Annotated in this window: 110 protein-coding genes, 1 other RNA gene and 1 pseudogene (1 of these 112 running past the window's edge); 65 read left to right on the top strand and 47 right to left on the bottom strand. The window is 38.3% G+C overall.

From position 1 onward, the window contains the following. Together corA and AC07YT_RS00555 are read right to left on the bottom strand one after the other, a co-directional pair. A protein-coding gene (gene corA / locus AC07YT_RS00560; protein WP_478356633.1) for a magnesium/cobalt transporter CorA crosses the window boundary here: on the bottom strand, window positions 1-807 show its 5' portion. 315 nt of this gene lie to the left of the window's left edge; 807 of the gene's 1,122 nt are visible here — the first part of the coding sequence; its start codon is at window positions 805-807; its stop codon lies off the left edge, out of view. Window positions 808-810: 3 nt separating this feature from the next. After that, entirely contained in the window at window positions 811-1,422 is a 612-nt protein-coding gene (locus AC07YT_RS00555) for a WbqC family protein (protein ID WP_086546450.1), read from the bottom strand. Window positions 1,423-1,461: 39 nt separating this feature from the next. Here AC07YT_RS00555 and AC07YT_RS00550 point away from each other — a divergent pair, with 39 nt between their 5' ends. Continuing rightward, window positions 1,462-2,334 carry a lysophospholipid acyltransferase family protein gene (locus tag AC07YT_RS00550; RefSeq protein WP_086546451.1) on the top strand — a complete coding sequence of 291 codons (873 nt, stop codon included), beginning with the start codon at window positions 1,462-1,464 and terminating at the stop codon, window positions 2,332-2,334. Between the two features lie 6 nt (window positions 2,335-2,340). Next, window positions 2,341-3,354, top strand: a complete 1,014-nt coding sequence (locus AC07YT_RS00545; protein WP_086546452.1) for a glycosyltransferase family 2 protein — start codon at window positions 2,341-2,343, stop codon at window positions 3,352-3,354. A gap of 110 nt (window positions 3,355-3,464) precedes the next feature. Here the strand turns inward: AC07YT_RS00545 and aroQ are convergent, their stop codons facing one another. Next, window positions 3,465-3,881, bottom strand: coding sequence for a type II 3-dehydroquinate dehydratase (gene aroQ / locus AC07YT_RS00540; protein WP_478356636.1), 417 nt, complete (start codon window positions 3,879-3,881; stop codon window positions 3,465-3,467). A gap of 49 nt (window positions 3,882-3,930) precedes the next feature. Between aroQ and xerD the strand changes: the two genes are divergently transcribed. Beyond that, complete coding sequence (xerD, locus tag AC07YT_RS00535; protein WP_086546453.1) at window positions 3,931-4,830, top strand: site-specific tyrosine recombinase XerD; 900 nt, start codon at window positions 3,931-3,933, stop codon at window positions 4,828-4,830. Between the two features lie 159 nt (window positions 4,831-4,989). Here xerD and prmC read toward each other — a convergent pair whose 3' ends face one another. Then, a complete protein-coding gene (gene prmC / locus AC07YT_RS00530; protein WP_086546454.1) occupies window positions 4,990-5,877 on the bottom strand; it encodes a peptide chain release factor N(5)-glutamine methyltransferase in 888 nt (295 codons plus the stop codon). A gap of 80 nt (window positions 5,878-5,957) precedes the next feature. Between prmC and ribD the strand changes: the two genes are divergently transcribed. From ribD to AC07YT_RS00505, 5 genes are all read left to right on the top strand, one after another. Next, window positions 5,958-7,010, top strand: a complete 1,053-nt coding sequence (ribD, locus tag AC07YT_RS00525) for a bifunctional diaminohydroxyphosphoribosylaminopyrimidine deaminase/5-amino-6-(5-phosphoribosylamino)uracil reductase RibD (RefSeq protein ID WP_086546455.1) — start codon at window positions 5,958-5,960, stop codon at window positions 7,008-7,010. Further along, complete coding sequence (locus AC07YT_RS00520; RefSeq protein WP_086546456.1) at window positions 7,011-7,880, top strand: EamA family transporter; 870 nt, start codon at window positions 7,011-7,013, stop codon at window positions 7,878-7,880. Beyond that, a complete protein-coding gene (locus AC07YT_RS00515; RefSeq protein WP_086546457.1) occupies window positions 7,867-8,481 on the top strand; it encodes an IMPACT family protein in 615 nt (204 codons plus the stop codon). The genes AC07YT_RS00520 and AC07YT_RS00515 overlap by 14 nt, the downstream gene beginning before the upstream one ends. 76 nt (window positions 8,482-8,557) lie before the next feature. After that, window positions 8,558-9,418, top strand: coding sequence for a nucleoside phosphorylase (locus tag AC07YT_RS00510; protein ID WP_086549327.1), 861 nt, complete (start codon window positions 8,558-8,560; stop codon window positions 9,416-9,418). Between the two features lie 67 nt (window positions 9,419-9,485). Then, window positions 9,486-11,444: a tetratricopeptide repeat-containing sensor histidine kinase gene (locus AC07YT_RS00505; protein WP_086546458.1), complete on the top strand. Its 1,959-nt coding sequence runs from the start codon at window positions 9,486-9,488 to the stop codon at window positions 11,442-11,444. 58 nt (window positions 11,445-11,502) lie between these two features. Here AC07YT_RS00505 and AC07YT_RS00500 read toward each other — a convergent pair whose 3' ends face one another. Then, on the bottom strand, window positions 11,503-11,898 hold the full coding sequence (locus tag AC07YT_RS00500) for a DUF1398 domain-containing protein (protein WP_086546459.1): 396 nt from the start codon (window positions 11,896-11,898) through the stop codon (window positions 11,503-11,505). A 3-nt stretch (window positions 11,899-11,901) separates the two neighbouring features. Further along, on the bottom strand, window positions 11,902-12,951 hold the full coding sequence (locus AC07YT_RS00495) for an aldose epimerase family protein (protein WP_086546460.1): 1,050 nt from the start codon (window positions 12,949-12,951) through the stop codon (window positions 11,902-11,904). 76 nt (window positions 12,952-13,027) lie between these two features. Between AC07YT_RS00495 and AC07YT_RS00490 the strand changes: the two genes are divergently transcribed. The 4 genes from AC07YT_RS00490 to AC07YT_RS00475 all read left to right on the top strand — a co-directional run bounded on the left by AC07YT_RS00490 (window position 13,028) and on the right by AC07YT_RS00475 (window position 17,031). Beyond that, complete coding sequence (locus tag AC07YT_RS00490) at window positions 13,028-14,194, top strand: galactokinase (protein WP_086546461.1); 1,167 nt, start codon at window positions 13,028-13,030, stop codon at window positions 14,192-14,194. A gap of 62 nt (window positions 14,195-14,256) precedes the next feature. Then, a complete protein-coding gene (locus AC07YT_RS00485; RefSeq protein WP_086546462.1) occupies window positions 14,257-14,787 on the top strand; it encodes an RNA methyltransferase in 531 nt (176 codons plus the stop codon). Window positions 14,788-14,802: 15 nt separating this feature from the next. Then, window positions 14,803-15,468 carry a YdeI/OmpD-associated family protein gene (locus tag AC07YT_RS00480; protein ID WP_086546463.1) on the top strand — a complete coding sequence of 222 codons (666 nt, stop codon included), beginning with the start codon at window positions 14,803-14,805 and terminating at the stop codon, window positions 15,466-15,468. Window positions 15,469-15,705: 237 nt separating this feature from the next. After that, window positions 15,706-17,031, top strand: coding sequence for an OmpA family protein (locus AC07YT_RS00475; RefSeq protein WP_086546464.1), 1,326 nt, complete (start codon window positions 15,706-15,708; stop codon window positions 17,029-17,031). A 146-nt stretch (window positions 17,032-17,177) separates the two neighbouring features. On the opposite strand, the gene AC07YT_RS00470 is transcribed toward AC07YT_RS00475, so the two are convergent. Then, window positions 17,178-18,476, bottom strand: a complete 1,299-nt coding sequence (locus tag AC07YT_RS00470; RefSeq protein ID WP_086546465.1) for a DEAD/DEAH box helicase — start codon at window positions 18,474-18,476, stop codon at window positions 17,178-17,180. A gap of 345 nt (window positions 18,477-18,821) precedes the next feature. Between AC07YT_RS00470 and AC07YT_RS00465 the strand changes: the two genes are divergently transcribed. The 4 genes from AC07YT_RS00465 to AC07YT_RS00450 all read left to right on the top strand — a co-directional run bounded on the left by AC07YT_RS00465 (window position 18,822) and on the right by AC07YT_RS00450 (window position 21,356). Beyond that, window positions 18,822-18,986 (top strand): hypothetical protein, encoded by a 165-nt coding sequence (locus AC07YT_RS00465; RefSeq protein ID WP_494945118.1) that lies wholly within the window; start codon window positions 18,822-18,824, stop codon window positions 18,984-18,986. Window positions 18,987-19,762: 776 nt separating this feature from the next. Then, window positions 19,763-20,785 carry a S66 peptidase family protein gene (locus tag AC07YT_RS00460; protein ID WP_086546466.1) on the top strand — a complete coding sequence of 341 codons (1,023 nt, stop codon included), beginning with the start codon at window positions 19,763-19,765 and terminating at the stop codon, window positions 20,783-20,785. 98 nt (window positions 20,786-20,883) lie between these two features. Beyond that, window positions 20,884-21,093: a DUF2683 family protein gene (locus AC07YT_RS00455; protein WP_086546467.1), complete on the top strand. Its 210-nt coding sequence runs from the start codon at window positions 20,884-20,886 to the stop codon at window positions 21,091-21,093. Continuing rightward, window positions 21,075-21,356, top strand: a complete 282-nt coding sequence (locus tag AC07YT_RS00450) for a Txe/YoeB family addiction module toxin (RefSeq protein WP_086546468.1) — start codon at window positions 21,075-21,077, stop codon at window positions 21,354-21,356. The genes AC07YT_RS00455 and AC07YT_RS00450 overlap by 19 nt, the downstream gene beginning before the upstream one ends. A gap of 107 nt (window positions 21,357-21,463) precedes the next feature. Here AC07YT_RS00450 and AC07YT_RS00445 read toward each other — a convergent pair whose 3' ends face one another. Both AC07YT_RS00445 and AC07YT_RS00440 read right to left on the bottom strand, forming a co-directional pair. Then, a complete protein-coding gene (locus AC07YT_RS00445; protein WP_086546469.1) occupies window positions 21,464-22,780 on the bottom strand; it encodes a nicotinamide mononucleotide adenylyltransferase in 1,317 nt (438 codons plus the stop codon). 366 nt (window positions 22,781-23,146) lie between these two features. Then, entirely contained in the window at window positions 23,147-23,581 is a 435-nt protein-coding gene (locus AC07YT_RS00440; RefSeq protein WP_086546470.1) for an Hsp20/alpha crystallin family protein, read from the bottom strand. Window positions 23,582-23,706: 125 nt separating this feature from the next. On the opposite strand from AC07YT_RS00440, the gene AC07YT_RS00435 reads away from it, so the two are divergent. Beyond that, window positions 23,707-24,144, top strand: a complete 438-nt coding sequence (locus AC07YT_RS00435; protein WP_494945117.1) for an acyl-CoA thioesterase — start codon at window positions 23,707-23,709, stop codon at window positions 24,142-24,144. Window positions 24,145-24,189: 45 nt separating this feature from the next. Here AC07YT_RS00435 and AC07YT_RS00430 read toward each other — a convergent pair whose 3' ends face one another. Beyond that, window positions 24,190-25,593, bottom strand: a complete 1,404-nt coding sequence (locus tag AC07YT_RS00430; RefSeq protein ID WP_086546472.1) for an FAD-binding oxidoreductase — start codon at window positions 25,591-25,593, stop codon at window positions 24,190-24,192. A 1-nt stretch (window position 25,594) separates the two neighbouring features. Then, window positions 25,595-25,963 (bottom strand): dihydroneopterin aldolase, encoded by a 369-nt coding sequence (locus AC07YT_RS00425; protein ID WP_086546473.1) that lies wholly within the window; start codon window positions 25,961-25,963, stop codon window positions 25,595-25,597. A 113-nt stretch (window positions 25,964-26,076) separates the two neighbouring features. On the opposite strand from AC07YT_RS00425, the gene AC07YT_RS00420 reads away from it, so the two are divergent. The 4 genes and pseudogenes from AC07YT_RS00420 to AC07YT_RS00405 all read left to right on the top strand — a co-directional run bounded on the left by AC07YT_RS00420 (window position 26,077) and on the right by AC07YT_RS00405 (window position 28,609). Beyond that, window positions 26,077-27,267 (top strand): acyl-CoA dehydrogenase family protein, encoded by a 1,191-nt coding sequence (locus AC07YT_RS00420; protein ID WP_086546474.1) that lies wholly within the window; start codon window positions 26,077-26,079, stop codon window positions 27,265-27,267. Between the two features lie 136 nt (window positions 27,268-27,403). Next, window positions 27,404-27,804: pseudogene (locus AC07YT_RS00415) on the top strand (GxxExxY protein). A 109-nt stretch (window positions 27,805-27,913) separates the two neighbouring features. Beyond that, window positions 27,914-28,291: an SRPBCC domain-containing protein gene (locus AC07YT_RS00410; protein ID WP_086546475.1), complete on the top strand. Its 378-nt coding sequence runs from the start codon at window positions 27,914-27,916 to the stop codon at window positions 28,289-28,291. A 105-nt stretch (window positions 28,292-28,396) separates the two neighbouring features. Beyond that, a complete protein-coding gene (locus AC07YT_RS00405; RefSeq protein ID WP_086546476.1) occupies window positions 28,397-28,609 on the top strand; it encodes a hypothetical protein in 213 nt (70 codons plus the stop codon). Between the two features lie 71 nt (window positions 28,610-28,680). On the opposite strand, the gene lysA is transcribed toward AC07YT_RS00405, so the two are convergent. After that, window positions 28,681-29,853 carry a diaminopimelate decarboxylase gene (lysA, locus tag AC07YT_RS00400; protein ID WP_086546477.1) on the bottom strand — a complete coding sequence of 391 codons (1,173 nt, stop codon included), beginning with the start codon at window positions 29,851-29,853 and terminating at the stop codon, window positions 28,681-28,683. A gap of 165 nt (window positions 29,854-30,018) precedes the next feature. Between lysA and AC07YT_RS00395 the strand changes: the two genes are divergently transcribed. Beyond that, window positions 30,019-30,183, top strand: a complete 165-nt coding sequence (locus AC07YT_RS00395) for a hypothetical protein (protein ID WP_158273013.1) — start codon at window positions 30,019-30,021, stop codon at window positions 30,181-30,183. Here the strand turns inward: AC07YT_RS00395 and AC07YT_RS00390 are convergent. Next, window positions 30,172-31,485, bottom strand: a complete 1,314-nt coding sequence (locus AC07YT_RS00390; protein WP_086546478.1) for an aspartate kinase — start codon at window positions 31,483-31,485, stop codon at window positions 30,172-30,174. The two genes, AC07YT_RS00395 and AC07YT_RS00390, sit on opposite strands and share 12 nt — an antisense overlap. 183 nt (window positions 31,486-31,668) lie before the next feature. Here AC07YT_RS00390 and AC07YT_RS00385 point away from each other — a divergent pair, with 183 nt between their 5' ends. Further along, the gene (locus tag AC07YT_RS00385) at window positions 31,669-33,405 is read left to right on the top strand and encodes a phospho-sugar mutase (protein WP_086546479.1); all 1,737 of its coding nucleotides are present in this window, start codon (window positions 31,669-31,671) and stop codon (window positions 33,403-33,405) included. A gap of 157 nt (window positions 33,406-33,562) precedes the next feature. Here AC07YT_RS00385 and AC07YT_RS00380 read toward each other — a convergent pair whose 3' ends face one another. Further along, on the bottom strand, window positions 33,563-34,294 hold the full coding sequence (locus AC07YT_RS00380; RefSeq protein WP_145954243.1) for a hypothetical protein: 732 nt from the start codon (window positions 34,292-34,294) through the stop codon (window positions 33,563-33,565). A gap of 327 nt (window positions 34,295-34,621) precedes the next feature. Here AC07YT_RS00380 and AC07YT_RS00375 point away from each other — a divergent pair, with 327 nt between their 5' ends. From AC07YT_RS00375 to rnpB, 9 genes are all read left to right on the top strand, one after another. Next, entirely contained in the window at window positions 34,622-34,906 is a 285-nt protein-coding gene (locus AC07YT_RS00375) for a hypothetical protein (RefSeq protein WP_145954244.1), read from the top strand. Between the two features lie 154 nt (window positions 34,907-35,060). After that, on the top strand, window positions 35,061-35,831 hold the full coding sequence (locus AC07YT_RS00370) for an MbnP family protein (protein ID WP_086546482.1): 771 nt from the start codon (window positions 35,061-35,063) through the stop codon (window positions 35,829-35,831). A gap of 27 nt (window positions 35,832-35,858) precedes the next feature. Continuing rightward, window positions 35,859-36,869, top strand: coding sequence for a cytochrome-c peroxidase (locus AC07YT_RS00365; protein ID WP_494945116.1), 1,011 nt, complete (start codon window positions 35,859-35,861; stop codon window positions 36,867-36,869). After that, window positions 36,832-37,809 carry a transporter gene (locus AC07YT_RS00360; RefSeq protein ID WP_086546484.1) on the top strand — a complete coding sequence of 326 codons (978 nt, stop codon included), beginning with the start codon at window positions 36,832-36,834 and terminating at the stop codon, window positions 37,807-37,809. The genes AC07YT_RS00365 and AC07YT_RS00360 overlap by 38 nt, the downstream gene beginning before the upstream one ends. 10 nt (window positions 37,810-37,819) lie before the next feature. After that, the gene (locus AC07YT_RS00355; RefSeq protein ID WP_086546485.1) at window positions 37,820-38,257 is read left to right on the top strand and encodes a hypothetical protein; all 438 of its coding nucleotides are present in this window, start codon (window positions 37,820-37,822) and stop codon (window positions 38,255-38,257) included. A 111-nt stretch (window positions 38,258-38,368) separates the two neighbouring features. Further along, window positions 38,369-38,629 (top strand): YHS domain-containing protein, encoded by a 261-nt coding sequence (locus AC07YT_RS00350; RefSeq protein WP_494945115.1) that lies wholly within the window; start codon window positions 38,369-38,371, stop codon window positions 38,627-38,629. A 150-nt stretch (window positions 38,630-38,779) separates the two neighbouring features. Beyond that, window positions 38,780-39,430, top strand: a complete 651-nt coding sequence (locus AC07YT_RS00345; RefSeq protein ID WP_086546487.1) for an SCO family protein — start codon at window positions 38,780-38,782, stop codon at window positions 39,428-39,430. Window positions 39,431-39,521: 91 nt separating this feature from the next. Next, the gene (locus tag AC07YT_RS00340; RefSeq protein ID WP_086546488.1) at window positions 39,522-39,944 is read left to right on the top strand and encodes a c-type cytochrome; all 423 of its coding nucleotides are present in this window, start codon (window positions 39,522-39,524) and stop codon (window positions 39,942-39,944) included. A gap of 181 nt (window positions 39,945-40,125) precedes the next feature. Then, an RNA gene (gene rnpB, locus AC07YT_RS00335) (RNase P RNA component class A) lies at window positions 40,126-40,508 on the top strand. On the opposite strand, the gene AC07YT_RS00330 is transcribed toward rnpB, so the two are convergent. Next, entirely contained in the window at window positions 40,508-41,386 is an 879-nt protein-coding gene (locus AC07YT_RS00330) for a polyphosphate kinase 2 family protein (protein WP_086549328.1), read from the bottom strand. The two genes, rnpB and AC07YT_RS00330, sit on opposite strands and share 1 nt — an antisense overlap. 143 nt (window positions 41,387-41,529) lie before the next feature. On the opposite strand from AC07YT_RS00330, the gene AC07YT_RS00325 reads away from it, so the two are divergent. The 3 genes from AC07YT_RS00325 (at window position 41,530) to blaB3PEDO (ending at window position 48,232) form a co-directional block, all read left to right on the top strand. Next, entirely contained in the window at window positions 41,530-43,980 is a 2,451-nt protein-coding gene (locus AC07YT_RS00325; protein WP_086546489.1) for a transglycosylase domain-containing protein, read from the top strand. A 174-nt stretch (window positions 43,981-44,154) separates the two neighbouring features. Beyond that, entirely contained in the window at window positions 44,155-47,343 is a 3,189-nt protein-coding gene (locus tag AC07YT_RS00320) for a peptidase MA family metallohydrolase (RefSeq protein ID WP_086546490.1), read from the top strand. 7 nt (window positions 47,344-47,350) lie between these two features. Next, entirely contained in the window at window positions 47,351-48,232 is an 882-nt protein-coding gene (gene blaB3PEDO / locus AC07YT_RS00315; protein WP_494945156.1) for a PEDO-2 family subclass B3 metallo-beta-lactamase, read from the top strand. A 91-nt stretch (window positions 48,233-48,323) separates the two neighbouring features. On the opposite strand, the gene AC07YT_RS00310 is transcribed toward blaB3PEDO, so the two are convergent. Beyond that, window positions 48,324-48,674, bottom strand: a complete 351-nt coding sequence (locus AC07YT_RS00310; protein ID WP_086546491.1) for a GIY-YIG nuclease family protein — start codon at window positions 48,672-48,674, stop codon at window positions 48,324-48,326. A 133-nt stretch (window positions 48,675-48,807) separates the two neighbouring features. On the opposite strand from AC07YT_RS00310, the gene AC07YT_RS00305 reads away from it, so the two are divergent. Both AC07YT_RS00305 and AC07YT_RS00300 read left to right on the top strand, forming a co-directional pair. After that, entirely contained in the window at window positions 48,808-49,584 is a 777-nt protein-coding gene (locus AC07YT_RS00305) for an XRE family transcriptional regulator (protein WP_086546492.1), read from the top strand. Window positions 49,585-49,663: 79 nt separating this feature from the next. Next, entirely contained in the window at window positions 49,664-50,116 is a 453-nt protein-coding gene (locus AC07YT_RS00300; RefSeq protein ID WP_086546493.1) for a DUF4890 domain-containing protein, read from the top strand. A gap of 67 nt (window positions 50,117-50,183) precedes the next feature. On the opposite strand, the gene AC07YT_RS00295 is transcribed toward AC07YT_RS00300, so the two are convergent. Continuing rightward, entirely contained in the window at window positions 50,184-50,918 is a 735-nt protein-coding gene (locus AC07YT_RS00295) for a class I SAM-dependent methyltransferase (protein WP_086546494.1), read from the bottom strand. Between the two features lie 125 nt (window positions 50,919-51,043). Between AC07YT_RS00295 and AC07YT_RS00290 the strand changes: the two genes are divergently transcribed. Further along, complete coding sequence (locus tag AC07YT_RS00290; protein ID WP_086546495.1) at window positions 51,044-52,165, top strand: aminotransferase class I/II-fold pyridoxal phosphate-dependent enzyme; 1,122 nt, start codon at window positions 51,044-51,046, stop codon at window positions 52,163-52,165. Next, on the top strand, window positions 52,166-52,774 hold the full coding sequence (bioD, locus tag AC07YT_RS00285) for a dethiobiotin synthase (protein ID WP_086546496.1): 609 nt from the start codon (window positions 52,166-52,168) through the stop codon (window positions 52,772-52,774). Between the two features lie 90 nt (window positions 52,775-52,864). On the opposite strand, the gene AC07YT_RS00280 is transcribed toward bioD, so the two are convergent. From AC07YT_RS00280 to AC07YT_RS00250, 7 genes are all read right to left on the bottom strand, one after another. After that, window positions 52,865-53,560, bottom strand: coding sequence for a GDSL-type esterase/lipase family protein (locus tag AC07YT_RS00280; RefSeq protein WP_086546497.1), 696 nt, complete (start codon window positions 53,558-53,560; stop codon window positions 52,865-52,867). Between the two features lie 26 nt (window positions 53,561-53,586). Then, window positions 53,587-54,489 (bottom strand): glycerophosphodiester phosphodiesterase family protein, encoded by a 903-nt coding sequence (locus AC07YT_RS00275; RefSeq protein ID WP_086549330.1) that lies wholly within the window; start codon window positions 54,487-54,489, stop codon window positions 53,587-53,589. 13 nt (window positions 54,490-54,502) lie between these two features. Continuing rightward, window positions 54,503-55,912 (bottom strand): calcineurin-like phosphoesterase C-terminal domain-containing protein, encoded by a 1,410-nt coding sequence (locus AC07YT_RS00270; protein WP_086546498.1) that lies wholly within the window; start codon window positions 55,910-55,912, stop codon window positions 54,503-54,505. Window positions 55,913-55,978: 66 nt separating this feature from the next. After that, window positions 55,979-57,535 carry a DUF5689 domain-containing protein gene (locus tag AC07YT_RS00265; protein WP_086546499.1) on the bottom strand — a complete coding sequence of 519 codons (1,557 nt, stop codon included), beginning with the start codon at window positions 57,533-57,535 and terminating at the stop codon, window positions 55,979-55,981. A 28-nt stretch (window positions 57,536-57,563) separates the two neighbouring features. Continuing rightward, entirely contained in the window at window positions 57,564-59,027 is a 1,464-nt protein-coding gene (locus AC07YT_RS00260; protein ID WP_086549331.1) for a SusD/RagB family nutrient-binding outer membrane lipoprotein, read from the bottom strand. Window positions 59,028-59,037: 10 nt separating this feature from the next. Next, a complete protein-coding gene (locus tag AC07YT_RS00255) occupies window positions 59,038-62,193 on the bottom strand; it encodes a SusC/RagA family TonB-linked outer membrane protein (RefSeq protein ID WP_086546500.1) in 3,156 nt (1,051 codons plus the stop codon). Between the two features lie 650 nt (window positions 62,194-62,843). After that, window positions 62,844-64,064, bottom strand: a complete 1,221-nt coding sequence (locus tag AC07YT_RS00250; protein ID WP_086546501.1) for a sterol desaturase family protein — start codon at window positions 64,062-64,064, stop codon at window positions 62,844-62,846. 164 nt (window positions 64,065-64,228) lie between these two features. Here AC07YT_RS00250 and AC07YT_RS00245 point away from each other — a divergent pair, with 164 nt between their 5' ends. The 5 genes from AC07YT_RS00245 to AC07YT_RS00225 all read left to right on the top strand — a co-directional run bounded on the left by AC07YT_RS00245 (window position 64,229) and on the right by AC07YT_RS00225 (window position 69,219). Continuing rightward, window positions 64,229-64,987, top strand: coding sequence for an ROK family protein (locus tag AC07YT_RS00245; protein ID WP_086546502.1), 759 nt, complete (start codon window positions 64,229-64,231; stop codon window positions 64,985-64,987). An 86-nt stretch (window positions 64,988-65,073) separates the two neighbouring features. After that, window positions 65,074-66,489 (top strand): NADP-dependent phosphogluconate dehydrogenase, encoded by a 1,416-nt coding sequence (gene gnd / locus AC07YT_RS00240; protein WP_086546503.1) that lies wholly within the window; start codon window positions 65,074-65,076, stop codon window positions 66,487-66,489. Window positions 66,490-66,519: 30 nt separating this feature from the next. Next, window positions 66,520-68,034: a glucose-6-phosphate dehydrogenase gene (gene zwf, locus AC07YT_RS00235; protein ID WP_086546504.1), complete on the top strand. Its 1,515-nt coding sequence runs from the start codon at window positions 66,520-66,522 to the stop codon at window positions 68,032-68,034. Window positions 68,035-68,135: 101 nt separating this feature from the next. Continuing rightward, entirely contained in the window at window positions 68,136-68,861 is a 726-nt protein-coding gene (gene pgl / locus AC07YT_RS00230) for a 6-phosphogluconolactonase (protein ID WP_086546505.1), read from the top strand. A gap of 4 nt (window positions 68,862-68,865) precedes the next feature. After that, window positions 68,866-69,219: a DUF5655 domain-containing protein gene (locus tag AC07YT_RS00225; RefSeq protein ID WP_494945114.1), complete on the top strand. Its 354-nt coding sequence runs from the start codon at window positions 68,866-68,868 to the stop codon at window positions 69,217-69,219. A gap of 653 nt (window positions 69,220-69,872) precedes the next feature. On the opposite strand, the gene AC07YT_RS00220 is transcribed toward AC07YT_RS00225, so the two are convergent. From AC07YT_RS00220 to AC07YT_RS00210, 3 genes are all read right to left on the bottom strand, one after another. Beyond that, on the bottom strand, window positions 69,873-70,754 hold the full coding sequence (locus tag AC07YT_RS00220; protein ID WP_086546507.1) for a Ppx/GppA phosphatase family protein: 882 nt from the start codon (window positions 70,752-70,754) through the stop codon (window positions 69,873-69,875). Then, window positions 70,754-72,814, bottom strand: coding sequence for a polyphosphate kinase 1 (ppk1, locus tag AC07YT_RS00215; RefSeq protein WP_086546508.1), 2,061 nt, complete (start codon window positions 72,812-72,814; stop codon window positions 70,754-70,756). Before ppk1 ends, AC07YT_RS00220 begins: the two co-directional genes overlap by 1 nt. A 100-nt stretch (window positions 72,815-72,914) precedes the next feature. Beyond that, a complete protein-coding gene (locus AC07YT_RS00210) occupies window positions 72,915-73,544 on the bottom strand; it encodes a hypothetical protein (RefSeq protein ID WP_086546509.1) in 630 nt (209 codons plus the stop codon). A 76-nt stretch (window positions 73,545-73,620) separates the two neighbouring features. Here AC07YT_RS00210 and AC07YT_RS00205 point away from each other — a divergent pair, with 76 nt between their 5' ends. From AC07YT_RS00205 to AC07YT_RS00190, 4 genes are all read left to right on the top strand, one after another. After that, on the top strand, window positions 73,621-74,112 hold the full coding sequence (locus AC07YT_RS00205; RefSeq protein ID WP_086546510.1) for a YajQ family cyclic di-GMP-binding protein: 492 nt from the start codon (window positions 73,621-73,623) through the stop codon (window positions 74,110-74,112). Window positions 74,113-74,291: 179 nt separating this feature from the next. Then, entirely contained in the window at window positions 74,292-74,738 is a 447-nt protein-coding gene (locus AC07YT_RS00200; protein ID WP_086546511.1) for a GNAT family N-acetyltransferase, read from the top strand. A 58-nt stretch (window positions 74,739-74,796) separates the two neighbouring features. Next, a complete protein-coding gene (locus tag AC07YT_RS00195; RefSeq protein ID WP_086546512.1) occupies window positions 74,797-75,393 on the top strand; it encodes a DUF4142 domain-containing protein in 597 nt (198 codons plus the stop codon). A 223-nt stretch (window positions 75,394-75,616) separates the two neighbouring features. Next, on the top strand, window positions 75,617-77,230 hold the full coding sequence (locus AC07YT_RS00190; protein ID WP_086546513.1) for a S8 family serine peptidase: 1,614 nt from the start codon (window positions 75,617-75,619) through the stop codon (window positions 77,228-77,230). A gap of 82 nt (window positions 77,231-77,312) precedes the next feature. On the opposite strand, the gene AC07YT_RS00185 is transcribed toward AC07YT_RS00190, so the two are convergent. Genes AC07YT_RS00185 through AC07YT_RS00175 form a run of 3 tightly spaced genes read right to left on the bottom strand, consistent with a single transcriptional unit; the run spans window position 77,313 to window position 81,042 of the window. Further along, window positions 77,313-79,436 carry a xanthine dehydrogenase family protein molybdopterin-binding subunit gene (locus AC07YT_RS00185; protein ID WP_086546514.1) on the bottom strand — a complete coding sequence of 708 codons (2,124 nt, stop codon included), beginning with the start codon at window positions 79,434-79,436 and terminating at the stop codon, window positions 77,313-77,315. 2 nt (window positions 79,437-79,438) lie between these two features. Next, window positions 79,439-80,422: an FAD binding domain-containing protein gene (locus AC07YT_RS00180; protein WP_086546515.1), complete on the bottom strand. Its 984-nt coding sequence runs from the start codon at window positions 80,420-80,422 to the stop codon at window positions 79,439-79,441. Beyond that, complete coding sequence (locus tag AC07YT_RS00175) at window positions 80,419-81,042, bottom strand: (2Fe-2S)-binding protein (protein WP_086546516.1); 624 nt, start codon at window positions 81,040-81,042, stop codon at window positions 80,419-80,421. The genes AC07YT_RS00180 and AC07YT_RS00175 overlap by 4 nt, the downstream gene beginning before the upstream one ends. A gap of 175 nt (window positions 81,043-81,217) precedes the next feature. Here AC07YT_RS00175 and AC07YT_RS00170 point away from each other — a divergent pair, with 175 nt between their 5' ends. Continuing rightward, the gene (locus AC07YT_RS00170; RefSeq protein WP_086546517.1) at window positions 81,218-81,868 is read left to right on the top strand and encodes a YceH family protein; all 651 of its coding nucleotides are present in this window, start codon (window positions 81,218-81,220) and stop codon (window positions 81,866-81,868) included. A 435-nt stretch (window positions 81,869-82,303) separates the two neighbouring features. Here the strand turns inward: AC07YT_RS00170 and fabF are convergent, their stop codons facing one another. The 5 genes from fabF to AC07YT_RS00145 are packed head-to-tail and all read right to left on the bottom strand — an operon-like array spanning window position 82,304 to window position 85,692. Next, window positions 82,304-83,554 (bottom strand): beta-ketoacyl-ACP synthase II, encoded by a 1,251-nt coding sequence (gene fabF / locus AC07YT_RS00165; RefSeq protein ID WP_086546518.1) that lies wholly within the window; start codon window positions 83,552-83,554, stop codon window positions 82,304-82,306. 11 nt (window positions 83,555-83,565) lie between these two features. Continuing rightward, entirely contained in the window at window positions 83,566-83,784 is a 219-nt protein-coding gene (locus AC07YT_RS00160; protein WP_086546519.1) for a DUF2798 domain-containing protein, read from the bottom strand. 14 nt (window positions 83,785-83,798) lie between these two features. After that, window positions 83,799-84,569, bottom strand: coding sequence for an SDR family oxidoreductase (locus AC07YT_RS00155; RefSeq protein WP_086549332.1), 771 nt, complete (start codon window positions 84,567-84,569; stop codon window positions 83,799-83,801). An 11-nt stretch (window positions 84,570-84,580) separates the two neighbouring features. Continuing rightward, entirely contained in the window at window positions 84,581-85,066 is a 486-nt protein-coding gene (locus tag AC07YT_RS00150) for a PaaI family thioesterase (RefSeq protein WP_086546520.1), read from the bottom strand. 38 nt (window positions 85,067-85,104) lie between these two features. Next, window positions 85,105-85,692 carry a TetR/AcrR family transcriptional regulator gene (locus AC07YT_RS00145; RefSeq protein WP_086546521.1) on the bottom strand — a complete coding sequence of 196 codons (588 nt, stop codon included), beginning with the start codon at window positions 85,690-85,692 and terminating at the stop codon, window positions 85,105-85,107. Window positions 85,693-85,839: 147 nt separating this feature from the next. Here AC07YT_RS00145 and AC07YT_RS00140 point away from each other — a divergent pair, with 147 nt between their 5' ends. The 3 genes from AC07YT_RS00140 to AC07YT_RS00130 all read left to right on the top strand — a co-directional run bounded on the left by AC07YT_RS00140 (window position 85,840) and on the right by AC07YT_RS00130 (window position 88,548). Next, on the top strand, window positions 85,840-86,751 hold the full coding sequence (locus AC07YT_RS00140) for a helix-turn-helix domain-containing protein (protein ID WP_086546522.1): 912 nt from the start codon (window positions 85,840-85,842) through the stop codon (window positions 86,749-86,751). A gap of 82 nt (window positions 86,752-86,833) precedes the next feature. Beyond that, entirely contained in the window at window positions 86,834-87,676 is an 843-nt protein-coding gene (locus AC07YT_RS00135; protein WP_086546523.1) for an SDR family NAD(P)-dependent oxidoreductase, read from the top strand. A gap of 20 nt (window positions 87,677-87,696) precedes the next feature. Further along, on the top strand, window positions 87,697-88,548 hold the full coding sequence (locus AC07YT_RS00130; RefSeq protein ID WP_086546524.1) for an SDR family oxidoreductase: 852 nt from the start codon (window positions 87,697-87,699) through the stop codon (window positions 88,546-88,548). Window positions 88,549-88,766: 218 nt separating this feature from the next. On the opposite strand, the gene AC07YT_RS00125 is transcribed toward AC07YT_RS00130, so the two are convergent. From AC07YT_RS00125 to AC07YT_RS00115, 3 genes are read right to left on the bottom strand one after another with little or no spacing between them, the layout of a single operon-like run. After that, window positions 88,767-89,186, bottom strand: coding sequence for an arsenate reductase ArsC (locus AC07YT_RS00125; protein WP_086546525.1), 420 nt, complete (start codon window positions 89,184-89,186; stop codon window positions 88,767-88,769). Window positions 89,187-89,205: 19 nt separating this feature from the next. Then, entirely contained in the window at window positions 89,206-89,772 is a 567-nt protein-coding gene (locus AC07YT_RS00120; RefSeq protein WP_086546526.1) for a DUF6428 family protein, read from the bottom strand. A 38-nt stretch (window positions 89,773-89,810) separates the two neighbouring features. After that, window positions 89,811-90,140, bottom strand: a complete 330-nt coding sequence (locus tag AC07YT_RS00115) for an ArsR/SmtB family transcription factor (protein WP_086546527.1) — start codon at window positions 90,138-90,140, stop codon at window positions 89,811-89,813. 142 nt (window positions 90,141-90,282) lie between these two features. Between AC07YT_RS00115 and AC07YT_RS00110 the strand changes: the two genes are divergently transcribed. Beyond that, window positions 90,283-90,696, top strand: coding sequence for an EamA family transporter (locus tag AC07YT_RS00110; RefSeq protein WP_086546528.1), 414 nt, complete (start codon window positions 90,283-90,285; stop codon window positions 90,694-90,696). A 256-nt stretch (window positions 90,697-90,952) separates the two neighbouring features. Here AC07YT_RS00110 and AC07YT_RS00105 read toward each other — a convergent pair whose 3' ends face one another. Next, window positions 90,953-93,238 carry a GH92 family glycosyl hydrolase gene (locus tag AC07YT_RS00105; protein ID WP_494945113.1) on the bottom strand — a complete coding sequence of 762 codons (2,286 nt, stop codon included), beginning with the start codon at window positions 93,236-93,238 and terminating at the stop codon, window positions 90,953-90,955. Window positions 93,239-93,940: 702 nt separating this feature from the next. On the opposite strand from AC07YT_RS00105, the gene mnmA reads away from it, so the two are divergent. Next, window positions 93,941-95,032, top strand: coding sequence for a tRNA 2-thiouridine(34) synthase MnmA (gene mnmA, locus AC07YT_RS00100; protein ID WP_086546529.1), 1,092 nt, complete (start codon window positions 93,941-93,943; stop codon window positions 95,030-95,032). A 353-nt stretch (window positions 95,033-95,385) separates the two neighbouring features. On the opposite strand, the gene AC07YT_RS00095 is transcribed toward mnmA, so the two are convergent. Then, window positions 95,386-95,700: a hypothetical protein gene (locus AC07YT_RS00095; protein ID WP_057934638.1), complete on the bottom strand. Its 315-nt coding sequence runs from the start codon at window positions 95,698-95,700 to the stop codon at window positions 95,386-95,388. Window positions 95,701-95,993: 293 nt separating this feature from the next. On the opposite strand from AC07YT_RS00095, the gene AC07YT_RS00090 reads away from it, so the two are divergent. Next, window positions 95,994-96,356 carry a response regulator transcription factor gene (locus tag AC07YT_RS00090; protein WP_086546530.1) on the top strand — a complete coding sequence of 121 codons (363 nt, stop codon included), beginning with the start codon at window positions 95,994-95,996 and terminating at the stop codon, window positions 96,354-96,356. Window positions 96,357-96,447: 91 nt separating this feature from the next. Here the strand turns inward: AC07YT_RS00090 and AC07YT_RS00085 are convergent, their stop codons facing one another. Beyond that, window positions 96,448-97,044, bottom strand: a complete 597-nt coding sequence (locus tag AC07YT_RS00085; protein WP_086546531.1) for an FMN-dependent NADH-azoreductase — start codon at window positions 97,042-97,044, stop codon at window positions 96,448-96,450. A gap of 119 nt (window positions 97,045-97,163) precedes the next feature. Beyond that, a complete protein-coding gene (locus AC07YT_RS00080) occupies window positions 97,164-97,859 on the bottom strand; it encodes a DUF4142 domain-containing protein (protein WP_494945112.1) in 696 nt (231 codons plus the stop codon). A gap of 168 nt (window positions 97,860-98,027) precedes the next feature. Here AC07YT_RS00080 and AC07YT_RS00075 point away from each other — a divergent pair, with 168 nt between their 5' ends. Further along, window positions 98,028-98,342, top strand: a complete 315-nt coding sequence (locus tag AC07YT_RS00075) for a hypothetical protein (protein WP_086546533.1) — start codon at window positions 98,028-98,030, stop codon at window positions 98,340-98,342. A 51-nt stretch (window positions 98,343-98,393) separates the two neighbouring features. On the opposite strand, the gene AC07YT_RS00070 is transcribed toward AC07YT_RS00075, so the two are convergent. Together AC07YT_RS00070 and AC07YT_RS00065 are read right to left on the bottom strand one after the other, a co-directional pair. Next, window positions 98,394-99,218 carry an ion transporter gene (locus tag AC07YT_RS00070; RefSeq protein ID WP_086546534.1) on the bottom strand — a complete coding sequence of 275 codons (825 nt, stop codon included), beginning with the start codon at window positions 99,216-99,218 and terminating at the stop codon, window positions 98,394-98,396. A gap of 31 nt (window positions 99,219-99,249) precedes the next feature. Beyond that, on the bottom strand, window positions 99,250-100,101 hold the full coding sequence (locus AC07YT_RS00065) for an SDR family oxidoreductase (protein ID WP_494945111.1): 852 nt from the start codon (window positions 100,099-100,101) through the stop codon (window positions 99,250-99,252). A gap of 191 nt (window positions 100,102-100,292) precedes the next feature. Here AC07YT_RS00065 and AC07YT_RS00060 point away from each other — a divergent pair, with 191 nt between their 5' ends. Next, window positions 100,293-101,642, top strand: coding sequence for an alpha-L-fucosidase (locus AC07YT_RS00060; protein ID WP_086546536.1), 1,350 nt, complete (start codon window positions 100,293-100,295; stop codon window positions 101,640-101,642). A 225-nt stretch (window positions 101,643-101,867) separates the two neighbouring features. On the opposite strand, the gene cobA is transcribed toward AC07YT_RS00060, so the two are convergent. After that, window positions 101,868-102,632: a uroporphyrinogen-III C-methyltransferase gene (gene cobA / locus AC07YT_RS00055; RefSeq protein WP_086546537.1), complete on the bottom strand. Its 765-nt coding sequence runs from the start codon at window positions 102,630-102,632 to the stop codon at window positions 101,868-101,870. Window positions 102,633-102,885: 253 nt separating this feature from the next. Between cobA and nirB the strand changes: the two genes are divergently transcribed. The 7 genes from nirB (at window position 102,886) to AC07YT_RS00020 (ending at window position 113,638) form a co-directional block, all read left to right on the top strand. Beyond that, window positions 102,886-105,399 carry a nitrite reductase large subunit NirB gene (nirB, locus tag AC07YT_RS00050; protein WP_086546538.1) on the top strand — a complete coding sequence of 838 codons (2,514 nt, stop codon included), beginning with the start codon at window positions 102,886-102,888 and terminating at the stop codon, window positions 105,397-105,399. Between the two features lie 37 nt (window positions 105,400-105,436). Beyond that, complete coding sequence (gene nirD / locus AC07YT_RS00045) at window positions 105,437-105,784, top strand: nitrite reductase small subunit NirD (RefSeq protein ID WP_029276048.1); 348 nt, start codon at window positions 105,437-105,439, stop codon at window positions 105,782-105,784. Window positions 105,785-105,842: 58 nt separating this feature from the next. After that, window positions 105,843-106,238 (top strand): hypothetical protein, encoded by a 396-nt coding sequence (locus AC07YT_RS00040; protein WP_494945110.1) that lies wholly within the window; start codon window positions 105,843-105,845, stop codon window positions 106,236-106,238. Between the two features lie 32 nt (window positions 106,239-106,270). After that, window positions 106,271-107,635, top strand: coding sequence for an MFS transporter (locus tag AC07YT_RS00035; RefSeq protein WP_086546539.1), 1,365 nt, complete (start codon window positions 106,271-106,273; stop codon window positions 107,633-107,635). 35 nt (window positions 107,636-107,670) lie between these two features. Then, on the top strand, window positions 107,671-111,222 hold the full coding sequence (locus tag AC07YT_RS00030; RefSeq protein WP_494945109.1) for a molybdopterin-dependent oxidoreductase: 3,552 nt from the start codon (window positions 107,671-107,673) through the stop codon (window positions 111,220-111,222). Window positions 111,223-111,646: 424 nt separating this feature from the next. After that, on the top strand, window positions 111,647-112,153 hold the full coding sequence (locus tag AC07YT_RS00025; RefSeq protein WP_086546540.1) for a nitrate reductase associated protein: 507 nt from the start codon (window positions 111,647-111,649) through the stop codon (window positions 112,151-112,153). Between the two features lie 3 nt (window positions 112,154-112,156). Continuing rightward, window positions 112,157-113,638 (top strand): rubredoxin, encoded by a 1,482-nt coding sequence (locus AC07YT_RS00020; RefSeq protein ID WP_086546541.1) that lies wholly within the window; start codon window positions 112,157-112,159, stop codon window positions 113,636-113,638. Here AC07YT_RS00020 and mobA read toward each other — a convergent pair. Both mobA and AC07YT_RS00010 read right to left on the bottom strand, forming a co-directional pair. After that, window positions 113,633-114,217 (bottom strand): molybdenum cofactor guanylyltransferase, encoded by a 585-nt coding sequence (mobA, locus tag AC07YT_RS00015; RefSeq protein WP_086546542.1) that lies wholly within the window; start codon window positions 114,215-114,217, stop codon window positions 113,633-113,635. The genes AC07YT_RS00020 and mobA overlap by 6 nt on opposite strands. A gap of 11 nt (window positions 114,218-114,228) precedes the next feature. Further along, window positions 114,229-114,912 (bottom strand): Crp/Fnr family transcriptional regulator, encoded by a 684-nt coding sequence (locus AC07YT_RS00010; protein WP_086546543.1) that lies wholly within the window; start codon window positions 114,910-114,912, stop codon window positions 114,229-114,231. A gap of 198 nt (window positions 114,913-115,110) precedes the next feature. Between AC07YT_RS00010 and AC07YT_RS00005 the strand changes: the two genes are divergently transcribed. Further along, window positions 115,111-115,311 (top strand): hypothetical protein, encoded by a 201-nt coding sequence (locus AC07YT_RS00005; RefSeq protein ID WP_086546544.1) that lies wholly within the window; start codon window positions 115,111-115,113, stop codon window positions 115,309-115,311. Window positions 115,312-115,343 lie beyond the last annotated feature (32 nt).

Here is a 115,343-nt window from a genome sequence, read left to right as displayed (position 1 = left end):
CTGGATACAGTGATCATAAGCATCCTTCATGTAAGTTTTGGTCAGATCGGATATTAAGGGACTATCGGTACGGATAATATCATTCAGTTTATCCCGCTCCGGCCAGGCTACTTTCCTAATCGTGATTAAAGACCTTTTAATAGCTTGTGTATCGTACATGATTCTCCGGTCAGGATGATCGTATAAACGGTCTTCAATTGTATCCAGCTCTTCACCCCAGAAATTTAATAAGGCAAAATAATTATCTACGATAACATCCATAATGGCATACATCAGGTAACTAATGCCGCCAATACGAATGTTGCCCTTCCCTATTTCCAAACGTTTCCTTACAGGTTCAAAACAATCAGCATAAGTTTCCTGAAAGGTGATCATTGTACGTTCTGATAAGATAAAAGAGATCTGATCATTATTTAAAGTATTCTCCTCGTTTAAAAACAGATGCCTGCTTACCGCAAAAATGTACTTATCGTTATCATATTCATCCAGCTTCGGGCGCTGGTAAGAACTGGTAATATCTTCCAGTACCAGCCTGCTGATATCTAACTTTGAATAGAGCGTTTCAAATATATTCGGATCACCCAATCCTTTTATATCAAACCAATAACAAAAATCTTTATTTTCAATCAGTTTATCAATATTATTGATGTTCTCCAGTTCCACTTTTTTATAACTCTTTTCGTTATAAGTATGAAGTACAATAATTGGTTTTAATGCATCTTCGTCAATAGTATATAAACCCGGACTGGTACCTGGTGCTGGAACTTTATAGTGCTTATGGCGGTTACGCGGCTTGTTTTTTCCCATACATTATAAATATAGCCGGGCTTGCGGGCCCTGGTTAAACAACAAATCAACAATACTTAAGTTGGGCAAAAATTGATGTCTATCTTCAAAAACCTGATAATATGGCTTATTGTTTACAATATCTTCCTCTTTTTTAGGATTCATGATGGTACGATAATCCAGCTCCGGCGCTATATCATCAAAATACTCGGTGGTCACCTCGAAGGTTTTATTTAGTTTTAGCTTTTTGCTCAGCCACTCTACCAGTTCGAGGTTATAATCGAACAAAAATTCGAATTTATTGGTATAAAAACGTGAAAGTTCGTCTTCATAAAACTCGAAATAGGCCGAACTTCTGTAACAGCTTTCCAGGCTTAACCAATGTAAACGTTGCCATTTAAAATCATAACTAATCCGCACATCTTTCATTTGCGTGTGTGTTTTTGAGCCTTTAACCACAGGAACGGTAATATCCAGTTTTCCATTGGGCGAATAGATACTGGCCCTGTTGCGGTAAGTCTGCTTAGCTAAATGTTCATGTTTTTCGATTAAAAAATCTGTCCCAAGCTTTTGTAATAAAGTAAAATAGCCCACTGGTGGAAGATAAAATAATGGAAGTATAGCTGTATTCTGCATTTGAAAATTTATGTTTGTAGTTGAAACGTTTTAAAAATAATGATTAAAAGAGGGATTGCGCACGTTGGCGTATTTTTTTTATACCTGTTATCGCTGCTGCCTTTACCTTTGCTCTTTTTTTTTGCAAGATTACTATATTATCTGCTTTATTACGTAATAGGCTATAGAAAAAAAGTTGTCAGACAGAATTTAACCCACTCTTTTCCTGAAAAAGCTCCTCTCGAAATTAAGGCTATTGAGAAAAAATTCTTCCTGTATCTGGCCGAGCTTATTTTCGAAATCATTAAAATGACCAGCATTTCGAAAGCCGAAACGTTAAAACGCGTAAAATTTACGGGTTTGGAGCAACTAGAAGCTCATTTTAAGGCTGGAGAAAGTGTACTTGCCTGCACAGGCCATTATGGAAACTGGGAATTGGGTACTTTAGCTTTGGGCTTAAATATCTCTGCCAAAACCATGGTGATTTATAAACCCATTAGCAATAAAGTTTTCGGAAAGTGGTTTGATTATGCACGAACAAAATATGGGAATGTTTTTATCGCCATGCGACAAACTTTGCGGGGAATAGCCGCTTATAAAAACGAACCCACGCTTTTATGTTTTGCAAGCGATCAATCGCCTACCAGAGAAGAAACGAAATATTACGTAAATTTTCTGCATCAGCCCACTGCGGCACTTTTAGGTGTAGAAAAAATTGCGAAGTCTACTAAAAGACCGATATACTATTTTAAAGTTAACGTAGTAAAAAAAGGCTATTACCACATAGAAGTTTTGCCCATGTGCCTGGATCCGGAACGAATGCATGAATTCGAGATTACCGATCTACACTTTAAGTTTTTAGAAAATATTATTAAAGAACAGCCGCAATACTGGCTTTGGAGCCATAAACGCTGGAAATTTAAACCCGAATAAAAAAGAATGAACCCATCTGTAGCCGTTGTAATTTTAAACTGGAATGGAAAAGCATATTTAAAGCAATTTTTACCAGGAGTTTTGCTTTCTGAATATGATAATCTGCAAATTGTGGTGGGCGATAATGCCTCCACCGATGATTCTGTTTCATTTTTACAAGAAAACTTCCCTACCGTTAAAATTATCCAGAACGATCAGAATTATGGTTTTGCAGGCGGCTACAATAAGGTTTTAGAACGTGTTGAGGCTGATTACTTTATCTTACTCAATTCGGATGTGGAGGTAACTCCCAACTGGATACAGCCAGTGATTGACCTGATGGAAAGTGATGCACAGATTGCCGCAGCGCAACCTAAGATTAAATGGCAGTTAAACAAAAAACAATTCGAATATGCAGGCGCTGCAGGAGGTTATCTGGATATCTACTCTTTCCCGTTCTGCAGAGGCAGATTGTTTAATGTATATGAGTTTGATCACGACCAATACAATGATCAAACGGAAGTTTTTTGGGCAAGTGGGGCTGCATTTTTCATTAAAAGCAAATGTTGGGAAGAAGCGGGAGGTTTAGATGCAGATCTGTTTGCACATATGGAGGAAATTGATCTTTGCTGGCGTTTAAAGAACCTCAATTATAAGATTATGTATTGTCCGGATGCCGAAGTTTACCATGTAGGTGGCGGAACATTACAAACGGAGAATCCCTTTAAAACCTATCTCAATTTCAGGAACAACCTCATCATCATGCAGAAAAACCTACCTGCTGGCGATGCCATTTTCCGAATTACGATCAGGATGTTTATTGATTTTGTTGCGTGGTGGCACTTTTTGCTAACCGGAAAACGTAAATTCACCATGGCAGTGACCAAAGGTCATTGGCATTTTCTTAAATCGCTTTCAAAAACGAACAAAAAGCGCAAAAGCGTTCAAAAAGCATATAGTGAACATACCGGAGTATACAATAACAGCGTTGTGTGGGCATTTTTTATTAAGAAAATCAAATATTTTTCGGAATTGAAGTAAGAAGTAAGTCGTGAATCGTCATTCCCAGCCCGACTAGGAACAACGATTGCTAAGATAATTGCAATCCATAAGTTTTAAGATTCCCGCCTGCGCGAGAATGAGGACTCTTTTTAAATCAACAAACTTTCAATAGCCAGACGATACCCCTTCATACCAAAGCCTGTTAAAACACCCTGACAGTTTTTCCCGGTTAAAGAAACATGACGATATTCTTCACGGGCATAAATATTAGAGATGTGTACCTCAACCACAGGCGTTTTAATCGCTGCTATTGCATCAGCAATCGCTACTGAGGTATGTGTGTAACCGCCGGCGTTGAGCACTACCCCATCATAACTAAAACCAACTTCATGCAGTTTATTAATAATCTCACCCTCAACATTACTCTGATAATATTCAATTTCAATATCCGGATAAACCGTTTTTAATTCTTTAATATAATCTTCAATACTGGTGTTTCCGTAAATAGATGGTTCGCGAACGCCTAATAAGTTTAAGTTTGGGCCGTTAATAATTTGTATTTTCATAATATAATGTTGTAACGTTGCAATGTTATAAAAAATCTCAAATAAAAGCATGCTTTGGCCATCATATATTAAAGGATTTAAATCGTATTTAAAGTTAGAGCGGTCGTTATCCAGCAATTCTGTTGATGCCTATCTGAGCGATATTGATAAACTGATCCAGTTTTTTCAATCTTTAAATGAGGAACCCAAACTAACAGATATAACCATAACGCATTTAAAATCTTTTATCTCCTGGCTGAATGACCTGGGTATGCAAGCCAGTACGCAGGCTCGGGTAATATCGGGTCTAAAAGCTTTTTTCTCCTATTTAATGCTCGAGGAGGTGATTTCGAACGATCCTACAGCGCTGCTTGAAGCACCAAAACTCAGCAGAAAATTACCCGATACATTAAACATTTACGAAATTAACGAACTTATTGCGGGCATAGATGCCTCAAAATCCGAAGGCATGCGCAATAAAGCCATTATGGAAGTATTGTACGGCTGTGGCTTGCGTGTAACAGAATTAACCGAACTCAGGATCTCCAATGTATTTCCGCAGATTGAATTTATAAAAGTAATTGGAAAAGGAAATAAAGAACGTTTGGTCCCTATTGGAAGCGTAGCGTTAAAATTGCTCGATATTTACATCAATGAAGTGCGTGTACATGCTAATATTAAAAAAGGACATGAAGATTTTATCTTTTTAAACCGTTTTGGTGCTAAACTTTCGCGTATTTCAATTTTCAACCTGATTAAAAGCCTGGCCATTTCTACAGGATTAAAGAAAACAATCAGTCCTCATACCTTAAGGCATTCATTCGCTACCCATTTAATTGAAGGAGGTGCCGATTTACGAGCCGTACAGGAAATGCTGGGCCATTCGAGTATTACTACCACAGAAATTTATACGCACATCGACAGAGACTATTTAAGAGAGGTCATTACGCAGTTTCATCCGAGGGCTTAGAAATACAACCGAAAGACTAAAGCTGAAAGACCAAAAGCACCTTTGTAGATCCTGAAACAAGTTCAGGAGGACGAACGCCGAGAGATTTTACTCCTCTGCAACATATCTTCTGACCTCATTCCTCGAACTTCAAATATCTTAATCCCTGCTATTGATTCCTCACTTCTGACTCCCGACCTCGGACATCGGACTTCCAGCGCTCACCATCCTATCCTTCCCTTGCATATCCTGCCTTAACTCAATATTTACAAAGCCTTTATCTTTTAACATTTCAACAGTTTCTTTACCTAAATATTCGTTGATCTCGAAATAAAGTTGTCCGTTAGGTTTTAGGTTAGTTTTTGCAAACTCAGCAATAGCTTTATAAAATATCAACGGGTTTTCGTCACGAACAAATAAGGCTAAATGGGGTTCGTAAACCAATACGTTATGATGCATATCTGCCTTTTCTAAATCCCTGATATAAGGCGGGTTACTCACGATTATATCAAATTTTTCTTCAGACCTGAAAGTCAAAATATCGGCCTCAATAAACCTGATCTGCTCTCCCAACCTTTCGGCATTGTGCTTGGCTACAGTAATGGCATGAGCAGAAACATCCAATGCAGATACTTCAGCTTTTGGTAAATGTTTTTTAAGTGTGATGGGAATGCATCCAGAACCGGTTCCAATATCAAGAATACTGATTTTATGGTTACTGTTAACTGAAAACTGCGAACGGTTATCTGAAATAATCCAATCTACCAGTTCTTCTGTTTCCGGCCTCGGAATAAGCACATGCTCATTAACGCTAAAAACAGCGCCATAAAAATGGGCTTCTGCTAAAATGTGTTGAATAGGTTTTCCAATCTGCAAATCGTTAAGGATACTCAGGAGTTTTTGCATGTTGATGAAACTGACCTCAATATTCTTTTGCATGATCAGTTTACCGGAAGATAAGGCTAAAACCTTCTCAGCAGCAATACTAAATAATGCTTTTGCTTCATTATTATCATATAATGGCTCAAGTTCTAGTTCGTAATGCTCAGCTAATTCTCCTATCTTCATATTTACAAAATTACTTAATTGAGATGATAACAGCGCTGTTTTGGTAAGGCCGTGACTCTTTTTTTACTACTTTTGCGCTAATGAGCGATGAATTTTATATAAAACGCTGTCTGGACTTAGCGGCCCTGGCTTTGGGTAACGTTAGTCCGAACCCAATGGTTGGCTGTGTTATTGTTGTAGACGGCAAAATTATTGGAGAAGGATATCATCAGGAATATGGAAAATCGCACGCCGAACCCAATGCCATTAAAGCTGTATTTGATCACTTTGGCAATGAGGCTGAAAATTTATTAAAACAAGCTACTGCCTATGTAAACCTGGAGCCCTGTGCGCATTTTGGCAAAACACCTCCCTGTGCAGATTTGCTGGTCAAACATCAGTTAAAAAAGGTAGTTATTGGCAACAGAGACCCTTTTTCTGGAGTTGACGGCAAAGGTATCGAGAAACTCAGAAATGCGGGAATTGAAGTGTTAAGTGGAATTTTAGATGATGAATGTCGCTATTTCAACAGAAGGTTCTTTACCAGAATCCAAAAGCAAAGGCCATATATCATCTTAAAATGGGCCGAAACCGCAAATGGCTATTTCGCAACAAAAGATGGTCACCAGAAATGGATTAGCGGTGCCCTGGCCAAACGTTTAGCGCACCAATGGCGTAGCGAAGAAGATGCCATTCTGATCGGCAAACAGACTGCCATTATGGATAATCCGCAATTAACTTCGCGTGAATGGCCTGGCAAAAATCCCATTCGTCTGGTAATCGACAAAAACCTTCAGGTGCCAGTCACAAACCATATTTTCAATACAGCGGCCAAAACCATTATCTTTAATGAGGTTAAAACCGATGTAATAGAGAATATCCATTATATCCAAATGGAAGATATGCACTTTTATTTAGCGCAAAAAGTTGCCTTTCAGCTCTACCTGATGGATATACAATCGGTAATTATTGAAGGTGGCGCCAATATTTTAAATCAATTTTTAAGTACCAACCTATGGGATGAAGCGCGTATTTTTACTTCATCTAACAGCTGGAATGAGGGAGTTTCCTCGCCAGCCATAAATGGAAATTTGCAAGACACTGTACAAATTGGAAATGACAAACTCTCTATCTATCTAAACGACATCAAATAAATGATTTACATTATTTTAAGCATCTGCTGCAGTGTTACTGTGGCCGTTTTATTAAAACTGGCCAAGCGATACCAAATCAGTATTATTCAAGCCGTTACCATCAATTACCTTGCTGCATTAAGCTTATGTTTTCTCTTCTTCAAGCCTGATGTTAAACTGATTACCTCTAGCGCACCATGGCCGATTTATATTGCCTTAGCTATTCTATTGCCATCGATATTTTTATTCCTTGCTGCCTCGGTAAAAAACCTGGGCATTGTTAAAACCGACATTGCGCAGCGTTTATCGCTATTTATTCCGATACTGGCCGCTTATTTTATTTTTAAGGAAGATTTTAATAACCTTAAAATTATTGGGCTGGCAATAGGTTTTGTGGCAATTTTTTTAACTTTTATTCGAAAATCTGATCATGAGGAAAGCAGTAAAGGAGGACTCCTCTATCCCGTTATGGTTTTCATTGGTTTTGGGGTAATCGATGTCCTTTTTAAACAAATTGCATTATACAAGGAATTGCCTTATACTACATCGCTTTTTACTGTTTTTTGTCTGGCTTTTATCGTTTCATTGCTTATCGTAATTTCGATGGTGGTGGCCGGCAAAATAAAAATACAGCTGGTAAATGTAGTTTGCGGATTTATTTTGGGCTTCTTCAATTTTGGGAATATCCTTTTTTATATGAAGGCCCATAAAGCCTTAGCCGAAAATCCATCTACCGTTTTTGCAGCCATGAATTTAGGGGTCATTATTGCAGGTACATTAATTGGCGTAATTGTTTTTAAAGAAAAACTAAGCAAATTAAATTATGCAGGTATAATTTTGGCAATTGCAGCCGTTATCTTCATTACACTATCGCAAAATGCTGTTCGATGATTCATATAAAACCATCGAAAGTACTTCAGAAGGTATATTTCGAGATAAAGGCAGCAAATTTATTGCTTATGCCTACCCAATCCGTAGTGAGGAAGAAGTAAAACCGATTATTACCAGTTTACGTGCAGAACATGCCAAGGCCAGGCACTTTTGTTATGCTTATCGCCTAACACCTGACCGGTCTGTTTTCAGAGTGAATGATGATGGCGAACCTTCTGGTACTGCAGGTAGACCAATTCTGAATTGTTTATTATCAGAAGATCTGACTAATATCCTGATGGTGGTTGTTCGTTATTTTGGAGGCACATTATTGGGGGTTCCTGGTTTAATTAACGCATATAAATCTGCTAGTATAGAAGCAATTAAAGCAGCTGTCATTATCAACAAAACAGTTAATGATGTTTACGAAGCCTATTTCGAATACCTGCAAATGAACGAGGTAATGAAGTTGAGCAAAGAAGAAAACTTGCAAATATTAGGGCAGCAGTTTGATACCAATTGCATATTGAAATTTGAAGTGAGAAAAGCACAACTCAATCAGGTTTTAAGTAAATTTGATAAAATTGATGGGGTTAAATTAAAATACCTGCAAACGATTTAATAACCATGTCTTGAGTAATGATTACAGCTATAAATTCTGGTAATCAGTGAAATCTGCGGGCAAATATGAACCAAATATGAAAATATCAGAAAGCGACTTAATCATCAATCCTGATGGTAGCATATACCACCTAAATCTTTTACCTGGAGATATTGCCGATACCGTAATTACTGTTGGCGATCCCGACCGTGTGGGCGAGGTAAGTAAGTATTTCGATAAAATAGAGTTTAAGAAAGGCAAACGCGAATTTATTGCCCATACAGGCTACGTAGGCAAAAAACGAATTACCGTTCTCTCAACAGGGATCGGTACAGACAATATTGATATCGTTATAAATGAACTAGACGCACTGGTTAATGTTAATTTTGAAACCCGTGAAATTAAAAAAGAGCTTACCTCATTAAATATTATCAGAATTGGTACTTCCGGAGCTGTCCAACCGGATATTCCAATGGGAACGATTTTAGCGTCGTCCTATGGCTTAGGGATGGATGCGCTAATGAATTATTATCTTCAGCAATTATCTGGTGATGAACAGCTTTTAATGGACGATATTAAAGGGCATTTTGGACACCTCAAAAACATTCACCCCTATTTAACGGCAGCAAGCGAAACACTGTTAAATACTATTGGTAAGGACATGGCAAAGGGCATTACCATTACTGCACCAGGCTTTTACGCCCCACAAGGCAGAATTGTCAGGGCAAAAAATGCCGTTCCCGATTTTATTGGTTTGATTAACAGTTTTAAGAGCAACCAATACCGGATTACCAATTTAGAGATGGAAACTGCCGGAATTTATGCTTTAGCAAAGGTTTTAGGTCACAGGGCACTCTCCATTAATGCCATTCTGGCGAGCCGGGTAAAATTCGAGTTTAGTAAAGCACCCGACAAAATTGTAGAGCAGGCCATAAAAATGGTTTTAGAAAGGATATAGATGATTTTAAATTCCTGTTTTAAGTATTGCATTAATCTGCTATATTTATTTTAAGCGATAAAACTACATGAAACGGGCTTTAACTATTTTGATCCTTTGCAACTGCTTTTTCTTGTCTGTTTTGGCACAGGGAAATTTATTGAGTAAAAAGCTGATCGAAATGAAAAAGATTGCCTTAACTCATTACAGCCTGCATCAAATGCGTCCATATATCGACACATTGAACAGAATTTCCTATTTGTATTATAAGGAAAATCCGGATAGCAGTTGGGCTTACGCAGAAAAAGCCTACAAACTTGCTAGTGAAGAAAAATATCTGGTGGGTATTGCGCGGGCAAAACTAAATTTTTCGGGCAATTATTATTATCAGAAAAAATATGATAAAGCTTTTAAAGAGCTGAATAATGCTTACAGAATTGCGACTCAAACCTCCGATCAGGTTTTAATAGCAGTTTGTTTAAATAATATCGGACTCGCTTACGTACAGCAAAAAAATTATCCCATTGCACTTGGTCATTTTCACCGCTCTTTAGCATTGGCTAACAGCATTAAAGATTTTAATACGCAAATGCTCAGCAACTTTAACCTGGGTTTTTGTAATGCATTGCTTTTTGGCAAAGATAAAAAACAAGGTTACTTCAAAACTTCAATCCAACATTATCAGATTGCACAGGAAATAGCTAAAAAAATAAATAATATCACCTACATCTATACCTGTTATAATCGTATAGGAGATTTATATATCCTCAAAAATGATCACAAAAGTGCAATCAAATATTTCCAGATCGTTTTAAGCAATAAAAAAGAAGTTTCAGACTGGGAGCTTGGTGCTGCCTATGCAAGCCTTGCTAAAGCGAATATCGGATTGAAGAAATTTGATGATGCCATAAAATATGCTCAGGTAGGCTTTTCTATCGCAAAAAAAGATAACGACCACATCAATATCGATAAATCACTTACTGTATTGGCACAGTCTTACCAGGCAAAAGGTGACTTTAAAAATGCCTACAATACATTATCAGAAAAGGTACGTTTCGCTGCGTTGGCTACTGATGAGGAAGCCAGGAAAAAGATAGATGAATTGCTCATCACTCAAAAAAACCTCGAAAATCAATATTTAACCAGAGAGATCTCGGTAAAAGAGAAAAATATTGAGCTCAGCCGCTTATTGATTATAGCAACTGTATTTTTCTCATTGGTCGTTACGGTTTTATTGGCCACGGTTTATCGCAAATCAAAGCAAAGAAGCAGATTGAATAGATTATTGGCCGATAATAACATCGATATCCTTCAACAGAAAGATCTGATCGCGCAACAGAATATAGAACTGCAAAATAACGACGATTATAAAAATAAACTGATACTGGTTATCGGTCACGATTTGCGTTCGCCATTTGCCACGACATTACAGGCAACCAAGTTTTTTAAAGAAGGTGATTTTAGTAAAGAAGAACTTGACCTTTTTATTGATGATTTTCAGGAAAAAATATTGAGCAGTCTGGAGATGTTGAATGATTTAATTATATGGACGAAAAATAATAAATCAACCAAGGCCAACAGAACCCCTTACAAACTCAATAGCGTAACCGATCTGGTTATTAAAGAATTGGCTCAGACTATTTCGTTGAAGCAGATATCCTTACATCATCACCATACAACAATAAACGATGTGGTATTAATAGATGAGAAACAAGTAATGGTTATCTTAAGGAACCTGATTACCAATGCCATTAAATTTACCAAACCTAAAGGCACTATTGAGGTTTTTTATAGTGCTGAAATAGCTACCAATAATATTTTTCTTCACATTAAGGATAATGGTGTTGGCATGGATCCCAAAAAAGCGGCCAGGCTTTTTGCTGTTTTTGGTGATGAAATGTCATCTAAAGGAACTGCCGGTGAATCAGGCCTTGGGATTGGCTTAAGTTTGGTTAACGATTTTGCAAGATTAAACGATATCAAAATCCAGATGAAAACGCAGGAAAATGGTGGAACTGAGTTTATTCTGGGTTTTAGCCTTGTTTAATACACTCTGATCGTTCAATCAACCATCAGAGTGTATCGTTATAAATTAATCAGTTTGATTAAACGCTGGGAATATGCTCTTTTACCAGTTCATTCCCTTCTGCATCCAGATAGGTACAGGTCATTTCGTCCAGATCAGTTACCCATTTTTCAACACCCGCATCTGCAGCTTGCTTACAAAATGTAAAATAATCGGTTTCTCCCTGCTGATGTATTTTCAAAGCATGCGCCAGTTTATCAGCAGAAGATGCTGTATTGATCGTTAGGCCTGGGTACTCGTCAGGGCTTACCTGTTGAGCATTATCTTCATCATCAAAATAAATCGATAAGCCGTTAGATAAGTACACATCATTACGTTTAACACCCATTTCCTTAATTTCTTTTATAAACTGAGGAAAATCTGCACCAGTTTTAATTTTTGATTCTGCTGCCCGGATGTTTTCGATCGTGAACATAATTTATCTGTTTAGTGAAACTTTATAAATGGTTGTTTGCGTGTACAAATCATCCGGTCTTAAAATGGTAGTTGGAAATGCTGGAATATTAACGGCATTTGGATGGTGTTGTGTTTCTACACAAAAGGCACCATAACTGTCATAATCCTTTCCGCCTTTACCGTTCTTTACGCCTAAATATTTTGCGGTGTACAAATGGGCTACCGGTTCTGTAGTATATACGCTTAAAACTAAACCGCTTTCTTCCTCAATTGTTTTGCTGGCCAGCGATAAATCGCCATAAATCTTGTCTAAAACGAAAGTTTGATCATATCCCTCATCCTCATTCCAATCCTGCCCTATCGCTTTAGATTTAGTAAAATCCAAAGGTGTACCTTCAACAGGGATTAATTTACCCGTTACCGAATAATTATCATCTTGTTCCAAATAATTTGAAGCGAAAATCTGTTGTTTATGGTTTTTAATGCTTCCACCTTCAGGAGCGAGATTAAAATAACTGTGGTGTGTTAAGTTAATCGCGGTAGCTTTATCGGTTTCTGCCTCATAACTTAATATCAGCTCATCATTGTCAGTCAGTTCGAATGTTAAATCAATAACCAGGTTTCCGGGAAAATTTTCCTCTCCATCCACACTTTCATATTGCAGGGTAACTGAGGGTTGTGCGCCATCATTAATTTCAACAATATCCCATACTTTTTTATCAAAACCTACTATACCGCCGTGTAGTGTATCGGTACCGGCGTTTTGTGCCAATTGATAAGTTTCATCATCAATCTGGACTCTTCCATTTTTAATGCGGTTGGCATATCGGCCAATTATAGCACCAAAATAAGGGTAGTTTGCCAAATAAGCTGGATTGAGGTATTCGTCAAAAGTATCGAAACCAAGCACGATATCCTGTTTTTCGCCTTTGGCATTCTTAACTACAAATTTGTTGATGATTGTACCATAATTGAATATTTTGACATAAGTGCCTTTGCTATTGGTTAGTTCGATTGCGATAACTTCTTCGCCATCAATAATTTTTCCGGTTGGTATTTGCTGAACGCTCATAAATTGTAACTTAGGGCTTTTGTTTCCTAAACAAACATACTATTATTAATGCTTTTTATAAATATATTTTAGCCAAATGAACATTAACCTACAGGAAAAATTTGCCGAACAATACCATAAAAAAGCTGATGCCATTTATTTTACGCCCGGACGGGTTAACCTCATAGGCGAACATATTGATTATAATGGCGGTTTGGTTATGCCCTGCGCCATTACCTTAGGAACCTGGGTAGCTATAGCCCCAAATAACGACAACCTATTTAGGTTTAAAAGTTTAAACTTCGATGTTCAAACAGCGGTAACAAGCAATACCATAAACGAAAAAGATGGTAGCTTATGGGCGAATTATCCTGTTGGGGTAATTAACGAATTTATTAAGGATGGTAAGGAAATTAACGGCTTAGATTTTCTGTTCTACGGAAACATTCCAATCGGATCAGGACTTTCTTCTTCAGCTTCTATAGAAATAGCCACCGCTTATGCCTTAAATACTTATATAAATCTAGGTTATGATAAGCTGGACCTCGTTAAAATCGCTAAACGTGTTGAAAATGACTTTATCGGTTTAAATTCGGGGATAATGGATCAGTTTGCGGTTGCTTTTGGAGAAAAAAACAAGGCAATTGTTCTAGATTGTGAAACTTTAAAATACAAAATGGTTGATGTTGATCTCGGCAATTATGTTCTGGCCATTATCAATACCAATAAACCACGCGAACTGGCCGATTCTAAATACAATGAGCGGGTTGCTGAATGCCAAACAGCATTAAAATTATTAAACGAAGAAATAACCCTTCATTATCTTTGCGAGTTAACCGCTGAGAAATTTGCACTTCACAGTCATTTAATAACAGATCAAACGATCTTAAACCGTGCGACGCATGTAGTTAAAGAGAATGATCGCGTTCATTTAGCAGCTAAAGCACTAAATGGAGGAAATTTAGCAGAGTTTGGCCGTTTGATGTACGCCTCTCACGAATCTTTACGAACATTATACGAGGTAAGCGGAAAAGAACTGGATGCGGTAGTCGATTTTTGTGCTGATTATGAGCATGTAATCGGCGCAAGGATGACGGGCGCCGGATTTGGTGGTTGTGCAATCGCTTTATTAGAGAAAGGTTTTGAAGAAGATTTTGCAAAAAATTTAACAGATTACTACGTAGAGAAGATCGGCTACCCGGCTGCCATTTACATTAGCGAAATTGGTAACGGGCCATATTTAACTACAGATCCTCAAAGATAAATACAGATTCGGCATGATATCGAATCGGTGTAATCCCCCGATCTGTGTAATCAATTAAAATAATGAGAAAATTAAAATTAGACGAGTTAAATCGTCCGGATATTGAAGAGTTTAAAGCACAGGAGAAGTTGCCTGTAGTAGTGGTTTTGGATAATGTCCGCAGTATGCATAACGTAGGCTCGATTTTCCGCACTGCAGATGGATTTGCCCTGGAAAAAGTGATACTTTGCGGTATTACGGCACAACCGCCACACCGCGAGATCGAAAAAACAGCATTAGGTGCCACACAATCTGTTGATTGGATACACTATGCCGATACCTTACAGGCTGTTGACGCCTTAAGCGCTTTAGGTTATGAGATTGTTGCGATTGAGCAGGCAGAAAACAGCACGATGTTAAATACTTTCCAACCCGATCCAAACAAAAAATATGCACTGATTTTTGGGAATGAGGTTGATGGTGTGAGTGATGAAGTGATGGCTAAAATTGATGAGTGTATCGAAATCCCGCAATTCGGAACGAAACATTCTTTTAATATCGTAATTTCTGCAGGTATTGTTTTTTGGGATTTCTTTGCTAAATTAAGGTTATAGTCTTTCATAAGAGAAATGGAAAATCTATTCTTAAAAAAACTTCGGGTAAAATCTGGTGATGTGATTAAGATAGTTAATGCTCCGGAGCAGGCGGGTGCTATATTTGGCGATATCCCTTCAGATATTACGATAAAATATAATGGAGATGAAACTACGTTTAACGCATTGGTCGCTTTTGCCATAAACAAAGATCAGCTCGACCAGCAAATTAAAAACAATCTGGATTATATTGATGCCAGGACCATTATCTGGATATGCTACCCTAAAAAAACGTCAAAAATCAAGTCTGATCTTGATCTGATGAAAAGCTGGGAAGAATTGAATACATTCGGCTTAACACCATGCGCATCAGCAGCAGTAAACGAAACCTGGACAGCTTTGCGTTTAAAACTCATTGCTGAAGTAAAACCATCCGGAATGCGGAACGACCATATTAAAACCAACGAGTTTGGTGAATATATCGATCCGGTGAATAAAATAGTCAAACTCCCTGAAGATTTAAAAACCCTTTTGGAAAGCCATCCTCAGGCATTCGATTACTTTAATCAGCTCGCTTATACCCACCGCAAAGAATACGTGCTTTGGCTTTTATCTGCAAAACAGGATAAAACGCGTGCAGGCAGGCTCGAAAAAACTTTAGAGATGTTATTAAACCATAAGAAAAATCCGTCAGACAAGTAGGATTTAAACCACTACATCACAGCTCCGAATTTAGATTTTGTATAGAATACTAGACAAAAAATGGTAAGATCTTAAATCTAAAGTAACTTTTTTGTGAAATAATTTTACACCCCTAATCTTCTGATAACATGCTATTTGTAAGAAAAATTATGCTTTTGGCAGGGTTTTTTCTTAGTCCGTTCAAAACAGTACGATATAAAAACTGTTAAGAGACTAATATTTACAAAATAGAAAAACATGAATACAAGAATTACTAAATCAACAATGTTGATTGCTTTATTAGGTTTATCATCACAATTATTTGCACAGGAAACACCAACCAGCACCAGTGCTGCAGGCCGTTTCTCTCCTACTCAATTCCGTACCTGGTCTATAGGTGTTCATGGAGGTTTATTAACCCCAAGAACTATTTTTGGCAATTCGAACCATCAATTCGAAACGCCGGTTGAGCACATCGGTTACGGTGGTTACATTAAAAAACAAATTTTGCCATCATTGGGTATCCAAGCCGATTTCTTAGCTGGTAAAGTTGAAGAATTAAGAGCTGCAACTGGTACAGGTACTTTTATTCCGAATACTGGTTACAAAACCAATATCCAATGGTCGGGTGCTTTATCTGCCGTTTGGAATGTAGCAAACATCAGTATCAATCAGGAAAATGCAGTACTTATCCCTTACTTAAAAGCGGGTGCTGGTTACATGTCATCAGGCGCTACGACTAACCCTGCCAATGTACAGGATGCCGGATATTACAGAGAAGGTTGGTTTGTACCAGTTGGCGCAGGTGTTAAATTAGGTGTTGCTAAAGGTATTAATGTAGATTTAGGTTACGATGTTAATTTTGTTAAATCAGCTAAATTTGATGGATTTAATGGTCCAACTAACGACAGGTTTGCCTATGCACATGCTGGTTTAGAGTTTGCCATTGGAGATAAATCAAAACCTCAGTTACAAAACTACAGCTCTTTGGCAAATTTAAACAAACAAACAGCTGAAGAAAGCGCTGAGTTAAGAAGAGCATTATCAACTGCTGAGCAAAATGCACAACGCGATAGAGAGCAATATGCGAAAGATTTGGGTGATGATGATAATGATGGTGTAGCCAATAAATTCGACAAATGTCCGGGAACAGCATCAGGTACTGTAGTTGATGGTTCTGGTTGTCCAATTAAAGTTCAACGCGAAATTATTAAAGAAACCAAAGTAATTACTGAGGCTGACCGTAAAGTGGTTAGAGATGCGATTTCTAATTTAGAGTTCGATTTAGGTAAATCAACTATCCGTTCTAAATCATATGCTACTTTAAACCGTGTTGCTGGTTTATTGGTAGAGAAAAACTTTAGCTTAAAATTAGCTGGTCATACTGATAATACTGGTAGCAGAGAGTTAAACTTACGTTTATCTAAAGACAGAGCCGAATCAGTAAAAGCTTATTTAGTATCACAAGGTGCTAATGCATCAAGAATTGAAGCTACAGGTTACGGACCTGACCAACCAATTGCAACAAACAAAACTGCAGCTGGTCGTCAACAAAACCGTCGTGTAGAGTTTACGTTATACTAATCGTAAATAGAGATTAACAAAAAGCTCCCCGGATTAATTTCCGGGGAGCTTTTTTATATATTCAAAGCACTGCGTCATGCTGAACTTGTTTCAGCATCTTTATTGGCAGAATGGACCCTGAAATAAATTCAGGGTGACGCCCTTTGTTAAGACAAGCCCTTCTTATTTTTATAAGTCATTTTGGCCTTTGTACCCGCGCTGTAATTGTAGTTTTTTAAATTACTGGCTTTCTTTTCATGAAAAGCAGCACCTCGTTCGGAAGTTTCGTCTTCTTCAGCACCCTTCTTTTTCTTCGGTTTCGCGGCTGCATCAACTACTTTCAAATCTTCAGGTAATTCCATTACTTCCAATTTCTGACCAATGGCTTGCTCAATTTTTTTCACCTCAATCAATTCGATATCGGTAGAAAATGTAATGGCCACCACATCTTCATCGCCATGTTTAACAATGCGCTGAATTAGTGTTTCTTTCTGCTCAGGTAATTCAAAATGCAGGATAAAAGGAATCCCTTCAATATTAAGTTCGCCTAAATTCTCGTTGGCTACAATTAAAACCCTTGCATCCGGATTATCTTTAAAGTCTTCAATATCATCATAACCTTTATCATCAAAAAACAGCGAACGGTAAATACTGATCTCCCCTTCCTTATGCTGATTAAAGTTCTTGTAAACTGTTTGTGCGGTTAAACGTGTATTGACAAAAACCACCACTTTATCAAAAACTTCGGTATCGTTTAATAATAAAGTTAACAGGTTAAGTTTGGTCCTGAAATTAGGCACCTGATAAAGCATCTGCTGATAAACTTCCGCTTGCTTTTCGCCAATTTCATCTACTTCAATTGTGGTAGTAGAATCTTTCATAAAAGGCGAAATCATATGGTTCAGTTTCTCGTGCATAACCTCAGTAAACACCACATGCTGAGACTTATAAGCGCTGTTGGCTAATTCTACAACCGGCAACTGTAAGCCTTTTTTAACAATAAGCTCTGCATTATCTACAATGAACAATTGTATTTTATTGGTATTTAAGGCTAATTTAAGGTACAATGCACGAGCCCGGTCAGGCACTGCAACAATAATATCACAGCCATCTGTAATCTCATTCATTTGTGTATCAACAGCACCACGGCTGTCAATTCCTAAAATCCTGAAGGTACTGTTCCGGTTCAATAATTTAAATTGCTCCAAAACATGATCTACATGTTCTGCATCTGGCACTAAAATTAAAGCTCTTGGTGCTTCCTCAAATGCATACTTCAACTTCATTAAAGTAGCTAAAACATAAGTTGTTGTTTTTCCCGACCCCTCTGGTCCTACCGCTATAACATCTTGTCCACCTAAAATGCGCGACATTGTTCTGGCTTGGATTTCTTTTGGCGTTAAAAATCCTGCATCAGTCATGGCCGCTACAAGTGGTTTGCTGAGTTTTAATTTATCTAAAGACACAATTACTATTTTAATGTTTGAACTGCAAATATCCTTAAAATAATTAGCTTTTCTGAAATTGAATTTAAAGGCTTCAAAACGGATGGGACAAGTTCCAGAATAAATTTGCTCGGTTTTCCAATTTATCCAATCAAAAATAAGCCATTTTTTAGCAGGTTTATTTGGCTAGAGCTTTCATTTCCAATAAAACAATCATCCACATGAAAAATTATTTTACTGAAAATGAATCAGTTGAAATATTTATTAAAATAAATACTACTAAATCTATAGATATTATATACTTATTTCTATATTTGCTCAACATTAATCATTAACAAAAAATATGTTGAACAATTAAACGCTAAAATGATGTCGATTTATTTTCAATACCCAGCTATAGATGACTATCCGAAACTCATTTATCCCTTACAAACCGGAACAGATGAACAAGCGTTTGCACAGGATGAAGATAGCTTAAATAAAGAACAGATTTTAGAATTAAGAGATTATTTGGCATTAAAGCAATTATAAAAACAGGGCCAGTTGACCGATTGGAAGGTTGGAGTTTCATAAACTCTTTACGATGGTTCGAATCCATTACTAGGCCGCAAAGTGTATCTCATAGCACTTTACCCTGATTCTGCTCAATCAGGCAAGATTTGGTTATCTTATATTTGTTTTGTTGTTAGCAAAGGCTATCCGCGATGGATAGCCTTTAATTTTTTAACTCTCCAGCAGCTCATCTCTTATTGCCTTAGATGGTATTTCTTAATAGTGAGTAATTATTAAGCAGTTTTGTTATCATTAAGGAGTTAAGAAAGTTAAGGTTTGGAAATGGGTTCTTTCATGTACTTAACCTCTTAAGGTGTGCGATATAGTGAAGCTTTGGCCCTTAAGGAATTCACAACAATTAAGTTAGACAGTATTTTTAAATTGTTTAGAAGCGCAATTGCAGTGCTCATCGTGAGGGCTTCTTCCTGCTGTCCGCTTCAATCTTTTTGGAAAAATTTCCGAAAATAGAACATAATGGTGCCAAAAAGTATTTCCGCTCCCATCAGGGCTATTGAGCAGATACAACGATTTAAAATGTCATTTCGCGGACAGTGAATAGGATAACATTTATTTTTTTTCAAAATCTCAAAACATTTTATTTCATTCTTGGTTATTTATATAATTCACATTATACTAATCTTTTACAGATTAATTTGTTTGGTTTAAAAAGGGATTTATGGATATAAATCCCTTTTCTTTTATGCAAATATTTTAAATCATATCTTAGCCCAATCAATATCACACCTATACTTTAGATGAACAGAAAACATTTCCTTTCTTCGTTTATTGCAGCCACAACTGTACTTCCTGCTTTTAAAACACTCGCCAATACCATTGAAAGTGAATCTTCGTCATTTAAAATTCCCCCGCATTTAAAACCTGGTGATTGTATTGGGATTACAAGTCCGGCAGGGTACATTACTCAAGCGCAAATCCAGCCTTCCGTTTTACAAATGCAGAGCTGGGGATTTACCATAAAAGTTGGCAATACCATTGGTAAACGCAATTTTACCTACGGCGGAACGGATGAGGAACGGCTAGCTGATTTTCAACAAATGCTTGATGATCCAACAATTAAAGCAATTATGTGTGCCCGCGGTGGTTATGGTTTTGTACGGATTATCGATAAATTAGATTTCTCTTCATTTAAAAGAAACCCAAAATGGATTATTGGTTTTAGTGACATCACCGTTTTGCATTGTCACCTGTCCAGAAATTATGGCATTGCCTCTATTCATGCTAAAATGTGTAATAGTTTCCCCGATGACTGGAGTAAAGCTGAACCCATACAGATTGAAACGATCCTATCTATTAAAAATGCAATAATCGGTGAACAAATGGGCTATATTGCTCCTGTTAATATCAATAACAGATTAGGCAAGGTTGATGGTGTTTTAGTTGGGGGAAACCTGAGTATTATCGAAACTTTGGCTGGTAGCGATTCCGATTTAGATACCAAAGGTAAAATCCTTTTCATCGAAGATACCGGCGAATACCTCTACAGTATCGATAGAATGTTATGGAATTTAAAACGCAGTGGCAAACTAAAAAACCTTAAGGGATTAATTGTTGGTGGCTTTAAAGTTAAACCTGATGATGAGGGGGAAGAATTTGGCAAAACTATTTATGATATCGTTCTAGAAAAAGTAAAGGAATACAGCTATCCTGTTGCTTTTGATTTTCCTGTGGGGCACCAGCGAAACAACTTCGCTTTAAAGTGTGGTGTAAACCATACTTTCATCGTAAACGAAACAGGCTCAACGCTAAGAAGTATTTAATTTCTAATGTTTTAGGGAAGTAATTTTAAGAAAAATGCAAGCCGGGTAATTGAACAGTTGATTAAATAATTTCGTATTTTTGATTTAAAATAAATGTTATGACTATAATCGCACATCCTAAAAATAAAAAGCAGGAGATTGCAATCGAGGCAGTTTTAAAAGCTTTAAATGTTTCTTTTCAAAAAGAAGAGGATAGCCCTTATAATCCTGAATTTGTAGAAAAGGTAAAAGCAAGATCAGTTAGTGCTGAAAAAGGTAATGTAATTAGGATTAAAGACCCCAAAAATATATGGGAAAGTATTTTATAGAAGTTGAAAAACTAGCAAAAAAAGACCTAGAAATACATTATAAATCTGGAGATAAGCCCTCAATCAGAAGAATCAACCAAATTTTCATTGAATTATCAGAACACCCGGAAATAGGAATTGGGAAACCTGAAAAATTAAAATTCGATTTATCTGGTTTTTGGTCGAGGCAGATAAACCGAAAAGACAGGTTGATCTATAAAATAGAAGAAAACATAGTTACTGTAACCATCATCTCAGCGCTTGGCCACTATGGTGATAAGTAACTGATTTTTCAATCAGAGTACAATAAAAAATTATATTAGCTAATTAAAATGTGCTGATCCTGATACACAAATCGCCGCAGCAATACGCATGACAAGCAATCCGCACGCTAAACGGTCTTCACTTCGTCTTCGCTATAATCCTTAATATCAGTAATATATCCGTTAATCAAAAGAAAATCAAACAAGGGTTTTGCTTCTGGTGTAACCGGCATATTTTCAGTGGTAATTACCTGATTGGTCTTTTTATCCAGGAAAGGATAAGCAAATAAACGCACATTGGTATTAAACATATCGTTCACGTAGCTTAATAACTGACCTGAATAATTTTCGCCGCTAAAGTTTTTAGCGTTGAATACAAATTTTAAGTTGTTGATGTTCGTAGCTAAACCAACACTTTTGGGTTTACACCTGGCCAGGTATTTAGCAAGACGGTTGTGTCGGGTAAAATTAGAAACGATAACAATATTCCCGGTATCGCACATTTCCTGAGCGCGTTTAGCCACTGCTTCTAAATCGATATCATCTGGCGTTTCTTGTGCATCGGTTAACACATTAGTTAATAAAACCTCTATCATTACCGCCAGGTTTCCTTCTTCTACTTTGTTTGTACGCTTAAACTGATCGGTGGCTTTATTAAACAGATTAAAGTTAGGTAATGATTTCTGACCGTATTTGGTCCTTAAAATCATGATATCCTTTTTATACAAAAGATCTTTAGCCTGGCGAGGGTGCGCATCCGAATCGAAAATCGCAGCTGCCGAGAAATCTTTCATAATCATATACAAATTAAGCAGAATATTGTCTACACCTGGAAAAGCCGGTCCTTTAACCGAAATCAGATCGATTTCTACCGAACCTATGGTTAAGTTATCGGCGAGCGATTCTACCATCAGTTTGGGATCCTGGTAATGGTAAAATGCAGCATAAAGTAAGTTTACACCAATAATACCCAAAACCCTTTGCTGCATGTTTACATCGGTATCCAGCAAACGCACATGAAAAAATATCTCATTAGGCAATCCTCCGGGCTCATTTTGGAAACGGATTCCAACCCAGCCATGTGGTTCGTTTGTACGTTTGTAATTTAGGGTTGTTACCGTATCTGCGAAGGCAAAAAAGGTACGGCTTTCGTATTTTTCGCCTGATAAACGTTCGTTAAGTAAACCAAATTCGTGATCGAGCATCTGTAAAAGCCTGTTCTGACTCACATAACGACCATTCGTCTCCGCTCCATAGATGGCATCGCTAAAAGTCATATCGTAAGCCGACATGGTTTTGGCAACTGTTCCGGATGCTGCACCAGCATTAAAAAAATTTCTTGAAACTTCTTGTCCCGCTCCTATTTCGGCAAAAGTGCCGTAAATTCTCGGGTCAAGATTTATTTTAAGTGCTTTACGCTTCGTATCCAGAATTTCTCTCTCCATGCCGCAAAAGTACAAAAAATTGAGATTAAGCTAATTTTAAGAATGTAACTTAAAATCAATCTAAATACTTAAGCAATGATATACCTCGCGACGCAACGTCATTTCTGCTGAAGCACAGTGAAATAGAGAACTCTAATGCCTTTATTCAACTATACAGATTTCTCCACTGCGGTCGAAATGAAGATTTTACTCCAAAAAAACAAGGTTAATGCCATCCAGCATTAACCTTATAAAACCTAAACTTAAACTATTATGAAACCTGCATCAATTCTCCATTACATCTACCTCAAATCCACCTGATGCAAGTCTCATAACCTTTGAAAAAACTAAACTATTATGAAAAATCCTCTCCCGAGAAAATCTTAATTACGATACTACAATTTCTTTGTGTTGCAATTTAGCATCGTCTTTTTTACTGATATTGATCGATAAAATACCGTCTTTATATTCGGCAGTAATGTTATCACCATCAGCGCTATCTGGTAAATTAAATGATCTTGCAAATGAGCTATAATCAAATTCTTTACGTGTAAAATCTTTAGCTACCTGGATTTCTTCTTTTTTAACTTCTGCCCAAACTGAAAGGGTATCTTTCTTTAAATTGATTTGAAAATCTTCTTTTTTCAAACCTGGAGCAGCTAACTCAATAACATACGCGGTTTCATTTTCATAAATATTCACATTTGGCGATTTATCAACCATTTTGTTTTTACTTACTGCATCGCTAAACAATGAATCAAAAACATTGTTAAAGTAAGGAGCTGTGTTACGGGTTCTGTTGTTAAAATTTACTAGTGTCATATCGCTTATTCTTTATTTTTTTTAATTTTTAAATTGATAATACACCTTATTCAACTTACATACCAAAGCAAATATTTATGATTTTTAAGACATTTTGGCAAAATAAATCCAAATCAAAAGACAAATTGGCAGAAATAAAGAATTTCTCAGACAAATTCAACTATAAAACCAATGTCCATTTGCGCTTTATTGATTTCGATATGATGGGTCATGTAAACAACTCGGTCTACTTTACCTATCTGGAAATTGCCAGAACTAAATACTGGGAAGAAATTATAAAGTGGGATTGGAAGAAAACAGGTATTGTAATCGCCCATGCTGAATTAGATTACATTCTGCCTATTGTAATGAATGATAAAATTGCCATCCATGTCAAAACATCGAGAATTGGCAACACGAGCTTCGACTTAGACTATCAGATTGTTAAAATAAAAGGAGCCGAAGAAATAATATGCAGTAAAGGAAAAACGGTTTGCATTGCTGTTGATTATGCAACAGGCAAACCAACTGAATTACCAGAAGAAGAGAAGCGAAAAATGTTAGATTTTGAACAATTAGCATGATAAAGTAATCGTCACCCTAAAAACAAGTTCAGGGTGACGAAAAAATTAATCAGGCATAATCTTCCCTGGATTTAATATCCCCTTAGGATCGAAAATATTTTTAATGCCCCTCATTAAATTCAGGTGGATTTCAGAATATTTAATTGGCATAAACTCCTTTTGCACCAGACCGATTCCATGTTCGCCCGATAATGTTCCACCCAAAGCAGTGGTTAATTCGAATATTTCAGCAATACCGAACTTAAGTTTATTTTTCCAGTCCTCATCACTCATGCCGGCTTTTATAATATTTACGTGTAAGTTTCCATCACCTGCGTGACCGTAGCAAACACTTTCAAAACCATATTTGGCACCAATTTCTTTAATTCCATTAACGAGTTTAGGTAAAGCTGCCCGCGGCACAACGGTATCTTCCTCTTTATACACCGAGTTTGATTTAACCGATTCGGCCATGGTTCTGCGCATGCGCCACAATTCTTCTTTTTGAGCAGCAGTATCAGCAAATAACACTTCCGTACAGTTGTGCTCTTCTAAAACAATATTGGTTTTCTCGCAGTTTTTAAAAATATCGTCCAAATCATCTCCATCAAACTCAATCATCAACAACGCAGCAACATCATCTTTTAAATCGAACTTAATATCATCGAATTTAATTACCCACTCCACTCCTTTCCGCTCCATAAACTCCAATGCCGATGGGGTTACCCCTGCCCTAAAAATTGCAGAAACAGCTGCGCATGCATCTTCATTAGTGCTAAAAGAGCCCATCATTAAAACAGACTGGCTCGGTTTTGGCAGTAATTTGGTCACGATTTTAGTCACCACAGCCAGTGTACCTTCTGATCCGATCATTAACTGCGTTAAGTTATAACCCGATGCATATTTTAAAGTATTGGCACCTGTCCATATAATGTCGCCATTAGGCAGAACCACTTCAAGGTTTAAAATATACTCGCGTATGGTTCCATATTTTACTACCCTCGGTCCACCAGAACCATGGGCTACATTGCCACCGATAAAGCAAGATCCTTTACTGCTTGGATCAACGGGATAGAGAAGTCCTTTTTCGGCTACCGCATTGATAAATTCCTCGGTAATTACGCCCGGCTCAACTGTAGCCTGCAGGTTTTCGGTATCAATATCAAGAATGGCCTTAAATTTCTCCATCGATAAAGAAATACCGCCATAAATCGGCAAAGCTGCACCGCTCAAACCTGTTCCACCTCCACGTGGCGTAACCGGTACATGGTGTGCATTACAGATTTTCAATAAAGCAGAAACCTCTTCGGGTGTTGTTGGCTTTACGACAACCTCTGGCTGATAACGCAAATCCTCGGTTTCATCATGACTGTAATTTTCTAAACTATCAGCATCAGTAAAAACTTTCTCTGCTCCAACAGCAGCTTTAATTTCTGCTAAAATTTCAGGATTTATCTTTGTAAAATTCATTTTAATTGGCTGATGTATAAGTAAGTTTAACAAAAGAATGTCCGATCTGGCCCGGCATTGGTGGATTTAATTTCTTCATACTCACCTGTACAGTTTCAACAAAAGGGTACAATTCAATTACTTTCAAAATGATATTCTTCAAAACGGTTTCTAAAAGCTTCTGTGTATGCTTCATTTCTCCGATAATGATAGCGTTCAAATCTTCATAATTAACAGTCTGCCCCAGTTCATCATCAAAACCTTGCGGTGTAAATTCTGTTTCAAGATCGACAACAAAATGATTTCCAATAAGTTGCTCTTCCGGATAATACCCATGTAAGGCAAAGCATTTTACATCTTTTAACGCTACGGTTTGTTTGAAATGGCTCATGTATGTTTTGTATGCTGCAAAATTAATTTTTTATTCATGAATATAATGCCCCTTGTCGTAAATTGTTACCTTTGAAATTAACGCGATTTCTTAACCAGATAACACGAAATTACATGAGCAAATCAGCAAAAAAGGACCTGTACGAGGCACCAGACTATTATTTATTAGACGAATTGTTAACCGATGAGCACAAATTAATCCGTGCCACGGCCAGAGATTGGGTAAAAAAAGAAGTAAGTCCGATTATTGAAGATTATGCGCAAAAAGCAGAATTTCCAAAACATTTAATAAAAGGTTTGGCCGATATTGGTGCCTTTGGCCCTACTATTCCGGTTGAATATGGTGGTGCAGGGCTAGATTATACAGCTTATGGCATTTTAATGCAGGAAATAGAACGGGGTGATTCTGGAATCCGTTCTACTGCATCTGTTCAGGGTTCATTGGTAATGTATCCAATTTATGCATATGGTTCTGAAGAACAACGTAAAAAATATCTCCCTAAACTAGCCAGTGGCGAAATGATGGGTTGTTTCGGATTAACAGAACCAGATCATGGTTCCAATCCGGGTGGCATGGTAACCAATATTAAAGATGCTGGTAGCCATTACATTTTAAACGGCGCAAAAATGTGGATCAGTAATGCTCCATTTGCCGATATTGCAGTGGTTTGGGCAAAAGACGAATCTGGAAAAATAAGGGGATTGATCGTAGAGCGGGGAATGGAAGGTTTTTCAACACCAGAAACACATCATAAATGGAGTTTACGAGCATCTGCTACAGGTGAGCTGGTTTTTGACAATGTCAAAGTACCCAAAGAAAATATTTTCCCTGAAATCAGTGGATTAAAAGGCCCCTTAGGCTGCTTAAATCAGGCCCGTTATGGTATTGCCTGGGGTGCACTGGGCGCAGCAATGGACTGTTATGATACCGCTTTACGTTATTCGAAAGAGCGTGTTCAGTTTGGGAAACCGATTGGCGGTTTTCAGTTACAACAAAAGAAATTGGCCGAAATGGTGACTGAAATTACCAAAGGTCAGCTATTGGTTTGGCGCTTGGGTGTATTGAAAAGTGAAAACAGGGCCTCAGCAGAGCAAATATCGATGGCGAAGAGAAACAGTGTGGAAATTGCACTCGATATTGCACGTAATGCCCGCCAAATGCTTGGTGGAATGGGCATTACAGGCGAATACTCTATTATGCGCCACATGATGAACCTGGAATCGGTTGTTACCTACGAAGGAACACATGACATACATTTACTCATTACCGGAATGGATGTAACCGGATTAAATGCATTTAAATAACAACAGGAAGACAAAGATTTAAGGATTTTCATGATACCTAAACCCATAAAATAGATAAGCAACAACTGAAGTTGGTAAATTAAATAGTTTTATCCCTAACTATTGTCTTGAACCAAGTCTAAACGACACGCTCAAGATGGACATAGATGAGATAAACTACAAAATAAACGGCTGTGCCATGAAGGTACATAACACCTTAGGAAATGGTTTTCAGGAAGTTATTTATCAACATTGTTTAGCTATTGAATTAAAAATGCGGGATTAAAATTTAAGAGAGAAGTTGAACAAGCCATATTCTACAACACCATTGAAGTTGGGAAAAGAAGAGCAGATTTTATTATTGAGCATCTGGTGGTAGTAGAAATCAAAGCCATCATAAATCTTGAAAATGTGCACTTGGCTCAAGCTAAAAATTATGTCGTAGCTTATGGGTTTTCTATAGGATTATTAATTAATTTTGGCGCCACAAGCCTTCAATTTAAAAAGATATACAATCCTGCAATAAATAAATATAGATCAGGATTAAACAAGATTTAAAAGACGGGCATGATGATGCATACTTAATCTTAATAATAAATTAACGGGATTTGATTTTTAACGAACAATAATCTTGAAAATCATTAAATCCCAAAAATCACGATACAGAATGGACTTTAAAAAATACACCTACATACCTGCCCCACCAGAAGAAGTTTATTTAGCACTTACCAAAGAAACCAGCATAAAGTTATGGACTGGCGCCGAAGTTGAATTTGAAGAAGCACCTGAAACTGAATTCTCTTTCTGGGACGGGGACATTACGGGCAAAAATATTGAGTTTGTTTACGGTAAACAGATTGTACAGCAATGGTATTTTGGAGAAGAAAACGAACCTTCTATTGTAACCATCAAACTTCATGAAGATAAAAAAGGAACTTCGTTAGAGTTTAAACAAACCAACATTCCCGATGAAGACTACAAAGATTTTACTGAAGGAATCCAGGAATATTTCCTTGGAGGATTGGTAGATTTCTTTGACGAATAAATTAGCCGAAATTTAAAGGTAGCGAGTAAGCTTTCTTCAGGTTATAAATTCTAATAAAAACTTATCGAAGCCTTTACTGTTCTGATATAAATAGAATCAAATATCATGAACAGAACATTAGGACTTGTATTAATCGTTGTGGGCATTGCCATGCTCATCTGGACAGGCTTTACTTATACCAAAAAAGAAAAACTAGTTGATGCCGGCCCCATTCAAATATCTGCCGACAGAGAAAAAGCTGTTAACTGGCCACCATATGTGGGTGGTATTATTTTAGTAGCTGGTGTATTTGTATTGGTGGCTTCGAAGAAGAAATAAGAAGTTTGTCATGCTGAGCCTGTCGAAGAACTTTAAAGCATTTCAACAGGCTCAATGTGACATCAGAACATCTATATCTCCGAACTATAAACTGATCTTATCGCGTCTCTTAAGTTATATTTTGAAGCCATTACTTCTCCATAAGCACCTGCACTACGGATGGCAAAAATATCGCCCCTAAAAGATTCTGGTTGCTCTACCTCTTTGCCAAAACAATCGGTACTTTCGCAAATCGGTCCTACAATATCATATTTTAGAGCAGTAGACTCCGGACTTCCGACTTCAGACTTCCGACTTAAATTTTCGATTTTGTGATAAGCCTGATACAATGCCGGACGCATTAATTCTGTCATACCTGCATCTAAAACCACAAAGTTTTTCTTCTTTCCGTTTTTAATGTAGAGTACTCTGGTAATTAACGATGCCGATTGGCCAACTAAAGCTCGTCCCAATTCAAAATGCACTTCCTGGCCAGGTTTAACCGTCAAAAACTCACTAAAAATTTTAAAGTAAGATTTGAAATCCGGAATCTGGTGATCAGGATTATGATAATCGATACCTAAACCACCGCCAACGTTTAATACCTGAAGGTTAAATCCTTTATCTTCAAACCATGCTGCAAACTCGTTAACACGAACGCAAAGATTTTTATAAACATCCAGATTGGTAATTTGTGAACCAATATGAAAGTGGATTCCGATAAATTTAAGATTTGGTGAAGCTTTTAAGGTATCGGCACATTCAGGCAAATCCCATGAATTAATCCCGAATTTATTTTCATCCAAACCAGTGGTAATGTTATGGTGTGTATGTGCATCAACATTAGGATTGATACGGATAGCCACCTGAGCAGTTTTACCCTTTTTACCGGCAAGTTCATTTAAAACTTCTAACTCCTGAATAGATTCTACGTTAAAACAGAAAATATCCAGATCTAAGGCCTCATTAATTTCCTTATCAGATTTACCCACTCCGGCAAATACAATTTTTTTATGGTCAAAGCCCACTTCAACTGCTCTTCTTACCTCACCCGCACTCACACAGTCTGCACCAAAACCAATTTCTTTGATTTGGTTTAACAGCACACTATTGAAATTCGCTTTTAGTGCATAATGGATATGAAATTGATATGGAGCCGCTGCATCTGCACAAGTGCGCAAGGTTTTTTGCAACAGATCGGTATCGTAGTAGTAAAAAGGCGTTTCAATATTGTTAAACTTTGATATATCTTTATCGGCGAACATGTTCAAATTCCTTATTATAATTTTAATTTTATTCTTTGGGCTAATTTATTTGGGTAACTACCTGGATTTAAAGCATGGAAGAATTACCCAGAAACAATACAATGGTAAAATCCGATTTTTTATCGTGTTACTTTTCATTGTACTGTTCCTCTTATTTATCAAAAAATGAAGATAGCAGCTGCCATATTTATTGTTCTTATCCTTTCTGCAGGATTGTATAACTCCTACAAAAAATATAAAAACGGATTATTACCATCAAGCTTTCTGGCTTTTCACTTCCTTATCGGATTGCTGGTCATCATCGGCGCCTTTTTCCTCTTATTCGAATAATCTATTGTGCAGACTTCTTAAAGCCTCCGTTTTATATTCGCTTAATATTAACAGCGAAACGTTATAGTTGCTACCTCCGTAAGAAATCATACGGATCGGAATGTGTTTTAAACCTTCCAAAACCCTGCTGGCAAAACCATGTTTCTCCGAACCGAAATCGCCCACCACACATACAATACTGTGGTTGGTATCTACTTCTACTGTTCCGAAACTTTCCAGTTCTTCGATAATTTGTGGTAAATGGGCTGTCTCGTCGATGGTTAACGATACGGCCACCTCAGAAGTGGTAATCATATCGATCGGTGTTTTGTAACGCTCAAAAACCTCAAAAACCCTACGTAAGAAACCATAAGCCAGCAACATACGACTCGATTGAATGCGGATCGCTGTAATGCCATCTTTAGCAGCTATTGATTTAATTTTACCTCTTTCGCTATCATGGGTAATCAAAGTACCCGCTGCAGAAGGTTCCATGGTGTTTAACAGACGCACCGGAATTTTATATTTCTGTGCAGGAAAAACGGATTGAGGGTGTAAAATTTTCGCACCAAAATAGGCCAGCTCGGCTGCTTCATCAAAAGATAATTGCGCAATTGGCTTGGTTCCCTTAACAATACGCGGATCGTTGTTGTGCATGCCGTCGATATCCGTCCAGATTTGAACTTCTTCAGCCAGGATTGCCGCACCCAATAAAGAGGCAGTATAATCACTTCCGCCACGACGCAGGTTATCTACTTCACCAAAACTATTGCGGCAGATGTATCCTTGTGTGATGAATAATTTATTGTCTTTATGTTGCTCCAACAAAGGTGTTAAGTGCTTTGTGGTAAAAGGAATATCAGGTTCGTTATCTTCATCCGTTTTCATAAAATCTAAAGCAGGTAATAATACCGATGGTACACCGATCGACTTCAAATAGATATGATATAATGTTGTAGACAATAATTCGCCCTGAGCCAACACTACTTTCTCTTCAATTGAAGTGAAAATATCATTTGCCAATCCGGCTAAGAAACCGAAGTGATAATCGATTACTTCATTTCCCTGCTCCTGGAATTCGGCTGCAGGCAATAACTCAACAACAAAAGTTTTATATTTTTGATATAGATTTTCGACGCACTCGCTTCCCTTCTTCTTATCTCCAGCTAAAAAATAATTTGCAATTTCTACTAAACTATTTGTAGTACCAGACACGGCTGATAAAACTACAATCTGCTCTTCATTTGGATTAATGATATCCAACAACTTCGTCATGCGCTCAGGACTACCTACAGAGGTACCCCCAAATTTTAATATTTTCATTTTAATACTGGAATATGTAATTTTCTTTATTATTGTATCGGGGCGTGAAATTAAACAAAAGCAGCTTAAAAGCAACACCCTCAACAAAATAAAATTTGGATGAGTTGAAATAAATACGTTTCAAACAAACATCATTCATTAAAATTTGTTCAACACCAGATATTAAATTTAAAAAACAGCTCAATGCAGGCAATTGACCAATCAACGCAAGCCACAATTAATCAGTGGTTAAGTGGAAATTACGATGAAAATACCAAGGCAGAAATTCAGGCCCTTGTAGATAAAGATGCAACTACCGAATTAACAGATGCATTTTACAGAAGTTTAGAATTTGGAACAGGTGGTTTACGTGGTATTATGGGTGCCGGCTCTAACCGGATTAATAAATACACCATTGGAACGGCAACACAGGGATTAGCCAATTATTTAAACAACAAATACCCTAATGAAAAAATCAAGGTGGCCATTGCACACGATAGCCGCAACAATTCCGATTATTTCGCTAAAATTACAGCTGATGTTTTCTCCGCAAACGGCATCCACGTTTATTTCTTCTCCGCATTAAGACCAACCCCTGAACTTTCTTTCGCAGTGCGCCATTTTGGTTGCAAAAGCGGCGTGATGCTTACAGCGTCACATAACCCTAAAGAATATAATGGTTATAAGGCGTATGGTGCTGATGGTGGCCAGTTTACTTCTCCTGATGATAAGTTAGTGATTGATGAAGTAAATAAGATTAAAAATATTGATGAAGTTAAATTCGACCGTGTTGAGGCCAATATCGAGTTGATTGGCGAAGAGGTTGATAAACTTTATTTAGACGGCATTACCGCACTTTCAATCTCACCAGAAGCGATTAAAAGACAACACGATTTAAAAATTGTATACTCGCCTATCCACGGGACTGGGATTACCCTGGTTCCTAAAGCCCTGGCACAATTTGGTTTTACCAATGTAACTTTAGTTGAAGAGCAAAGTACACCAGACGGAAATTTCCCAACAGTGGTATATCCTAACCCTGAGGAAAAAGATGCTTTGACTTTAGCAATGAATAAAGCAAAGGAAATTGATGCTGATTTAGTTTTGGCTACTGATCCTGATGCTGACCGTGTAGGTATTGCCGTAAAAGATAATAATGGCGAATGGGTATTGCTTAACGGAAACCAAACCGGATGTTTATTAATTAACTATCTTTTATCAGCCTGGGAAGCTAACGGAAAACTGGATGGCAATCAGTTTATTGTGAAAACCATTGTAACTTCTAATTTGATTGAAGAAATCGCTAAGAAAAAAGATGTTACTTATTACAATACCTTAACAGGGTTTAAATACATCGGTCAGTTAATGACGGAGTTAGAAGGCAAAAAATACTTTATCGGTGGTGGTGAAGAAAGTTATGGTTACCTGATCGGTGATTTGGTTCGCGATAAAGATGCTGTAGTTTCTGCAGCCTTCATTTCTGAAATGACCGCTTATTACAAAGATAAAGGTGCAAGTTTATACAATGCTTTACTGGATATGTATGTTGAGTATGGATTGTACAAAGAAGATTTAGTTTCGCTGACCAAAAAAGGTAAATCTGGTGCTGAAGAAATTAAAGCCATGATGGTTAAATTCAGGGAAAACCCTCCTGCCACATTAGGCGGTTCTAAAGTTTCGGTACTGAAAGATTACGAATTAAGTCAGGAAACAGATTTAACAACCGGAAAAGTAAGCAAACTGGATTATCCAACTTCTGATGTTTTACAGTTTATTACGGAGGATGGCAGTATTGTTTCAGCCCGTCCGAGTGGAACAGAGCCAAAAATTAAATTCTATTGCAGCGTAAATGCACCATTAGCTGATCGGAAAGATTTTGAATCGGTTAACGCGCAACTTGGCGATAAAATCAAAGCGGTGATGGCTGATTTGCAGGCTTAATTTTAACCACAGATATGAGGATTAACACAGATGAAATCATTCATCTGTGTTTTTTATTTTGTGTCATCCGATTGCTATCGGATTTATTTCAGGGTCATAATATCAGAAAAGATGCTGAAATAAATTCAGCATGACAATTGCGTTTTAATCTTAACTTTTAATCAATCAGCTGCTTTACATTTTTCTTAGAAATATAAATAATAGCCGATTGGCTTTTCTGGGCAGATAAATATCTTCCTGTTTTTTTATCATGAATGCTTCTTCCTGCAGAAACGTACAATTTTCCTGATTTATCTACATGCAAATTATTGATCTGGTTATCAAATGGGACCTGCAATATTTTTGATGTGCCATTTTTAAAAACCTCGATATCGCTTTTTAATACGTAACTCGACATCGAACTTCCAGCTATGGGTTCTAAATTCTCTTTTAGTTTAATTTTCTCTTGATTATCCAGATAAATCGTGGCGAACTCCTGAAATCTTTGTTCTGAAATACGGTATTTACTGCACCAATCCCAGGTAAATCCTTTATCTAAACTAAAAGATTGACTAAAAGTGGCCAATTGCAGGTTATCTTTAGTTCGAAAGCTGTTTGATTGCAGGGCGAAAATGGTATCCTTAAAGGATAGAAAACCATAAATGGGTTGATTGTTAACTTTTGTTTTTCGCCAGGTTTTTCCTTTATCAGTGCTTTGATAAATCTCAGTCAGTGTAGATACCATTAGCGTATCATCAATATCCCCGTAAACAGCATGGGCTTCTCTCCCACCTGCAATTTCAATCATGGTCCAGTTTGGATCATTGAATGTAGGGGTCACCTCCGGCACTTCTTTTTTGGCGCATGATGACAATACCATCATCACCGCGATAGTTTTAATTAATTTCATAGGTTTCATTTTTGTGTAAGGCAAGATAATTAAAAAAATCAATTAACTAAAAACACAGGTGAAATTAGCTACAAAGAAGTGGGAATAATAAATTTTCCGTCTCCATTTTAATTCAGTAGCAAAACAACTTGAATTTCAACATCTTTCTCTGTGTTCATCTTTAAAAATCAGCAGTTAAATTTATCTACATGTTTTTCTTTGCTGCAACCAATTTCTTTAATACTTTTGCAGCGCAATACCATGTTCAAAAAATTCTTAATATATCTTATCGTTACTTGCATCGTTTCTAATGGCGCCATGCAACTGGTTATATATTCTGGTTATAAAATGAACAAAGAATACATTACAAGTGTATTTTGTATTAACAAAGAACATCCTGAATTACATTGTGATGGACAGTGTTTCCTCGCCAAAAAATTAAAAGACCTCGAAGGTAAAAATAAACAGGCCCAGGAAAACCTGAAAAGAGTTGCAGAGGCTGAGCCCAGGTTTCAGACTTTAGCAATAAATCATCATCTTCCTTATTTCATTATTACTTCCGAAAATCTTTACATCGAAAAACCGGTTAAAGACCTTTCCATCTCTATTTTTCATCCACCGAAAACGGTTTAAGTAAATCTTTTTTTTTTGCGATCGTCACCCTGATCCGAGTTATCGGATTTATTTCAGGGTCTATCATGTATTTTCATTAAGATGCTGAACTGAATTCAGCATGACGACCCCTATTAAAATTTCTTAAATATTTTACTTATCCAATTTTCTTAAAATGAAATTATCACAATACTTTTTGGCATTATTATGCCCTGTTATCATATTATCTTCTTGTAAAAAAAGCACTGACGAAGTTACAGCAGATACTAAATCTACTTTCACTATTGAATTTGAAAACCAGGTAAACGGAAGTCCCTTAGTTTTAAATAGCACCACTTATAAAAATGCCAAAGGCGAAGATTTTAAAATCAATGTTTTTAAATACTATGTAAGTAATATTAAATTAAGCAAGGCTGACGGAACAACTTATTTAATTCCAGAGAGTTATTTCTTAATCGATGCAGCCAAGGAAGAATCGACTAACATTACCTTAAAAGATGTACCAACAGGCGATTATACCAAAATTGAATATACAATCGGTGTAGATTATGCCCGTAATTTCGCAGGTGCACAAACAGGGGCTTTAGATCCGATCAACGGCATGTTCTGGACATGGAACAGCGGTTACATATTCGTTAAACTGGAAGGAACTTCGCCGCAATCGCCGGCAACCGGAAACGCACTTACCTTCCATATTGGCGGTGTTATCGATCCAAATAATACAATCAGAACATTCGCTACCGAAATTAATGCCGCAAACCCACTTCGTGTCAGAACCGATGGGAAACCAAATATGCATTTCAAGGTAAATGCCGCTGCATTATTTACAGGTAAAACCGATGTCAGTTTTTCTGCTTTATATTTCACCATGGGTGGGACAAATTCTGTAATTGTAGCCAATAACTATGCAAATGGCTTATTTCGTTTAGATCATATCCACAACTAAATGTTAAGGAAAATAACTGTCTTCGCAATGCTTTTTTTAAGCATTGCGTTGATGTATGCCTGTAGCAAGAATGAAGAAGAAGTAACTCCGGAAGAAAAGAAAATTACCTTTTCAATTCCTGCCAACTTCCCTGCTCCGGCATATAATTTCGAAGACAATAAATTAAGCAATGCGGGTTTTGCGCTTGGTAAAAAATTATTTTACGATGCCCGATTGTCGGCTGATAAAAGTGTTTCCTGCGGAAGTTGCCATCAGCAATTTGCGGCATTTACACAACTCGACCATAAGGTAAGCCATGGTGTAAACAACTGTCAGGGAAAGCGTAATACCCCTCCGCTTTTTAACCTGGCCTGGCAAAAAGCATTCTTCTGGGATGGTGGTGTAAAAAACATCGAAACCTCACCATTAAATGCCATTACCGACGCCTGCGAAATGGGAACGGATATTGAAACCATCATTGCATTTCTGAAAAATACAGCACCATATCCTGATTTATTTAAACAGGCATTTGGTTCAACAGCAATTAATTCGCAGTTGATCTTAAAATCGATTACCCAATTTACGGCAGTATTGGTTTCGGGCAATTCGAAATACGATAAAGTAATACGTAAAGAGAATGGCACTGCTTTTACATCTGCAGAACTGGCTGGTTATAACCTGTTCAAAGAAAAATGCACCTCTTGTCATGCAGAGCCATTTTTTACCGATTTTTCTTATCGCAGTAATGGCTTGGATCTGGTAAGTACAGACGAAGGACGATCGCACATTACCGGCGTAGCTTCAGACTTTGGGAAATTCCGTGTACCTACTTTACGCAATATCGAATATACCAGTCCCTACATGCACGATGGTCGATTTTACAGCTTAGATGAGGTTTTAGAACATTACAATTCGGGGGTAAAAGCCTCAACCAATCTAGATGCGCAATTGAAAAGCGGAATTCCTTTAAACACCACAGAAAAAGAGCAGATTAAAGCCTTTTTAAAAACATTAACAGACAATGAATTTATCAAAAACACATTATACAGCGAGTCCTAAGCTATTAATTCTGGTTTTCCTCCTCATGAGCGGCCAGGTTTTCGCCTGCGACATTTGCGGCTGTTTCATGGGCATCACGCCTTATTATAATCGCAACAGTATCAGTCTTTTGTATCGCTACCGCTCCTTTAGTGGTTATGAAGGACAATCACACGCCTTATTCCCTAATGGAGGAAGTTTCTTTATTCCCGCACGAAGTCAGGATTCGCCAATAACTAATCACGCAGGTAATCCCGGTGATTATGAGCTTTACCGCTCTTTAGAAATCAGGGGAAAATATTTCATCAATAGCAAACTCGAAATCAATGCGATTTTACCTTATGTTTCTAACAGCGAGCGCTACAACGGTTATACTTCTTCTATCTCAAGCATTGGCGATATCAACCTGTATGCTGGTTATCACCTCGTTCAAAAACTTGAGGATAATTTCAAACAACAATTAATTGCCGGAGCAGGAATAAAATTACCGACAGGTAAAAATGATTTCAAAAATACAGCAGGTATCCGTTATTCCTCACTGATGCAAGCCGGAACAGGAAGTACAGACGGTTTTGTATACCTGAACTACATGGTCGGCTTGGGTAAATTTGGGGCAAGTTTAAACACCTCTTACAAGGTTAACGGAACGAATAACCGAGACGAAGGCATCGCCAACAGTACCACTAGTTTTCTGAATATTTTTTATACACAAAGAATCGGTAAAGATGTTCAGATCATGCCTTCAGCACAGTTTTTTTATGAATATTCTGGCGGAGAAAAGTACAAAGGACAAAAAACCGGAGAACATGTGATGAATAACCTGATGGGTGGTGCTGGCATAGATGTTTTTTATAAGAATGTAGCCTTAAATGCTGGCGTGCAAAAGAATATCTGGGAAGCTGAAACCGATCATCCAATGAGTGCAGGAAAGGTTTACGTTGGCCTTACTTATAATTTTTAAATCAAAGCATATGAACAGATTAAATATTGCAATGCTATGTTTGGTAACGGCTACGTTTATTTCATGCAAAACAGAACCTGATGCCAAAGCAGTTCGCCAGGAAGTGTTAAACATCCATGATAAATTAATGATTGATGGCGAAAAAGTAATCAAAAATAAAATGAAATTAGATACCCTCCTGGTGTCTGATCAGATTAAACTTTCTCCGGATTCAGCTTTACAAAAGCAAAAAATTAGCGATCTAATCACTCGGTTAAATGCTGCTGATGAAAAGATGATGGATTGGATGCATTTCTTTAAAGATGATTTTAAAGGAAAAACAGAACAAGAAGATCTGAGCTATTACAAATCTGAAATGGTGAAAATCAGGGCTGTTGAAGATAGCTATATTAAGGTTACCAGAGCATCAGATTCGTTGATCAAAATATATCAGTTAAAACAAAAATAATTACAAAGTCGGAGGTCAGGGGTCCGAAGTCAGAAGATGTGGAGTTTAGCAATTGAATTTCCAAACATCAGTCTTCCAACACCTGACCTGAGACTTAAAAACAAATTCAAAATGAAAAAATTAAATTTCGCAATAATCCTAATTGGATTGGCAACCATAACATTCCGATCAAATGCAAATCCGGTAATCGACAAGCAAAAGATCAAACTCATCGATTCGGCAAAAAAAGTATTGGTAGATCCGGTTTGCAAAATGAAGGTGAAAGCTGGTGCTCCTAAAACCGCGGTTTATAATAAAGTTACCTATACTTTTTGCTCCGAAAGCTGTAAACAAAAATTTGTAGCAGAGCCAGTGAAGTACATTAAAAAATAAGTCGGGATCCGAAAGGCCGTATTAGGAAGTTTAGGAGCATAATCCCTAAATGCCAAAACATCGGTCTTCGGACAGCAGACTCCGGACTTTTCCAAACAATTAATTTCTTAAGAAGAATACGTTGTATATTTACATTTTTAAAATAAAATCATGAATAAAATTACTGCTTACCTTGCTGGTTCCATACTGGCTGTTTCTATATTTACCGCCTGCAAACAAGAAAGAAAGCTTCCATTTTATGGCGAACGCCATGCCGAAACGGTTAGAGATGCAGCAGGCATAGAGAAAATTGATACCGTTTATCAAACTATTCCGAACTGGTCTTTTTTAAATCAGGATAGTGTAGTAACAACAAACAAAGCAACTGATGGCAAAGTTTATGTAGCCGATTTTTTCTTTACTTCATGCACCACCATCTGCCCTACCATGCACCGAAACCTGGCAACGGTTTTCAGCGAATTTAAACTCAACCCCGACGTGATGTTTGTATCACACACCATCGATTTTAAATATGACAAACCCAGTGTTTTAAAAAAATATGCACAAAAACTTGGCGTAGATGGTTCGAAATGGCTATTTCTTTATGGCAGTAAAGACAGTGTTTATACTTTAGCCGAAAAAAACTATTTAGTGGCTGTTGGTGAAGATAGCACGGCAAAAGATGGCTATATTCATCAGGGTTACCTGGTTTTAATAGATAAAGACAGGCATATCCGCGGTGCTTACGATGGTACTAAAGAAGACCAGGTAGAACAATTGAAAAAAGATATTCCGGTTTTATTAGCGGAGTATAATAAATAGAATTCTTAGCCACGGAACCATGGATTAATACGGAATTAAAATTCTATTTCTGTATTTTCAATATTTCCGTGGCAAATTAAACAAAGTTTCAATGCGCAAGTACATCATCAATACTACCATTTTGCTATCCCTGGTTGCTATTATCTTTTCCTGCCAAAATCAGGAAACCATCGATCTGCAAAATTACATGTCGAATGGAAAAGATATTTACAAAGCCAAGTGCCAGAATTGCCATGGTGAAAATGGTGAAGGATTGGGACAGCTTGCACCACCCCTAACCGATTCTGTTTTTCTCAAAGTAAATAAAACACGTTTGGCCTGTTTCATCAAAAACGGAGCGAACGAATCGCTGATTATTCATGGAAAGGAATACAAAGAAAAAATGCCTGCCTTCCCCGAACTTGCCGATATTGATGTGGCGCAGGTAATGGTTTATATCACTAATTCGTTTGGCAATAAACAGGGCTTTGTGCCTTACTCGGAGGTGTCAGAACATTTGCAGAATTGTAAATAAACAGGTGCTATAATTATTTCTATTTCAGGTATTTTTCTTCTACTGCGTACGTCACCCTGAATTCATTTCAGGGTCTTAAATATTAATACAGATACTGAAATAAATTCAGCATGACGATAACCAGAGATAAATCTTCGTGTTCTTTGTGCCTTTGTACTTAAAAAACCCCATCTTTGCGCAAAATGCAGGTTGTTCTATCGCTGTCTCGGGTAAAATCGAGAGAGAGGAAAGTCCGGGCAACACAGGGCATCCCGCTTTCTAACGGAAAGGGGTTCAGGAATGAAAACCTGAATTACGGATTAGTGCAACAGAAAATATACCGTCCCGACCTAAAGTCGGGATAAGGGTGAAAACGTGCGGTAAGAGCGCACGAGCATTACAGGCGACTGTAGTGGTTTGTAAACCCCGGGAGTTGAAAGACCAAATAGGCTAACGTACGTAGGGCTGCCCGTCCGATGTTAGTGGGTAGGTCGTTAGAGATAAACGGCAACGTTTATAGTGGATAAATGATAGAAATCTTGAGCAATCAGGAAACAGAACCCGGCTTATAGACCTGCATTTTTTTATTCATTTAATAAAATACTTTTAGTTTCGTCGAGTTTAAGTACTTCCTCTTCACCTAAAACAGGAAACTTCAGGTCGAGGCTTTTAAGTTTATCTTCAATAATTTCACTAATTGCCAGCCGTGCAAACCATTTTTTATCAGCCGGTATGATGTGCCAGGGCGATTCTGCTGTACTGGTTTCGTTAATGGCTTCCTGATAAGCATCCATATACTTTTCCCACAAGGCCCTTTCTTTAATATCGCCCGAAGAGAATTTCCAGTTTTTAGCAGGATCATCGATACGTTCTAAAAAGCGTTGTTTTTGTTCATCCTTGCTTACATTTAAAAAGAATTTTAAAATTACCGTTCCATTAGCCGTTAAATGTTCCTCAAAATTTTTAATGCTCTTATAACGCTGCTGCCAAAAGCTTTTATTGATTTTTTTCACGTCATTAAAACCCGGGATATTTTCACTTAAAATGTATTCGGGATGCACCTTGCAAACCAACACATTTTCATAATGCGAACGGTTATGAATACCTATCCTGCCGCGTTCTGGCAAAGCTTTATAATGTCGCCACAAAAAATCATGCTCATATTCTTCTGATGTAGGCACTTTAAAACTATACACCTGGCATCCTTGTGGATTCAGTCCGCTCATTACATGCTCAATGGCACTATCTTTCCCGGCAGCATCCATCGCCTGAAAAATAATCAGCAAAGAATGTTTTCCAGATGCATATAATTTCTCCTGTAAGTGGTTTAGCTCTATTTTCGAGTTCACCAGTGCATCTTTAGCTTTTTCTTTATGATAACCTCCGGTAAAATCCGTCTTGTGGTTTTTTAAAGAAAATTTCTTATCCCCTTGTACAATTAATCCTTTAAATTCGTTTTTCATAATCATGTATAGTTTTAGATAAATCGATGCATCAATAATTTAAATATAGAACTAAAAAATAAGTAAATTAAATACGTTAATTTGCATATAGAGTTTTTTATATTTAACGCCACAGCTTTTACCTAAAGATCATCTTATCCAATATGTTTAAAGAGATAAAAAACAAGTACTTACGTTATTCTACAATAGTTTTATTTTTTATAATAATTTTCTTTTCTGCCCTTCAATTAAACTTTTTGTGGCTATTTGGCTACTCACCAAGTGTTCGAGATATTATAGCACCTACCCTCCGTGTAGGTTCAGAACTTTACACTGCCGATGGAAAACTGATTGGCAGGTACTTTAAAGAAAACAGAACGCCGGTAAATTATAATGAAATTGCACCTAGCGTAGTGCAGGCTTTGGTCGCTACTGAAGATGTGCGTTTTTATAAACACTGGGGTATTGATTTGCAGGCGGTTGCCCGCGCTGTTGTGGGTTTAGGAAAAGATGGCGGAGCCAGTACCATTACCCAGCAACTGGCAAAAAACCTGTACCGTACACGTTATAATAAATCGCAGGGATTATTGATTAAAATACCTTTGGTTAGGACCTTAATTGTAAAACTAAAGGAATGGATGACTGCTGTAAAACTAGAGTCTAATTATTCTAAGAACGATATCATCACCATGTACCTCAATACCGTTTCTTTCGGTAACAACACGTACGGCATAAAAACGGCGAGCCGGATTTACTTTGATAAGGAAGCGAAAGATTTAGCGACCACAGATGCAGCTATGCTGGTGGGTATGTTAAAAGGCACAACATTATATAATCCAACCAAGAACCCGGCAAAAGCTTTAGAAAGAAGAAATGTGGTGCTTGCGCAGATGAATAAGTACAAGTACCTGAGTAAAGATAGTTTAACTGAGTTATCGAAAGAGCCGATTAAACTAAAAGAAGGTAAAATGCAGGATGGCAGCGATGGCGACTCCTATTTAAGAGCTGCTGTAGCGAAATATTTAGAGAAATGGTGTACGGATAATGGTTACGACCTTTATGAAGATGGTTTAAAAATTTATACCACGATCGATTCAAAACTTCAAAAATATGCTGAAGAAGCAGTTGCTGATCAGATGAGGATTTTGCAACGCCGGTTTTATAATGTGTGGGGCAATGAAGATCCCTGGTACGACTCGGAAAAACAAAAGGTTGATTATCCCGACAGAGCGATGAAAAACTTGCCGATTTATACAATTTTACAAAAGAAATTCCCTAATAATCCCGATTCTGTTACTGCCTATTTTAATAAAAAGAAGAGGATGCAGATCTTTACTTATAAAGGCGACCGCGATACTTTATTCTCTACTTTAGATTCGATCCGTTATTATGGAAAAATCATGAATACCGGAATGATGACCATGGAACCTGCAAGTGGTAAAATTAAAGTTTGGGTTGGTGGCATAGACCATAAGTTTTTCAAATACGATCACGTTAATCAATCTAAACGTCAGGCGGGCTCTACTTTTAAACCATTTGCTTATTTGACGGCTTTAGAACAAGGCATGAGCCCTTGTGATAAATTTACAGATAAGCCAGTTAAAATTGCTTATCAGGATAAAGGCGAAACGAAATATTGGGAGCCGAAAAATGCCGATTACAGCGTTTCTTACCGTGAAATGAGTTTAAGGTGGGCCATGGCGAAATCAGTAAATACCATTACGGCTCAGGTAACCGAAAAAGTGGGCTGGGATAATGTGGTAAAATATGCACACGAATGTGGTATCGATAGCCATTTAGAATCAGTTCCATCGGTAAGTTTAGGCTCAAACGATGTTACGGTTTACGAAATGGTAAAAGCCTATGCGACCTTTATGAATAAAGGAATTAAAACAGATCCCATTCTAGTAGAGAAAATTACCGATCAGGATAATAATCTAATTGATGAGTTTAAACCTAAAACAAAAAGGGTTTTAACAGAAGAAATTGCCTGGTTAATGACCTATATGTTCCGTGGTGGTATGGAAGAACCGGAAGGTACCTCGCAGGCATTATGGGAATGGCCAGATTTGTTTAGAAAAAACAATCAAATTGGTGGCAAAACGGGTACTTCTTCTGATTATGTAGATGCCTGGTACATGGGTTTAACCAAAGATCTGGTAACCGGCGTTTGGGTGGGTTGTGATGAAAGAACAGCGCACTTTAAAAACGGCGAACAGGGCGAAGGCTCAAGAACGGCGCTACCCATTTTCGCTAAGTTTATGGAGAAAGTATACCTCGATCCAAGTTCAGGTTATACTTATGGTCCGTTTCCAAAAGCAACGGTTGATATAACCAGAACCTACAACTGCCCTAGCCCGCGGATTATTAGAGATACCACCTCAACTGACAGTTTAGCGGTAGATTCTACAGATTTTACGGTTCCTGAAACACCAGAAACCGTAACCCCGGTAACCGTTGAACCTGAGGTTAAAAAAGAAGAAAAGAAAGCTGAACCTGTTCAAACTCCTCCGGCAGCTACAGTTCCTTTAACCAGAAAGGAAGAAAGAGAGCTGAGAAGAAAACAACGTCAGGAAGAAAAAGAAAAGAAAAAGAACGAGAATAATCAGCCTTAGTTTTTATTGTAATAATAAGCCAGATACATCACCTATCTGCGCTGGTTAGTAGAAATAACTTTAAAAAAGTGTTAAAATTTTAATACTGTTTTAAACAATTGCTATTTTTATTTTCCAAATCTCGTACCATTTCATTTTCGTAAATTATTGAACTTCATTACTAAAACCACACATATGAAAATAGGCTCTACCTTATTAAAGCGATATTCTGCTGTATTGCTGCTGCTTATTCTTTCTTTTTCTGTTAAGGCCCAATATTTCGGGCAAAACAAGGTAAGGTATAAAAAACTCGATTTTAAAGTTTTGCAAACACCCCATTTCGAGATTTACTATTACATTAAAAACGAGAAACTTTTAAAACGTTTTTCGCAAGATGCCGAAACCTGGTATAAAATGCATCAGGAAGTTTTCAGAGATACTTTTTTAAAGAAAAACCCCATTATCCTATACAATAACCATCCTGATTTCCAGCAAACAACTGCACTTAACGGAGAAATTGGAATTGGTACCGGCGGGGTTACTGAAGCGTTGAAAAACAGAGTGATAATGCCGGTTATGGAATTAAATAGCCAAACAAGACACGTTTTAGGTCACGAGCTTGTCCATGCTTTTCAATACCACCTTTTGCTCGAAAAAGATTCGATTAGTTTAGAAAATGTTGGACAAACACCACTATGGATGGTTGAAGGTATGGCTGAGTACTTATCAATCGGAAAAAAGGATGCATTTACTTCCATGTGGATGCGTGACGCAATGTTAAACCGTGATATCCCTTCTTTAAAAGATTTAACCAACTCCAACAAATATTTTCCTTACCGCTATGGCCAGGCATTCTGGACTTACATAGGTTCGCAATACGGCGATACCACTATTGTTCCATTATTTAAGAATACCGCAAAGTATGGCTATGAAAATGCCATTAGGTATACTTTCGGGTATGATGATAAAACCTTATCCGGCTTATGGAAAAATTCTATCGATGCGCATTATAAACCCATGTTAAAAGCAGATAGTTCGCAGATCAAAATTACGGGTACAAAAATCATCGACAATAAAAATGCAGGTAATATGAACGTTGCCCCTGCCCTTAGTCCGGATGGAAAATACTTAGCCTTTATGTCTGAAAAAGACCTTTTTGGGATTGATTTATTTCTCGCAGATGCCAAAACCGGAAGAATTATCAGAAAACTAAGCAGTCAGATTTCCAATGGCCATATCGATGATTTCAACTTTATAGAGTCGGCCGGAGCATGGTCGCCAGATAGTAAACAATTTGCCTTTAGTATCTTCAGTCAGGGCAAAAACCAGATGATGATTATCAATGTCTCAAACGGTACTACAGTTTCTCAAACGGCCATGGATCAGGTGCAGCAGTTCGGTAATTTAACCTGGTCGCCAAACGGAAAAGATGTAGCTTTTTCGGGTATGGTTGAAGGGCAGAGCGACATCTTCTCATACAATCTAGATACCAAAACAGTTACGCAGATTACCAATGATGTATATTCTGATTATGCTCCTAGTTATTCACCTGATGGCAAAAAACTAGTATTTTCATCAGATAGAGCAGCAATTCAGGCCAATGTAATTAACGCTGTATTACCTATAAATCTTGCTGTTTACGATATCGCTTCTAAAACGGTGAGCAATTTAGATGTTTTTCCAGGGGCGAATAACCTAAATGCGCAGTTTTCTTCAAACAGCCAGAATATCTATTTCCTCTCGAACAGAGATGGATTTAGAAATTTATACAAATACAATTTCGCCGATAATACCGTTGATCAGTTAACCGATTATTTTACAGGAATTAGTGGGATTACCGAATTTTCGCCTGCAATTTCAGTCTCTACTACTGATGATATTGTATACAGCTATTATCGCTACCAGCGTTACACTTTGTATAATGCAAAGTTGAGCAGCTTTAAAGCAAAACGAATTGGTAATCAGGAAGAAAATTTTGATGCTGCGATCCTTCCTCCAATGGAAAACATCGGTGTAAACATCATCAATTCCAATTTAAATAATTTTGACCGTTTCGAAAAAACCATCGCCGATTCGATGCGAACGGTACCTTACAAACCAAAATTCAGGTTAGATTATTTAGCCAATAGCGGTGTTGGTGTTTCTACCAGCCGTTTCGGAACTGGTGTTTCAGGCGGTATTGTGGGGATGTTCAGCGATATTTTAGGCACCAACCAGATTATAGCGAATCTATCGGTAAACGGAGAAATTTATGATTTTGGTGGTTTAGTAGGCTACATCAATCAAAAAAGCAGAATTAACTGGGGTGCTGCCATTTCGCATATCCCCTATGTATCAGGATTTAGGTCTTACGGCTACGAGAATATCCCTATAGGTAAAAATCAGGCCGGGGTTGAACAAACCATTAATGCCTTTGCAGACAGGACAGATATTATTAGGACATTCGAAGATCAGCTTCAGGTGTTTGGTGCCTATCCTTTTAGCAAAATACACCGGTTTGAACTCGGAGGAGCATTTTCGCATTATAGCTATCGGATTGACCGGTACAGTAATTATTATGATGCGAACGGATATTACATCCGATCTGATAAAAACAGAATTTCTAATGACGAGGCATCAAAAACGTATGAGGTTCCTTTTAATGCCTTTACCCTGTATCAATTAAATGCGGGTTTTATTGGTGATAATTCTATTTTCGGTCTAACAGGACCACTTGATGGCTATAGGTATCGGGTAAGTGGAGAAAAATATTTTGGCACCTATAATTTCGCTGGCGTAACGGCCGATCTTCGTAAATACTGGAGAGCCAAACCAGTAACCTTTGCCGTAAGAAGTTATAATACTTTAAGAATCGGCAAAGATGCAGATAGGCTTTACCCGATGTATCTGGGTTATCCTTATTTGATTAGAGGTTATGAATCAAACTCCATTTACAAAAGTACTTCAGCCCAATCGTCAGAATCTTTTGATATTAACCAGTTAACAGGAAGTAAAATAGCTGTTTTTAACTTCGAAGTCCGTCTACCTTTTACCGGACCTAAAAAACTAGCGGCTATACCTTCTAAGTTTTTATTTTCTGATTTAAACTTATTCTTTGATGCAGGTTTGGCCTGGACAAATGATACCAGGGTTAAATTTAAAAGTGAACCAACGTATACATCAGAACCGTTATTGGATGATAATGGTGTACCGGTTAAAGATGATAAAGGAAATCCGGTTACATATCAAGCCACTACAGAACGTGTACCAGCCATGAGTGTTGGTATATCGTTACGGGTAAACGTTTTTGGTTATTTTGTATTAGAACCTTACTACGCAATTCCTTTCCAAAGGAAGGATGTTAAAACCGGCGTATTCGGTTTAACGTTTGCACCAGGATGGTAAAAAGGAAATTAATTTAATGGCGAAATTGCACATGAAAAAAATATGTTTAATGGTTTTATTGTCTTGCAGCTTGTTTGGTTTTGCCCAAACAGTAACAGAGCCAGCGAATAATCCAAAAGAGTGGTCTCAGGCTTCAGCGCCATTTAGAATTGCAGGCAATCTATATTATGTTGGCACTTATGATTTAGCTTCCTATTTAATTGTAACAGAAAAAGGAAATATATTAATAAATACAGGTTTAGCTAATTCGCTTTCAATAATAAAAGAAAATATAAAAACTTTGGGATTTGATTATAAATCAATCAAAATTTTGCTTTTAACCCAGGCCCATTTTGATCATTTAGGCGCAATGGCTGAGATTAAAAAAGAAACCGGTGCAAAACTATATGTAGATGAGAAAGATGCGGAAGCGCTTGAAACCGGTGGAAAATCAGATTATGAGCTTGGGAAATATGGCATAAGTTTCAAACCCGTAAAACCTGATTTCCTATTGAAGAATAACGATAAAATTAAATTAGGCAGCACTACTTTAACAATGCTTCATCATCCTGGGCATACTAAAGGATCGTGTAGTTTTATATTTAATACGAAAGATCAAAATTCCAGCTACAAAATTTTGATCGCCAATATGCCGTCCATAATTGTTGATAGAAAATTCTCAGAAATAGCTTCGTATAAAGATATCCAAAAAGATTATACTGAAACTTTTAAAGCAATGAAAAAGCTCGACTTTGATCTTTGGGTTGCATCTCACGCAAATCAATTTAATCTCCATGATAAACATAAATCGGGAGACCCTTATAATCCAAAAGTTTTTATGGATAAAAGTAATTTTTTCAAAAATCTTCAGGATCTGGAAAATTTTTTCCTCGAAAAAATAAAAAACTAGCCCTTTACTAACTTGTTTAAAGCGATTAATATAAATTATCGCTTTTTTTTATGGAGATAGTTTAATTTCTTTGGCCTAATAAACCTAGCGATTAAGACAAACTTGTAAATGATAGTTTTACCTGGTTACTGATATTCCGATGTAAAAGAATATTTTCGAAATCGAGGCCAATAGTTAAATCAATCCAATCCGGATTACAAGATCTTACCAAACGCTCTTTTTGCATACGTGTAAACCGGCTAATGGATTTAAAACGTACCAAAGCCTGTGCTTCTGTTTTAAACTCTTCAAAATAAACCAGGCGGGTTAATTGTTGCCCATTATCAAAAAACAAGTTTGGCATCTGTTTGTAGAAATCCAGTGTCTTCATTAAATCTGAGCTCATGCCCACGTGCATACTTGTACGATTTCTGTCGGTAACGATATAAACAAACTTTTTCATGATCTTATGTTTAAAACTTAAAACTAAACTATTTAGTATACGCTCTTGCAATTCAAAATAATATTACTAACTTTATGAGCATAAAATTACTAACTATTTTAGTAATTCCAAATTTATTTTAAAATTTATTTTTATGTCAAATATTTCAAATAATTTAAAGTACCTCAGGAAGAAAAAAGGCCATACACAGCAAAATTTCGCTGATATTATGGAAATCAAGAGATCGCTCATTGGGGCTTACGAGGAAGACCGGGCGGAACCTAAATACGATTTACTAAAAAAAATAGCCGAATACTTTGATCTGACCATCGATGAATTCATCAATGAGAAAATATCTGACAGCTGGAAACCGAAGCCAAAAAGCCAGGGATCTAACTTAAGGGTACTCAGTATTTCTGTTGATCAGAACGACCGCGAAAACATCGAACTGGTTCCGGTTAAAGCGAGTGCTGGTTATTTGAATGGTTTTTCAGACCCTCAATATATTAGCGACCTGCCAAAATTCCAGCTTCCTTTAGCTGCATTAAGACAAGGTACCTTCAGGGCTTTTGAAATTATGGGCGATAGCATGTTACCCGTTCAGCCAGGCAGTGTGATTATTGGCGAATACCTGGATAACTGGAATGAAGTAAAAACCGGCGAAACCTACATCGTGATTAGTAAAAATGAAGGCGTAGTATATAAAAGAGCTGGTAACCGTTTCAGAGAAAATAAAGATTTGAAGCTGATATCAGATAATAAAGTATACGATGCCTATACCATTGCTGCTGATGACATCCTGGAAATCTGGAAGGCCAAAGCCTATATATCTACTTCATTACCTGAACCTGCACCAGACCCAACAATGGAAACCTTGACACAAATGATGGCTCAAATGCAAAAATCAATTTCTCAACTAAATAAAAATTAACACTTTTTAACAAAGGCCGATTAAACTGTTTGCGTTTTTATGTATCTATTGATTTAACAAACACATAAAAAAACATAACATGAAAAAGGCAATTTTAACAATAGCAATTGCAGTAATGGGATTAACCGCTGCATTTGCTCAAGACACTACAAAAAGAGTAAGACGGGCAATGCCTAAAATGACTGCCGAACAAAGAGCAGAAAGGGCAACGTCAAGGTTGGAAAAAGAATTGAGCTTAACCGCTGATCAGAAAACTAAAATCTATGCGATTCAATTAGAGAATGCGAAAAAAATGGATACCTGGAAATCTGCCGATCAGGGCGATATGAAGAGCAAGATGAAAGAGCGCAAAGCGGCTATGGATGAGCAAAAAACTAAAATTGATGCTGTTTTAACCGCAGATCAAAAAACAAAATTGGATGCTTTCCGTGCCGAAGCCAAAGAAAAAGGTGAGAAAATGAGAAAAGGATTGGGTGGCAGAGGCAAAAAAGATAAAGCACCAGTGGTTTCTAATCCGCCTGCACAAGGATAAGTAGTAAAATTAATTCATTATATTTTTGAAAGCGTTCCGATTATTCGAAACGCTTTTTTTTATCATATCATTTTTTAACCGCAGAGATAATTAAAAACATTGGCCTGCGCATTTCATCTTTCATTTCAGGGATTTCCGATAGGCTCAGCTCACTTGGCATGGGTTCTACCAATGCGTTAAGCTCAAAACCATTTTTAATTAAGCTACTGATGTAAGAAGTTAAAGTTCTGTGGTATTTTACTACATCAGTACCCAAAAAATTAGCTTCGCGCTTACCTTCGGAAAAATAATGATCCAATGGCCAATGCAAAACATTTCCACTTTCATCATAAGTCCAGTCTTGCCTGCCCTGCGCCGTAAATATGGGGTGCTCAATAGAGAAAACAAAACGACCACCTTGTACAAGGCTTTTATTGATTTGAAAACAGATTTCATCAAAAGAAGCCAAATAATGAAACGATAATGAGCTGATTACAACATCGTAGCGATTTGGTTTAAAATCAAAATCTTCAATGGCGCATAAATGGTAATCGATTTTAGGAGAGGAATTGATTTCACGCGCCTTTTTTAGCATATTTTCGGATAAATCGACGGCTACGACAGATTTCGCTCCTTGATTAACCGCATATTTGGCGTGCCAGCCAAAACCACAGCCCAAATCGAGCACTTTTTTATTATCGAAATCTGGAAAAAGGCTTTGAAGAACATGCCACTCTCCTGCACCGTCCAATCCCTTAACCGAACGGCTCATTAAACTGTATTGTTTAAAAAATTCGCTATTGTCGTATTTATTCTCCTGCATAAAACTGTTATGAGGAAACAAATTTAGAAATATTAAATGACTGGAAAAGTTAAGGTATATCCTTAAGGCAAACATTTTTTCGGAAAGATTTACATTTATGCTTCCTCTTTATTTACTTTTGACCGATGAGCAAAATTGATCAGTTTCTTAGCGGCAAACTTCAGGAACGAAAAGATAACCTTTCGATCAGGAATTTATCGACAAACATCCCTCCTTTTGATTTTTGTTCTAATGATTATTTAGGTTTTGCCAGATCGGGTGAATTAAAAAATTTGATTGATAGTACCCTGGCAAAACTACCCAATTACCTGAATGGTGCAGGCGGTTCGCGCTTGTTAAGTGGAAATACCAAATTTACTGAAGAAACCGAACAGTTTATTGCTGATTTTCACCTGGCTGAAAGCGGATTAATCTTTAATTCTGGTTATGATGCCAATGTGGGATTATTATCAAGCATTCCACAGCGTGGCGATACGATAATCACTGATGAGTTGATTCATGCGAGCATTATAGATGGCTGTAGATTAAGCCATGCTACACGTTATAAATTCCTCCACAACGATATAAACGACCTTGAAACCAAATTAAAACTGGCAAAAGGAAACATATTTGTAGTGGTAGAGAGTGTTTATTCGATGGACGGAGATATTGCCCCATTAATTGCGATATCGAATCTTTGCGAACGCTACCAGGCCAACCTGATTGTAGATGAAGCGCATGCTACAGGCGTTTTTGGCGCAAGCGGCCGCGGATTAATCAATCAGCTTGACCTAAACAGCAAGGTATTTGCACGTATTGTGACCTTTGGAAAAGCCTTAGGTGTACACGGTGCCATTATTTTAGGAAGTAAAAACTTGCGCCATTACCTGATTAATTTTGCAAGATCGTTCATTTACACTACAGCGGCTCCCATTCATAATATCGTTGCAGTTAGCTCAGCCTATAAATACTTAAATGAAATTGATCATGAGCTGATCCACCAAAAAATTGCGTTGTTTAGAAAAACATTAAAAGAGCAGCAGATCAGTGCACTTGATAGCGAAAGTACTATTCAGGGCATTTTATTTTCATCCAATGAGGCAACCAAATTGGCTGCTACAACACTACAAAGCAAAGGTTTCGATGTACGGGCAATATTAAGCCCAACGGTAGCTTTAGGCAAAGAAAGGCTTAGAATCTGCTTGCATACCTTTAACACCGATGAGGAAATTATTTCCCTGGTTAATCATCTTAAAGAATTGAATTAAATGGCTAAATATTTTATCACAGGCATTGGAACGGGTATCGGAAAGACATTGATCAGTGCCATTTTAACAGAAAAACTAAAGGCCGATTATTGGAAACCCATCCAATCGGGCGATTTAGAAACCAGCGATAGCATAACAATAGATCGTTTAATCAGCAATACAAAAACGGTTATCCACCCGGAAAGCTACCGATTAACACAACCCTTATCACCGCATTTATCGGCAAAATTAGATGGCATTGAGATCGACATTAACGAAATCAACCTTCCGCTAACGGATAACCACTTAATTATTGAAGGTGCTGGCGGTTTAATGGTACCCTTAAACGAAAAAGAACTAATTATCGACCTGATTAAAAAACTGGATGTCGAAGTGATACTGGTTTCACAAAATTATTTAGGCAGTATTAACCACACCCTTTTATCAATCAACCTGCTTAAACAGTACGAAATCCCGATTAAAGGCATCATTTTTAATGGCGATGAGAATGTAGAAACCGAAAGATATATCCTTCAATATACTAAAATAAAAAAGCTAGGCAGTATACCTGGCTTAAAAAATATCGATAAAGAAAAAGTGGAGGCAGCTGGCCAAAACCTTTTTATTTAACAAAGTCTAAAAGCTAGACACAGCCTGTTTTTATTTTATAGTTCTCCCAAGAAGTCAAGTTTCAAAAAACTTGACTTCTTTCTAATCATATTATTTCTCAGTTAAGTAACCAGACTGCTTAAGAAAGTCAGCCCAAACCTGATACCCGGCAGGGATAAGGTGTAAACCATCTTTGGTAAGCTCAGCCCTTAAATGTTTATCCTGGTCAGTAAAATTAGGATACAGGTCGATTACCGTTACATTTTTAGCAGTAAACTTTCTGATTTCATCATTTAACCAAAGAATGTGTTCGTCTTTACCATAATGGTTTTTAAATTTTTCGAAAGCAGCATTCACAGGCAAAAGTGTATTGAAATAAATCTTTGTTTTCTTCGATCCCTTTCTGATCCGGGCAATCATTTTTTTATAATTGCCTAAAATCACACTATCCGGAATATTCCTGGAGATATCATTTATTCCAATCAGGATAAAAATCTTTGCTGGTTTACCCTCAATTACATCTTGCAAACGTTCTAAAACGCCAAAAGTAATATCACCAGAAATCCCCCTGTTTTTTGCCTGCGGAAGATCTAAAAGTTTAGCCCAGTCGGTTCCGGCAGTAATGCTGTTGCCTAAAAAAACGAAATCATTTTTTGACTTCGGATCGGCTTTAAACTTAGCCACGAGCTCAACATATTTCCCCGGACGATAGGTGCTATCCCATTTTACCGTCTGAGCCATCGCCGTTGTTAACCCCAGGGTAAATACAACAGCGGTTATTAATAGCTTATTTAAAAGTGCTTTCATTTTGTATTTTTATAAAGCCGAAAATACTATTTTGACTGAACTAAAATATCCGGGTAATCAGAAATAATACCATCAACATTTAACGCTTTTAGTTTCTGAATATCGGCTAAAGTATTGGCTGTCCATGGAATGATTTTTACGCCATCTGCATGTGCTTTTTTAATCAGATCTTCATTTACCATTTGCCAAACCGGACTTAAAATAAATGGTTTAAAACCCAAATCGGCCATATTCTCCTCATATGTTTTTTTATTGGCCACCAAAAAGGAAGTTTTCATTTTTGGGTACTTTTCATGGATAATCTGAATTGTCCTTTTATCAAAAGATTGAATCACCACAAAATCAGCAATCTTTTTCTTCAAAATCACATCCATTAAAAGTTTAACAAATTCTTCAGGTTTAGGGTTGGTGATCCCATCTCCACTCACACTACATTTAGTTTCAATGTTATAGAAAAACTGCTGACGTTTATGAGCTTTAATATCATGCTGAACAGCATCAATCAGGTCAGCAAGTAAAGGAAGGTGTGTTTTTTCTTTTTTCTGCTGAGGAAATAAATCATAATATTTAGTACCGAGATCGAATTGTTTAATTTCGGCATAGTTCATACCAAAAACCGGATATTTTTTAGCATCTGTTACAGGGATATCCTTCCCATCTGGTGTAAGCATAAATGCCGGACTCAGGTAATCGTCATGTGTTACAACGACCTTACCATCTTTAGAGATATGGGTATCCATTTCCAAAGTGGTAATTCCTTCTATTTTCATGGCGTTTAACATTGCCAAAATGGTGTTTTCGGGCATCAGTCCTCTCCCGCCACGATGTGCTTCTGCACTAAATGCCGGAAATTTAACTTCCTGACTAAATGATGGAGCTGCACATGCAACGCATAAGGTAAATAAAATTGCCGATGGATTAAGTTTCATATGATTGGATGGATTAAGCATTAATTTCTGCCTCAAATTTTTCACCGAAGCGGTCGGTGGCAACAACTTTCACTTTTTTAACCGATGGCTCGAAATGCGCCAGAAACAAATGGTCTGTTGATCTTGGCTCTACGAATGGTCTCGGATTTGGCAACTTATCGCCTTTATAGAGCTTAACTGCCAGTGGATCATAACCATCTTGTTGTGCCAATGCGCCCATTGCTTTGCCATCAAGGAAATATTCAACCTTCCATTCAGGATCATAGTTCCAAACATTGGCAATTAATCTTTTCTGATTGGTTAAAGTATCTACATAAATATCAAGCTGCGCTTTGCGGTCTCTCCCGGTCGATTTATAATACCATTTTAAATCCGTTCCATCTACTTCATAAACGCCATAACCACGCGGTGTACCATCTTCACAAATCGGACCGGTCCACCAGCCACCACAAACGGTACCGTGATTATGTTCGTAAATGCCGTTCCTGATTACATTTTTATTAAAATGCGTATGTCCCGACATGATATGAACGTTTTTGAAATCTTTTAGTACAGCATAAAAATCATCGTTATTTTTAACGGAATTGTGTACCGGAATATGCAGACAGATAATCAATAGTGCATCTTTAGGCACCAGCTGCAGATTTTTAGCCAACCATGCTAATTGTGTTGGGCTAATGTAACCATCGTAAGTTCTTTCTACACCCAAATAACGTACATCATCTAAAACCACATAATGAGCCTTGCCTCGGTTAAAAGAGTAGTAAGTCGGTCCGTAATGTGCCTGAAAGGTACGATCGGAAGTATCATCACCGCCTTGTCTGTAATCCTGGTCGTGATTGCCTAGCGCCTGGAAAAATGGAATTCCGATTTTAGCAATTGCTTCATCGTATGCAGGAAAAAGATCAAAATTATCCCAAACCAGATCCCCTACACCGATTCCATGAACAGGAGTTTTTCCCATCCCTTTAACCACTTCTCTTGTATCAGGAACAGACGTTTCCATCATCTGCTGAACATCTTTTTTGTTCTTTACCTGAGGATCGGCCCAAATGATAAAATTATGTTTGTTATCGTTTTGTTTTAGCGGTTTAAGATCGAAGTTTAATTTACCAGCAGTGTCTGGCTTATAATAATGGCGTGCAATGCTGCTTTCGGTTTTAAATTCGTAACCAGATGGTGTGCTGATCCAAACAAAACGGGCCATTTCGTGAAGTTTAATTTCATAATTACCGCTTTTATCGGTTTGCACCACGCTGTATCCATCAGAAATAACCACACCGGCAACAGCTTTACCTTTGCTGGTGACTGTTCCGCTCACTAAACCATCAACCGAGAATAATGATGATGGAAACGATTTTAAACTAACAAATAAGGTTGTCGTTAATAAGGTTGATTTTTGTATAAAGGATCTTCTGTTCATTGATATTAAAGATGTGGATTCAAAATCAATGGTTCTCATCCGCAGTAATGGATGAGAACCATTAGATTAATTGGTTACTTGAGTAACATCAGCTCCTGATTCAATTTCACTTACCGGAGTGGTTAACGACATTTGATAATACACTGCTCCTCTTGCAGTAGTCCAGGTTTTTGTTGTCGCATTATACGATCCGCCTAATTTCAAAAACAAGCCTAAATCTGCTACTGCAGCATGAGGAATAATATATTGATTGGTGCCCTGGAAAAAGAAAGGCTGAGCGGTAGAGGTTGCCGGATCAACTGGATTGTAATGATCATTTTTAACGATACGGTAACCATAATTATCTACACTATTGAAAAGCGTTGTTTTACTTGTACCACCAAAAAAGACTACATCCAGAGGAACAGATTCTTCATTTATGATCGTTCCTTCAAAAACCGCTACCCCACCAGCATTACCGCTATTAGGGAATATACCGCCATTCTTAGAACCGAATCCATCACCATCATTGGTCACATAAGCAATAGATCTGATCCATTTTGAAGTACTCAATGACGTAGAGTTGGCCCCGTTAATACGTTGATTGCTACCTCCAACATAGAAAAACTCTCCTTTTGCTACGGTGCCGCTGGTTAAATTAAACTTATAAGTTCTTCCACCCCCGGTTGCCCAACCTCCGGCTGGTGCAGTGCCTACATAGGGAGCAGCAGTACCTGCGTTCGTACAGGTAATAACTGAAAGTGAATTCTTGGTAAAATCTATATCTCTTGTTGCTCTGAATTGAATATATTCATAGTTCCCATCACCACCTTTGGCATCAGCTACAATACCGGTTATCACCACTGGGAAAACGCCTAAACCTGGGCCATTTGGATTTGGTGGGGCTACACGCTCGGTAATATCTGTTGATACCCTGGGCCAAAGCTGAATTGGTGTTCTGTTTGAAATTTCATTATTAATGAACACAATCCCTGTAAATGTAGCACCGGCAGGAAGCTCGGTATTTGCATAATTAGCCGTTGCTTCAGTATGCAAGATTATACTATCTGCGCCATTTACAATGCTCTTGTCTCCAATAAAGTTATCTCCAAAAGTTGGCAAAGGGTTAACTAAGCCAGATTTTATTTGCACTAATGTACTTTCATATTCATCTGGCTTAAGCACAATGTTATAACTGGATGCAGTTTGTATATTGATTCTGTTGTTAGAAGAAATCTTCGCAATTGATGCATCTGTAAGTCCGCTAATTTGTAATGATCCTTTCACACGCTTAAGAGAACTTCCTTCAACTTTTATAAGCAGAGAATCGCCCGGCTTATAACTTGAAGGATTTTCAAGATTTAATACCAAACCTCGTATCCTGCCTTTTCTTGTACTCTGGATCACTACCGTTTTCTGTGGAACATTTCCTGAATCGATGTTAGAAATTACTACCCCGGTAATTGAACCAGCTCCGGTAAGTGATTCTTTATCAATAATCAGATCTGTGCCTTTATACAGGCTTCTTATGTCTTCGATATAGGTAATTGTACTCACTGTTCCTGCAGCAAAATCATGCTTTTTACATCCAGCGAAAGCTAAAATGGCAGCGGTTATGTAAATGTATAAATATCTATTTTTCATAAACTTATCTCTTTATAAAATGCAATTTTTATGGCCTTTGCCACCAAACTAAAGTATTAATGTTATCTGCTCCCTGAACAGCTACGGCTGCTTTATAATTCTCTCCGTTGGCAGATTGCACATATACAGGATAGTTCAGCCTTGCTGGCATAACACCTCCATTGTTTAAACCAGCGCCTTTTGGCAGTACCGGATGACCAGTTCTTCTAAATTCGAACCATTGCTGAAGGTCCGTAAAAAACAGAGCATAATATTTTTGAATGTGGATTAACTCCATCTTTTGGTCTAAAGTATAGTTGTTATCCCACTTTACTTTGTCGAAGGTTAAATAGTTGGCGGGCAAGGTATAACCCCAAAAAGTGATTCCACTAGTTGCACCGGCTTCGTAATAAACCTGAGGAGTTTTGGCTGTGATCCATCCTTTAACTGCTGCTTCTGCTAAAATGAACTGCAATTCAGAATAATTCATAATATTCCCCAACAGTGGTTCGGCTTTTAATGAAACCGGAAAGGCAGACTTACCTTCTGGTGCCTGTCCTGAGGGATAACCACTTGGTATACCTTGATAATCACCCTGGTATAGAGAAGCCCATTTCTGAATTCTCGGGTCACTTCTTTCATTTAAGTTATCAACAAAAAAGCTGGCTAATTTTGGGCCATACCAATCTCCATCTCTCCATGGAACAAATGGCGATACATAAGCTCCTGTTCCACTCCATCTTAAAACCGCAGAATCATCGTTGCTGGCCATAATTGGATACGTTGATGCTTTGGTATCTACAATTTCTTTGATTTTAGCTATTGCATTTGTTTCGGCCTTTCCCGAAACCCTCAACAATAACCTTAAGTAAAGGCTATTTCCAAATCTTCTCCATTTATCTCTGTTTCCAGCGTAAATAGGATCGCTTGCCGATGTAATGGCATTACCGGTAGCATTTCCAACTTTTAAAAACTCATTTGCCTGTTCAAGCATTAAAAATAAAGCCGGATAAATATCTTTCTGTTGATCGAAATTGGGGGTATAAATCCCTTCCTTAGCTTTATTAGAATTTAAAAATGGTATATCACCGTAAGTATCGGTCAATAAGGAGTAAGTGTAGGCTTGCCAAATTAGAGATAAGGCCTGATAAGAAGTATTTAAATTATCTTCTCCACCTTTATAGATGTCTTTAAAATTCGTCAATTCGGTATACCACGAGTTCCATAGATAATCGGCTTCCGCTGTTCTAACTTCGTACCTGAATATCTTTCCTTCGGTATCGCCCATATTTACAGTAACCTGCATCAGTTCGTTGGTGATTCTTTGGCTTCTGCTCATGTTGGCAACTACAACATCGGTAATAGCCGGTGCCAATAGAGCTTGCGGTAATGCGAAAGCACTCGTATTTGGATTCGTATTAATTTCACTAAAGTCCTTTTTGCACGAAGGCATCATTATTGATACAGTTGTAGCGAACAAAAGTATTAGATATATGTATTTTCTATTTTTCATTGTTTTAAATTTAAATGCCAATTACTAAATTGAACCCGAAAGATCTGGTTGATGGAAATTGGCCATATTCAAAGCCTTTATTGATATCTCCGTTTCCTAATGTTCCAAATTCAGGATCAAACAATGGCCACTTGGTTAACACCCATAAATCACGGCCATAAACGCCTACTGCTGCTCTTGTTAATCCAATTCTACTTAAAAACTTAGGTTTAAAAGTATAATCTAAACGTGCTTCTCTCAGTTTTAAGTAATCAGTAGAATAAGTAGTTCCTTCTACGTTATCGCGTCCATAATGAGCTGTATAATAAGTGGTTGCATCCTTACTGATCACATCATTAGGACGGAAAGAACCATCAGGATTGCGCTGAACGCCATTCCCTATAATACCATTATAACGACCTGGCAAGGTGTTTACCGTTTTACCTTGTTCTGCTAATGCAGCTGCAGATAAAGAGTAGCCCACTGCACCATATTGCGAATCGAACATAAAATTCAATGAGAATTGTTTGTATTTAAATGTATTGGCAATACTGGCCTTCCATCTTGGATTGGTATTACCAATATATTGCATATCAGTAGTAATAATCGGGTTGCCATTAGCATCATAAACAATTTGCCCATCAGGAGATTTCTCATAACCCCTGCCATATAAATCGCCCATGCTTCCCCCTGGAAGTGCAATAATAGCACCCCTGCTGCCAGGTCCATTTTGGAGGATGTATTGGTCTAAACCAGGTGTTAATTCAACAACAGTATTTTTATTTGCTGCAAATGTTCCGGTAATGTTCCAGCTAAAGCCACCACGGGTTTTTATTGGTGTTCCGTCTAATGCAATCTCAATACCGCTGTTTGTAACCAAACCTGCGTTTACAATTACACTTCTTACACCAGAGGAGGCATCTACAGTTGAAGACAGAATCTGGTTCTTGGTATTTCCTTTATATGCAGCGATATCGATACCTAATCTATTGTTGAACATTTTAATTTCCAATCCCCCTTCGTAACTGGTGGTAAATAATGATTTTAAATCGGTATTGGGCAATGTTGTTGGATTAGCCAGACCACCGGAGTAATTTGGTACCGGGTTATAAGTGTAAGATGTTTTATATGGTGTGGTTTCTCCACTACCCACCCCAGCTAGCGACCCTCTTATTTTCACATATGAAAATGCTTTTGGAAGTTTTAATACTTCTGATGCTATAAAACTTAAATTAACCGATGGATAAAAGAAAGACACATTATTTGTCGCTGTTGGTGTGGCTAAAACACTGTTCCAATCGTTACGGCCAGTAACATCTAAATACAAGAAGTTCTTGTAGCTTGCCGTCAGTAATCCGTAAAAACTGTTAATATTGTATTGACTTCTAAATGGAAATGGTACAATTACACCTGCTGCATTTGCCAGCGAATAAACACCTGGATAGAGCAAAGAGTCGGCTCTGTTTTCATCTTTATTGTAATTGTTTTTTAGCATGCTTCCGCCTACTGAAGCAGAAATATCAAAATCTTTCCCTAACTTTTTCTGGTATCTTAACAAGAAATCACTATTTATTTCTTGAGAAATGATGCTCTGGGTTCGGTACATTCCTTTTTTGTACTTCTCGGTATCGAAAGGTCTTTGTTGCGTCCGTTGTTCCTGAGATAAATCTAAAGATGTTCTTACGGTTAAGCTTAAATTTTTTGTGAAGTTATATGTAGCCGAAATATTTCCGGTTAAACCATTTCTTCTCGAGCCGTTTAACATCTCATTTGCAATCAAATATGGATTATCAGGAAAACTGCTAAAGGGATAACTTTGTGAAATATTTTCCTTGCCGGGTAGCCAATAATCTTTTAACCAATCAATCGTTGCATTCGGCTCCCAGAATAAATACCAATACATAATAGACTGGTTATTGTATCCGGTAGACGGTAGGTTATCGCTCGTTTTATTATTGTAATTAACTTTAGCTGCAATTTGAAGCTTATCTGTTACTTTCTGATTAACAGATAGAGCAATCGAAGTCCTTTCGTAACCCGTATTAGGAATAATCCAGCTGTTGTTCACATTAGTTGCAGAAAACCGCGCAGTGGTTTTATCATTACCTCCAGAAAGCGTAACACTATTGGTGTAAGTCCTTCCAGTTTCGAAAAAGTTCCTCGAGTCGTTTACATAAGGTACCCATGGCGTTCTTGTAGTTGCCTGCGTGTGGGTTATTGGGTCATATTGAAAATAAGACTGACCATTGAATTTTGGCCCCCAGGCAGAACTTGTACTTCGTGTACTCGCACCATCTGCAGATGCGTTGTAAGAATAATAGTTGTCACCATCAACTCCCTGTCCGTATTCGTACTGCAAATCAGGCCACCTGTTAATGGTCTCCATCACTGTGTTAGAGTTAATGGTTATACCAATTCCTTTCTGTGTATTCTTCCCAGACTTAGTGGTAATTACAATGGCGCCATTTGCACCTCTCTGTCCATACAAAGCCGCTGCACCAGGGCCTTGCAGTACCGTCACATCTTCTATATCTTCCGGATTAATATCTCCTAAACCACTTCCATAATCTACTGGTGTTTCATCAGCAAGATAACCAGAGCCACCATAACCAGTTGTTCTGCCACTTCCCTGATTGATTACAACACCGTCTACTACAATCAAAGCGTCGTTTCCGCCACCAAGATTATTTTCACCACGTAAAATTATTTTGTTAGAGCCTCCAGGTCCACCATTAGATCTTACTAAATTTAAGCCTGGAACCTTACCAGATAAAGCATCGGTCCAGTTATTGGATAGTGCGCTGGTTAAAGCCTCTCCTTTTACGGTGGTAGTAGAATAACCTAATGCCCGCTCTTCACGTTTTATCCCAAGGGCCGTAACGATCACTTCGTTTAATTGACTGGTAGAAGAACTAAGCCTAATGATCACATTGTTCTCGTTATTATTAAATGTTCTGCTTAGGCTTGTATAACCGATCATATTATAAAGAACCGTAGTGCCCTTTGCAATTGTGATGGTGTAATCTCCTTTATCATTAGATACGCCCAAAAACTTCTTATTGCTATCTGTTATTGTTGTTCCAATCAATATTTGTCCATCTTGATTATCCAATACGGTTCCTTTAATTACAATATTTTGTACCGGAGTTTGCGCAAAACTTTCATTAATACAAATCAGTTGCATCATTATTGCACATACCAAAAGGCTAAAGCGTTTTAGTTTACCCCTAAAAAAAGTGCAGTTTTGCTTTTGATGATTATCGGGACTGTTTTGCTTTACATGCAGAAAGCACTGATACCACGAAATCTGTTGAGTAAAATTTTTGATCATAATTATTATAGTATATCCGGTTAGTAATAGGGTTCATGTGTTTGATTTATTTTGTCCGGATTTGCGGGCAAAGTAAGCCTGTTCATGTTAAAAATATATTAAGCAAGCATTAACGTATTGAAAAGCAAGCCTGTTAGGTTGCGATTTATTTGGTTTAACTTACTATATATTTCGTTAATTAAAATTAACAAAACAAATCGAAACTAAAAACAATAAAACAAATCACCAAGAATTATTTTTTATTTGAATGTTTAAACAGACAGAAATATCGATGATTGCAAACAGAAAGGAATATTCGAAATATATACGAACCCAGCAAATAATGGCTTATTTACTCAACAGAGAAGATAAAAGAATTTATTAGGTAACGGGATGATCAGTGTCAACGCGTCACGTAATAATTTTATTACAAGCCCAGGCATTCACAAAATGAATAGAGCAACAAAACGAAACATTATCTTGTAACATTTGTATGTCAATCAAAACCGAAAGATAAAGAAACATGATTAACCTGCCTTTACGTACTCAAATACATGCTTCATGTAAAGTTTACGTAAAGAGAATGTCCGTTCCAGCGCAATCAAAACAATTACCGGGAATATTAAAAACGGTACCAGGTTAAAAGTGTAGAAAAAGAAGGCAAAAATCAAAATCAGTCTGAAGCACTCCAAATAATAAATCCATCTTCTTTGCTCTAAAAGAGCACCTATATTGATTAAGGTAACCAGTATAAACACAAGTATTGCACCTTTATTGAATGATGTTAAAGCACTATAAAATAAAGTAGCACCCGTAAGCATGGCAACGACCAGGATCAACTGTATATTTAAGTAGGTTTTAAACTTCGGTTTAGCAAGATCCTGTTTTTTATGCTGAAAGTACCGTTCTTCTAAAATCGGACGAATGTTCTGGTCCATCAAGGCAGGGCTTCCGAAAATCGCATTCCACTTGGCCTTGAATCCATTTGCACGTCTGTATGCCTCTCCTATTTCTAAATAGTAGTGGAAATGCTGCCACAGGAAACTATAACTTTTAATAGGATGTGTTAAACCATATTTTGGCGCCTCTTCTTCGGCCTGGAAAGTACCAAATAATTTATCCCAGAAAACAAAAACATCGCCGTAGTTTTTATCCAGGTATTTTTCGTCAGAGGCATGGTGCACACCATGTAAGGAAGGCGTAATCAATATATTTTCCAGCCAGCCAAGTTTGCCGATTAATTGCGTATGTGTAAAAAATGAATAGGCTCCATGCGCTAAAAGTATGGTAATAATCATATTGGGATGAAAACCAATTAATGGCAATATACACCAAAACACATTGCGGAAAATGGCTTGAATGGTCGTAATTCTTGCCGCCGCCGATAAATTAAATTCTTCACTCTGGTGATGCACAATGTGTGCAGCCCACAAAAAATTAATTTCGTGCCCCAGCCTGTGGTACCAGTACCAAACAAGATCCGTTGAGAGCAGTAGTAATATCCATACATACCACTTGGTAGAAATATCGAAAATTGAATAATGTATATATATCCAATCGTACACCTGATAAAAACTGGCGGCAATAAATAAATTCAGCAACCTTTCGGCAATCCCTACGCTAAAATTCGCAACTGTACTTTCGTATTTAAAAATTTTCGCCTTCTTTTGGTGCTGGGCGATCTTAAATTCAATAAATACAAAAATAAAAAATGCTGGAATAGCAAAAGCAAGGTAGTTTACCGTCATAACAATTTAGATCTTTTTTAAGTTTAACGGAACAAACTTAAATATATTCTATTAAATACATAGATTTTATAGAATATATTATTACACCTAAATTACTTCGATCTTGATTTAATGTTTGTCGTTTTAATTTATTTGTAGAACTTCGAAATTATAAATACACCCTTATGGCTACAAAGAAAAAAGCTGAAAACAACAATATATTATCGATCGATATTGGCGGTACGAGTATAAAAACGGTTCTTTTGGATGAAAGCGGAAATATGCTTACTGAATATTTAAAAAGCAAAACCCCACCTGAGGCTACTCCGAAAGACATTGTTTCTGGTATTGTTGAATTGATTAAGCCCTTCCCCGACAGTTATAATCGTGTGTCGATCGGTTTTCCAGGTTACGTTAAAAACGGTATTGTTAAAACCGCGCCAAACCTGGCCAAAAATAAATGGACAGATATTGATCTGGCGCAGCGTGTGGCCAACGAGCTGGGTAAATCAGTGCGTTTGGTAAATGATGCTGACCAACAGGGCCTTGGTGTGGTTGAAGGCAAAGGTTTCGAAATCGTTTTCACAGTAGGTACAGGTTTCGGAACGGCTTTATTATTTGATGGAGAGTTATTGCCGCATCTGGAGCTTGCACATTTCCCGATCAGCAAAGAAGAAGATTATGACGATTATATCGGAAACAAGGCCTTCGAAAAAATCGGCACGGAGCGCTGGAATAAAAGGCTTAAAAAATTAATCGAAATCTATAAAACGGTTTTCAATTATGATACCTTATATATTGGAGGTGGCAATTCGAAACAGATAGACTTTAAACTGGAAAGCAATATTAAAATTGTAACCAACAGAGATGGAATTAAAGGCGGTGCCAAACTCTGGAAACTGGCCGATAAGTACAACATCTTTACGGTTGAACCTAAAAAATAATTAACCATTATTACAATCTTTTAACAACAATAGCTGCAATATTAATTTGTAAACCCTAATTTTGGGTGCATTAGAAAAAATAAAAAATGGCAAATAACGATTCGAAAAAATATAAATTGGGAATGATCGGTTTAGGCACGATGGGCCGGAACTTATTATTAAACATGGCTGATAAAGGCTTCTCTGTAACAGGTTACGATAAAGACAGAAAAATGATCTCGAAACTTGAAGAAGAAGGCAAAAAACACAACTTAGAAGGATTTGACGATATTGAAAGCTTTATTTCCAGCTTACAAACATCACGTACGTTAATCTTATTAGTACCAGCCGGACCAATTGTAGATAGCGTTATTGCAGAATTAAAACCGCTTTTAAGCAAAGGTGACATTATTATCGATAGTGGAAATTCACATTTTACTGATACCAACCGCCGTGTTGACGAACTGGAAAAAGATGGTCTGCATTTCTTCGGAATGGGCATTTCTGGTGGCGAAGAAGGTGCACGTTTTGGTCCGAGTATGATGCCAGGTGGCGATAAACAAGCTTATAACGTCGTAAAAGACGTTTTTGACGCTGTAGCGGCTAAAGTTGGAACCGATCCTTGCGTAACTTACATTGGCCCTGGTGCTTCTGGTCACTTTGTTAAAATGGTGCACAATGGAATCGAATATGCCATTATGGAGCTTATTGCTGAGGTATACGGAATCCTTAAAAATGGTTTAGGTTATTCTAACAACGAAATATATCAGGTATTTAAAAAATGGAACGAAGGCAGACTGCAATCATTCTTATTGGAAATTACTGCCGAAATCTTCCTTTTTAAAGATACCGAAACACAAAACGATCTTTTAGATCAGATTAAAGATGAAGCACGCTCAAAAGGAACCGGAAAATGGACTTCAGAAGTTTCAATGGAACTGCAGTTACCGGTACCCACAATTAACGAAGCTGTTTCTAACCGCGATTTATCTAAATTCAAAAAACTAAGGGTTTCTTTAGAAGAAGCGTTTGGTAAAAAAGATACTAAAATAGCGGTGACTGTTGATGAACTGGAAGATGCATTTTACTTCTCTATGATCAGTGCCTATGCACAGGGGATGCATTTACTCGTTCAGGCATCAAAAGAATATCAATACGACTTACAATTACAGGAAATTGCCAAAATCTGGCGTGGAGGCTGTATCATCAGGGCTAAATTCTTAGAAGATATTTATCAGGCTTACGATAAAAACAATGCGTTGGAGCATTTATTCGGTGATGCAGGTATCCAGAACATCATCAAAGGTACTTTGCCGGGCACACGCAAAACAATCAGTGCGTGTATTAATTCAGGACTGGGTATTCCGGCATTTGCCTCTACCCTAACCTATTTCGATACCATTACAACGGCCCGCATGCCTTCAAATTTAATCCAGGCACAAAGAGATTTCTTTGGTGCACACACTTTCGAACGTATTGATAAAGATGGTGTTTTTCATGCCGACTGGAATAAATTATCATAAACTATTTAGACTTACGAACAAGAACATAAAATGAAAACCAAAACCGCATTAAACCCTACCATTTTTGTAATATTTGGTGGAACAGGTGACTTAAATAAAAGAAAATTAGCACCTGCCCTATATAATTTATTTATGGAGGGTTACATGCCTGATAAGTTTGCTATTATTGGTACAGGAAGAACTGAATTTACTGATGATAGTTACAAAACGGCTTTAGAAGAGGCTGTGAACGAGTTTTCGCGAAGCGGAAAAGTTAAAAAAGATAAATGGGACGATTTCGGAAATACCATCCATTATTGCCCTACCGATTTTGCCCAGCCAAAAACTTTCGAAAATCTTAAAGCAGCTGTCGATAAATATCAAAAAGAATACGGCGCAGGTACACAGGTAATTTTCTACCTGGCTGTTGCCCCTAACTTCTTCCCGATTATTGCGGAATGTTTACAAAAATATAAACTTACGCAAGATGAAGACAATAGCCGCATCGTTATTGAGAAACCTTTTGGTCATGATTTAGAATCGGCAAAAGAACTCAATGCATTATTAAGTACCATTTTTACTGAAAAACAGATCTATCGTATCGACCATTACTTAGGTAAAGAAACGGTACAAAACATGATGGCTTTCCGTTTTGCCAATGCATTGTTCGAGCCGTTATGGAACAGGTCTTATATCGATCACGTTCAGATTTCGGTTACCGAACAGTTAGGTGTAGGCGATCGCGGAGGTTACTACGAAGGTTCTGGTGCTTTGAGAGATATGATCCAGAATCACCTCTTGCAATTGCTTTGCTTGGTTGGAATGGAAGCACCAATTAATTTTGATGCCGATGAAATCAGGAACCGTAAGGTGGAGGTTTTAAGAGCGATGCGTCCTTTTTCTGCTGAAGATATCCGTTTTCATACGGTTCGCGGCCAATACAGCAAAGGCTGGGTTGAAGGTAAGGAAGTTCCGGGATACCGTCAGGAAAAAGGTGTTGATGCACACTCTAATACCGAAACTTTTGCAGCAGTTAAATTCCATATCGATAACTGGAGATGGCAGGGAATTCCTTTCTATTTGAGAACTGGAAAACGCCTGAACCAGACATCATCTTTAATTACCATTCAGTTTAGGGATGTTCCACATCAGATTTTCTCATCAGGTGTAACCGAAAACTGGCAGCAAAACAGGTTGGTGATCAGCATACAGCCGGAAATGAGTATCCGCATGCAGGTACAAGCTAAGAGACCTGGATTAGACATGGTATTAAACCCTGTTGATATGATATTCGATTATAAAGGAACTTACGAGGGTGATACCCCGGAAGCTTACGAAACCTTATTATTGGATGCGATGATGGGCGATCAAACCTTGTTTATGCGCGGCGATCAGGTAGAGGCGGCATGGGAACTGGTGATGCCAATTTTAAATACATGGGAAAGCAAAAAATCAATCAATTTCCCTAATTACCCTGCCGATAGCTGGGGACCAGAAGAAGCTGAAGCACTTATCGCAAGAGATGGTTTCCACTGGTTTAACCTGCCGTTGAAGAATAAGGAATAATTTTTACCCGGTCGTCACCCTGAATTTAGTTCAGGGTCTTATTCGAGATAGATGCGAATCCCGAAAATTCGGGACAGCGTGACGACTTTATTATTGATAAAATGAATCTACTCATATACAAAACATTAGAAGAACTAAACCAGGATCTGGCAGATTATGTAATCAAAATTGCAGAAATGTCTATCGAAGAAAACGACCGTTTCAATTTCGTACTTACCGGCGGCAGTTCTCCTAAAGCACTTTACCATTTTCTGGCTACCGAAGGGCAGCACAGAATTGATTGGGAAAAAGTATACTTCTTCTTTGGCGATGAGCGTAATGTTCCGGCCAATGATGATAACTACAATGGATTAATGGCCAAGAAAACCATTTTAGATCCGCTGGGCATTAAAGAAGACCATATTTTTTATGTTGATACCACTTTGGCTCCTGAAAAAGCGGCTATTGAATATAAAAAAGCAATCGACAAACATTTTAATGGCGAAGACATTGTTTTCGATCTGATCCTTTTGGGTATGGGTGATGATGCGCACACCGCTTCGATTTTTCCGCATACGACCTTGGTTAAAGATGAAGAAGTAAACGTTGCAGCGGTATACGTAGAAAAATTAGATACTTATCGCATTAGCTTTACCGCACCATTAATTAACAAGGCAGATAATGTGGCGTTCCTGGTGTTTGGCGAAAATAAAGCCGAAGCCTTAAAACATGTTATTGGCGACGAGCAAAAAGATGTATCGACTTACCCTTCTCAGTTAATTGATCCTATTGATGGAAAATTAACCTGGTTTACCGATGAGGCGGCCACAAAATTATTAGAAGACTAAAGTGATGATGTCTGAAGAAAAACATTTATCAGACTTTTTAAACGGAAAAACGGAATATACCTTAGGGTTATTCCGTTTTTTTATTGACCAATTGGGCGAATTTGGAGCGATAAAGCTCAGGCCAACCAAATCCATGATTGCGCTTGAATCAAAAACGCAATTTGCTTATATTACACAATTGGGAAAGAACTTTATTCATGTAGTTATTCCCTTCGACCAACCATATGAAGACAATCTTTGCTTTACTAAAATTGCCCAGGTACCAGGGATTAATCAGTTCAACCACCATTTAAGGATTTTCTTTCCGGAAGATATAAATGATGAAGTGAAAGCTTTTTTGAGACTGGCTATGGAGTAACGCGTTTTTTAACCACAGCGTACACGGAGGAAGATGCAGAGACCGCAAAGTTTGGTACAACTATCTTATTACCATATCCGTCATTTCGACTAAAGCGCAGCGAAATGGAGAAATCTATATAGATAAATTCAATTTTCCTTCACAAAAAATCATGAAACAAGCTATCATAAACTAGATGCGTCACCCTGAATTTATTTCAGGGTCTATAATACATTGTGGTAATTTCATGATTCAAAAGATCCTGAAACAAGTTCAGGATGACGAATGTTTCTATCCTAAGCTTTAAAGAAGAATAGGTGTCAGATGGAAACATCTGACACCGCACCAAAATCGATTAAACTAGATGCGTCACCCTGAATTTATTTCAGGGTCTATAATGCATTGTGGTAATTTCCATGATTAAAAAGATCCTGAACCAAGTTCAGGATGACGATTCGTGCAGAAATTACCCTTAGGATTGCTGTTGGATGTTTCCATCCTACGCTTTAAAGAAGAATAGGTTTCAGATGGAAACATCTGACACTATATATGGTCGTCATTGCGAGGAGGAACGACGAAGCAATCTTTCCTAATTTGCCAAAGTTTGCAACAAAGATTGCTTCGTCGGCTGAAAAGCTTTCTCGCAATGACGATTTCGTGAACGGAAATTGTCTTTAATCCAGTTTCTCTTCTATCAACAACTTAATAATCCCATCAGCCATCCCCACTTTAGGTACATAAATCTGTTTTATACCGGTCCACTTCATTAAGGTTAAATAAATCTCGCAGGCCGGGATAATTACGTCTGCACGGTCGGGGTTTAAACCCAGGGTATTAATCCTTTCTTTCAATGAATAACTGGTTAATTTATTATACATCGAATTTAATTTCTGTAATGATAAAGGCGCATTTTCCTTCTCATCCGACATGCGGAATAACTTATTAATATTGCCACCTGTACCGATGCCAGCCAGATGTTTATAATCTTTTGTATGTTCTTTTACCCAATCTTTCATCTCTTCCCAGGTTTCTTCCTTATCCTGATTATCGAGCATCCTAATGGTACCGATATTGAAAGATCTTGAAGCTTCAGGAGCACCTTTTACAAAAACAGACAACTCGGTACTACCCCCACCCACATCAATATACAGGTAGTTTTTATTTTCATCTAACTCTTCTTCAATATGGTTAGCATAAATAATATTCGCTTCCCGTTGTCCTTCAATAATCTCTAACGTAACGTCCGCTTCCTTTTTAATCAGTTTGACAATATCTTCCCCATTACGGGCCTCGCGCATTGCAGAGGTTGCACAAGCCAAATATTCAGAAACATGATAAACATCCATCAGATTCTTAAAAGCGGTCATGGTTTTGATCAGATCAGCAGATTTTTTCTCTGAAATATACTGATCTAAGAATGCATCATCTCCCAGTCGGAGTGGCACACGTATAAGGGTGTTCTTTTTGTATTTATATTTTCCGTCTTGTTTGCTAATATCAGCAATGAGTAACCTCACTGCATTCGAACCGATATCTATAGCTGCGTATCTTAACATTATGATTGATGCTTGGTTTTTAAATAGTTATAAATATCTACTTGTGCCCTTATTTTTTTACTTAATCTGTTTTTGTGATATTTATTATTGTTTAAGGCATTAATTTGCCTCGATTTGGTATTATCCTGCAGCTGCAGATCGATAATATCCTGTATCTCCTGTTTAACATCATGATCAAGTACCGGAAAACCTACTTCAACACGGTGTTCGAAATTCCGGCTCATTAAATCGGCAGAAGACAAATACATATCGTTTTTACCGTTATTACCGAAAATATAAACCCTGGCATGCTCCAAAAACTTATCGATAATACTAATGGCGGTAATATTTTCACTAAAGCCCTTTACCCCAGGCACCAGACAGCAAATTCCGCGGATAATCAGCTGGATTTTAACCCCGGCATTACTCGCATCGTAAAGTTTGGCAATAATCCCTTCATCCGCTAAACTATTTACTTTCAGCATGATGTAAGCGAGCTTACCCTGCTTGGCATTTCGGATTTCGCGGTTGATAAAATTGACCAGTTTCGAGCGGCTCTCCAGTGGGGAAACAATCAGGTGTTTAAAACCCTTGGTTACGGTACGTTTGCTTAACGCATCAAAAAGTTTGACCAGATCGTTGGTGATCTCTTTCTTTGCCGTGAAAATACTATGGTCGCAGTATAAACCTGCAGTTTTCTCGTTAAAGTTCCCGGTTGCTAAGTTTGCATAGTACACCGGTTTATCCTTTTCGATCCGTTTAACCAAACAAATTTTAGAATGTACTTTGTAATCGGTTAGACCGTAATTTACCTTAACACCCTCCTCCATTAAACGACTGGTCCAGTAAATATTGGCCTGCTCATCAAAACGGGCTTTAAGTTCCAGTAGAACAGAAACTGCCTTGCCATTTTTAGCAGCGTTGATTAAGGCATTGATTACTTTCGAATTTTCTGCCAGCCGGTATAAGGTAATCTGTATGTCAGTTACTTTCGGATCAATTGCGGCCTCTCGCAAGAACAAAATGATATAATCGTACGATTGATAGGGTAAATTCACTAAATAATCGCGCTGGGCGACTCTATTGAACATACTCTGGGTTCTGTGCAGATCGTGCACTTTCAATGGCACATTCGGCGCATATTCCAGTTCTTTTTTACCCACATTCGGGAAGGCAATAAAATCGCCAAACTTATGGTAACGGTTACCCGGAATTAAACTTTCAGCCTCAAGCTTAAGCTTATTCACCAGTACAGTAAGCATGTTTAAAGGCATAGCCGAATCGTAAAGCAAACGCATGGGTTTTCCTTTTTTGCGTTTTTCTAAACTGCTTTTTAAATCCTCGATAAATTTATCATTGATATTTTTATCGATATCCAATTCGGCATCCCGTGTTAACTGGATCGAATAGGCCTCTAAATTATCGTAGGTAAAAACATAAAATATATCATCTAAGCAATACCTGATAATATCTTCGGCAAGAATAATAAATTTTAGGTCGTTTGTTTCCGGCAATACCAAAAACCGCGGCAAATTCGGTGGAATTTCAATGAGCGCGTATTTCTCTTTAACTTTTGTGTCTTTTTTCGAAAGTTTAACAAAAAAATAAAGATACCGGTCTTTCAGCTCTGGAAAAGGCTTATCCATATCCAGCATAATGGGAACCAGATTAGATAAAATCTTATCCCTGAAATGATTTTTAACAAACTCGCCCCTGCTTACATTCAGTTGGGTATCGTTTAAAATAAAAATCCTGTTCTGGGCAAGCTCGTTAATTAGCGTAGCCTGAAAAAGCTGATCGAATTTTCTTTCCTGTTTTACAACAATGTTTTTAATCTCGTTCAGAATTTTCTTTGGGTTAAATCCCAAAAGTGCTTTAGCCTTATCGTTCAGATTGGTTAACCGGGTCATAGTGGCTACCCGCACACGATAAAACTCCTCTAAATTTGAAGAAAATATAGATAGAAATTTAATCCGTTCAATCAGCGGAACTGTTTCGTCGGCAGCTTCTTGCAGTACACGTTCGTTAAAGTAAAGCCAACTGATTTCGCGGTTAAAAAATGGAATCTTTTTATTACTCATTTAAAAAAATAAAAAATCCCTGCCAAAACAGGGATGCTCAAAACTGCACATTAATTTGTTAAATCGATGTTAATTCATCTACACGTTAACGTTAACAAATTTATTTTTTAGTAGGTGTTTTTGTCTCTTTCTTAACTGCAGGTGTAGCTTTAGCAACCGTCTTTTTAACAACTGTTGCTGCTTTTGCAGGTGTAGCAGCCGGAGTTACCGCTTTTTTAACTGTTGCAGCGGCCTTTGCCGGAGCTTTAACCGCTGTACTTGTCGCTTTTTTAGCAACTGTTGTAGCCTCCTTTACCGCTTCTTTTGCTTTTGCTACCGGTTTTGCCAATACTTTCTCGGCTTTTTCTTCTGTTTCTATTGCCGCAACCTTAATGCTTTGCACTACTGGTTTAGCCTTTGCAACCGCTTTTTTAACCACTTTTTGAGCAGATTTTTCAGACTTACTTACCGCTTTGGCAACTGGTTTTTTTGCTGCTTTTGCTTTCTCTTTTGATGCATGTAACAAATCATCAATTTTCTGTCCCACATCAGCTTTTACGATGGTAAATTTTTTGGTTAATTTTTTAGCCACCCGTTTGCTGGCCTTACCCACCTCCGCGCTAATTTCCGATACATCATGACCTAAACTTTTAATCACATCTAAGAACTTATCCGTGATCGATTGCTCCAGTTGTTTTTTAGCTTCTTTCTTTGTGATCTTTTTTTGAGACTTCGGTTTAGTGGTTTTCATATTATTTTTCGTTTTTTTGTGAGAATGGATTAATTTCTATTAAATCTACTTATTTTTTTACTTTAAAGCTAAAACCATGCCTTCTTTTGATATTGTAAGTAAAGTTGATGCGCAGACATTAGACAACGCCATTAACAATGCTAAAAAAGAAATTCTTAACCGATTCGACTTTAACGGATCGAAAAGCACGATCGATCTGGATAAAAAAACAAATGTGGTAACCATTGTTACTGAAGATGATATGCGCTTAAAAGCAATAGAAGGTTCAATCATTTCGCGGATGATGAAACAGAATTTAGATCCGAAAAGTTTAAATTTTGGCGACGAGCATCAGGCATCGGGCAACATGATCAGAAAAGAAATCAGCATTAAAGAAGGATTAGACAAAGAGGCTGCTAAAAAAGTGGTGGCGAAAATCAAAGCCAGCGGTTTAAAAGTTCAACCTTCAATTATGGACGATCAGGTTCGCGTAACTGCAAAAAAAATCGACGATCTGCAAGCAGTAATCAACCTGTGCAGAAACGAAGATTTTGGTCAACCGCTTCAGTATATCAACATGCGTAACTAGGTGTTAAACTGGTTAATTGTATAAAAGTTGAAATTGGTTAATTGTTAGATAATTCGACACGATTAAGCACTTAACCGATTTCAATCGTTAACCAGCCAAATAACTGACCGATTAAGCAGTGTATGCTATTACGGATTTTGACAGCAAAACAATCATTCAAAATTCAATCATTAATTCACATGGAAATCAGCGAAAACGGATTTATATTTTCTGATAAAAAAGCGCTTTTAGTTATCGATGACATACACCATTATTTAAGTGTAGAATCGTATTGGGCAAAAGGTATTCCGCTGGATACCGTAAAACGTTCTATAGAAAATTCGCTTTGTTTTGGTATTTATAAAGATCAGGAGCAAGTGGGTTTTGCACGCTGGGTAACGGATAAGGCTACTTTTGCCTGGCTTTGCGATGTTTACATTAAAGAAAGCTACCGTGGCTTGGGCTTATCGAAAAAACTGATGTCTTTTATGATTTTCCACCCGGATTTACAAGGATTAAGGCGCTACCAGCTCGCTACTTTAGATGCGCATAGCCTGTATACGCAATTTGGCTTCTCTCCTATCCAAAACCCGGAAAATCAAATGGGTATTGTGATTCCAAACATATATAACCAAGACCCGGAATAGATAAAAAAAACCTTTTTCCAACGCTCTTGTTTTTAAACCTATAAAACATAGAGAAAACATGAAAAAGATATTTTTATTGTCCGCCGGGATTGCCTTAGCGCTTTCCTTTCAAGCTTGTCAAACCGCTGATAAAAAATCGGCTACCACTAAAGACAGTATTTCTGGAGATACCAACATGGTAAACGGCAACCATGTTACAGGCTCCGAAAGCACCGAATCGGGTGTTGATGAGGCTGGAGCAACTTTTTTAAGAAAAGCAGCTGTTGGCGGCATTATGGAAGTTGAAGCAGCAAAAATTGCCCAAACCAATGCCAAAAGTGCTGAGGTAAAAGAATTTGCAGCCAAAATGTTAACCGATCATACGAAAGCCAATACAGAATTAAAAGCTTTGGCCATAAACAAAAAGGTAATTACCCCCGATGCCTTGCCTGCAGATGATCAAATCCACCTGGATGAAATGAAGAAAATAACCGGTACAGCCTTTGATCAACATTATATGCAAATGATGGTTACTGATCATGAAAAAACAATAAACTTGTTTAAACTCGGCATGCAGAACCGCGATCAGGCCATTAAAACCTGGGCTGGTAATACATTGAAGGTAATCGAATTGCACGATGAAATGGCCAAAAAGATTGTAGCGAACTTAAAATAGATTGTTTTTCAATAAAGATAAATCGTTATTTCGAGAGAAGTCGAGCACCACATAGTGCTCAGCGAAGCTGAATCTGTGTGAATAGATTGCTCTGGTCGAGATGACGATTTTCTATTAGCCCCGTATAACTGAACAAAATGTGTGAAAGACATCATTTTTAATACAATTTCTTTCTAAAAAGAAATTAAAATTAACTTTCGCCGTTTAATACAAAAATACATAAATGAATAAGAGTAGAATTTTCAGCGCGCTTTTAAGTGTCGCGCTCATCAGTGCTGTACCAACTTTAGTCCATGCACAAAAAGCAAATTGGCAAAATCTTGATCTTAAAACCGATAGTACATTCGGAATCAGTACCGAAAAAGCATATAAAGAACTTCTAAAGGGGAAAAAATCTGTTAAAGTGATCGTTGCCGTGAATGATGGCGGTGTTGAAGCTACTCACGAGGATTTAAAAAGGATAATGTGGGTTAATACCAAAGAAATAGCGGGTAATGGCAAAGACGATGATAAAAATGGCTATATCGACGATATCAACGGCTGGAACTTTATTGGTGGCCCAAAAGAATCTATAAATTTTGAAACGCTGGAGTTAACGCGTTTAGTACGCCGTAATCAAGACCGTTTTGCCAATACCACTGATGCAAATGTTGCAGAAAAAGATAAAAAGGACTTTGCTGTATTTAAAGCACAGAGAGCTGATTTAGAAAAGCAACTGGCAGAAGCTAAAGAAAATCTGGCAGGGTTAACAGGTTTCAAAGCAGCGCTTGATGCAGTAGTCAAAAAAATTGGCAAGCAAGATCCTAGCCTTGACGACTTTAAAAATTTTAAACCAGTTACCGATGTTGATGCCCGGGTACAAGCGGTAGTAATTGAGGAATTAGGAAAAAATACCTTTAAAGATTTTTATGAAGAGCAGATTACAGAAGGCTTTGACTATTATAGCCGCCAGGTTAATTATAACTTAAATCTCGACTACGATCCACGCGCTATTGTGGGCGATGAACCGAACAATGTTAAGGAGAAATTTTATGGAAACAATGATATAGCTGGTCCTGATGCCATGCACGGCACGCACGTAGCAGGTATTATCGCCGCCGACAGAACAAATAAACTGGGCATTTTAGGTGTGGCGGATAATGTGGCTATTATGGGTGTTCGTTGTACGCCTAATGGTGATGAGAGAGATAAGGATGTTGCAAACGCAATTCGTTATGCTGTTGATAATGGTGCTAAGGTAATTAACATGAGTTTCGGCAAGCCTTATACCGAGAACAAAGAAGTTGTTAACGAAGCGATGAAATATGCCGTTGAAAAAGATGTACTGATTGTACAGGCTGCCGGTAACGAAAACAAAAACATCGATGTAGAAAGTAATTTCCCTAATCACAAAGATTTAGATGAAAAAACCATTGCTTCATGGATAACCGTGGGTGCATCGGGTCCTAAAGATGATGAAACACTTAAAGCCAGTTTCTCTAACTATGGTAAAACGCAGGTAGATGTATTTGCGCCGGGAGTTAAAATTTATTCATCAGTACCTGGTTCTAAATACAAAAACTTAGACGGTACAAGTATGGCTTCTCCTGTTGTAGCGGGTTTAGCGGGATTAATCCGCTCTTATTACCCTAAATTAACGGCTGCCCAGGTGAAAGAAATTATTGTTAAATCGGTAACAAAGGTTAACCATAATGTAGAATATGCTAAAAGTGAAGAACCTGGCGCAGAAAAAATTTCTGTTCCTTTCTCTGACCTTTGTATTAGTGGCGGAATCGTAAATACTTATAATGCCCTAAAATTAGCAGCAACTTACAATGGTAAGGCCGTTGCTAAATAATTTAAAGATAGTGATTAAACAAAAAATGCGTCCCGATGTAAAATTGGGACGCATTTTTTATTTACGATATTTAGAGAAGTAATTATGCCAAAATCTTATCGGGTGTTATCGGCAATGTTCTGATTCTTTTTCCGGTGGCATTAAAAACGGCATTGGCTACTGCTGCAGAAAAACCGATCAGGGCAATTTCGCCCATACCTTTTGCCCCCATGGGATTAATATAGGGATCGGGTTTATTGATGAAATTAACATCAATCTCTGGTACATCTGCATTTACCGGAACGTGGTAATCGGCAAAATTGTTGTTGATATATCTTCCATAACGGTGATCGATGATGGATTCTTCCGTTAGCGCCATCCCAATTCCACCCACTGCACCGCCCAGCATCTGACTTCTTGCCGTTTTCGGACTCACAATGGTACCTGAATCGCCTACGGAAACAATTTTACTCACTTTTACAACACCGGTTAGGGAATGAACTTTGACCTGCACAAAATGAATCGAGAACGAATACATCGAGTAACTATCTTTTTCCTTGCCACCCTGGCTCTCTTTGGTTACTTCTATTTGCGGCAGGTTATTCTTTTTTAAAACATCAACAAAATTAGCCGTAGCATCCATATTTGAATTTGCGGCCAGTTCTGCAATTGCAGACTTTAATGCCACACAAACATCGTTCACGGCCGAACCTACGGTAGATAATGTAGCCGATCCACCCTGACTTGGTGCTGGTGGCAAAGAAGAGTCGCCCAATTCAAACGTAATTTTATTTACAGGAATCTTCATTAATTTATTGGCAATTAAAGTCATGCCAGTTCCTGTTCCCGGGCCAATATCACTGGTTGCACTTTGCAAAAGCAGCGATCCATCAGCCTTTAAAATACCCTTCACGCTTGCCTTGCCTCTGTTCGCGTTAAATACACCCACACTTACCCCATAACCGGTTTGCCATGGTCCTTCTGTCAAACTACCCGGTTTATTTTTCCGGTTGCTCCATCCTATTTTCTCGGCCCCGATTTTATAGGCTTCTTTGATGTTTTTGCTCGAAAAGGGTTTATTTTTCTGCTGATCGGTTTCAGGATCGTTTTTGATTCTAAAATCCAATGGATCCATGTTCAGGGCATGCGCCATTTCATCAATTGCACTTTCAAGCGCAAAAGCTCCTGTTGCTTCGCCTGGTCCACGCATCCATATCGGTACACCCAGATCAACCGGTACAATGGCATACGAAGTATTTACATTATCGCATTGGTACATAAACTTCGCCATGTTCACCACCCCTTCTGTAAAGTTCTCATAAGTGGAAGTTTCGCCATACGCCCTATGCGTAATCCCTGTTAATTTACCATCTTTATTCGCACCCAAACCGATGGTTTGTATCGCTGCCGGCCGATTACCGACCATTGTAAACATCTGCATCCTCGTAATCACCACTTTTACAGGTTTACCAATATGTTTGGAAGCCATCACTGTTGCAATTTCGAGTGGCCATGTACGCAAAGCCATGCCAAAACCACCGCCCACAAACTCCGAATTCACCTGAATATTCTCCATCGGAATTTTAAAAACGTTGGCAATAGTGCCCTGCGTAGCTTTTACACCCTGTGTTTTGGCATAAACGGTAAGTTGGTTATTGGGTCGCCAATCGGCAATAATCCCATGCAGTTCCATCGGGTTATGTGTTTCAATTGGCAGAAAATATCTTTCTTCGAGCTTTACCTCTGCGGTTTTATAGGCATTTTCTATACCTCGTTTATAGTCAGCTTGTCCCTGGAGCTTTTTAGCCTTAGGATCTTTTAATGCCTTTTCAAAATCGGTATTAAATTCTTCTTTGGCATAGGTTGCTTTAACGAGTGAGGCGGCATGAGTAGCCCTTTCGAAAGTATTCGCCACCACGATTGCAATGGGTTGCCCGTTATAAAAAATCTTATCAGTATAAAAAATCTTCATCTGCGGACCACCTTCCTGCTCATAAGCAGCTGCCGATGGCTTATTCAAGTGCGAAACCACAGCAATTACACCTGGTGCTTTTTCAGCGGCCCTGGTATCAAGCGCAGTAATTTTCCCCTTGGTAATGGTACTGGTTACCAAAACACCATAGGTTAAACCAGGTAATTCATATTCAGCAAAATACTTAGCTTGTCCGGTAACTTTCAAAATTCCATCTACGCGATCGTTATCGTCTTTTAACATTCTCTTTTCCATAACTAAGCTTTTGATTTTGCAAGATTCAACGCTTCAATAATCGTATTGGGTGCCAGTTTAAGTTTGAAGTCATTCCCTCCAAAACCTTTAGCATCCTTCATGGCCAACTGAGCCGCCTGTTCGAAATTCGACAAGGTAGCTTCTTTTCCTTTTAAGAAATTTTCAGATGCCGTTAAACGCCAGGGTTTGTGCGCTACACCGCCCATGGCTAATCGAACATCCGTAATTTTATTATTGCTGATCTCAAAGGCTGCTGCTACGGATACCAGTGCAAAAGCGTAGGAAGCCCGGTCCCTAACTTTGAGGTAATGGTAATTTTTAGCCAGGTTATTCACCGGAATCTCCAAACGGATAATCATTTCATCCACCTTTAAGTTATTGTCTAACTGCGGCGTATCTCCTACCAGGCGATGAAATTCTTTAAATGGCATTTTACGTTCTCCTTTGGCGTTGGCCAATATCACTTCAGCATCTAAAGCGACTAAAGCGACACACATATCGCTGGGATGAACGGCAATACATTTCTCTGAAGTCCCGAAAATAGCATGCATGCGGTTGAAACCTTCCATGGCCCCACAGCCCGTTCCGGGCTGACGTTTGTTACAAGGCATTTCAGTGTCGTAAAAATAGCCACAACGTGTACGCTGCATCATGTTACCGCCAACCGTAGCTACATTTCTCAGTTGCGCAGATGCCCCAGCCTGTAAAGCCCATGATAGTAAGGGTAGCTTCTCTTTAATCAGGGCATGATCTGCAACAGCTGTATTGGAAGCCAAAGCGCCAATGTGAATTTTATTCCCAATCTGCTCAATTTGTTTTAATGGAACATGATTGATGTCGATGAGCTTTTCGGGTGCAGTAACCCCTCTTTTCATCAGGTCAATCAGGTTGGTACCACCAGCCAGGAATTTTGCATTTTTATCTTTTACCAGTAAGGCAATTGCTGATTTTGCCGTGGTTGTTCTTAAATATTGAAAATTGATCATACTGTTTCGCCTCCTTCCTTAACTTCAATAATTGCATCAACTATATTAGGATAAGCGCCACACCTACAGATGTTTCCACTCATATATTCACTTATCTCTGCTCTTGAACCCGTATGACCTTCACGCACACAGGCTACGGCGGACATAATCTGACCAGGTGTACAATACCCGCACTGAAAACCATCATGTTTGATAAATGCCGCCTGCATGGGGTGTAAAGTATCGCCATTTGCCAAACCTTCAATCGTAGTAATTTTCTTTCCTTCATTCATCACAGCCAGACTCAGGCAGGAATTTACCCTTTGTCCATCCACATGAACGGTGCAAGCACCACACTGACCATGATCACAGCCTTTTTTGGTGCCTGTTAAGTGCAGTTCTTCCCGCAAATAATCTAAAAGTGTTACCCTGGGCTCTACTGTTGTTTGATAAGCTTTGTTATTTACCGTAAGCTTTAAGGGAATTTTCTCAAAAAGTTCGGCGAAACGCTCATCGGCATTACTTTCAGCGGCTTTAACTGCAACGCCTGGTGTTAAGGCAATGGCGGTAATTACTGAGCTTTTTTTGAGGAAATCGCGCCTGCTATCACCCTGATTTGGTTTCTGATCGGAAGATTTCATAATTGGATATTTAGATATTGGGATGTACTCCTAAGTTCGTAATTCTTAAGTTCTTATTGTAGCCATTCAGAAATTTAGAATTATTCTATTGAGTAATATTTTTATATAACTCCCTAGAAACAAATCATTAACAAAATAATTTTCAAAATGTTCAACCAATTTATACTTTTATAACATGGACAACGTAAAACCACTACCCGATTTATCAGCAGAAGAACAACGCGTTTTAGGCTCATTAATAGAAAAAAGCAGAACTACGCCTGATTATTATCCTATGACTTTGAACAGCTTAACAGCTGCCTGTAACCAAAAAAGTTCGAGAAATCCGGTGGTAAATTACGATGAGGAAACCATAACTTTAACACTCAATCAACTTAAAATAAAAGGTTTAATCTCCACTGCTACAGGAGGATCAAGCCGTGCAACTAAATACAAACATAATCTGGCCATTGTTTATCCTTTAGTGCCATCGGAGTTAGCCATTATCTGTCTTTTACTTTTACGCGGACCGTTAACACCTGGCGAAATTAATAGCAATTCGGGAAGGTTATATGAATTTGAAAGTATAGAAGAAGTTTTGGAACAACTTCAAAAACTATCAGATGAAGAACCTGCCTTTGTTAAACAACTGGCTAAGAAAGCTGGTCAGAAGGAAGCCCGTTTTGTTCATCTTTTAGGCGAACAGGCCGAAACCACCACAGAACCTGAAACCGAAACGATAGCCGTAGCACAATTTGATCCTACAGAACTGGAAAACAGAATAGAAAAATTAGAACTGGAAATTGAAGAATTGAAAGAACTGGTTAATTTATTGATGGATAAGTAGGTTTAATGGTTCATTAGTTCACTGGTCATTAGTTCATTAGTTCAATGGTCATTAGTTCATTGGTTTGTGAACCATTGGTATAGCTACAGGGGTGTCAGCCTGAGCGTAGTCGAAGACCATTACAAATAAATTCACCTTGCTTTCTGTGTCTCCGTGGCAAAAAAAAACTACAGTCTTATCGAGACGCTAAGACTAGTATAGGATGCTAAGACCAGCATGAGTCGAAGACCTTTACGATAAATTCACCTTGGTTTCTGTGTCTCCGTGGCAAAAAAACTACAGTCTTAGCGAGACGCTAAGACCAGTATGAGATCTCTCCATTTCGTTGCACTCCAGTCGAGATGACGACACGATTTAAACCTAAAACAAAAAGTGTTTGGCGATTAACCAAACACTTTATTAAATTTCCAATTAAGCTGGGAATGATAAAATCAATTAAGCCTCGTACTTTTTAAAAATAGTACTCGCGGTGTGACCACCAAAACCAAAAGTGTTATTTAAAACATAATTAATCTCCTTTTTAATACTTTCTCCCAACACAAAGTTCAATCCTTTTGGAATATTTTCATCCAGGTTTTTAGTATTAATAGTGGGCGGGATTACATTATCTCTGATTGATAAAATACTGATTACGCTTTCAACCGCTCCTGCTGCACCAAGTAAATGACCTGTCATCGATTTTGTTGCGCCAATCACTACTGGCAAACCCTTAAAAACAGTATTAATGGCCTGTAGTTCACTCAAATCACCCAATCCGGTTGAAGTAGCGTGTGCATTAATATAATCGATTTTATCGGCAGTAATTCCGGCATCCTTCAAGGCTTTTGTCATCCCCAAAGCCGCACCAACTCCATCAGGAGGTGTTCCGGTTAAGTGATAAGCATCAGCTGCCATTCCACCACCAATAATCTCTGCATAAATATGTGCGCCACGTGCTAAAGCATGGTCCAGGTCTTCTAAAACCAATGCGCCCGCACCCTCGCTCATCACAAAACCATCTCTATCGGCATCAAAAGGTTTTGAAGCCCCCTGAGGGTTATCATTATTTTTTGATAAAGCCTGAGCGGCATTAAATCCGCCAACCGATGATTTGGTAAGCGCTGCTTCCGAGCCACCTGCAATCATGATACTTGCTTTGCCCAAACGAATGGTATCAAAAGCATTGATAATGGCGGTATTTGATGATGCGCATGCTGATACGGTGCAATAATTCGGACCACGTAATTTGTGACGGATAGAAATAGCGCCTGCAGCGATATCAACAATCATTTTCGGAATAAAAAACGGACTGAACCTTGGTGTGCCATCACCCGCATGAAATTCTTCCAGTTGTGCTTCAAAAGTACCTATCCCACCGTTTCCGGTTGCCCAGATTACACCAACTTCAGCCAATTGATCATCGCTCATTGCGCTGAAATCCAATCCCGAATCTTTTATTGCCTGGTCGCTCGAGCCAATGGCATACTGGGTGAACAAATCAAACTTTTTAATTTCCTTTTTATCCAGGTATGCTTCAGGATTAAAATCCTTTACTTCACCAGCAAAATGGGTTTTAAATTTACTCGAATCAAATTTTGTAATGGGGCCAATGCCACTTTTTCCGGCTAATATCTGTTGCCAAAATTGCTCAACGGTATTACCAAGCGGTGTTATCGCACCTAAACCTGTTACTACTACTCTTTTCATTTTAATAATTTTTAGTCAATATCCTTGAATAAATAATCGACCAATGATTGTACGCGTGGGGCAATAATTAATATAGCAGGAATGGCTACAATGTAAGAAATGCCCCATGATTTTAACCAAACTTTCATAAAGACCGATGTAAATCCAAGATTAACACTTATGGCCGCGAAAGTAACTATTCCTGTAGTAAAAACCGCCATAATAAATGCAAATGCTACCTTCTTTTTCATTCCTGCTGTATTTTTTAATTCTGAACCGAATCAATCCAGGCTTTTCTGTTGGCATTCATCACATTCAGGGCATCAGCTGGCGACTGTCTGAACAGTTCATAAATTTTAGCGGTATCACCTACCCTGATTTCAAATTCATCATTGGCCAAAGCAGTTAAAAGGTCTTCCGCAACAACCGAAGGTTTGATGCCATTATGACCACCTATTTCTTTCGAAAATTCGGTATCAACTAAAGGCGGCATCAATTCAAAAACTTTAACAGATGTCTCTTCCAAACTCAACCTTAACGAAGTACTGTAAGAATGTAATGCTGCTTTACTGGCTGCATAAGTGGGCAAAGTAATCCCTGGAACATAAGCAACGATAGAGGATACATTTACGATAGCTGAAGCTTCCTGTTGTTTTAGAACAGGCAATAATTTTTGATTAATCCTGATGATAGACAGGTAATTGGTTAACATTTCATCTTCTGCATTCGCAAAAGCATCCTGGTTTGGATCGGCCAAATTGTAAAGCAATGCCCTTCCTGCATTGTTAATCACGATATTCAATTGAGGAAAATCGGCTTTGATGCGGCTTACCAACTGATCCACATCTTCAGCTTTGCTCACATCAGAAAGAATGGTGGTTACATTTTGTAATGATGCTGCAGCTGCATCCAGCCTGTCCTGGTTTCTGCCAGTAATTATAACATGGTTATCCAAATCAGTTAACTGTTTTGCGATTTCTAATCCGATACCGGCTGTTCCGCCGATCAATAAAACGGTATTTTGTGAAGTTTTCATTTTATATTTTTTTAAAATTTTAAGATTAAACAAGTGCTCACCGCGTGAGCGTAAATGGTATTATTTTCATCAACTAACTGTGCTTCTACTAAGGCAGTACGACCGCCAAGGTTGATCACCTTCCCAATGGTTCTTAATTTTCCGGTTTGAATGGTAATGGCTTTCAGGAAATTTACCTTAAGCTCTAAAGTGGTATATCCTTTTCCGGCAGGTAAAAGCGAATGGACCGAACAGCCCATAGCCGAATCTAAAATAGCAGTGATTACCCCGCCATGCACCGTACCAATCGGGTTGTAATGAAATTCCTGAGGCATAAATTCAAAAACCACATTCCCCTTTTCGATCACACTTACACTAAAATCCAAAGTATGCAACAGTGGAGGTAAAGGAAATTGATGATTGCTCATGGCCTGCAGATAAGCTATACCATCCATCTGCATGGCTTCCTTTGCGCCTATCAAGGGATTTTCCCAACTTATTGTCCTGGTTCTTTTCATAATAAAATACCAATCGGTATATTTTAGTTTAAAAATTTTTAGCCGAGGCTATTGATATATTTTTTTAACGAATCCATAATTAAATTCCAGTGTGCTGGTTTTGCGGTCAGCCGCGAAATCATGATCCCACCTTCTATTATGGCAATAATGGTAAGTGCTATCTGTTCCGGATGATGATCTGCATGAATTTCTTTGGCAGAAATACCCGCTTCAACCAGTTTCACTATCCTGTTCTTCCAACCCAGTACCGCTTTTACTGCCCTTTCCCTTAATGCCGGATGCGTATCATCCGCATCAATTGCAGTGTTTAAAATCGGACAACCACCTTCCGACACCGTACCATTGATAAAGTTTTGATAAATATTGATATAAACCAGTAATTTATCTTTTGCATCTTTTTGTCTGTTGATCTCCGCATCTACCTTCGACACCACATTGTTCAGGTTATAATCGAAAGCGGCCAAGGCCACTTCATCCTTATTGGCGAAGTTGCCGTAAATACTGCCTTTGGTTAAACCTGTAGCAGCCGTAATATCATTTAAAGAAGTACCCGCATAACCTTTCATATTAAAAATGGGTGCGGTTTTCTCTACAATGAAATTTCTCGTTTTTTCTGCCTTGGTCATGTTCTTTTAAATTGACGATGCAAATATATACCAATCGGTATATTAAATACAAATATTTTTATCATCGCAATCTCCTTTTAATTGGAACGCTGGCTTTCATCACAGCACCATAATTTGTTTTAGGTTTGAATTTTGTAACTTTGATTTATGAACAAGCCAGAAACCATTGAAGATTTTTACCAGAACAAATTCAAGTTCCTGCCCGATAACCTACAAAATGGCGTAGGTCATTTTAACGTTTTTAAACTGGAAGATTGTTTAAGGGATGATCATAAGCCAATGAGCTATAACCGCAGGGATTATTATAAAGTATGCCTTACCCGTGGTCATAATGTTTACCACTACGCCGATAAAAGTATTGAGATAAATGGCACTGCACTTATCTTTTTCAATCCTTTGGTTCCGTATACCTGGGAGCTGGCCAGCGGCAACAAAAGTGACGTAACAGGCTTTTTCTGCATTTTTACCGAAGCCTTTTTTACTGAAAAGATCCGTGGAAATATTGGTGATTTACCCATGTTTGTGCCTGGAGGAAAACCTGCTTACTTTCTGGATGATAAACAGGATGCGCAAATTGAGGCTATTTTTGCTAAGATGTTTGAGGAAATCAACTCTGATTACATTTATAAATACGACTTACTCAGAAACTACATTACCGAAATTACACATTTCGCCCTCAAAACCCAGCCATCAGAGGCTTTATTCAAGCATACTGATGCCAACACCAGGATTACTTCTGTTTTTACGGAGTTACTGGAACGCCAGTTCCCCATCGAAACGACTACGCAAAGGTTTACCATGCGCTCGGCCAAAGATTACGCTTCGCAGCTTTCGGTACACGTAAACCACTTAAACCGTGCAATTAAAGAAACCACTGGCAAAACCACTACACATTATATTACTGAGCGTTTATTAAGTGAGGCCAAAGCTTTATTGAAACATACTGACTGGAATATATCGGAAATAGGTTATTGTCTGGGGTTTGAAGAACCTACCCATTTTAATAACTTTTTCAAAAAACTGACCAACCACACCCCTACTTCTTACCGGATTGTTTGAATTTCGTAATCATCAGTTTGATTAACGTAATAAACGTGATTCATCTTCGCCGTAATTTTGTCTTAACAAAAAAGATAAAACTATGGGCAAGAAAAAAGTTTGGTTTATTACCGGAGCTTCAAAGGGCTTAGGATTAAGTTTGGTTCATCAGTTGCTAAATGCTGGCCAATATGTTGCGGCCACATCAAGAAATATCGGTGAACTTAAAAAAGCAGTAAATAATGATGGCGGAAAATTCCTTCCGCTGGCGGTTAACCTGGCCAACGAACAAAGCGTGGAGGATGCGATAAAGGCGACCATTGCGAAATTTGAAAGAATTGATGTGGTCATCAATAACGCGGGTTACGGAATCGGAGGCAGTATCGAAGAACTAAGTGACGCAGAAACGCGCAATAGTTTTGATGTTAATGTTTTCGGCACACTCAATGTCATCAGAAAAGCTTCACCTTATTTAAGGGCACAACGAGCCGGGCACATCATCAACATCGCATCAATTGCAGGCATTGCAGGTGCCACCGGCTGGGCGGTATACGCTGCAGCAAAATCGGCAGTAATTGCATTATCAGAAGTATCAGCGGAAGATCTTAAAGAATTCGGCATAAAAGTAACCGTTGTGGCACCTGGCGCATTCAGAACCAGTTTCTTAACGGCTGACTCGTTGATTTTGGCAGCTAATCCAATTGCCGCATACGAAGAAGTGCGTGCAATACACAGCAAATACCTAAAAATGGATGGTCAGCAGATTGGTGATCCTGAGAAAGCTGCTGCTGCAATGATCTCACTGGCCAGCATGCCAAATCCACCCCTTCATTTGCTTTTAGGAAACGACGCTTTCCAAAGGGCAAATACTAAAATAGAATCGCTACAAAAGGAATTTAAAGACTGGAAAGCCATTACCATTTCGACAGATTTCGACGAAAATTAATTTAACAGACAAAATTTATTATGGAAAATCAAAAAGTATGGTTTGTAACAGGTGCATCAAAAGGCCTGGGACTAACACTAGTAAAAACATTATTAAGCAATGGTCTTAACGTTGCTGCAACCTCAAGAAACCTGAACGACTTAACAAAAGCAGTTGGCGAACACGAAAACTTCTTGCCGCTAGCGGTCGACCTAATTGATGAAAACAGTGTAGAAGCTGCAGTTAGCCAAACAATCAGCAAATTTGGCCAGGTAGATGTGGTGGTAAACAATGCGGGCTACGGCATGCTGGGCGCTTTAGAAGAATTAAGCGATAAAGAATCGCGTCAAAATTTCGATGTGAACGTTTTCGGTTCGTTAAACGTGATCAGAAAGGTGCTTCCTCAGTTACGGAAACAACAATCAGGGCACATTTTCAATATTTCTTCAATCGGTGGATTTTCGGGAAACTTCCCTGGTTTTGGCATCTATTGCGCGACAAAATTTGCCGTGGTTGGTTTCACCGAGTCCTTAGCTGCCGAAGTAAAATCAATGGGCATCAAAGCAACAGTTGTAGAACCGGGTTATTTCAGAACAGCATTTCTTACTGAAGGATCATTAGCAGTGCCAAATAAACCAATTGATGCCTACAAAGAAGTGCGCGACTCGCAAGCAGCGCATCAGAACGACATCAATAATCAACAGCCTGGTGATCCGGCCAAAGCAGTGGAGGTGATTATTGAAGCTTCAAAAAGCGAAAATCCACCGCTTCATTTATTCTTAGGTCCGGATGCTTATCAGGTTGCCGATGCAAAAATTGCAGATATACAAAGAGATATGGCCAATTGGAAATACCTGGCAACAGCTACTAACTTCGATGAGGTTGGCGCATAGCATCTAACTTAATCGTCATTTCGAGCGGAGCGCAGCGAAGTCGAGAACCCGAAGGCTCTGCAAAGCAAAATCTATAAAGATAGATCTCTCCATTTCACTGCGTTTCAGTCGAGATGACGTTTTTTCTTTTGAAGTCTGTAAAATCCACAGCGTTAAATAACAGTCAAAAAAAAAAGTATTTCCTTTGAACTGGCGGCGCACAAACAATTGCTGACCAATTAGCCTTTAAAGTTTTTCTCTACAAAATCCTTCATATAAGCCTTTACCAGATCTCTGGTATTTCTGAATTGAGCCATAATTTCTTCCTCAGTACCTACCGCTTTAGCAGGATCTGGAAAGTTATGGTGCAGTTTTATCGCTTGCGTTGGGAAGTGCGGACAACTTTCTTTTGCGTGATCGCAAACGGTAATTATATAATCGAAAGGAATATCGAAATATTCCTCCATATTATTCGAGGTTTGACCAGAAATATCAATCCCATCTTCAGCCATTACTTTTATCGCCCTTGGATTAACACCATGAACTTCGATCCCTGCACTGTAGATTTTAGCTTTATCCTGAGCAAAATATTTTAGATAACCTTCAGCCAGCTGACTTCTGCAACTATTCCCCGTGCAAAGTACCAATACATTTTTCATGTTTTTAAATTTTGAATGATTAACAACAGCCACTTCCCGGATTACAGCTATTTTGATCAGCTGCGAGATTAACCAGTTCGATTTTTCTTTTTACCGGCTGGGCAGGTGCACAACATTCTTCACCTGTTTCAGTAGTACCACAACTTCCTCCGCGGTTAATCGCTTTACATTGTGTAACATCAGGTGTCAGGTCTAAAATCAGGTTCTCCCCATCAATTTTAAATTCGCCCGGAAACATCTGCCTCGTATCGAACGCAGAATTACCGAATTCAATTTTCACCGTTCCATTGGGGTTTAAAGGAAGCTTACTTTCCACCAGGTTAATGATAGACAATGCTTTTTTCACCTGCATGGCCCTGCCTGCTTCCTCTTCGGTAGGTTCCCATAACTGTACGATGATTTCTGTCCAGGCGTTCATCACTCCTCCGCAATCTACCGAAACAATGGGTGCCTGTTTAATTTCGGTAATGTGATAATTGGCGTTTACCCATTTACCAGGAGCATATTGGAACTGTAATACCAATTCAGGATGTTGTTGAAGTGCAGCCTTAAAGCTGCTCCATTCGGTTGAAGATGTATTGATCATAATATTGCAATTTAACGATTGATTTAAGTAAAAAATTTTTAACAGCAGTTTTGCTCACCTTTATACGAGGCAAAGAAATTGCCCAGCTCTGTTTGTAATAACTTCCAGGTTTTGGGTTCTATACAGTAACAGATACTCACCCCTTCAATAGTCCCCTGTATAATGCCAGCATTTTTAAGTTCTTTTAAATGCTGAGAAATGGTAGCCTGCGCCAACCCAAGTTCTTCCACTAAATCGCCACAGATGCAGGTATTCGATTTAAGGATACGCTGAAGGATCGCAATCCGTGCTGGATGTGCCATCGCTTTTAATAACGCCGCCATCTGGTTTTGCTCTTCGGTAAAGATTTCTGTTTTGGTAAGTCCCATAATTATGTATCGCAATATTACGATAGATAAATCGGATATCAAAATTTATTTTCATTTTCAGTTTACAAAACAGATTATCTACAGAATTGTATAGTTTATTTACCATAAACGCATTTATAAATGAAGATTAAACAAAATTAATATGTGGAAATTTTATGCCATATTATCTGCTGTATTTGCAGCTGCGACAGCCATTTTAGCTAAAGTTGGATTAAAGGGTGTTAATGGAAATATAGCAACAGCCATAAGAACCATTGTGATCTTATTTATTGCATGGGGCATTGTGCTGGCCACAGGAGAAATTACCCAGCTTAAAACATTGAGCAAAAACAACCTCATATTTTTAGGTTTATCGGGCCTTGCGACAGGTTTATCGTGGATTTTCTATTTTAAAGCGATCGAAACAGGAAATGTTTCTAAAGTTGCACCGATTGATAAATTAAGTGTAGCTATTGCGATGGGTTTAGCCTTTTTAATTTTAAAAGAACCGATTGAAGCAAAAACATTAATTGGTGGAGGCTTAATTGTTGCAGGTAGTTTGGTGATATTACTTTAAAGAGCTGGCGTATTCTTTTATCCAAGGAGGCACTGAAAACAAAGAAATTTGATTGATAATGAACTTTGGTTATGCTCAGACTTACAGTTTAAAAAAGTCGTCATCTCGACCGGAACGTAGTGGAGTGGAGAGATCTATCTCGAGACAGATTTCTCGGCTACATTGCACTGCGCTCGAAATGACGATATTCGGAAGGTAAAAAAACCGTCAACTAATTAAAGTTAACGGTTTAATTTGTACAGGGATATGAGAAAAATTATTTCTTTGGTTTCGGGCTCATATAAAAACTAAGCTTTCCGCCATTGGTGATATCTGAGTGTTTAATTTTATGATCGGTAATTTCTTTGCCGTTCAATAAAACTTTCTCTACATAAACATTTTTATCACTCTGTTTAATGGCCTCAACCGTAAATGTTTTGCCGTTTTCTAAGTTAATTACTGCATTGTTAATCAATGGGCTACCCAACGAATATACATCAGAACCTGGTGCTACCGGATAAAACCCTAATGAAGAGAACATGTACCAGGCGCTCATCTGCCCGCAATCGTCATTTCCACCTAAACCATCGGCAGTAGGTTTATACTGCATGTTTAAAATGTGGCGGATCTGCGCCTGCGTTTTCCATGGCTGATCGGTCCAGTTATACAGGTAAGCGATATGGTGAGCAGGCTCATTACCATGTACATAACCACCAATAATACCTTCGCGGGTAATATCTTCCGTATGCGCAAAAAACTCATCTGGTAAATGCATAGTGAACAAAGTATCCAGACGGGTTGCAAATTTCTTTTTACCGCCCATCATTTCGATCAGCGAAGCCGGATCCTGTGGCACAAAGAAACTGTAGTTCCAGCTATTGCCTTCAATAAAACCTTGTCCTTCGGTATCTTTTGGATCAAATTCTTTTTTAAATGTTCCATCCGCCAATTTCGGACGCATAAAACCAGTAGCACTATCGTAATTGTTTTTCCAGTTGTTAGCACGTTTGATAAATTCATCATAAACATCCATACGGTTTAATTTTTTAGCCAATTGTGCAATCGACCAGTCGTCGTAAGAATATTCCAGGTTATTCGAAACTGAAATGCCAGATTTTTCGGCCGGGATGTAACCTTTATCCATATAATAGCCAATTCCCTCATAGTCGCGGTGTTTTGCTGTTGCAATACAGGCATCTAAAGCCTTGTTCGCATCGCCACTATAAGTACCTTTTATAATCGCATCAGCAATTACTGAAACACTATGATAGCCACTCATACACCAGTTATCATTAGCATAGTGCGACCAGATTGGCAACATATGCAAACTGCTCTGGTCGTAATGCGCCAGCATCGATTTTACCATATCGTTACTGCGGCCAGGCTGTGTAATATTGAAGAATGGATGTAAAGCACGGTAAGTATCCCAAAGCGAGAACGTAGTGTAATTGGTAAAACCTTCTGCTTTGTGTACACCCTGATCTAACCCTTTATACTCGCCATTGATATCGGTATAGGTGGTAGGATTGATAAAAGCATGATACAATGCGGTATAAAAATTGATTTTATTATCGTTAGAAGTCATTACCTGTATTTTATTCAATTCTTTATTCCAGGTCGACTGTGCCTGAGCCCTAACTTTTTCGAAATCCCAGCCCGAAATTTCTGCACGCATATTCTGCAAGGCATTTTCCTGGCTTACCGGCGATAAGGCAAACTTAATTTTGATCTTCTCTCCTTCCCGGGTATCGAAATCAAAGAACATTTTTAGCTTTTTCCCAGCAATTTCTGGGAAGTTCTGTTCCTGGTTAAACTTGCCCCAAAAGCCTCTGTAAGCTTGTTTGGCATCGTAGCTTTTACGGCCATAACTTTTAAAAGGTTTAGAAAAACTCATCGCAAAATAAACCGTTCTGGTTCTGGCCCATCCGTTGGTTTGGCGGTAACCTGTAATTAAGGTATCATTTACCACACGAACGTAAGTCCAAACCGTTTTTTCTTCGTAATTGTAAATACCGGCCATCAGATCCAAAATAATATGCGATTGATCTGATTTAGGGAAAGTATATTGGTGCATCCCTACCCTCGTGGTTGAGGTTAATTCGGCGGTAATGTTATCATCATCCAACTTTACTTTGTAATAACCTGCCTCTGCAACTTCGTTGGCATGCGAAAATGCCGAACGGTAACCACTTTTAGGATCTGATGCCGTACCAGGGTTTAACTGTAATTTACCTTGGGTTGGCATAATGAGAAAATCGCCTAAGTCTGAGTGACCGGTACCGCTAAAATGGGTATGACTAAAACCGGTAATTGTTTTATCCTCATATTTATAACCTGCACAGTATTTATATACATCGCCGTTGTATTTTCCATTTACTTCGTAAGATAAAGTATCCGTTTCGGGACTTAGCTGTACTGAGCCAAATGGAACCGTAGCACCAGGATAAGTATGCCCCATTTTCGAGGTGCCGATAATGGGCCGAACATACTGCACCAGATTCTGCTGTGCTGATGCAAGCATGGCCGATAGCAAAAGACAAGGCAGGATAATTTTTTTAATCATATCTTTTTAAAATTTAGCTTGTTTTATTGAAAATTCTAAGGTATTAATTTATCTTCAAATATGCATAAAAAGAAAGACTAAAACGTTTAAGTAAAACAAAAAATACATTACTAATTGTTGAAGATACAATTTATATCTTTTTTGCTATTATTTTAAATTCTAATAACCAGGGTTCCGAAAGCTTGTAAACTGACAAGTAGAAATTGCTTACTGATTGGGGCGTTACCCAATCCCGTGAAATACGGGAAAGGGTCAGGCTTTTCAGGGCTGCGCTTCGCTCCGGTACCGGTGAAAACCGGCACTGAACCCTTGCAATCCTTAACGCGCATCTACTCTCTTAAGACACTTAACTGGTTTCCGCTCGTTCCAAACGCACGGATAAATAACCTGGCAATTTGATGATAGCATTAATTTAAGGGTTAGAAGCACCAACCCAGGTTAAATAAACCCCTGCCTGCAACAGGCAGGTGATAGAACGGAGAGCCCGCAGCGAGGTACGAGTGAGGACTTGAAGGGATAGCAGGACTGCCGACAGCCATTAACACCGGACCACTCATTTTCAAAACTATTGACCACCTAAGCCATCTTAGGGCAACTAAGTGATAAATCCAGGCAATTTAGTAACCGCTTTTTACAAGTAACTGACTTGCTTTAAATAATTTCAGCTAAATAAACCTTATTTTTGCATCCAATATTTTTAAGATGAGTAAACACGGTAGAATTCTGGTTGCCATGAGTGGCGGGGTTGATAGTTCGGTAGCGGCGGTAATGTTGCATGAGCAAGGTTATGAGGTTATTGGATTAACCATGAAGACCTGGGATTATGCTACTTCTGGTGGTAGCAGTAAGGAAACTGGCTGTTGCTCGTTAGATAGTATTAATGATGCCCGTACACTTGCCGTAAACTATGGTTTTCCGCATTATATTCTGGATATCAGGGATGAATTTGGCGATTATGTAATTGACAATTTCGTTGATGAATACCTGGCGGGAAGAACGCCAAATCCATGCGTTTTGTGCAATACACACATTAAATGGGAAGCTTTACTAAAACGTGCTAATAAACTCGATTGCGAATTTATTGCAACGGGGCATTACGCCAATATCCGTCAGCAAGACAGCGGCCGTTATGTGATTTCGAAAGGAAAAGACGAAAATAAAGATCAATCTTATGTATTGTGGGGCGTTTCGCAAGAAAATCTTTCACGTACTAAATTCCCATTGGGCAGTTTTGCAAAATCTGAAATCAGACAGATGGCTTTGGATATGGGACAGGAAGAACTGGCTAAAAAATCGGAGAGTTACGAAATTTGTTTCGTTCCGGATAATGATTACAGGGCTTTCTTAAAACATAAAGTAGAAGATTTAGAAGACAGAGTAGCTGGCGGAAATTTTATTTTAAGTAATGGAATGGTCGTTGGACAACATAAAGGTTATCCTTTTTATACCATTGGCCAGCGTAAAGGTTTAGGTGTTGCCTTTGGCGAACCTATGTTTGTAACGCAAATCCTGCCAGAAAGCAATACCGTAGTTTTAGGTAAAGCTGAGGAGCTTGAACGCCGCGAAGCGATGGTACGCAATATTAACCTGATAAAATACGCCAGCATTGAAGAACCCATGAATGATGTGATTACCAAAATCCGTTATAAAGATGCGGGTATGTTAAGTACAATTGTTCAGGAAAAAGATAAAATGCGCGTCGTGTTTGATCATAATGTTTCGGCCATTGCACCAGGTCAATCGGCAGTATTTTACGAAGGAAATGATTTATTAGGTGGAGGATTTTTAGTTTAATTACCCTATCCTATTGTTCGGTGCATTGGTATCATTCTCCTATAAGATAGACCCTGAAATAAATTACCTTCGGTGAGCTCGCTAAGTCTCGGTTCAGGGTGACCACCGAAAAAGAAAACAAAAAACGAGTTGCCAAATGGCAACTCGTTTTTTGTTTATTGATTATTATGCATACTAGAACGCGTCATGCGGAATTTATTTTACAAGAAGAAATAGTGTTTTCAATTGCCTTGTAGCTACTATGTGGTCAGCATCTTTTTGTAATTAATTAATGAGTTACAATCATATTAAGAGTTATTATCATAATGATAGATCCTGAAATAAATTCAGGATGACGAAACGATTAAATATTATTACTCATTTCCCTTAAAAACATTAATCGATGCCGTTTTCCAGTGAATGTAACCTAAATTACCACAGGTTTGGGCTACAAAGTTTTCTACATCCTCCGGCACATCGTTAACTACACGCCACCTAATTTTATACTTTGGGTTATAACTGATATAAACCACCAGATCATCACTACGCTGCCCGATGGCATGTAAATGCTGTAAATGAATATCCTGTAAATCTGCAGCAGCAATCCGCAGTCTTTCATTCATGATTTTACCTAATGAAAGATCTGGTCTAAAATCTGTTTCGAATATGGCTAAAACGGTAACGGTCATAGAAAAAATAAATATATCAGCAAACAAACCAAGCTAAAAGCTTTTTGTTTAAAATCATCAATTAAATACATGGAATTACTGCTTAGATATTCCCAGTATTCTGTCTCTCCAAAAGCAAATCTATACTAAAAAAATTAGTATCAAAATTTATTTTCATATTTTTTTTAGTCAGCGTAAAAATTATAGAAACGCATGACACGCGCTGATAAGAAGGTTAATAACTCTAATATTGTGCATAACTATCTTAAACATCTGATAGCTAGGTGAGTATCTATATAATAAAAGTAGAGCTTATGAAAAAGTGCATCTATGTAGTCGAAGACAATCCGAATATCAGGGAAATCATCGAATTTTTATTAATCGAAGAACTTTACGAGGTAAAGACTTGTCCAAACACAAACGATTTTTGGCTTCAAATGAGTAAACACCTGCCAGATATGGTCATTCTTGATATCATGTTACCTGATGGCAACGGACTGGATATCTGTAATACCCTAAAGCGAAATATTAAAACACATGATATTCCGGTCATGATGATGTCGGCTAATAACCACTTAAACGCCGTTAAGGCTAAATGCGATGCGGAAGATTTTATCAACAAACCTTTCGATCTGAACGATTTTGTTAACAGAGTAGATAAATATTTACTCAACTAAGCAAAAATGAGGATGTATCATCAATATATAGTGTCACCCTGAATTTGTCGAGGGGCAAGACTATACAAATAATACATCCTCATTCTTTTTTTTAAAGCACTATGCTTTCAACCGCTTTATCCAGCGCCTCATCTTTCAGGTTAGGCATACTTAAACCTTCAGCCCTGATTGCCGTAATATCTACCATACCCATAAAACCAAGCACGGATCTTAAATACGATTCGGTAAAATCGTAAGCCTTCATTGGCCCCTCCGAATACACACCGCCTGAGGAAATGGCCAGGTAAACTTTTTTGTTTTTAACCAAACCTTCAGGACCCTTTTCAGAGTAACTGAATGTCTGACCTGCACGCGCAATGTGGTCAATCCATGATTTTAAGGTAGAAGGAATACCAAAATTGTACAGCGGTGCACCGATTACAATCGCATCGGCATTTTTAAGTTCAGCAATGGCTTCGTTAGAATGTTTAATGGCTTCCGCAAATTCTGATGTATGGTTTTCTACCGGCGTAAAGAAAGAATTGATATGCACCTCCTCCAAATGTGGAAAGGGTGTATCCGTTAAATTGTGCGTAATTAAACTGCTGCCAGGATTTGCGGCCTGTAATTTTTCTACAATGGCATTTCCCAATTTAATGCTGAAAGATGCTTCGCCTCTTGGGCTTGATATAAGATGTAATATTTTCATTTTTTTTGCCTTTTTATGTCTGGCAAAATTATAGATACGAAGTATCAAAAAGCTATTACTATACCAGAGGATAGTGCTATCCTTTAGTATAGCTCCTAGTCTACGCGAAGAAAAAAAGCCTATTTATTGGATTTATCAGCCAAAGCATAAACTTGTTTTAAATGCTTTCGTAAGGTTGGTAAATATTTATTTGCATATGCTTTAATATCATTATTGGTAGATTTCGATGCTTTCTCAAATAGTGCAACCGCATCTTGATGATCAACAAGCATTATCTCGATATAAGCTTTATCAAATGAAACCCCGTTTAAATTATTTAATTTTTCGATCGCATTGGTCACGTCAGCTTCAGTAACACCATTCGCAGTTTTTTTCGCCAGACCAGTATTACCTGCCTCACCTCCCGCATTTTTGGTTCTTGAGGTATCTTTCATATTTTCAGGTGATGAATCTACCCTGCCATCAGGCCTTTGTCCACCTTCAGGCGTATTCATTGGCAAATCAACCTTTTTAAGTTTTGCCAATCCCCTTAATTCTTCGTTAGCCTTGGTATGATGATCAACCATCATCTGGCCAAACGCTTTAACCTTTTTATCGCTCGCTTTATCTGACGCAATTTTACCAGTTAACATTTCTTTCATCCCTGCAATAGCTGCCTGTTGCAAAAATTGAGCGGTGGTTAAACTATCTTGTTGATTAATGTAATCAAATGACCTTGTATAATGCCAGTAGGCTTTTGCAACAGCATTAAATGAAGTAGCTGAAATAATCATTCCCACTACTGCTATTTTCCTGGTATTGAAATGGTTTTTCATTGTTAAGTAATTAAGGTAAATGCATGAGTAAAACCCCTCTAACATTTAAAAAGTTTGAGCAAATCATATCCATCTTTTAAAAACCTTACAACACCAGTGGTTTAAGATTTAAAATTTTCTTTAAACTTAACCTGATCTGAATCTGTTCTACTATAAAAGACTTTTACTATGGAAAATCAAGAAAACAATCAACCTGAAGAAGAAATTCAAAACATCGAACAGTTTCAGATCAACCGTTCGGAAGGAAATGCAGCCGATGGCCACGCTTCTCCAGAGCAAGCCGAAGATGACGCATATACGGAGGATGAAGTTCCGTTTGCGGATGGAGAAGGAACACAGCTAAATGAAGAAATCAATGATCCGGAAGACGAAGAAGATGAAGATGATGATGAAACAGAAACGAATGACTATAACGAATCTGACATAGAAGAACTGGATAAAGATCCAAATGCCTACGACGAGGAAGATAGTGAAATGTTATAAGCTTATTATGTCTCTTATAAAAGGTGCCAGATCAGCAATTATCTGGCATTTTTATTTAAATAGCGATGATCCGCAATACTTGCAAAACAAGGCATCGCTATCGTGGCCTTCCCTACTGCAGCTCGGGCACGATTCGGGTAATTCTTTTTTCTGCCTGGCTGCAAGAGCAATATCATGGGTAATGATACCTGTGGGTACTGCAATAATCGCATAACCGATTAACATCACTACAGAAGCTACAAATTTACCCAAAGGCGTAATGGGCGAAATATCGCCATAACCAACGGTTGTAATGGTCACAATGGCCCAGTAAATACTTTCGGGAATATTCGAAAACCCATTTTCGCGCTTCTCTACCAAATACATAATAGAGCCAAGAATAACAGTGATGGTTAAAACCGTTAACAGAAATATGCTGATTTTACGCACGCTATTCTTCAATGCCTGGGTGAGGAAATTAATCTCGGTTAAAAAATGTCCAAGTTTAAATATCCTGAAAACCCTCAGCAACCTCAACGCCCTGAAAACCAGCAAAGATTGCGCACCAATAAAAAATATACTTAAGTAAGACGGCAATAAAGCAATCAGATCAATAATCCCTAAAGGACTGATTACATATCGGATTGGTTTTTTAATGCTCACCAACCTTAAAATATATTCAATGGTGAAAAGTGCGGCAAAAACCCACTCCATAATGTTAAACAATTTGCCATAATGCAGGTGAATGCTGACCACACTATCGAGCATCACGACAATAATACTGGAAAATATGGCAATTAACAGGCCTACATCAAAAGCTTTACCCGCAGGTGTATTCGATTCGTAAATTATTTCGTGAAGTTTAAAACGCCAATCTTTAGATGAATCTGATGCCATAGTTTTTAGGTAGATTTAAAGGTAGCAGAAATTATCCGTTAACCACTTCTCCGCCGTTAACATGTATAACCTGCCCGGTGATAAAAGAAGCATCATCCGAAGCGAGAAAAACATAAGCCGGAGCAATCTCTGAAGGTTGCCCTGCCCTTTCCATCGCAGTTTGTGATCCAAAAGATTTAATCTTTTTTTCATCAAAAGTAGATACAATGAGGGGTGTCCACACCGGGCCTGGCGCAACGGCATTTACCCGGATGCCTTTTGTTGCTAAATTTGTGGCCAGCGAACGTGTAAAAGAAGTGATTGCGCCCTTGGTAGAAGAGTAATCGATTAGATTTGGCGATGAGCGGTAAGCGGTTACTGAAGTGGTATTGATGATGCTGTCACCAGGTTTAAAATGCTCAAGCACCTCGTGTGCAAAATAAAAATAACCGAATATGTTGGTTCGGAAAGTATCCTCAAGCTGTTTGTTATCGATTTTTTTTGGATCTTTTTGTGGAACCTGCATCCCGGCATTATTAACCAGGATATTAATTTTCCCAAATTGTTTAATGGTGTTTTCCACTGCCTTTTTGCAAAAAGCAGGCTTTTTAACATCTCCTTTAATCAAGAGGCACTTTTTCCCCTCTGCCTCAACCATCTTTTGGGTCTCTTTCGCATCAATATCTTCATTTAAATAAACAATGGCTACATCGGCACCTTCTCTTGCAAAATGAACTGCTACCGAACGACCGATACCACTATCTCCACCGGTAATGAGTGCAACCTGATTATTCAATTTCCCCGCTCCCCTATAGTTTTCTTTAATTACTTCGGGTCTTGGATTCATTTTGGCTTCTATGCCTGGTTGCTGATGTTGTTTGGCAGGTGTTTTTTGGCTTTTCATCACGATTAGTTCATCAAAGTATTTAATAATACCTGTTAAACAAATTTATTGCCTGCAAAGTTTGCCGAACTGGAGATGATCATTAACATTTTAAACCAATTCGACTTAATATTTTGCTCATATCCGATCATTTTAGAAGCGTGCACCTCCTTAAATTAGCTTTTTAATCCCTAACCAATAGAAATCACACAATGAGAAAAACAATTTTATCAGTTTTGGTAATGTTAAGCCTAATCCTACCTGGCTTTGCTCAAAAACGCTTAGGCAATGAAACAGCAGCCCAAAAAACCAAACGAATGGAATGGTGGACAGATGCTCGCTTCGGCATGTTTATTCACTGGGGCCTGTATGCTTTGCCAGCTCGCCACGAATGGGTAAGAAACTATGAACGCATTACCAACGAAAACTATCAAAAATATTTTGATCAGTTCAATCCCGATCTGTTTAATCCAAAACAGTGGGCAAAAGAAGCTAAAGCTGCCGGTATGAAATACGCCGTTTTAACGACTAAACACCATGAAGGCTTTGTGCTTTTTGATAGCAAGTACACCGATTATAAAGCAACCAATACACAGGCAAAAAGAGATTTGGTAAAAGAATTTGTAGAGGCTTTCCGTGCTGAAGGCATAAAAGTAGGTTTCTATTATTCTCTTATTGACTGGCACCACCCCGACTTTACCGTAGACAAGGTTCATCCTTTACGACCTGAAAAAGAATCTGAAGAGGCTTATGCTGCCTTAAATAAAGGCAAGGATATGGCCAAGTACCGCAAGTACATGTATAACCAGGTTACAGAATTATTAACCAAATATGGTAAGATAGATATTCTCTGGGCAGATTTTTCGTACCCTGGAAAAAATGGTAAAGGCCGCGATGATTGGGGTTCGGTTGAGTTACTGAAACAGATCAGAAAATTACAACCCGGAATTATTGTTGATAACCGCCTCGATTTAAACGACTATGAAGATGGTACAGATTTCGAAACGCCGGAACAGGTTAGTCCGAAAGAACTGGAAAAATACCGCGGTAAAGTTTGGGAAACCTGCCAAACCTTTTCAGGCTCATGGGGATACCACCGGGATGAAAATACCTGGAAAAGCAATAGAAAATTATTAGATCTATTAATCACCTCTGTGGCTAACGGCGGTAATTTATTGCTAAATGTTGGTCCTACTGCGCGCGGTGAGTTTGATAACCGGGCAAACATTGCTTTAGACAGCTTAAGCCTTTGGATGCATGCCAATTCGAAATCTATCTACCATTGTACTTTTGCCCCGGCAGAATTTAAAGCACCTGAAGGCGCAAAACTTACCTATAACAACGACACAAAAAAACTATATGTGCATCTGTTCGAATATCCAAATACTGGCTACATTACACTGGATGGATATAAAGACAAAGCAAAGTATGCACAGTTTTTACACGATAACTCTGAAGTACAGATTGATGCGCAAAAATCGACCGGAAACACACTGGTATTAAAGCTACCAAAGAAAAAACCCAACTTTGAAATCCCGGTAATTGAACTGACGTTAAATTAATCTACCTATATTAATGATTCGCCTGCAAGCTAACCCTTGCGGGCTTTTTTTATATATAACATTTAGACAGTTAATTCTATTTAACTGACCATTAAGACTTAAGGGCGTAAAGATTTTAGCATCGCATAAGCAATCAATTATGAATCTATAAACCATTACCAATATACTAATAATCAAGAACGAATGAACTAATGACCAATGAACTAATGAACCAATAAACCCTTACTATGCCGACAAAAGTTCTCCCTGATTTAAGTTCGCATAAGCTTTAGCCTGCACTACGTTACCAATGATAATAATGGCCGGATAAGTTAAACCAGCCTTTTCTGCAGATTCCTCCAAATGCTGAACCGAACACACTACTTGTTTTTGATTGGGTAAGGTAGCATGTTGAATAATTGCAGCAGGCATTTCACCTAAACCCGCGTCGGAATAAGCTTTAGAAATTTCGCCTACTTTTTTCATACCCATATATACAACAACGGTAGCCGAACTTTTCATGGCACATTTCAGATCATCGGTTAAACTTCCGTCCTTTTTGGTTCCGGTAAGGATCCAGACACTTTCACTAATTCCACGGTGTGTTAAAGGGACATCGATAAAACCAGCCCCCTGCATACTACTTATACCTGGAATATAATGACATTTAATCCCTCTGGCCTCTGCATAAATCAATTCTTCGAATCCCCTGCCGAAAATAAAGGGATCTCCACCCTTTAAACGCACCACAACCTGATAATTCTGGGCATTTTCGACAATTAATTCATTTATTTTCTCTTGTGGCGTGTATTTTCCATAAGGTTGCTTGCCAACATAGATCATTTTACATGCTTTCGGAGCAATTTCCAGTAATTTTTCATTACTTAAGTTATCATAAAGTATAACTTCTGCTCTTTTTAACACATTAAAAGCTTTCATTGTGATTAATTCCGGGTCACCAGGACCTCCACCCATTATAAAAAGTCCAAAATCAGTAGTTTTTTGATCCATAATTTTAATGATTTAACTATTTAAGAATAAAAGTGATGAAAATTTATTAAAAAATTAAATATTCTATGATAAAAATCACACTTTAACAACTTTTAATACAATTAAAGACTATATTTGACTATCAAAAATCATATAAATACTAAATTTTATGATTTAAAAAGGATTATTTAATAAAAATTAATAAAAACAAATAATTCGAAACAAAAAAACAACCAATAAAACTAAAAAAAAACACTAAACACCTTTAAGATTTATGAAAGAACCACAAATAATCGTAATAGGAAATGGAATGGTGGGATATAAATTCTGTGAAAAGCTTAGATCCAAAACTTCTTCTTTTAATCTTATTGTTTTTGGAGAAGAACCTCGCAGAGCTTACGATCGTGTTCATCTAAGTGAATATTTTAATGGCAAAACAGCCGACGACCTCTCTCTTTCTACAGAAAACTGGTACCAGGAACAAAATATTACCTTATTTCTTAATAATCCCATTACCAAAATAGACCGCGAACTTCAAAAAGTTTATACCGCCAATGGTTTAGATTATAGCTACGACATTCTTGTTTTTGCCACAGGGTCCGGTGCTTTTGTCCCGAATATTCCTGGAATCGAAAAAGAAGGCGTTTTTGTTTACCGTACGATAGAAGATCTCGACCTGATTAGCAATTATGCAAAAAAGGCCAAAACCGCTTCTGTCATCGGCGGTGGACTATTGGGATTAGAAGCTGCTAAAGCACTGATAGATTTAGGCATCGAAAAAACAAGCATCATCGAATTTGCACCGCGCCTAATGCCAAGACAAATTGATGCTGCCGGTAGCGACATGCTTAAATCTAAACTGGCTGATCTGGGTTTACAGATCCATTTAAGTAAAAATACCACGAGTATCGAAGGCGATGGTCGTATTACGGCATTAAAGTTTAGTGATGATACCGCATTGGATGTTGATATGTTAGTGATTTCTGCCGGTATAAAACCTCGTGATGAACTGGCGAAAGCCTGCGGCATTGAGGTTGGTCCACGCGGAGGAATTGTAGTTGATGAGAAAATGCAGACCAGCGATCCTGCTGTATTTGCCATTGGCGAATGTGCTTTATATGACGGAATGATTTATGGTTTGATTGCTCCAGGTTATGAAATGGCCGAAGTGCTGGCCGCAAACCTTTGCGAAGGTGATAAAACTTTCACCGGATTTGATATGAGCACCAAACTTAAACTGATTGGCATTGATGTAGCCAGTTTCGGCGATAATTTTATTACAGAGCCAGATTGCCGCACCATCATTTTCGAAAACAAACACAAAGGCGTTTATAAAAGAATAAATGTTAGTAATGACGGGCAATACCTTTTAGGAGGTATATTAATTGGAGATGCAACAGCGTATAACCTGCTGTTGCAGACCTCTAATAACCGCATTGTATTACCAGAAAATCCTGAAGAACTGATACTGGGTGCACGCGGAGGAAGCGAAGCTGCTGGCGGCGCCGGAATTACAGGTTTACCAGACAGCGCATTAATCTGTAGTTGTGAAGGCGTTAGTAAAGGCGATATCTGCACCGCAGTCGCTGATGGCACTTGCGAAAACATTGATGACCTGAAAAAATGCACCAAAGCAGGTACAGGTTGTGGTGGTTGTTTGCCGATGGTAAAAGATTTAATGACTTATACCTTAAAGTCGCAAGGTAAATATATCAAGAATGTAATTTGTGAACACTTTAACTATAGCAGACAAGAACTTTTTGACCTTATCCATATCCACGAATTAAAAAGTTACGACGAGGTACTGGATGCATTAGGCAAAAACGATGGTTGCGAAGTGTGCAAACCATTGGTATCCTCACTCCTTGCAAGTCTTTGGAACGAAATGATCCTTAAAAAAGGAAACGATGTGGCTCAGGATAGCAACGATCGTTTTCTGGCCAACATTCAAAAAGGTGGCTCATATTCAGTAGTACCAAGGGTTCCGGGTGGAGAAATTACACCCGACAAGCTAATTGTAATTGGCGAAGTAGCTAAAAAATATAATCTGTACACCAAAATTACAGGTGGTCAGCGGATTGATCTGTTTGGTGCACACCTTAACGACCTGCCCATTATCTGGGAAGAGTTAATTGCAGCAGGTTTCGAAAGCGGACATGCTTACGGAAAGGGCTTAAGAACAGTAAAAAGCTGTGTTGGCAGTACCTGGTGCAGATTTGGTTTACATGATAGTGTGAGTTTCGCCATCAGAATTGAAGAAAGATACAGAGGCATCCGTGCGCCACACAAATTTAAATCAGCGGTAAGCGGCTGCATCAGAGAATGCGCAGAAGCCCAAAGCAAAGATTTTGGCATTATTGCTACTGAAAAAGGCTGGAACTTATATGTATGCGGAAATGGCGGGAGCAAACCGCAACACGCCCTTTTATTGGCAACAGACCTCGACAGCGAAACCTGCATTCAGTACATCGATAGATTTTTGATGTTTTACATCCGCACTGCCGATCCGCTTACCCGAACAGCAACCTGGCTGAACAAAATGGAAGGCGGAATAGACTACCTGCGGAATGTAATTATCAACGATAGTTTAGGAATGGCGGCACAGTGGGAAAGCGAAATTGAAAATTTAATCGCCACCTATAAATGCGAGTGGAAAGAAGCGGTAGAAAATCCGGCCATCAGAAAAAGATTCTCTCATTTTGTAAATGCGCCCGAAGAAAAAGACCCAACTATAGAATTTGTAGAGATGCGTGGACAAAAAAGAACCGCCGAATGGAAAACATTTTAATCAATAATCTTTAACAAACCTTATAAAACCCAAAATTATGAATGAACAATCAAATTGGCTAGCAGCCTGCCGAGTCGAGGATGCCATTGAGAACGGTGGCGTTTGTGTAAAACATGGTGAAGATCAGATTGCACTTTTCTATTTCACCAGAAGAAACGAGTGGTATGCCACTCAAAACGAATGCCCGCATAAAAAGCAGATGGCATTAAGCCGTGGAATGATTGGCTCCACTACCGATGAACCTAAGGTAGCCTGCCCTTTTCACAAAAAAACATTCTCATTGAGCACTGGCGAATGTTTAAGTGGCGACGAATGCGCCATAAAAACCTACCCTGTAAAGATAGAAAACGGAACTGTTTATATTGGCACAACGCCAAAATCTTAACCTGACCCAGTAAGATTTAAACTTTTCTTGATAAAAATTTAACCCAAACCAAACCGACATGAAGATTTCTAATTATGTAGCCTTAACAGGCTGCCTTGCACTTACCTTGTTCTTTTTTCCTGCTAAATCGCAAACTAAAGCCGTTTTATTCGATGGTACTATCGTTGCCGGCTACGTTGATCACGGTGCTTTTATCAACTGTACCGGACCGAGTATAAAATTCAGCAAAAAACCCTATACCGTTTTATTGGGGCTACTTCCAAGTTTACGGATCAAAGAAGATAAAGTGGCTGCCGGTGCGCCTAAAAACGCAGCCCTTACCCCTAACCTCGGCTTTGGCTTAACGGCAGCCTTTCGCCATATCGCCTTACAAGTACCTTTGTACTACAACCCTAAAACTGCAGTCAAAAATGGCGAATGGAACGTTGGCGTAGGTTTAGGCTATAAATTTTAAATAACCCATTGATCACGTTTAAATCAACCATTATGACACAGCATACTACTCAACCACTAGATAAACTTAATATATTTTCGCTTAAAGGTGTTCAGATGAAGACCTTTCACATCACCTGGTTAACTTTCTTCTTCTGTTTCTTCGCCTGGTTCGGGATGGCGCCCCTGATGAAGATAGCGAGAGAGCAGCTCCATCTGACCAAAGATCAGGTGGGTAACATCCAAATTGCATCAGTATCGGCCACCATTATTGCCCGTTTACTGATCGGAAGATTGATTGACAAATTTGGCCCTAAACTGATCTACACCTGGCTTTTGGTACTCTGTGCCATTCCGGTATTGTTAATCGGAACCAGCCATTCTTACACTTCCTTTTTACTATTCCGCCTGGCCATTGGCGTAATTGGTGCATCATTCGTAATCACCCAATTCCATACCTCGATTATGTTTGCTTCGAACATCAAAGGAACCGCAAATGCAACGGCAGGCGGCTTTGGTAATGCCGGTGGTGGTGCGGCCAATTTGTTTATGCCATTAATTGCATCCGGAATTACGGCTTTAGGCTTTTGCAGCACCGAAGATAGCTGGCGTTATGCCATGATTTTCCCAGGTGTAATGCTTTTAATCTGTGCCTTTTTATATCACCGCTATACTTTAGATACCCCAAAAGGTGATTTTAAAGACCTTAAAGATGAAAGCATCAAAAGCAACAAAAACACCTTCTTAATTGCAGCGAAGGATTACCGCACCTGGATTTTAACCATCGCCTATGCCGCATGTTTTGGCGTAGAAATTACGGTAGACAACTTTGCACCAATCTTTTTTACAGATTCATTTGGCGCAACCATAGCAGTTGCCGGAATGGTTGCAGGCATTTTTGGATGGATTAATATTTTTGCCAGGCCACTGGGTGGCATTGTTGCCGATAAAATTGGCAAAACCTGGGGATTTGATGGCAAAACACTTTTGCTCGCTTTACTGCTTTTGGTAGAGGGAATCGGTTTAATCTGGTTCGCGAAATCGGGGAATATCGGAATGGCTATTTTCATGATGTTTGTTTTCGGCCTGAGTTTAAAAATGGCCAACGGCGCAACTTACAGCCTTGTTCCTTTCATTAATCCACTTGCAGTTGGTAGCGTAGCCGGTATTGTAGGTGCTGGTGGAAATATCGGTGCCATGCTCATTGCCTTTATGTTTAAAGCTAAAGCCAGTCATGCGGCTAAAAATGTAATCGAAAATGGCCACAACGTTCAAAAAGACCTGATTGATTATACCAGCGCTTTTACTTTACTTGGTTTTATTATCCTCGGAATTGGTGTTGCAGTATTCATCTTCAGGACCATTATGGCACAAAAAACAGCTGAAATAGAAGACCTGGTACTAACGCCCAGCAAATAAACAGCGCGAAAAAACCTATTATACAAGCCGATCATTTGAAAGCAGAAAAAAACATATCGCCGAACAAAACGACTACCTGCTGTTATTGCGGGGTGGGTTGTGGCATTGTGATCAATAAAGATATCCATGAGCGCATCACTGTTGAAGGAGACAAAAACCATCCTGTAAACAAAGGTATGTTGTGCAGTAAAGGCATGAATCTTCACTATACAGCGAACGATAAAAGCGATAGGCTGCTTTACCCCGAAATGCGCTACAACAAAAACATGCCCCTCCAAAGGGTAAGCTGGGATACCGCACTGGAAAGAACAGCAGCAGTTTTTAAAGCATTGATTAAAAAACATGGTCCCGATAGCGTGGCTTTCTATGCCAGCGGACAGTGTTTAACTGAAGAATATTACGTAGTAAATAAATTAATTAAAGGATTTATCGGCAGTAATAACATCGATACCAACAGCCGCTTATGTATGAGCAGTGCGGTTGTTGGTTATAAAATGAGCCTTGGTGAAGATACCGTGCCCATTAGCTATGATGATATTGAAATTGCCGATTGTATTTTTGTTGCAGGCGCAAACCCGGCATGGTGCCATCCTATCCTATGGCGCCGTGTTGAAGCCGCAAAGGAGAAAAATCCTGATTTAAAAATCATTGTTAGCGATCCCCGAAAAACACAAACCTGTTCGCTTGCCAATGTCCATTTACAGCTTAACCCGGGCACTGATATTACCCTTCACCATGCCATTGGCAGGTGTTTAATAGAAGATGGAAAAATTGATGCTGATTTTATAATCAACAGCACCAATGGTTACGAAAAATACCATACCACCGTTTTTGAAACCTCAGTAGCCGAGGCAGCAGCTATTTGTGGCATCAAAGAAAGTGATATCCGTTTAGCCGCATCTTACATCGGCAATGCAAAAGGTTTTATCAGCATGTGGACGATGGGACTTAACCAAAGTGTGGTGGGCACCCATAAAAACCTTTCATTAATTAACCTAAACCTGATTACCGGCCATATCGGCAAACCTGGAAGCGGACCATTTTCGCTTACGGGACAACCAAATGCCATGGGTGGCCGCGAAGTTGGCGGTTTAAGTAATTTATTACCTGCACACCGCGTTTTAGCCAACGAAAGTCACCGTAATGAGGTTGAAAAATTTTGGCAGATCCCATTGGGTACCATACAAGCTAAGCCAGGCTTAACCGCCACCGAAATGTTCGATGAACTAAATACTGGAAAACTCAAAGCTGTATGGATTTTATGCACCAATCCTTTAATCAGCCTGCCCGATGTTCGTGTAGCCGAAGAAGGATTAAAAAAAGCAAAATTTGTAGTCGTTCAGGACATTAGCAACAAAGTAGAAACCTTAAAATATGCCGATGTAGTTCTACCTGCAGCGGCCTGGGTAGAAAAAGAGGGTACCATGACCAATGCAGGTCGTTATATCTCTTACCTCAGTAAAGTAACCGAAGCACCTGGAGAAGCTTTAGCAGATTCAGAAATTATCTGCCGGTTTGCAAAAAAAATGGGTTATCATGGTTTCGACTTTCAAAACGCTTCCGAAATATACGATGAGCATGCAGCTTTAACCGAAGGAACCAATATTGATATCAGCGGCCTCAATTATCAGATTTTAAAAGAAAAAAGAGCTGTTCAATGGCCATACCCAAAAGAAGAAAAAGCATTCGGAACAGCCAGGTTATTTACCGATCACCAGTTTTATACCCCTGACAAAAAAGCCAATATCCTGTCATTTGATGATCAAAACCAATCAGAAGCTTTAACCCCTGAACATCCGCTGATTTTAACCACCGGAAGAATCAGGGATCAATGGCATACACGGAGCAAAACAGGTAAGGTAAATAAACTGAACCAGCACATTAGTGAGTCATTTTTAGAAATTAACCCCATTGATGCCGAGATTCGGAACATTAAAGACAGCGACATCATCGAAATTTCAAGTTTGCGGGGAAATGTTCGTGTAAAAGCAAAATTTTCTGAAGATATTAAACCCGGAGTGGTTTTTATGCCCATGCACTGGGGAAAAATCTTAAAAAGTGATTTAAACCGGGTGAATAACCTCACGAATAACCTGGTGGATCCACAAAGCAAAGAACCTGATTTTAAGTTTAGTGCTGTAGAAGTAAAACTATACAAAAAAGCGCGACAAAAGATCATTGTGATTGGGGCAGGTGCAGGCGCCTGTGGTTTTGTTAAAAGTTACAGGGCTTTAAATACCGAAGATGATATCGAAATTTTTAGTAAAGAAAATTTCCCCTTTTACAACCGGGTACTTCTCCCCGATTATATTATTGGCACTTTGCCCTGGCATAACCTCATTAAAATGAGCGATAGCGAGGAAACCGATTATAGGATTAAACTGCACCGGGGATTGGGTATCGACAAAATTAACAAAGAAGATAAAACCGTTACCGATAGTAATGGCGAAATCCACCCTTACGACGTTCTGCTTCTGGCCACAGGAAGCAGGGCTTTTGTGCTTAAAGATATCCCTAAACTAAATGGTATATTTACCATGCGCAGCCGTAACGATGCCGACAGCTTTAAAAAACATGTTGATACCACAAATGGGAAAGTTGTTATTGTTGGTGGTGGACTACTGGGGATCGAACTGGCCACTTCACTAGCCGAAACCGGCTCCAAAGTAACCATCATCCAAAGGATATCGAGATTAATGGGGCGGCAGTTAGACGCACTGGGCAGTCAATTACTGCATGAAGAATTGATCAGCAAGGGTATCGAAATTTTCTATAACGACGAGGTAGACCGTATTATCGGCGAAAAAAGTATTACGGGCATGCGTTTAAAAAGCGGACTATTGATCGATTGCGAATCTCTGGTAATCGCCATTGGTACCGTTCCGAATACCGAACTGATTAAAGAAGCCGGTATAGAATGCAAAAGAGGCGTTGTGGTTGATGAATACCTGAGGACCAATGAAAAGGATATTTATGCCATTGGCGAAATTGCCGAATTTAAAGGCCAGATGTATGGCATTACCGCAGCAGCAGAACAACAGGCCGAAATCGTGGCACGTTTTCTTTGCGGAGATATTGCGAAATTTTACCAGGGTAGCTTGCTCATGAATATCCTCAAAATGCACAGTTTAGAACTCTGCTCTTTAGGCCTGGCTGAGATACCCAATAACGATCCCACCTACGAAGAAATTGTTTTCATTGATAAAGCAAAACGGTACTATAAAAAATGCATTGTACACAACGATAAACTGGTTGGAGCGATATTAATTGGCGATAAAAGTGAATTCCTGGAGTTCAGAAACCTGATCGAAAATAAAATGGAGCTGAGTGAAAAACGGCTTCAACTATTAAGGAGTGGTAAAACCACCGAGCCAATTATTGGCAAAACCGTTTGCAGCTGTAATAATGTTGGCGAGGGCAATCTGATCAATAAAATAAAAGATGGCTGTAAAGATCATTTGCAACTCTGCCAGTTAACAGGTGCGGGAATGGGCTGTGGCAGCTGCCGGCCAGAAGTAAAGGCAATTTTGGATTCGTTTGTAAACGTTTTAAAAACAGAACCTAAGCCGGTTTTAGCAGATACATGATAAGTTTTGGCGATCCGTCATCCTGTCCCGAATGTTTCGGAATCAGGATCTATCCTGTAAAAAAGATGCTGAAACGAATTCAGCATGACGTAACGCATTGAAACATTAAAGAGATGATTAAAATAAAGAAATGATAGATTTCGGTGATTCTTCATAAGCTTGTATCATAATACGAATTGTCATCCTGAGCTTGTCGAAGGACTTTGATCAAATCCCCTATGATGTGTGTCGACTACTCGTCCCGATTCTTCGTGAAGCAATCTTTATCGTAGGTTGGAAAGATTGCTTCGTCGTTCCTCCTCGCAATGACGATCGATTTTAGAAAATTGTCATTAGTAAACGACCAGGAATACCATAAGCTTTAAGATTCCCGCCTGCGCGGGAATGACGACAGATTGTTAAAGAATATTTATAATTAAACAAAATGATGAAATTAAAAATGGGTCCTTCAGAATTTAAAAACCTTAAAGGGATTGAATATTTTAAGTTCGAAGAAGATTTTATTGAAGAAAATATGCGTTGCATTCCTATGGTTGTCCGTTTTAAGATGGATGCTGCAGGAATAAAGTTAAAATTGGCAGAATGGAGCAAATTTCATCCATCAGAAAGAATCCAGCTGGCGTTATTACCGGTTTCAACCCAGGAACAAACAGATAAGTACCATCAATTTCTGATAGGCCTGATTACGAAATATACCGGAAACCAGGCTACAACAATGGCGATCGACCCTTTACCCGACTGGGGAAATCTGCATCAAATCCCTTCGATGCTGAGCGAAAAATCGGCCGAACTGCAGCTTCAGCTTTCCATAAACCAGTGGCGTAAACTCACCAACATCCAAAGGTTTGCACTTTTAAAATTATGCCGCCCAGGACACGAAAACAAGAACTTCCCTAAAGCAATAGTAGAATTTGGACTTCTAAACAGTTAAGCCATGTATCAAACCATCATCATTAACTTTCCAGGTGGCATCATATCACCGGGCAACCTGTACAACATCCTGGTTGCAGCAACAAAAGCAAGGATACAATATGTTCGTTTTGGGCTCCGCCAGCAGTTATTGATTGATACGACAACCTACAATATTGACATCTTTACGGGTGAAATGAATAAACTCGGGATCGATTATGAAGTAGACAGCAATAATTTCCCGAACATCATCAGCTCTTACCCAGCCGAAGAAATTTTTATCCGTAAAACCTGGCTTACCGAAGGTGTGTATAAAGATATTTTGGATGACATCGATTTTAAACCTTCCATAAAAGTAAATATCTGCGATAGCGATCAGAGTTTCACGCCCATGCTAACAGGCAATATCAACTGGATTGCCTCTTCACAATCCGAACATTACTGGCATTTGATTATCCGCTTTCCAAAAACCAATGTAACCTACGAGTGGAACCAACTCTGCTACACCAATCATATCGCTCAGGTAACCAAAGCATTAGAAACCATCATTAAAAACAACCCCACAAGCTTTGTGGATAATGCCTTGGCTAATGGCGAAGATCTTTTTGCACAATTAGATCCGGAAAACCTCATTCTTAAACCAGCTGAAAATACAGTATCCTTATCTTCATTTAACCTGCCTTACTACGAGGGCTTAAACCGCTACAACAACAAATATTGGCTGGGCATTTACAGGCGTGATGAACTTTTCAGCATTGCATTTTTAAAGAAACTGTGCCAACTTTGTTTAGACACCAAACTCGGTCAGTTGTGTTGTACTTCCTGGAAAACCATCATTATAAAAGGGATTGACGAGAAAGATAAAAACCTTTGGAATGCGCTGCTTGAAGAATTTGAGATTAATATGAGGCATGCAGCCAACGAGCTAAATTTCCAGGTAGAAGATAACTGCAACGAAGGTTTGGCATTAAAAAGCTTTCTGGTTAAACATTTAAGCATTGATGATACCCGAACATTTGGGATCTGCTTCGGCATTAAAACCCGTAAAAAAAGTGAGGTTTTTAGCAGTATCCTGATCCAAAAACGCCACTTGTTTGATGTATTGGGATTAAAACTATTCCCTGTTTATGATATCCTTTGTGCTAAAGATTTTAATCCCAACGAACGTACCGGTGAGATTTTTAGCCGAAGTAACCCCAGCTTTCTGTTGCCGGAACAAATAAGGCGTTCGATATTCAAGTTCTATAAATATCGTTTAAATGCCATTAAAACAGGTAAACAAAAACAAAGCTTGCAAACAGAAGAAACCATAATAAAAGATGGCGATTTTCTATATCAATGTAATAACTGTTTAACGGTTTATAATGAGCGGATCGGAGAAACTGAAAACAACATTAATCCGGGCACTGCATTTAAAGATTTACCGGATGATTATTGCTGCACGCTTTGCGAGGGAGAGAAAAATAATTTCACTAAAATTGATCAATCCGCTTTGCAATTATTATAAGCCATTAATTTCGGCATGAGAATTAAAATTCCCGAAATAACGATAATCAGCGTCATCAACCACAATTTCGCAAACATGCAAATTGCTTAAAATGTATTTCATACTGTGTTTAGGCAAACCGCTGGTTTGAAGCAGGTGCATTATATTTTTCAAACCTGCAGCTTTATAAATCCCACACAAGGGTTCTTGCTGCTTATCCTTAATGAAAATATAAGCATCAAAAGAATGATCAGTTTTAAATGAATGGATAAGTTTTTCCAGCAATCGGGCCTCCATCATCAGCATATCACAGGCCAATAAAAACAAATCTTCTTCAGGATTTGATAAGTGGGCAGAAAGTACACCTAATAATGGCCCTCTGATATCAAGTGAAGGATTGTCTACAATTAACTGCTCCTTTACAAAATAGCCCGCATAGGTTTCTTGCTGCGATGGATTAACTGAAAATTTTACGGGGAGCTCAAGCGAGCTTAACTTATCGCATGCCAACTGTGCCCATAGTTTATCCTGATGGCTGAGTAAACCCTTATCGGTGCCCATCCGTAAACTCTGTCCACCGCATAAAACGATTCCCAACATATAAACCTTAATTATTTGTTACTCAAATCTGTCAGCCCGGCTTCGTTTAAAATACCGATTTGCTTTCCTTTTACTACGATTAACTTTTCAGCAAGCAGTTCATTCATGGTCCTAAAAACGGTTTCGTAAGTTGCGCCCGTAAAAGCAGCCAGATCCTGACGGCTTAATGCTAAATTTAAAAATCCTTCAGCATCCAATCCAAATTGATCCCTCAATCCTAAAATAGCCACGGCAAGCCTTCCTTTAACCGACATGAGTGCTAAATTGCGCATTTTCTTTTCCGAGGCATGCAGCTCGTCAGCATAAAACATTAATAAACCGTAGGCAAATTCCTGGTTTACTTTTATGGTGCTTTTAAAAAAATCGATGTCAACGAAGCAAAGTTTAGTGGTTTCTAAAGCCGTTGCCGATATCGGATAGGTAGAAATACGGCTGCTGATTCCCCGATGTCCGATTATCGCCCCATCGTTTGCAAATCTTAAAATCAGTTCCTTATCGCCCCATTGTTTATGCACTTTTACATTGCCCGAAGTCACAAAGTAAACACCGCTCACCGGATCACCTTCTTTGATAATTACTTCCCCTTTTTTAGCGATAAAATTCCGTTTGTGGGCCTCAATGGCAGGATGCCATTCTTTTAGCGTAAGTTGGCACATAAAACAGGTTTTAAGATCGCAGTTGCTATTTTTCTTCATATTAATCAGGGATGTTGGGTAAAAATAGCAAATGATTGCACAATTATATGCCTATGGTGTGCAAATTCAGTGATTCTTCACTATTGTTGAAAATTTTATGAGAATAAAACTCATTGAAATAGAACACTTAGCATTTTTTACAGGCATCCTCACCGCAAAGATGTTTAAAGATATGCCATCAAATCATAATTTTGTGTTATGGCAAATACAAACGTTAGAAAATCAATCCAGAATAAGATCGAATCATTAGGTAAGGAAATCGAAACCTTACAATCAGAATTAAAAAGATGGGAAAAAATTGCAGCCGATTACGAAACCAATTCGGAAAGCATTGATTTAATTTTATCGATACAATTACCAGAAAAACCTGAACCAAAAGCTAAAAAGGTAAAATTGTAAAAGGATTTAAAAAAGAAAACCCGGACAAATGT

Source organism: Pedobacter sp. GW460-11-11-14-TSB4 (assembly GCF_059423705.1).
The sequence above is the reverse complement of the archived record's forward strand: the minus strand, read 5'-3'. Positions and strand labels throughout refer to the sequence as shown.

Coding starts and splice junctions, on each gene's coding strand:
- AC07YT_RS00555 (WP_086546450.1), bottom strand. CDS start 1,422: ATGCAGAATACAGCTATACTTCCATTATTTTATCTTCCACCAGTGGGC.
- AC07YT_RS00550 (WP_086546451.1), top strand. CDS start 1,462: ATGATTAAAAGAGGGATTGCGCACGTTGGCGTATTTTTTTTATACCTG.
- AC07YT_RS00545 (WP_086546452.1), top strand. CDS start 2,341: ATGAACCCATCTGTAGCCGTTGTAATTTTAAACTGGAATGGAAAAGCA.
- aroQ (WP_478356636.1), bottom strand. CDS start 3,881: ATGAAAATACAAATTATTAACGGCCCAAACTTAAACTTATTAGGCGTT.
- xerD (WP_086546453.1), top strand. CDS start 3,931: ATGCTTTGGCCATCATATATTAAAGGATTTAAATCGTATTTAAAGTTA.
- prmC (WP_086546454.1), bottom strand. CDS start 5,877: ATGAAGATAGGAGAATTAGCTGAGCATTACGAACTAGAACTTGAGCCA.
- ribD (WP_086546455.1), top strand. CDS start 5,958: ATGAGCGATGAATTTTATATAAAACGCTGTCTGGACTTAGCGGCCCTG.
- AC07YT_RS00520 (WP_086546456.1), top strand. CDS start 7,011: ATGATTTACATTATTTTAAGCATCTGCTGCAGTGTTACTGTGGCCGTT.
- AC07YT_RS00515 (WP_086546457.1), top strand. CDS start 7,867: ATGCTGTTCGATGATTCATATAAAACCATCGAAAGTACTTCAGAAGGT.
- AC07YT_RS00510 (WP_086549327.1), top strand. CDS start 8,558: ATGAAAATATCAGAAAGCGACTTAATCATCAATCCTGATGGTAGCATA.
- AC07YT_RS00505 (WP_086546458.1), top strand. CDS start 9,486: ATGAAACGGGCTTTAACTATTTTGATCCTTTGCAACTGCTTTTTCTTG.
- AC07YT_RS00500 (WP_086546459.1), bottom strand. CDS start 11,898: ATGTTCACGATCGAAAACATCCGGGCAGCAGAATCAAAAATTAAAACT.
- AC07YT_RS00495 (WP_086546460.1), bottom strand. CDS start 12,951: ATGAGCGTTCAGCAAATACCAACCGGAAAAATTATTGATGGCGAAGAA.
- AC07YT_RS00490 (WP_086546461.1), top strand. CDS start 13,028: ATGAACATTAACCTACAGGAAAAATTTGCCGAACAATACCATAAAAAA.
- AC07YT_RS00485 (WP_086546462.1), top strand. CDS start 14,257: ATGAGAAAATTAAAATTAGACGAGTTAAATCGTCCGGATATTGAAGAG.
- AC07YT_RS00480 (WP_086546463.1), top strand. CDS start 14,803: ATGGAAAATCTATTCTTAAAAAAACTTCGGGTAAAATCTGGTGATGTG.
- AC07YT_RS00475 (WP_086546464.1), top strand. CDS start 15,706: ATGAATACAAGAATTACTAAATCAACAATGTTGATTGCTTTATTAGGT.
- AC07YT_RS00465 (WP_494945118.1), top strand. CDS start 18,822: ATGATGTCGATTTATTTTCAATACCCAGCTATAGATGACTATCCGAAA.
- AC07YT_RS00460 (WP_086546466.1), top strand. CDS start 19,763: ATGAACAGAAAACATTTCCTTTCTTCGTTTATTGCAGCCACAACTGTA.
- AC07YT_RS00455 (WP_086546467.1), top strand. CDS start 20,884: ATGACTATAATCGCACATCCTAAAAATAAAAAGCAGGAGATTGCAATC.
- AC07YT_RS00450 (WP_086546468.1), top strand. CDS start 21,075: ATGGGAAAGTATTTTATAGAAGTTGAAAAACTAGCAAAAAAAGACCTA.
- AC07YT_RS00445 (WP_086546469.1), bottom strand. CDS start 22,780: ATGGAGAGAGAAATTCTGGATACGAAGCGTAAAGCACTTAAAATAAAT.
- AC07YT_RS00440 (WP_086546470.1), bottom strand. CDS start 23,581: ATGACACTAGTAAATTTTAACAACAGAACCCGTAACACAGCTCCTTAC.
- AC07YT_RS00430 (WP_086546472.1), bottom strand. CDS start 25,593: ATGAATTTTACAAAGATAAATCCTGAAATTTTAGCAGAAATTAAAGCT.
- AC07YT_RS00425 (WP_086546473.1), bottom strand. CDS start 25,963: ATGAGCCATTTCAAACAAACCGTAGCGTTAAAAGATGTAAAATGCTTT.
- AC07YT_RS00420 (WP_086546474.1), top strand. CDS start 26,077: ATGAGCAAATCAGCAAAAAAGGACCTGTACGAGGCACCAGACTATTAT.
- AC07YT_RS00410 (WP_086546475.1), top strand. CDS start 27,914: ATGGACTTTAAAAAATACACCTACATACCTGCCCCACCAGAAGAAGTT.
- AC07YT_RS00405 (WP_086546476.1), top strand. CDS start 28,397: ATGAACAGAACATTAGGACTTGTATTAATCGTTGTGGGCATTGCCATG.
- lysA (WP_086546477.1), bottom strand. CDS start 29,853: ATGTTCGCCGATAAAGATATATCAAAGTTTAACAATATTGAAACGCCT.
- AC07YT_RS00395 (WP_158273013.1), top strand. CDS start 30,019: ATGAAGATAGCAGCTGCCATATTTATTGTTCTTATCCTTTCTGCAGGA.
- AC07YT_RS00390 (WP_086546478.1), bottom strand. CDS start 31,485: ATGAAAATATTAAAATTTGGGGGTACCTCTGTAGGTAGTCCTGAGCGC.
- AC07YT_RS00385 (WP_086546479.1), top strand. CDS start 31,669: ATGCAGGCAATTGACCAATCAACGCAAGCCACAATTAATCAGTGGTTA.
- AC07YT_RS00380 (WP_145954243.1), bottom strand. CDS start 34,294: ATGAAATTAATTAAAACTATCGCGGTGATGATGGTATTGTCATCATGC.
- AC07YT_RS00375 (WP_145954244.1), top strand. CDS start 34,622: ATGAACAAAGAATACATTACAAGTGTATTTTGTATTAACAAAGAACAT.
- AC07YT_RS00370 (WP_086546482.1), top strand. CDS start 35,061: ATGAAATTATCACAATACTTTTTGGCATTATTATGCCCTGTTATCATA.
- AC07YT_RS00365 (WP_494945116.1), top strand. CDS start 35,859: ATGCTTTTTTTAAGCATTGCGTTGATGTATGCCTGTAGCAAGAATGAA.
- AC07YT_RS00360 (WP_086546484.1), top strand. CDS start 36,832: ATGAATTTATCAAAAACACATTATACAGCGAGTCCTAAGCTATTAATT.
- AC07YT_RS00355 (WP_086546485.1), top strand. CDS start 37,820: ATGAACAGATTAAATATTGCAATGCTATGTTTGGTAACGGCTACGTTT.
- AC07YT_RS00350 (WP_494945115.1), top strand. CDS start 38,369: ATGAAAAAATTAAATTTCGCAATAATCCTAATTGGATTGGCAACCATA.
- AC07YT_RS00345 (WP_086546487.1), top strand. CDS start 38,780: ATGAATAAAATTACTGCTTACCTTGCTGGTTCCATACTGGCTGTTTCT.
- AC07YT_RS00340 (WP_086546488.1), top strand. CDS start 39,522: ATGCGCAAGTACATCATCAATACTACCATTTTGCTATCCCTGGTTGCT.
- AC07YT_RS00330 (WP_086549328.1), bottom strand. CDS start 41,386: ATGAAAAACGAATTTAAAGGATTAATTGTACAAGGGGATAAGAAATTT.
- AC07YT_RS00325 (WP_086546489.1), top strand. CDS start 41,530: ATGTTTAAAGAGATAAAAAACAAGTACTTACGTTATTCTACAATAGTT.
- AC07YT_RS00320 (WP_086546490.1), top strand. CDS start 44,155: ATGAAAATAGGCTCTACCTTATTAAAGCGATATTCTGCTGTATTGCTG.
- AC07YT_RS00310 (WP_086546491.1), bottom strand. CDS start 48,674: ATGAAAAAGTTTGTTTATATCGTTACCGACAGAAATCGTACAAGTATG.
- AC07YT_RS00305 (WP_086546492.1), top strand. CDS start 48,808: ATGTCAAATATTTCAAATAATTTAAAGTACCTCAGGAAGAAAAAAGGC.
- AC07YT_RS00300 (WP_086546493.1), top strand. CDS start 49,664: ATGAAAAAGGCAATTTTAACAATAGCAATTGCAGTAATGGGATTAACC.
- AC07YT_RS00295 (WP_086546494.1), bottom strand. CDS start 50,918: ATGCAGGAGAATAAATACGACAATAGCGAATTTTTTAAACAATACAGT.
- AC07YT_RS00290 (WP_086546495.1), top strand. CDS start 51,044: ATGAGCAAAATTGATCAGTTTCTTAGCGGCAAACTTCAGGAACGAAAA.
- bioD (WP_086546496.1), top strand. CDS start 52,166: ATGGCTAAATATTTTATCACAGGCATTGGAACGGGTATCGGAAAGACA.
- AC07YT_RS00280 (WP_086546497.1), bottom strand. CDS start 53,560: ATGAAAGCACTTTTAAATAAGCTATTAATAACCGCTGTTGTATTTACC.
- AC07YT_RS00275 (WP_086549330.1), bottom strand. CDS start 54,489: ATGAAACTTAATCCATCGGCAATTTTATTTACCTTATGCGTTGCATGT.
- AC07YT_RS00270 (WP_086546498.1), bottom strand. CDS start 55,912: ATGAACAGAAGATCCTTTATACAAAAATCAACCTTATTAACGACAACC.
- AC07YT_RS00265 (WP_086546499.1), bottom strand. CDS start 57,535: ATGAAAAATAGATATTTATACATTTACATAACCGCTGCCATTTTAGCT.
- AC07YT_RS00260 (WP_086549331.1), bottom strand. CDS start 59,027: ATGAAAAATAGAAAATACATATATCTAATACTTTTGTTCGCTACAACT.
- AC07YT_RS00255 (WP_086546500.1), bottom strand. CDS start 62,193: ATGATGCAACTGATTTGTATTAATGAAAGTTTTGCGCAAACTCCGGTA.
- AC07YT_RS00250 (WP_086546501.1), bottom strand. CDS start 64,064: ATGACGGTAAACTACCTTGCTTTTGCTATTCCAGCATTTTTTATTTTT.
- AC07YT_RS00245 (WP_086546502.1), top strand. CDS start 64,229: ATGGCTACAAAGAAAAAAGCTGAAAACAACAATATATTATCGATCGAT.
- gnd (WP_086546503.1), top strand. CDS start 65,074: ATGGCAAATAACGATTCGAAAAAATATAAATTGGGAATGATCGGTTTA.
- zwf (WP_086546504.1), top strand. CDS start 66,520: ATGAAAACCAAAACCGCATTAAACCCTACCATTTTTGTAATATTTGGT.
- pgl (WP_086546505.1), top strand. CDS start 68,136: ATGAATCTACTCATATACAAAACATTAGAAGAACTAAACCAGGATCTG.
- AC07YT_RS00225 (WP_494945114.1), top strand. CDS start 68,866: ATGATGTCTGAAGAAAAACATTTATCAGACTTTTTAAACGGAAAAACG.
- AC07YT_RS00220 (WP_086546507.1), bottom strand. CDS start 70,754: ATGTTAAGATACGCAGCTATAGATATCGGTTCGAATGCAGTGAGGTTA.
- ppk1 (WP_086546508.1), bottom strand. CDS start 72,814: ATGAGTAATAAAAAGATTCCATTTTTTAACCGCGAAATCAGTTGGCTT.
- AC07YT_RS00210 (WP_086546509.1), bottom strand. CDS start 73,544: ATGAAAACCACTAAACCGAAGTCTCAAAAAAAGATCACAAAGAAAGAA.
- AC07YT_RS00205 (WP_086546510.1), top strand. CDS start 73,621: ATGCCTTCTTTTGATATTGTAAGTAAAGTTGATGCGCAGACATTAGAC.
- AC07YT_RS00200 (WP_086546511.1), top strand. CDS start 74,292: ATGGAAATCAGCGAAAACGGATTTATATTTTCTGATAAAAAAGCGCTT.
- AC07YT_RS00195 (WP_086546512.1), top strand. CDS start 74,797: ATGAAAAAGATATTTTTATTGTCCGCCGGGATTGCCTTAGCGCTTTCC.
- AC07YT_RS00190 (WP_086546513.1), top strand. CDS start 75,617: ATGAATAAGAGTAGAATTTTCAGCGCGCTTTTAAGTGTCGCGCTCATC.
- AC07YT_RS00185 (WP_086546514.1), bottom strand. CDS start 79,436: ATGGAAAAGAGAATGTTAAAAGACGATAACGATCGCGTAGATGGAATT.
- AC07YT_RS00180 (WP_086546515.1), bottom strand. CDS start 80,422: ATGATCAATTTTCAATATTTAAGAACAACCACGGCAAAATCAGCAATT.
- AC07YT_RS00175 (WP_086546516.1), bottom strand. CDS start 81,042: ATGAAATCTTCCGATCAGAAACCAAATCAGGGTGATAGCAGGCGCGAT.
- AC07YT_RS00170 (WP_086546517.1), top strand. CDS start 81,218: ATGGACAACGTAAAACCACTACCCGATTTATCAGCAGAAGAACAACGC.
- fabF (WP_086546518.1), bottom strand. CDS start 83,554: ATGAAAAGAGTAGTAGTAACAGGTTTAGGTGCGATAACACCGCTTGGT.
- AC07YT_RS00160 (WP_086546519.1), bottom strand. CDS start 83,784: ATGAAAAAGAAGGTAGCATTTGCATTTATTATGGCGGTTTTTACTACA.
- AC07YT_RS00155 (WP_086549332.1), bottom strand. CDS start 84,569: ATGAAAACTTCACAAAATACCGTTTTATTGATCGGCGGAACAGCCGGT.
- AC07YT_RS00150 (WP_086546520.1), bottom strand. CDS start 85,066: ATGAAAAGAACCAGGACAATAAGTTGGGAAAATCCCTTGATAGGCGCA.
- AC07YT_RS00145 (WP_086546521.1), bottom strand. CDS start 85,692: ATGACCAAGGCAGAAAAAACGAGAAATTTCATTGTAGAGAAAACCGCA.
- AC07YT_RS00140 (WP_086546522.1), top strand. CDS start 85,840: ATGAACAAGCCAGAAACCATTGAAGATTTTTACCAGAACAAATTCAAG.
- AC07YT_RS00135 (WP_086546523.1), top strand. CDS start 86,834: ATGGGCAAGAAAAAAGTTTGGTTTATTACCGGAGCTTCAAAGGGCTTA.
- AC07YT_RS00130 (WP_086546524.1), top strand. CDS start 87,697: ATGGAAAATCAAAAAGTATGGTTTGTAACAGGTGCATCAAAAGGCCTG.
- AC07YT_RS00125 (WP_086546525.1), bottom strand. CDS start 89,186: ATGAAAAATGTATTGGTACTTTGCACGGGGAATAGTTGCAGAAGTCAG.
- AC07YT_RS00120 (WP_086546526.1), bottom strand. CDS start 89,772: ATGATCAATACATCTTCAACCGAATGGAGCAGCTTTAAGGCTGCACTT.
- AC07YT_RS00115 (WP_086546527.1), bottom strand. CDS start 90,140: ATGGGACTTACCAAAACAGAAATCTTTACCGAAGAGCAAAACCAGATG.
- AC07YT_RS00110 (WP_086546528.1), top strand. CDS start 90,283: ATGTGGAAATTTTATGCCATATTATCTGCTGTATTTGCAGCTGCGACA.
- AC07YT_RS00105 (WP_494945113.1), bottom strand. CDS start 93,238: ATGATTAAAAAAATTATCCTGCCTTGTCTTTTGCTATCGGCCATGCTT.
- mnmA (WP_086546529.1), top strand. CDS start 93,941: ATGAGTAAACACGGTAGAATTCTGGTTGCCATGAGTGGCGGGGTTGAT.
- AC07YT_RS00095 (WP_057934638.1), bottom strand. CDS start 95,700: ATGACCGTTACCGTTTTAGCCATATTCGAAACAGATTTTAGACCAGAT.
- AC07YT_RS00090 (WP_086546530.1), top strand. CDS start 95,994: ATGAAAAAGTGCATCTATGTAGTCGAAGACAATCCGAATATCAGGGAA.
- AC07YT_RS00085 (WP_086546531.1), bottom strand. CDS start 97,044: ATGAAAATATTACATCTTATATCAAGCCCAAGAGGCGAAGCATCTTTC.
- AC07YT_RS00080 (WP_494945112.1), bottom strand. CDS start 97,859: ATGAAAAACCATTTCAATACCAGGAAAATAGCAGTAGTGGGAATGATT.
- AC07YT_RS00075 (WP_086546533.1), top strand. CDS start 98,028: ATGGAAAATCAAGAAAACAATCAACCTGAAGAAGAAATTCAAAACATC.
- AC07YT_RS00070 (WP_086546534.1), bottom strand. CDS start 99,218: ATGGCATCAGATTCATCTAAAGATTGGCGTTTTAAACTTCACGAAATA.
- AC07YT_RS00065 (WP_494945111.1), bottom strand. CDS start 100,101: ATGAAAAGCCAAAAAACACCTGCCAAACAACATCAGCAACCAGGCATA.
- AC07YT_RS00060 (WP_086546536.1), top strand. CDS start 100,293: ATGAGAAAAACAATTTTATCAGTTTTGGTAATGTTAAGCCTAATCCTA.
- cobA (WP_086546537.1), bottom strand. CDS start 102,632: ATGGATCAAAAAACTACTGATTTTGGACTTTTTATAATGGGTGGAGGT.
- nirB (WP_086546538.1), top strand. CDS start 102,886: ATGAAAGAACCACAAATAATCGTAATAGGAAATGGAATGGTGGGATAT.
- nirD (WP_029276048.1), top strand. CDS start 105,437: ATGAATGAACAATCAAATTGGCTAGCAGCCTGCCGAGTCGAGGATGCC.
- AC07YT_RS00040 (WP_494945110.1), top strand. CDS start 105,843: ATGAAGATTTCTAATTATGTAGCCTTAACAGGCTGCCTTGCACTTACC.
- AC07YT_RS00035 (WP_086546539.1), top strand. CDS start 106,271: ATGACACAGCATACTACTCAACCACTAGATAAACTTAATATATTTTCG.
- AC07YT_RS00025 (WP_086546540.1), top strand. CDS start 111,647: ATGATGAAATTAAAAATGGGTCCTTCAGAATTTAAAAACCTTAAAGGG.
- AC07YT_RS00020 (WP_086546541.1), top strand. CDS start 112,157: ATGTATCAAACCATCATCATTAACTTTCCAGGTGGCATCATATCACCG.
- mobA (WP_086546542.1), bottom strand. CDS start 114,217: ATGTTGGGAATCGTTTTATGCGGTGGACAGAGTTTACGGATGGGCACC.
- AC07YT_RS00010 (WP_086546543.1), bottom strand. CDS start 114,912: ATGAAGAAAAATAGCAACTGCGATCTTAAAACCTGTTTTATGTGCCAA.
- AC07YT_RS00005 (WP_086546544.1), top strand. CDS start 115,111: ATGGCAAATACAAACGTTAGAAAATCAATCCAGAATAAGATCGAATCA.